At 47.7% G+C, this 115,343-nt stretch carries 114 protein-coding genes and 2 pseudogenes (1 of these 116 running past the window's edge); 57 read left to right on the plus strand and 59 right to left on the minus strand.

The features are described from left to right. The 4 genes from VP504_RS20775 to VP504_RS20790 form a co-directional block, all read right to left on the minus strand. On the minus strand, positions 1 to 405 hold the beginning of the coding sequence (locus VP504_RS20775; RefSeq protein WP_325895259.1) for an MATE family efflux transporter. The gene continues 987 nt to the left of window position 1, outside the view; 405 of the gene's 1,392 nt are visible here — the first part of the coding sequence; it begins with the start codon at positions 403 to 405; its stop codon lies off the left edge, out of view. An 85-nt stretch (positions 406 to 490) separates the two neighbouring features. After that, a complete protein-coding gene (locus VP504_RS20780) occupies positions 491 to 1,159 on the minus strand; it encodes an acyltransferase (RefSeq protein ID WP_325895260.1) in 669 nt (222 codons plus the stop codon). 10 nt (positions 1,160 to 1,169) lie between these two features. Then, the gene (locus VP504_RS20785) at positions 1,170 to 2,108 is read right to left on the minus strand and encodes a glycosyltransferase (protein WP_062714093.1); all 939 of its coding nucleotides are present in this window, start codon (positions 2,106 to 2,108) and stop codon (positions 1,170 to 1,172) included. An 882-nt stretch (positions 2,109 to 2,990) separates the two neighbouring features. After that, complete coding sequence (locus VP504_RS20790) at positions 2,991 to 4,673, minus strand: methyl-accepting chemotaxis protein (protein WP_325895261.1); 1,683 nt, start codon at positions 4,671 to 4,673, stop codon at positions 2,991 to 2,993. Positions 4,674 to 4,957: 284 nt separating this feature from the next. On the opposite strand from VP504_RS20790, the gene VP504_RS20795 reads away from it, so the two are divergent. After that, positions 4,958 to 6,022 (plus strand): DUF3541 domain-containing protein, encoded by a 1,065-nt coding sequence (locus VP504_RS20795; RefSeq protein WP_325895262.1) that lies wholly within the window; start codon positions 4,958 to 4,960, stop codon positions 6,020 to 6,022. A gap of 281 nt (positions 6,023 to 6,303) precedes the next feature. On the opposite strand, the gene VP504_RS20800 is transcribed toward VP504_RS20795, so the two are convergent. Continuing rightward, positions 6,304 to 7,539, minus strand: a complete 1,236-nt coding sequence (locus tag VP504_RS20800) for a hypothetical protein (protein ID WP_325895263.1) — start codon at positions 7,537 to 7,539, stop codon at positions 6,304 to 6,306. An 88-nt stretch (positions 7,540 to 7,627) separates the two neighbouring features. Between VP504_RS20800 and VP504_RS20805 the strand changes: the two genes are divergently transcribed. Beyond that, positions 7,628 to 8,653, plus strand: coding sequence for a permease (locus VP504_RS20805; protein WP_325895264.1), 1,026 nt, complete (start codon positions 7,628 to 7,630; stop codon positions 8,651 to 8,653). Positions 8,654 to 8,803: 150 nt separating this feature from the next. Next, positions 8,804 to 9,391, plus strand: a complete 588-nt coding sequence (locus VP504_RS20810) for a hypothetical protein (RefSeq protein ID WP_325895265.1) — start codon at positions 8,804 to 8,806, stop codon at positions 9,389 to 9,391. Here VP504_RS20810 and VP504_RS20815 read toward each other — a convergent pair. Continuing rightward, positions 9,375 to 9,719: an ArsR/SmtB family transcription factor gene (locus VP504_RS20815; protein ID WP_046308477.1), complete on the minus strand. Its 345-nt coding sequence runs from the start codon at positions 9,717 to 9,719 to the stop codon at positions 9,375 to 9,377. The genes VP504_RS20810 and VP504_RS20815 overlap by 17 nt on opposite strands. A gap of 300 nt (positions 9,720 to 10,019) precedes the next feature. Here VP504_RS20815 and VP504_RS20820 point away from each other — a divergent pair, with 300 nt between their 5' ends. The 8 genes from VP504_RS20820 to VP504_RS20855 are packed head-to-tail and all read left to right on the plus strand — an operon-like array spanning position 10,020 to position 17,995. Next, positions 10,020 to 10,703, plus strand: coding sequence for a hypothetical protein (locus VP504_RS20820; RefSeq protein ID WP_325895266.1), 684 nt, complete (start codon positions 10,020 to 10,022; stop codon positions 10,701 to 10,703). Between the two features lie 9 nt (positions 10,704 to 10,712). After that, positions 10,713 to 11,552, plus strand: coding sequence for a transporter substrate-binding domain-containing protein (locus VP504_RS20825; protein ID WP_325895267.1), 840 nt, complete (start codon positions 10,713 to 10,715; stop codon positions 11,550 to 11,552). Positions 11,553 to 11,566: 14 nt separating this feature from the next. After that, the gene (locus VP504_RS20830) at positions 11,567 to 12,415 is read left to right on the plus strand and encodes an ABC transporter ATP-binding protein (protein ID WP_325895268.1); all 849 of its coding nucleotides are present in this window, start codon (positions 11,567 to 11,569) and stop codon (positions 12,413 to 12,415) included. Then, complete coding sequence (locus VP504_RS20835) at positions 12,406 to 12,870, plus strand: OsmC family protein (protein ID WP_325895269.1); 465 nt, start codon at positions 12,406 to 12,408, stop codon at positions 12,868 to 12,870. Before VP504_RS20830 ends, VP504_RS20835 begins: the two co-directional genes overlap by 10 nt. Before the next feature lie 12 nt (positions 12,871 to 12,882). After that, entirely contained in the window at positions 12,883 to 13,689 is an 807-nt protein-coding gene (locus VP504_RS20840; protein ID WP_325895270.1) for a ferritin-like domain-containing protein, read from the plus strand. A gap of 56 nt (positions 13,690 to 13,745) precedes the next feature. Continuing rightward, the gene (locus VP504_RS20845) at positions 13,746 to 14,846 is read left to right on the plus strand and encodes an NAD-dependent epimerase/dehydratase family protein (RefSeq protein ID WP_325895271.1); all 1,101 of its coding nucleotides are present in this window, start codon (positions 13,746 to 13,748) and stop codon (positions 14,844 to 14,846) included. Continuing rightward, positions 14,839 to 17,193: an efflux RND transporter permease subunit gene (locus VP504_RS20850; RefSeq protein WP_325895272.1), complete on the plus strand. Its 2,355-nt coding sequence runs from the start codon at positions 14,839 to 14,841 to the stop codon at positions 17,191 to 17,193. The genes VP504_RS20845 and VP504_RS20850 overlap by 8 nt, the downstream gene beginning before the upstream one ends. A gap of 1 nt (position 17,194) precedes the next feature. Beyond that, complete coding sequence (locus VP504_RS20855) at positions 17,195 to 17,995, plus strand: outer membrane lipoprotein-sorting protein (RefSeq protein WP_325895273.1); 801 nt, start codon at positions 17,195 to 17,197, stop codon at positions 17,993 to 17,995. 63 nt (positions 17,996 to 18,058) lie between these two features. Here VP504_RS20855 and yegD read toward each other — a convergent pair whose 3' ends face one another. Beyond that, a complete protein-coding gene (yegD, locus tag VP504_RS20860) occupies positions 18,059 to 19,411 on the minus strand; it encodes a molecular chaperone (RefSeq protein WP_325895274.1) in 1,353 nt (450 codons plus the stop codon). A gap of 255 nt (positions 19,412 to 19,666) precedes the next feature. Between yegD and VP504_RS20865 the strand changes: the two genes are divergently transcribed. Both VP504_RS20865 and VP504_RS20870 read left to right on the plus strand, forming a co-directional pair. Further along, positions 19,667 to 19,987, plus strand: coding sequence for a hypothetical protein (locus VP504_RS20865; RefSeq protein WP_325895275.1), 321 nt, complete (start codon positions 19,667 to 19,669; stop codon positions 19,985 to 19,987). A 498-nt stretch (positions 19,988 to 20,485) separates the two neighbouring features. Next, entirely contained in the window at positions 20,486 to 21,235 is a 750-nt protein-coding gene (locus tag VP504_RS20870) for a phosphoglycolate phosphatase (protein ID WP_325895276.1), read from the plus strand. Positions 21,236 to 21,276: 41 nt separating this feature from the next. On the opposite strand, the gene creD is transcribed toward VP504_RS20870, so the two are convergent. After that, on the minus strand, positions 21,277 to 22,728 hold the full coding sequence (gene creD / locus VP504_RS20875) for a cell envelope integrity protein CreD (RefSeq protein WP_325895277.1): 1,452 nt from the start codon (positions 22,726 to 22,728) through the stop codon (positions 21,277 to 21,279). A gap of 301 nt (positions 22,729 to 23,029) precedes the next feature. Then, positions 23,030 to 24,754 (minus strand): choice-of-anchor Q domain-containing protein, encoded by a 1,725-nt coding sequence (locus tag VP504_RS20880; RefSeq protein WP_325895278.1) that lies wholly within the window; start codon positions 24,752 to 24,754, stop codon positions 23,030 to 23,032. Between the two features lie 500 nt (positions 24,755 to 25,254). On the opposite strand from VP504_RS20880, the gene VP504_RS20885 reads away from it, so the two are divergent. From VP504_RS20885 to VP504_RS20935, 11 genes are all read left to right on the plus strand, one after another. Then, positions 25,255 to 25,701, plus strand: coding sequence for a pyridoxamine 5'-phosphate oxidase family protein (locus VP504_RS20885; RefSeq protein ID WP_325895279.1), 447 nt, complete (start codon positions 25,255 to 25,257; stop codon positions 25,699 to 25,701). 175 nt (positions 25,702 to 25,876) lie between these two features. Further along, on the plus strand, positions 25,877 to 26,317 hold the full coding sequence (gene msrB / locus VP504_RS20890) for a peptide-methionine (R)-S-oxide reductase MsrB (RefSeq protein ID WP_325895280.1): 441 nt from the start codon (positions 25,877 to 25,879) through the stop codon (positions 26,315 to 26,317). A gap of 128 nt (positions 26,318 to 26,445) precedes the next feature. Beyond that, positions 26,446 to 26,949, plus strand: a complete 504-nt coding sequence (locus VP504_RS20895) for an anthrone oxygenase family protein (RefSeq protein WP_325895281.1) — start codon at positions 26,446 to 26,448, stop codon at positions 26,947 to 26,949. A gap of 54 nt (positions 26,950 to 27,003) precedes the next feature. Next, positions 27,004 to 27,942, plus strand: coding sequence for an alpha/beta fold hydrolase (locus VP504_RS20900; protein WP_325895282.1), 939 nt, complete (start codon positions 27,004 to 27,006; stop codon positions 27,940 to 27,942). Positions 27,943 to 28,512: 570 nt separating this feature from the next. Next, positions 28,513 to 29,208 (plus strand): hypothetical protein, encoded by a 696-nt coding sequence (locus tag VP504_RS20905; protein ID WP_325895283.1) that lies wholly within the window; start codon positions 28,513 to 28,515, stop codon positions 29,206 to 29,208. Between the two features lie 4 nt (positions 29,209 to 29,212). Then, positions 29,213 to 29,695, plus strand: a complete 483-nt coding sequence (locus tag VP504_RS20910; RefSeq protein WP_325895284.1) for a hypothetical protein — start codon at positions 29,213 to 29,215, stop codon at positions 29,693 to 29,695. Positions 29,696 to 29,733: 38 nt separating this feature from the next. Continuing rightward, positions 29,734 to 31,047, plus strand: coding sequence for a hypothetical protein (locus tag VP504_RS20915; RefSeq protein ID WP_325895285.1), 1,314 nt, complete (start codon positions 29,734 to 29,736; stop codon positions 31,045 to 31,047). Positions 31,048 to 31,060: 13 nt separating this feature from the next. Next, positions 31,061 to 32,518, plus strand: a complete 1,458-nt coding sequence (locus VP504_RS20920; RefSeq protein ID WP_325895286.1) for an OmpA family protein — start codon at positions 31,061 to 31,063, stop codon at positions 32,516 to 32,518. Between the two features lie 217 nt (positions 32,519 to 32,735). Further along, positions 32,736 to 33,593, plus strand: coding sequence for a DMT family transporter (locus tag VP504_RS20925; RefSeq protein ID WP_325895458.1), 858 nt, complete (start codon positions 32,736 to 32,738; stop codon positions 33,591 to 33,593). A gap of 365 nt (positions 33,594 to 33,958) precedes the next feature. Next, positions 33,959 to 34,162, plus strand: coding sequence for a hypothetical protein (locus VP504_RS20930; protein WP_325895287.1), 204 nt, complete (start codon positions 33,959 to 33,961; stop codon positions 34,160 to 34,162). Positions 34,163 to 34,559: 397 nt separating this feature from the next. Further along, entirely contained in the window at positions 34,560 to 35,096 is a 537-nt protein-coding gene (locus VP504_RS20935) for a DUF924 family protein (RefSeq protein ID WP_325895288.1), read from the plus strand. A gap of 86 nt (positions 35,097 to 35,182) precedes the next feature. Here VP504_RS20935 and VP504_RS20940 read toward each other — a convergent pair whose 3' ends face one another. The 3 genes from VP504_RS20940 to VP504_RS20950 all read right to left on the minus strand — a co-directional run bounded on the left by VP504_RS20940 (position 35,183) and on the right by VP504_RS20950 (position 37,884). Then, positions 35,183 to 35,722: a hypothetical protein gene (locus VP504_RS20940; RefSeq protein ID WP_325895289.1), complete on the minus strand. Its 540-nt coding sequence runs from the start codon at positions 35,720 to 35,722 to the stop codon at positions 35,183 to 35,185. 281 nt (positions 35,723 to 36,003) lie between these two features. Continuing rightward, a complete protein-coding gene (locus VP504_RS20945) occupies positions 36,004 to 37,227 on the minus strand; it encodes an allantoate amidohydrolase (RefSeq protein WP_325895290.1) in 1,224 nt (407 codons plus the stop codon). A gap of 3 nt (positions 37,228 to 37,230) precedes the next feature. Further along, complete coding sequence (locus tag VP504_RS20950; protein WP_325895291.1) at positions 37,231 to 37,884, minus strand: DUF1028 domain-containing protein; 654 nt, start codon at positions 37,882 to 37,884, stop codon at positions 37,231 to 37,233. 273 nt (positions 37,885 to 38,157) lie between these two features. Here VP504_RS20950 and VP504_RS20955 point away from each other — a divergent pair, with 273 nt between their 5' ends. The 6 genes from VP504_RS20955 (at position 38,158) to VP504_RS20980 (ending at position 44,699) form a co-directional block, all read left to right on the plus strand. Continuing rightward, positions 38,158 to 39,627 carry an ABC transporter substrate-binding protein gene (locus VP504_RS20955; protein ID WP_325895292.1) on the plus strand — a complete coding sequence of 490 codons (1,470 nt, stop codon included), beginning with the start codon at positions 38,158 to 38,160 and terminating at the stop codon, positions 39,625 to 39,627. 118 nt (positions 39,628 to 39,745) lie between these two features. Continuing rightward, the gene (locus VP504_RS20960) at positions 39,746 to 40,693 is read left to right on the plus strand and encodes an ABC transporter permease (protein WP_325895293.1); all 948 of its coding nucleotides are present in this window, start codon (positions 39,746 to 39,748) and stop codon (positions 40,691 to 40,693) included. Beyond that, positions 40,690 to 42,567 (plus strand): dipeptide/oligopeptide/nickel ABC transporter permease/ATP-binding protein, encoded by a 1,878-nt coding sequence (locus tag VP504_RS20965; RefSeq protein ID WP_325895294.1) that lies wholly within the window; start codon positions 40,690 to 40,692, stop codon positions 42,565 to 42,567. The genes VP504_RS20960 and VP504_RS20965 overlap by 4 nt, the downstream gene beginning before the upstream one ends. Next, positions 42,564 to 43,517, plus strand: a complete 954-nt coding sequence (locus tag VP504_RS20970; RefSeq protein ID WP_325895295.1) for an ABC transporter ATP-binding protein — start codon at positions 42,564 to 42,566, stop codon at positions 43,515 to 43,517. The genes VP504_RS20965 and VP504_RS20970 overlap by 4 nt, the downstream gene beginning before the upstream one ends. Further along, positions 43,489 to 44,268: a FadR/GntR family transcriptional regulator gene (locus VP504_RS20975; protein ID WP_325895296.1), complete on the plus strand. Its 780-nt coding sequence runs from the start codon at positions 43,489 to 43,491 to the stop codon at positions 44,266 to 44,268. The genes VP504_RS20970 and VP504_RS20975 overlap by 29 nt, the downstream gene beginning before the upstream one ends. Positions 44,269 to 44,423: 155 nt before the next feature. Next, entirely contained in the window at positions 44,424 to 44,699 is a 276-nt protein-coding gene (locus VP504_RS20980; protein WP_062712811.1) for a DUF3081 domain-containing protein, read from the plus strand. 25 nt (positions 44,700 to 44,724) lie between these two features. Here the strand turns inward: VP504_RS20980 and VP504_RS20985 are convergent, their stop codons facing one another. Then, positions 44,725 to 45,795 carry an acyltransferase gene (locus VP504_RS20985; RefSeq protein ID WP_325895297.1) on the minus strand — a complete coding sequence of 357 codons (1,071 nt, stop codon included), beginning with the start codon at positions 45,793 to 45,795 and terminating at the stop codon, positions 44,725 to 44,727. Positions 45,796 to 46,262: 467 nt separating this feature from the next. Here VP504_RS20985 and fusA point away from each other — a divergent pair, with 467 nt between their 5' ends. Then, the gene (fusA, locus tag VP504_RS20990; RefSeq protein ID WP_325895298.1) at positions 46,263 to 48,350 is read left to right on the plus strand and encodes an elongation factor G; all 2,088 of its coding nucleotides are present in this window, start codon (positions 46,263 to 46,265) and stop codon (positions 48,348 to 48,350) included. A gap of 457 nt (positions 48,351 to 48,807) precedes the next feature. On the opposite strand, the gene VP504_RS20995 is transcribed toward fusA, so the two are convergent. The 6 genes and pseudogenes from VP504_RS20995 to VP504_RS21020 form a co-directional block, all read right to left on the minus strand. Next, positions 48,808 to 49,467 carry a c-type cytochrome gene (locus VP504_RS20995; protein ID WP_325895299.1) on the minus strand — a complete coding sequence of 220 codons (660 nt, stop codon included), beginning with the start codon at positions 49,465 to 49,467 and terminating at the stop codon, positions 48,808 to 48,810. A gap of 4 nt (positions 49,468 to 49,471) precedes the next feature. Continuing rightward, complete coding sequence (locus VP504_RS21000) at positions 49,472 to 50,785, minus strand: molybdopterin-dependent oxidoreductase (protein WP_325895300.1); 1,314 nt, start codon at positions 50,783 to 50,785, stop codon at positions 49,472 to 49,474. A gap of 207 nt (positions 50,786 to 50,992) precedes the next feature. After that, the gene (locus tag VP504_RS21005) at positions 50,993 to 52,267 is read right to left on the minus strand and encodes an amino acid deaminase (protein ID WP_325895301.1); all 1,275 of its coding nucleotides are present in this window, start codon (positions 52,265 to 52,267) and stop codon (positions 50,993 to 50,995) included. A 147-nt stretch (positions 52,268 to 52,414) separates the two neighbouring features. Further along, entirely contained in the window at positions 52,415 to 53,293 is an 879-nt protein-coding gene (locus VP504_RS21010) for a sterol desaturase family protein (RefSeq protein ID WP_325895302.1), read from the minus strand. Positions 53,294 to 53,542: 249 nt separating this feature from the next. After that, positions 53,543 to 53,752, minus strand: a pseudogene (locus tag VP504_RS21015) (VF530 family DNA-binding protein); the annotation flags it as partial. Between the two features lie 117 nt (positions 53,753 to 53,869). Continuing rightward, positions 53,870 to 54,199 carry a hypothetical protein gene (locus tag VP504_RS21020; protein ID WP_325895303.1) on the minus strand — a complete coding sequence of 110 codons (330 nt, stop codon included), beginning with the start codon at positions 54,197 to 54,199 and terminating at the stop codon, positions 53,870 to 53,872. A gap of 259 nt (positions 54,200 to 54,458) precedes the next feature. Between VP504_RS21020 and VP504_RS21025 the strand changes: the two genes are divergently transcribed. From VP504_RS21025 to VP504_RS21060, 8 genes are all read left to right on the plus strand, one after another. Then, positions 54,459 to 54,842 carry a DNA-binding response regulator gene (locus VP504_RS21025; RefSeq protein ID WP_325895304.1) on the plus strand — a complete coding sequence of 128 codons (384 nt, stop codon included), beginning with the start codon at positions 54,459 to 54,461 and terminating at the stop codon, positions 54,840 to 54,842. A 127-nt stretch (positions 54,843 to 54,969) separates the two neighbouring features. Continuing rightward, positions 54,970 to 55,740 (plus strand): DUF3450 domain-containing protein, encoded by a 771-nt coding sequence (locus VP504_RS21030; protein WP_325895305.1) that lies wholly within the window; start codon positions 54,970 to 54,972, stop codon positions 55,738 to 55,740. Between the two features lie 29 nt (positions 55,741 to 55,769). Beyond that, positions 55,770 to 57,071, plus strand: coding sequence for a MotA/TolQ/ExbB proton channel family protein (locus tag VP504_RS21035; RefSeq protein ID WP_442788943.1), 1,302 nt, complete (start codon positions 55,770 to 55,772; stop codon positions 57,069 to 57,071). Next, the gene (locus VP504_RS21040) at positions 57,068 to 57,619 is read left to right on the plus strand and encodes a MotA/TolQ/ExbB proton channel family protein (protein ID WP_325895307.1); all 552 of its coding nucleotides are present in this window, start codon (positions 57,068 to 57,070) and stop codon (positions 57,617 to 57,619) included. Before VP504_RS21035 ends, VP504_RS21040 begins: the two co-directional genes overlap by 4 nt. Next, a complete protein-coding gene (locus VP504_RS21045; RefSeq protein ID WP_325895308.1) occupies positions 57,616 to 58,020 on the plus strand; it encodes an ExbD/TolR family protein in 405 nt (134 codons plus the stop codon). The genes VP504_RS21040 and VP504_RS21045 overlap by 4 nt, the downstream gene beginning before the upstream one ends. Continuing rightward, positions 58,020 to 58,679: an energy transducer TonB gene (locus tag VP504_RS21050; protein ID WP_325895309.1), complete on the plus strand. Its 660-nt coding sequence runs from the start codon at positions 58,020 to 58,022 to the stop codon at positions 58,677 to 58,679. The genes VP504_RS21045 and VP504_RS21050 overlap by 1 nt, the downstream gene beginning before the upstream one ends. After that, the gene (locus tag VP504_RS21055) at positions 58,676 to 59,860 is read left to right on the plus strand and encodes a tetratricopeptide repeat protein (protein ID WP_325895310.1); all 1,185 of its coding nucleotides are present in this window, start codon (positions 58,676 to 58,678) and stop codon (positions 59,858 to 59,860) included. The genes VP504_RS21050 and VP504_RS21055 overlap by 4 nt, the downstream gene beginning before the upstream one ends. Before the next feature lie 220 nt (positions 59,861 to 60,080). After that, entirely contained in the window at positions 60,081 to 60,629 is a 549-nt protein-coding gene (locus VP504_RS21060) for a hypothetical protein (protein WP_325895311.1), read from the plus strand. Positions 60,630 to 60,693: 64 nt separating this feature from the next. On the opposite strand, the gene VP504_RS21065 is transcribed toward VP504_RS21060, so the two are convergent. The 5 genes from VP504_RS21065 to VP504_RS21085 form a co-directional block, all read right to left on the minus strand. Further along, positions 60,694 to 60,933: a hypothetical protein gene (locus tag VP504_RS21065; RefSeq protein ID WP_325895312.1), complete on the minus strand. Its 240-nt coding sequence runs from the start codon at positions 60,931 to 60,933 to the stop codon at positions 60,694 to 60,696. Positions 60,934 to 61,077: 144 nt separating this feature from the next. Next, positions 61,078 to 61,929: an AAC(3) family N-acetyltransferase gene (locus VP504_RS21070; RefSeq protein ID WP_325895313.1), complete on the minus strand. Its 852-nt coding sequence runs from the start codon at positions 61,927 to 61,929 to the stop codon at positions 61,078 to 61,080. A gap of 10 nt (positions 61,930 to 61,939) precedes the next feature. Continuing rightward, complete coding sequence (locus VP504_RS21075) at positions 61,940 to 63,721, minus strand: family 20 glycosylhydrolase (RefSeq protein ID WP_325895314.1); 1,782 nt, start codon at positions 63,719 to 63,721, stop codon at positions 61,940 to 61,942. Positions 63,722 to 63,742: 21 nt separating this feature from the next. Next, on the minus strand, positions 63,743 to 64,822 hold the full coding sequence (locus VP504_RS21080) for an ROK family transcriptional regulator (protein WP_325895315.1): 1,080 nt from the start codon (positions 64,820 to 64,822) through the stop codon (positions 63,743 to 63,745). A gap of 348 nt (positions 64,823 to 65,170) precedes the next feature. Further along, positions 65,171 to 65,392, minus strand: a complete 222-nt coding sequence (locus tag VP504_RS21085) for a hypothetical protein (protein WP_325895316.1) — start codon at positions 65,390 to 65,392, stop codon at positions 65,171 to 65,173. A gap of 53 nt (positions 65,393 to 65,445) precedes the next feature. On the opposite strand from VP504_RS21085, the gene VP504_RS21090 reads away from it, so the two are divergent. The 5 genes from VP504_RS21090 (at position 65,446) to VP504_RS21110 (ending at position 69,636) form a co-directional block, all read left to right on the plus strand. After that, a complete protein-coding gene (locus VP504_RS21090; protein ID WP_325895317.1) occupies positions 65,446 to 66,615 on the plus strand; it encodes an MFS transporter in 1,170 nt (389 codons plus the stop codon). 96 nt (positions 66,616 to 66,711) lie between these two features. Next, complete coding sequence (locus VP504_RS21095) at positions 66,712 to 66,861, plus strand: hypothetical protein (RefSeq protein ID WP_198159540.1); 150 nt, start codon at positions 66,712 to 66,714, stop codon at positions 66,859 to 66,861. Between the two features lie 171 nt (positions 66,862 to 67,032). Beyond that, the gene (gene grxB / locus VP504_RS21100; protein WP_325895318.1) at positions 67,033 to 67,704 is read left to right on the plus strand and encodes a glutaredoxin 2; all 672 of its coding nucleotides are present in this window, start codon (positions 67,033 to 67,035) and stop codon (positions 67,702 to 67,704) included. Positions 67,705 to 67,935: 231 nt separating this feature from the next. Beyond that, the gene (locus tag VP504_RS21105) at positions 67,936 to 68,937 is read left to right on the plus strand and encodes a cytochrome-c peroxidase (protein ID WP_325895319.1); all 1,002 of its coding nucleotides are present in this window, start codon (positions 67,936 to 67,938) and stop codon (positions 68,935 to 68,937) included. Between the two features lie 12 nt (positions 68,938 to 68,949). Next, the gene (locus VP504_RS21110; protein ID WP_325895320.1) at positions 68,950 to 69,636 is read left to right on the plus strand and encodes an MOSC domain-containing protein; all 687 of its coding nucleotides are present in this window, start codon (positions 68,950 to 68,952) and stop codon (positions 69,634 to 69,636) included. Positions 69,637 to 69,684: 48 nt separating this feature from the next. Here the strand turns inward: VP504_RS21110 and VP504_RS21115 are convergent, their stop codons facing one another. Together VP504_RS21115 and VP504_RS21120 are read right to left on the minus strand one after the other, a co-directional pair. Further along, positions 69,685 to 70,038 carry a DUF2750 domain-containing protein gene (locus VP504_RS21115; RefSeq protein ID WP_325895321.1) on the minus strand — a complete coding sequence of 118 codons (354 nt, stop codon included), beginning with the start codon at positions 70,036 to 70,038 and terminating at the stop codon, positions 69,685 to 69,687. 72 nt (positions 70,039 to 70,110) lie between these two features. After that, a complete protein-coding gene (locus tag VP504_RS21120; protein ID WP_325895322.1) occupies positions 70,111 to 71,454 on the minus strand; it encodes an aminotransferase-like domain-containing protein in 1,344 nt (447 codons plus the stop codon). Positions 71,455 to 71,640: 186 nt separating this feature from the next. Here VP504_RS21120 and VP504_RS21125 point away from each other — a divergent pair, with 186 nt between their 5' ends. Beyond that, on the plus strand, positions 71,641 to 72,507 hold the full coding sequence (locus VP504_RS21125; RefSeq protein WP_325895323.1) for an NAD(P)-dependent oxidoreductase: 867 nt from the start codon (positions 71,641 to 71,643) through the stop codon (positions 72,505 to 72,507). 64 nt (positions 72,508 to 72,571) lie between these two features. On the opposite strand, the gene VP504_RS21130 is transcribed toward VP504_RS21125, so the two are convergent. The 5 genes from VP504_RS21130 to ectA form a co-directional block, all read right to left on the minus strand. Continuing rightward, positions 72,572 to 74,893 carry a PKD domain-containing protein gene (locus tag VP504_RS21130; RefSeq protein WP_325895324.1) on the minus strand — a complete coding sequence of 774 codons (2,322 nt, stop codon included), beginning with the start codon at positions 74,891 to 74,893 and terminating at the stop codon, positions 72,572 to 72,574. A 637-nt stretch (positions 74,894 to 75,530) separates the two neighbouring features. Continuing rightward, positions 75,531 to 76,949 carry an aspartate kinase gene (locus VP504_RS21135; protein WP_325895325.1) on the minus strand — a complete coding sequence of 473 codons (1,419 nt, stop codon included), beginning with the start codon at positions 76,947 to 76,949 and terminating at the stop codon, positions 75,531 to 75,533. A 66-nt stretch (positions 76,950 to 77,015) separates the two neighbouring features. Next, entirely contained in the window at positions 77,016 to 77,402 is a 387-nt protein-coding gene (locus VP504_RS21140; RefSeq protein WP_325895326.1) for an ectoine synthase, read from the minus strand. A gap of 13 nt (positions 77,403 to 77,415) precedes the next feature. Beyond that, the gene (gene ectB / locus VP504_RS21145; RefSeq protein WP_325895327.1) at positions 77,416 to 78,681 is read right to left on the minus strand and encodes a diaminobutyrate--2-oxoglutarate transaminase; all 1,266 of its coding nucleotides are present in this window, start codon (positions 78,679 to 78,681) and stop codon (positions 77,416 to 77,418) included. Positions 78,682 to 78,713: 32 nt separating this feature from the next. Further along, entirely contained in the window at positions 78,714 to 79,250 is a 537-nt protein-coding gene (gene ectA, locus VP504_RS21150; RefSeq protein WP_325895328.1) for a diaminobutyrate acetyltransferase, read from the minus strand. Positions 79,251 to 79,817: 567 nt separating this feature from the next. Between ectA and VP504_RS21155 the strand changes: the two genes are divergently transcribed. Further along, the gene (locus tag VP504_RS21155) at positions 79,818 to 81,263 is read left to right on the plus strand and encodes a glyceraldehyde-3-phosphate dehydrogenase (protein WP_325895329.1); all 1,446 of its coding nucleotides are present in this window, start codon (positions 79,818 to 79,820) and stop codon (positions 81,261 to 81,263) included. A 78-nt stretch (positions 81,264 to 81,341) separates the two neighbouring features. On the opposite strand, the gene VP504_RS21160 is transcribed toward VP504_RS21155, so the two are convergent. The 3 genes from VP504_RS21160 to VP504_RS21170 are packed head-to-tail and all read right to left on the minus strand — an operon-like array spanning position 81,342 to position 83,506. Next, positions 81,342 to 82,505 (minus strand): glutathionylspermidine synthase family protein, encoded by a 1,164-nt coding sequence (locus VP504_RS21160; protein ID WP_325895330.1) that lies wholly within the window; start codon positions 82,503 to 82,505, stop codon positions 81,342 to 81,344. A 3-nt stretch (positions 82,506 to 82,508) separates the two neighbouring features. Further along, positions 82,509 to 83,078 (minus strand): DUF1190 domain-containing protein, encoded by a 570-nt coding sequence (locus VP504_RS21165; RefSeq protein ID WP_325895331.1) that lies wholly within the window; start codon positions 83,076 to 83,078, stop codon positions 82,509 to 82,511. Positions 83,079 to 83,089: 11 nt separating this feature from the next. Next, complete coding sequence (locus tag VP504_RS21170) at positions 83,090 to 83,506, minus strand: DUF350 domain-containing protein (RefSeq protein ID WP_325895332.1); 417 nt, start codon at positions 83,504 to 83,506, stop codon at positions 83,090 to 83,092. A 298-nt stretch (positions 83,507 to 83,804) separates the two neighbouring features. Here VP504_RS21170 and VP504_RS21175 point away from each other — a divergent pair, with 298 nt between their 5' ends. After that, complete coding sequence (locus VP504_RS21175) at positions 83,805 to 85,853, plus strand: prolyl oligopeptidase family serine peptidase (protein WP_325895333.1); 2,049 nt, start codon at positions 83,805 to 83,807, stop codon at positions 85,851 to 85,853. Positions 85,854 to 85,889: 36 nt separating this feature from the next. Here VP504_RS21175 and VP504_RS21180 read toward each other — a convergent pair whose 3' ends face one another. Next, on the minus strand, positions 85,890 to 86,075 hold the full coding sequence (locus VP504_RS21180; RefSeq protein WP_325895334.1) for a Flp family type IVb pilin: 186 nt from the start codon (positions 86,073 to 86,075) through the stop codon (positions 85,890 to 85,892). Between the two features lie 480 nt (positions 86,076 to 86,555). Between VP504_RS21180 and VP504_RS21185 the strand changes: the two genes are divergently transcribed. Together VP504_RS21185 and VP504_RS21190 are read left to right on the plus strand one after the other, a co-directional pair. Then, positions 86,556 to 86,798, plus strand: a complete 243-nt coding sequence (locus VP504_RS21185) for a YdcH family protein (protein ID WP_325895335.1) — start codon at positions 86,556 to 86,558, stop codon at positions 86,796 to 86,798. A gap of 132 nt (positions 86,799 to 86,930) precedes the next feature. Beyond that, a complete protein-coding gene (locus tag VP504_RS21190; protein WP_325895336.1) occupies positions 86,931 to 87,167 on the plus strand; it encodes a serine protease in 237 nt (78 codons plus the stop codon). Between the two features lie 196 nt (positions 87,168 to 87,363). Here the strand turns inward: VP504_RS21190 and VP504_RS21195 are convergent, their stop codons facing one another. Beyond that, positions 87,364 to 87,819, minus strand: a complete 456-nt coding sequence (locus VP504_RS21195) for a cupin domain-containing protein (protein WP_325895337.1) — start codon at positions 87,817 to 87,819, stop codon at positions 87,364 to 87,366. Between the two features lie 135 nt (positions 87,820 to 87,954). Here VP504_RS21195 and VP504_RS21200 point away from each other — a divergent pair, with 135 nt between their 5' ends. Continuing rightward, on the plus strand, positions 87,955 to 88,536 hold the full coding sequence (locus VP504_RS21200) for a TetR/AcrR family transcriptional regulator (protein WP_325895338.1): 582 nt from the start codon (positions 87,955 to 87,957) through the stop codon (positions 88,534 to 88,536). A gap of 4 nt (positions 88,537 to 88,540) precedes the next feature. On the opposite strand, the gene VP504_RS21205 is transcribed toward VP504_RS21200, so the two are convergent. Further along, on the minus strand, positions 88,541 to 89,317 hold the full coding sequence (locus tag VP504_RS21205) for a LysR family transcriptional regulator (protein WP_325895339.1): 777 nt from the start codon (positions 89,315 to 89,317) through the stop codon (positions 88,541 to 88,543). A gap of 156 nt (positions 89,318 to 89,473) precedes the next feature. Between VP504_RS21205 and VP504_RS21210 the strand changes: the two genes are divergently transcribed. Beyond that, entirely contained in the window at positions 89,474 to 90,535 is a 1,062-nt protein-coding gene (locus tag VP504_RS21210; RefSeq protein WP_325895340.1) for an aldo/keto reductase, read from the plus strand. A gap of 109 nt (positions 90,536 to 90,644) precedes the next feature. Here the strand turns inward: VP504_RS21210 and VP504_RS21215 are convergent, their stop codons facing one another. From VP504_RS21215 to VP504_RS21230, 4 genes are read right to left on the minus strand one after another with little or no spacing between them, the layout of a single operon-like run. Beyond that, positions 90,645 to 91,745, minus strand: a complete 1,101-nt coding sequence (locus VP504_RS21215; RefSeq protein ID WP_325895341.1) for an extracellular solute-binding protein — start codon at positions 91,743 to 91,745, stop codon at positions 90,645 to 90,647. 54 nt (positions 91,746 to 91,799) lie between these two features. After that, on the minus strand, positions 91,800 to 92,645 hold the full coding sequence (locus VP504_RS21220) for an ABC transporter permease (protein ID WP_325895342.1): 846 nt from the start codon (positions 92,643 to 92,645) through the stop codon (positions 91,800 to 91,802). Next, entirely contained in the window at positions 92,642 to 93,517 is an 876-nt protein-coding gene (locus VP504_RS21225) for an ABC transporter permease (RefSeq protein ID WP_325895343.1), read from the minus strand. Before VP504_RS21225 ends, VP504_RS21220 begins: the two co-directional genes overlap by 4 nt. Further along, positions 93,514 to 94,620: an ABC transporter ATP-binding protein gene (locus VP504_RS21230; RefSeq protein ID WP_325895344.1), complete on the minus strand. Its 1,107-nt coding sequence runs from the start codon at positions 94,618 to 94,620 to the stop codon at positions 93,514 to 93,516. Before VP504_RS21230 ends, VP504_RS21225 begins: the two co-directional genes overlap by 4 nt. Before the next feature lie 239 nt (positions 94,621 to 94,859). On the opposite strand from VP504_RS21230, the gene VP504_RS21235 reads away from it, so the two are divergent. Beyond that, a complete protein-coding gene (locus VP504_RS21235; RefSeq protein WP_325895345.1) occupies positions 94,860 to 95,690 on the plus strand; it encodes a glycerophosphodiester phosphodiesterase in 831 nt (276 codons plus the stop codon). Positions 95,691 to 95,778: 88 nt separating this feature from the next. Further along, on the plus strand, positions 95,779 to 96,903 hold the full coding sequence (locus VP504_RS21240) for an ROK family transcriptional regulator (RefSeq protein WP_325895346.1): 1,125 nt from the start codon (positions 95,779 to 95,781) through the stop codon (positions 96,901 to 96,903). A gap of 22 nt (positions 96,904 to 96,925) precedes the next feature. Here VP504_RS21240 and VP504_RS21245 read toward each other — a convergent pair whose 3' ends face one another. From VP504_RS21245 to VP504_RS21295, 12 genes are all read right to left on the minus strand, one after another. Further along, positions 96,926 to 97,777 carry an SDR family oxidoreductase gene (locus VP504_RS21245; protein WP_325895347.1) on the minus strand — a complete coding sequence of 284 codons (852 nt, stop codon included), beginning with the start codon at positions 97,775 to 97,777 and terminating at the stop codon, positions 96,926 to 96,928. 473 nt (positions 97,778 to 98,250) lie between these two features. Next, positions 98,251 to 98,751: a GNAT family N-acetyltransferase gene (locus VP504_RS21250; RefSeq protein WP_325895348.1), complete on the minus strand. Its 501-nt coding sequence runs from the start codon at positions 98,749 to 98,751 to the stop codon at positions 98,251 to 98,253. Positions 98,752 to 98,861: 110 nt separating this feature from the next. Then, on the minus strand, positions 98,862 to 99,134 hold the full coding sequence (locus VP504_RS25650) for a transposase (RefSeq protein ID WP_442788932.1): 273 nt from the start codon (positions 99,132 to 99,134) through the stop codon (positions 98,862 to 98,864). Between the two features lie 96 nt (positions 99,135 to 99,230). Then, entirely contained in the window at positions 99,231 to 99,833 is a 603-nt protein-coding gene (locus tag VP504_RS21255; protein WP_325895349.1) for a hypothetical protein, read from the minus strand. Beyond that, on the minus strand, positions 99,830 to 100,750 hold the full coding sequence (locus VP504_RS21260) for a biotin-dependent carboxyltransferase family protein (RefSeq protein WP_325895350.1): 921 nt from the start codon (positions 100,748 to 100,750) through the stop codon (positions 99,830 to 99,832). Before VP504_RS21260 ends, VP504_RS21255 begins: the two co-directional genes overlap by 4 nt. Next, positions 100,747 to 101,433: a 5-oxoprolinase subunit PxpB gene (gene pxpB, locus VP504_RS21265; RefSeq protein ID WP_325895351.1), complete on the minus strand. Its 687-nt coding sequence runs from the start codon at positions 101,431 to 101,433 to the stop codon at positions 100,747 to 100,749. The genes VP504_RS21260 and pxpB overlap by 4 nt, the downstream gene beginning before the upstream one ends. After that, positions 101,420 to 102,160: a 5-oxoprolinase subunit PxpA gene (locus tag VP504_RS21270; protein WP_325895352.1), complete on the minus strand. Its 741-nt coding sequence runs from the start codon at positions 102,158 to 102,160 to the stop codon at positions 101,420 to 101,422. The genes pxpB and VP504_RS21270 overlap by 14 nt, the downstream gene beginning before the upstream one ends. Before the next feature lie 58 nt (positions 102,161 to 102,218). Further along, positions 102,219 to 103,529: a TRAP transporter large permease gene (locus tag VP504_RS21275; RefSeq protein WP_046303681.1), complete on the minus strand. Its 1,311-nt coding sequence runs from the start codon at positions 103,527 to 103,529 to the stop codon at positions 102,219 to 102,221. Beyond that, positions 103,526 to 104,092: a TRAP transporter small permease gene (locus tag VP504_RS21280; RefSeq protein WP_325895353.1), complete on the minus strand. Its 567-nt coding sequence runs from the start codon at positions 104,090 to 104,092 to the stop codon at positions 103,526 to 103,528. The genes VP504_RS21275 and VP504_RS21280 overlap by 4 nt, the downstream gene beginning before the upstream one ends. Positions 104,093 to 104,185: 93 nt before the next feature. After that, a complete protein-coding gene (locus VP504_RS21285) occupies positions 104,186 to 105,163 on the minus strand; it encodes a TRAP transporter substrate-binding protein (RefSeq protein WP_325895354.1) in 978 nt (325 codons plus the stop codon). A gap of 35 nt (positions 105,164 to 105,198) precedes the next feature. Further along, a complete protein-coding gene (locus tag VP504_RS21290; protein WP_325895459.1) occupies positions 105,199 to 105,972 on the minus strand; it encodes a putative hydro-lyase in 774 nt (257 codons plus the stop codon). A 162-nt stretch (positions 105,973 to 106,134) separates the two neighbouring features. Beyond that, positions 106,135 to 107,022, minus strand: a complete 888-nt coding sequence (locus VP504_RS21295; RefSeq protein WP_062714319.1) for a LysR family transcriptional regulator — start codon at positions 107,020 to 107,022, stop codon at positions 106,135 to 106,137. Positions 107,023 to 107,169: 147 nt separating this feature from the next. Between VP504_RS21295 and VP504_RS21300 the strand changes: the two genes are divergently transcribed. Then, on the plus strand, positions 107,170 to 107,463 hold the full coding sequence (locus VP504_RS21300) for a DUF6506 family protein (RefSeq protein WP_325895355.1): 294 nt from the start codon (positions 107,170 to 107,172) through the stop codon (positions 107,461 to 107,463). A gap of 16 nt (positions 107,464 to 107,479) precedes the next feature. Here VP504_RS21300 and VP504_RS21305 read toward each other — a convergent pair. Then, positions 107,480 to 107,937: pseudogene (locus VP504_RS21305) on the minus strand (exoribonuclease R). A gap of 175 nt (positions 107,938 to 108,112) precedes the next feature. Continuing rightward, positions 108,113 to 108,322 (minus strand): hypothetical protein, encoded by a 210-nt coding sequence (locus tag VP504_RS21310; protein WP_325895356.1) that lies wholly within the window; start codon positions 108,320 to 108,322, stop codon positions 108,113 to 108,115. Between the two features lie 1,142 nt (positions 108,323 to 109,464). Between VP504_RS21310 and VP504_RS21315 the strand changes: the two genes are divergently transcribed. Then, positions 109,465 to 110,682, plus strand: coding sequence for an EAL domain-containing response regulator (locus VP504_RS21315; RefSeq protein ID WP_084387828.1), 1,218 nt, complete (start codon positions 109,465 to 109,467; stop codon positions 110,680 to 110,682). Between the two features lie 31 nt (positions 110,683 to 110,713). Here VP504_RS21315 and VP504_RS21320 read toward each other — a convergent pair whose 3' ends face one another. Then, positions 110,714 to 111,007: a hypothetical protein gene (locus VP504_RS21320; protein WP_062715052.1), complete on the minus strand. Its 294-nt coding sequence runs from the start codon at positions 111,005 to 111,007 to the stop codon at positions 110,714 to 110,716. Positions 111,008 to 111,129: 122 nt separating this feature from the next. Between VP504_RS21320 and gcvA the strand changes: the two genes are divergently transcribed. After that, positions 111,130 to 112,047 (plus strand): transcriptional regulator GcvA, encoded by a 918-nt coding sequence (gene gcvA / locus VP504_RS21325; protein WP_325895357.1) that lies wholly within the window; start codon positions 111,130 to 111,132, stop codon positions 112,045 to 112,047. Between the two features lie 38 nt (positions 112,048 to 112,085). Here gcvA and VP504_RS21330 read toward each other — a convergent pair whose 3' ends face one another. Both VP504_RS21330 and VP504_RS21335 read right to left on the minus strand, forming a co-directional pair. Beyond that, positions 112,086 to 112,946: an AraC family transcriptional regulator gene (locus tag VP504_RS21330; protein WP_325895358.1), complete on the minus strand. Its 861-nt coding sequence runs from the start codon at positions 112,944 to 112,946 to the stop codon at positions 112,086 to 112,088. Positions 112,947 to 113,048: 102 nt separating this feature from the next. Beyond that, complete coding sequence (locus tag VP504_RS21335; protein ID WP_325895359.1) at positions 113,049 to 113,930, minus strand: LysR family transcriptional regulator; 882 nt, start codon at positions 113,928 to 113,930, stop codon at positions 113,049 to 113,051. Positions 113,931 to 114,042: 112 nt separating this feature from the next. On the opposite strand from VP504_RS21335, the gene VP504_RS21340 reads away from it, so the two are divergent. Continuing rightward, entirely contained in the window at positions 114,043 to 114,546 is a 504-nt protein-coding gene (locus VP504_RS21340) for a lactoylglutathione lyase family protein (protein WP_325895360.1), read from the plus strand. A 141-nt stretch (positions 114,547 to 114,687) separates the two neighbouring features. Here VP504_RS21340 and VP504_RS21345 read toward each other — a convergent pair whose 3' ends face one another. Continuing rightward, on the minus strand, positions 114,688 to 115,338 hold the full coding sequence (locus VP504_RS21345) for a GntR family transcriptional regulator (protein WP_325895361.1): 651 nt from the start codon (positions 115,336 to 115,338) through the stop codon (positions 114,688 to 114,690). Positions 115,339 to 115,343 lie beyond the last annotated feature (5 nt).

Raw genomic sequence — 115,343 nt, forward strand, 5'->3', positions numbered from 1 at the left:
TTTGACGATAACATCAGAAGACTGCGTGCCTACCGCCATGAGGGCTTCGGGAAAAATAAACAGCAAGATAAAAAAGCATGCCGCTGTGACCAAACTTAAAAACAGAGTGATCAGCACGGTGTTATGCAGCTTCTTCTTCCCTGCTGTTCCCTTTTCCCCAAAGCATTGAGCGGCTATTTGCCCACCACCAATACTCAGACCAATAATGAAAAAACTGATGATCATTTGGGCTTTCGCAGCAAGGCCAACGGCAGCTATTTCGAGCTCTCCAACTCCTCCGAGCATGACTGTGTCTACAACACTTTTGCTGGAAAATACGGCAGTTTGAAGTGCAACGGGCAGTGCGAGAGCGAATAAAGGGCCATTCGCCAAAAGTCTTGATCGCATGGCGTGAAATTTTGACATAGGGGATATCCGGAAAAAGCAGATCCTTCGAGCTTTTCGAGGGCTAAATGACTTCAGTTTGAAGAATGAAGGATCTGCAAAAGGGTTAGGAAACAGCGTCCAGTTGTTTAACGATGGTTGCGGGATTTCCCATTGCTATACAGTTGTCAGGTACATCTTGGTAAACCACACTGTTGGCGCCTACTACAGCATTTTCACCGATGGTGACGCCTTTTAGAATCGTGGCACCCATTCCAATCCAGGCATTGTCTTTAATCGTGACTTTGGCAACGCGAGTACGGGCTGCTTCATCATCCGTCCATCGCCCTGTTACCGGGTGACCACTGCTATCCATGATGGTGACTTTTGGGCCAAACAATACTTTGTTGCCGATCTCTACCTCACTGTAAGAGACGATCGCAGTACCTTGCATGACACAACCTTCGCCAATAGAGATCTTGCCGGATTGACCGCCGTTTACTTTTACAACAGTGAGGCGCACCGGACGATTTTCGAAAGCAAGATTGTCTTCAGAGTAAAGAACCGTTCCTTTGCCAATGGAAATGCTTTGAGTGAAATCCTGCTGTTTGATAAGCGAGTATTGAACGTCCCTATTGTAGTCATCAGAGTCTCGCGCAAGTGTGAACGCGATATGGGGCTCACCGACGAAAGAGGCATCTTCATCCAGCAAAATCTGTTCGCGAAACAGTGCCCGGACATCGTCTGAAGTTCTTCCCTCGGACACAGGGAAGATATTTTCATAAACACACGGCATAAACCTGATCTTATTCCTGTACGACGATTGGCTGGGTTTTAGGTTGTGGTTTGTATAGAGAGGGATCAGCCATTGGATGATTAGGACTGCTCTTGAGCACCTTGATCAGTTTGTTTAGAGGCAAATCGTTGATCTCATGATCCAATCCGTAGTAGCTGGTCTGCCAAATGTTGTATTTGCTGTGAATACGTTCTGCAGCACTGCGCGAACTTTCACTGGTATCTTTCACCTCTTTTGGATGTGGCCAATGGAAAGAAGACATGGATTTATCAACGATAAACATGTTGTTGTTGATAAAAAGACGGACGCCCAAGTCAACATCCTCGCCGCCCCAGCTGTTAAACCCTTCATCGAACAAACCTGCTTTGATCAGTTGCTCTCGTTCTGCCGAAACATGGCAAGTCCAGAAGAGGTCAAATGGGGCTGGCCAATCGCAGATGTTGTGCCCAAGATCGTCGTATTGAGATTGACGGATATCGTAAGCGCCCTGTGAATCGAGCTCTGCCAGAATTTGATCAACGTTCGTAGGCGTGATGACAGCTTCCATTTTCTTAACGCCCTCCTCATCAAGATCAAAACCGTAAACGTAACCGACGATTGCGATTGGGTGCGTTGAAACCTTGTGTCGGAAGAGATGCTCTTCCAGGGTGCCTGTTCCAGGAAGCACACCTGTGTCGAGATAAACGATGTATTTTCCTTCGGCAATAGCGGTGCCTACATTTCTGGCTTTTCCGGCCCTGAAGCCTTTGTCATCTTGCCAAAAGTATTTGATATTTAATCGGTCTGAAAAAGACAGAGCAATATATTCGGAATCATCCATTCCACCATCATCAACTACAATAACTTCGAAAGTTTCCTTTGGGAGAGTTTGCTCTGATAAAGCCGTTAAAGTATGTGAAAGAAGATCTCTTCTATTATATGTGGGAATAACAACACTTAATTCGATCATTTCTACTTCTCAATTTTTTCTAACCAACGGAAGAGATGATAAGAGTTGTGTTTTTTTAATCAACATCACATTTTTGAAAATCCCCACAGTCAGTTTACTAAAATTTACAAATAAAATCTTTAAAAACATACATATAAGGCTTTCAAGCACATTGATTTCAGTTTTTACTTATGCGACATACATCACATTTACAATTTATTTTGTTACAAGATATTACATGTAAGCATTTTGTTAATCACATTGATTGTATTTATTTTGACCAATATAGAAATAAATATTAAATATTTTTGAAATTTAAATTATATTTTTAATTCATATTAGTAGATTTTAGCTGGATAATTTTTATTCCTATTTTTAGAAATTTATCAGAGATGAATTATTTCTTTCATATCTAAATTGATTAAATTCCCCGTTTTCTATTAGTGTATAGAAATAAATATTTTTTCTTTGAAAGGGTTTAATTGGAAAAAATAACTTTTTGTCCGGTGTTTCGATGAGAGAAAAAGAATATTCAGAATATAATATGGTAATGAGAATTATTATTAAATAATAATCTAAAAAGGAATGTGTGAAAGATGTCTCATATGAATGCGTGAAAACAGCCTCAACGTAGATATGTGCCGCACTAAGTCTGTCTCATTCACCAAAGTAACTTAATTTGTGTCATAAATGATGTCCATCTCAATAGCAATAAGCATTGGGGTACTTTTTAACTATCAGCTATCCACTGCCTTTTGTTTGCTGATGACTCTCTTGCCACCAGTTGTTGTCTTTTGGTGAACAGGAGAGGTTTCGTCAAGACTTGGCGAACACCCACCTGAACATTTCTCCCTACGAAAATAGGTTCAGGTGGGTGGTTTCTTCTTTGTTTCGTTCAATACATCAAACAATGTATTTCTGAATCTTTGATTTCATCCCATTTGACAGTTCTTGCAGCGAGCTTGCAGCAATGCGACTTTCCTCTGCACCAGTAGCGGTTTGGTCTGAGATGCTACTAATGACCGTGATATTTTTGTTTATCTCCTCTGTCACGGAGCTTTGCTGCTCTGCAGCAGTGGCGATTTGTGTATTCATCGCGTTGATCTCATCTACGCTCTGAAGAATACGGGAGAGGGCTTCGCCAGCTTTCTGTGCCATTCTGACCGTTTCCAGTGCCTGCTCGTTGCCTTTTTGCATGCGAGTCATCGCATCTCGGCTACCATCTTGTAGTTGCTGAATAGTACGCTGGATTTCTATTGTGGAAGTCTGCGTTCGCTGGGCCAGAGAACGAACCTCATCAGCCACCACGGCAAAGCCGCGTCCTTGTTCGCCTGCTCGGGCAGCCTCAATGGCGGCATTCAGTGCCAACAGGTTCGTTTGTTCAGAGACTTCCTGAATGGTGTCAACGACACTGCCAATTGCCTCGGTGTGCTTTTTCAGAGACAGCATCGAGTTGACAGTGGCTTCGAGATCCTGAGAGAGGTGCTCAATCATCGCGATACTTTTGAGTACCACTTTCTGGCCATCTGCGGCGGCAGTGTCTGCTTGTTGAGAAGCGGTAGCGGCATAGGCAGTGTTGTTGGCGACTTCATGAACGGTCGCGGTAAATTCGTGGATGGCGGTTGCTATCATCTGGGTCTGTGCTTGCTGATCCAGTACGTTTTTCTGCGTTTGATTTGTAACCAATGCACTTTCTGATGCCGACGTCGCAATCAATCCTGTCGAGTCCAATGTCGATTTAACTACACCCTGAAAACTGCCAACCAATACATTCACGTATTCGCCGATTCGGGCAAACTCATCACGCCCGTTAATGTCGACACGACGGGTGAGATCGCCATTGGTAATGGCCTTAGAAGTAGATTCCAGCTCAGAGATCGCTTCTTTCACTCGAGAAATGATTTTGGTAAAAAGGATACTCAAAACAATCAGCGAAAACACAATCGTGCAGCCTACTATCCAAAGGAAATGGCTGACATTTTTAAGTGCTGACTGATAGTTGGTACGTCCTTCCTGATTTTGTAGGTTCAGGAAAGCTTTGGCTATGGCAGAAATATCGTCAAACAGCGGATTGATGGTATTGAGCAGTACCAGATTGGCGGTTTCAAACTGGCCGGTTTTCAGCGCAGTCACTGCGGGCACAAAACCTTGGTCTGTAATGCGGTCGAGAATATCGACCATTCGATTTAGTTCACGGCGCTCTTCGCTATTGAGCTTCGAAGGAACAATTTCGTTGTCAACAATTTGATGGAGGGTATCCAGCGCTTCGTTGATTTGTGAATAATGCAGATCAATGGGGTGATCATGTAGGTTCGCAAACTTCGTCGCTGGATCATGCTGCATGGCAAGTAGCAAGTGACTGCGCGCATCCCCTAACTCACGAAGGATGTTACCTGCTCGAATGGCATGCTGCATGCCCTGCGAGTAGAGTTCATCCAGCGATTCCGCTGCACTATTCATACCTGAAATGCCTTTATATCCAATAAAACAGAGTGCGAGTACGACCAGTGCAACAATGCCTTTAAGCTGGTAGGTGACTGAATGGAACTTTGCGAATAAACCTTCTTCCTTCTTTTTTGTTGTCATGGTGATTTTCTCCAATGCGCTGATATGCAACCAGTATAGAATCTGCCTGAGAAACCACTGACGACAAAATTGATTTAGATCAACGACTTGTTGCGATATAAAAAAGCGCGCTGTGTTTTGTTGTATTGGTCACATCAATATCTTCGCTATCGGAAAAACAGCGTGACAATGCCTTGTCAGAAAACTTTGCATAGGCTTGTTGGTTTACTGACAAGGTCGCGATAGCTTGTGCGTGAAAAAGCGGTCGTGTGACGCGAATCGAGAATACTGAATTGAAAAAACGAATGATAAGAGTGGCTAGCGGTTTATTGACCGTGGCATTGCTATTGAGTGGATGTGCGCAGCCGACAACGGAAAAACAGGATGCTGAAGTCATCAAACAGACTTATGACAGTAATCTGGCTGTGTTGTCTGCCTATCAATTGGGCCATTATGGCCTTCGTATGTATCGTCAGACCCAAGATGATAAATATCAGGCGGCAGTATGGGCTGATATGGCGCGCGTGGCGGATAAGCTGAATGAGTACGCGGCCACGATTAACAATAAAGATGATGTGTTAGCCCTGGGTCAGAAAAGACTGAAAGCCTACGATTCTGGCGACTCGGAGCGCGATGAAATTCGCCATGCTGCAGCGCAGGGGCGCGAAGAATATCTTGTTTTAGGTGCAGGGCTTATCAGTAGCATGGCGCGTGCGAACGAGTATGGTTTGGAGCATATCGAAGATGAAAAGCTGCATGAGATCCTCAGTTGGTATGATTTCAGCGAGTATGCCACGGACCCACAAATGATCCGTGCTTGGGCTGCGCAACTCGCCAATCAGGTTTACTGGCTGAAACAGCTGGGTGAGACAGATCATACCGCTGCCTTCGACAAAGCCTTCCGCGACACGTATCCGGACAGTGAAGACGCAAACCTTTCTACCCAGCAATACAACAACAAGCTGTATGGAATGACTCACATCATTCTGGCGGCTTCCGAGTACTACAGAAAGCCTGTGAATGAAGCGGACTTCCAGTGGATTTATGACTACTTCCGAGACAATTTCGATGAAATTGCAGCGCGTTCAAAAGAGGACGTGATTGCAGAGATCGGCATTACTTTCCTGCTGGCAGGGCTCGACAACGACCCGATCGTCACCCGTAGTCAGGACATCATCCAGGAAGCGATTAACCGCGATAAGGGCATGGTGCCGTCGGTTTCTGGCAGTACGGATTTGGTGAAGGGAGAACACCGCAATGTTCTCGCTATCATGTTACTGGATTGGCAAGGAGCGAACGCGGTGCCAATGGCCGGGCAGGTTAACCGTGTGGTCTCGAATATTCCTTGGGGACTTGAAGCGGTCGAATAAGCTAGGGGCTGTTCACCTTTGGTGATGATTTTTGCAGCAGTTTGTGGGGATTTTGTGCAAGGCAGAGGCTTCGATGTGTCGCTAGCCTACATAAGAAGCCGATAACGCAGCAGAAATTCCCCACAAACGCTGCCCGAAGGGCTCGACTGCGCGTCCCGTACTCTAAGCGTTTTATGCTTTGTTGAGGTGTATTTGCTTAGAATGACTAGGCGGCACACACCTCGCCGCGCCTAAAACGCTTATAGCGAGAACAAAATTTAACCACCAAAGGTCAACAGCCCCTAAAAGTAATACGTCATCATGATTTCGCCGTAACTGTCTGGTTCCAATCCATAGAAAAAGTCGCTGGGAGACAAGGCTGAAAAGTCGAACAGCGACAATGCCAGCTCAATGTTCTGGTTAAAACGTCGGGTCAGAGTGACTTCCAGAATGTTGCTGTGATAATCCAGATCATGAAGCAAAGAAATGCTCAGCTGGGTGTCATCCACGTCGTTAAATGCCGTATGCAGCGCGAGCAAGACATCGTGCTGGTGCAGCGAGAGCAGCATGTCTCCCATTGAATTGTCGCTATACTCTCCAACCCATCGTAAATCGATACCACCGCTAAACAGATCAAACATACTGTATTCACCAGCGATCACATATTGTGTGGTCTCTTTGAAATCGCCGTTGAGAGTCGGCGCGCTCGATACATTCAGCGCTTCCAGTTTAGTGAGCATATTCCCCATCACCCATTGAATGTCGACGCCAACTTGGGTTGCCGCCGCATATTCTGGTATCAATCGATCGGCTTCAAACAAAAATGCCGGTTCGCGGTTAATGCCATGAAAGCCAAGCAGCGCGACATCAATGCTGTCGAATGAATAGATGTATCGTGCGGCAAAGCCAGGATAGTAGGCCTGATGGCTGTTTTTCCAGCGTTCGCTGTCGCCATCAATAACAAAGCCGGCTGACAATCGTTCTGCGTATTCACGGAATCGGCGTTTAGGGGTGTAAGGAAGGTAATAAAAGGTTGCGAGCCCTTCTCCGACATACCCAGAAAGATTGAGCATAGGCTGGCCGAGTTTGATGTCACCGTTGAATGCTGTTCCCAAATCTTTTTGATTCAACACATCCAAGATTTGGGCGCCTTCCGTCGCGCCGAAGAACACAATGTCATAGCCCGCTACCAGCTCCCAATCATTGAAGTCACTCAGCCATCGGCTCTTGTAAGGGTCGAGAAAAGGAGAGTCATCGGTATCGCTTCTCGCCCGTAAGGCTGGCTCGATGATGAGGGTGGAGAAATCGGCAATATCAGACGAGAAGCGGGGGATAACGGCCATGTTGGTCTGGTAGAACGCGACATCTTCGGGGTGTTCCCAAAAGTGTGTGTAGCCCAGCGAGATCTCTCCAGTCGGAGCAGCGGCGAAAGTGAAAGGGACGCAAAGCGATGAAACCGTCAAACAGCCAGCCGATAACCAAGTAACGAAAGCCTGCCGCCGAATCATCTCAAAACTGAGCGCCTTCATTAAAAACATGTCGCCATCCATAACATATCGAGAATTCCTGATATATTGAATGATAGGCATTGGGAAATGAAAAGTGAACCCACAGGAGAGGGAATCCATGACCAGTATCGTTTCTGGGCTGATTAACTTTGGCTACAACCGAACCTTCCTTGAGCCCGTTTGGACGGTATTTTTGCTGGCGCTGCTATCTATCGCAGTGTTCGATCCTCAGCAGTTATCGGTCTCACTTCGGTTCATGGGTGACACCTTTGTCCTGATCATCCCCTTCATTCTGGCTTCGTCGCTGATCTATGCTTATGTCTCCGCCACGCAGGCAGACAGCCTGATTGCCAGTGCGTTGCAGGGCCGACAAGGTGTGGTGATTCTCACTGCGGCGATGTTCGGTGCGCTGTCGCCTTTCTGTTCTTGTGGCGTAATCCCACTGATCGCGGCCATGCTAGCCATGGGTGTGCCGCTGGCTCCTGTGATGGCTTTTTGGATTGCCAGCCCAATCATCGACCCCGTCATGTACCTGTTAACGGCCGGTATCGTCAGCTGGGAGTTTGCTACGGCCAAAGCGCTTGGGGCCATTGTGCTCGGGTTAACCGCGGGGTGGGCAGTGTATCTTGCGCAGCAGGCTGGTTACTTGATAGAGCCGTTGAAACCTTCTGTCACCGGAGATGCCACAACACTGAGTCAGGTGGATAAGCCAGTCTGGCGTTTTTGGGAAGAAGCACCGCGTAAAGCCGTTTTCATGGAAAAAACCACCAACATTATGCTGTTATTGCTGAAGTGGTTAGCGCTTGCTTTCCTGCTGGAAAGCCTACTGGTGGCTTATGTGCCGACTGAGTGGGTGGCGTCCTCGTTTGGCGGTGAAACTCAATCACCTATCCTATGGGCGACGATCATCGGTGTGCCTGCCTATATCAATGGCTATGTGGCTGTGCCTTTAATCGCTGAGTTGATCAATAAAGGCATGCAACCAGGCGCGGGTATGGCGTTTCTCATCGCGGGGGGGATTACCTCTATCCCCGCCATGATTGCCGTCGTGGCGGTCGCCCGTATTCAGGTGGTGATGTTTTACGTCGGCTTTGCGCTGATAGGGTCATTCGCTTGGGGACTGCTCTACCAACTTTGGGCTTAGAGCAAGGAGACGTTGGTGGGAAGTGATCTGAGCGAGTTGTTGGTGTCTTTTCTGCAGCCGACCCTCACTACTGTGATTTTTTTCTTATCTTCAGCCTCGCTGAGTCTCGTCATGGCAGTGATTTACGTGCTGTGCACAAGGAGTCGGCACATGTTGATTCGTGGTCTCGCAGGGTTGCTGATAGAGATTTCCCGCGGTGTTCCTACGGTGGTATTTGTGCTTTTAATGGGGAATCTTGGCTTGGTTCCCTATTTTTCCGGCTTGGATTTGGAAGGGGTGATTCCCGGTGTGTCGTGGGGTTTCAGTGTCGCGGCAACGTTTATTATTGTTGGCCTAGCATTTTCCAGTTCAGGGCATCTGGCGAAAATCATAGAAGCAGCAATCTCGACGATCAAATTCGACACGCTGGACTACATGTCAACCTTACACCCCGGTGTATGGCTCAAAATCAAGCTGACCTTTTTAGAATGCGCGCCTGCGCTGATCCCTACTGTGTCAGCGCGCTTGGTCCATCACCTTCACAACACAGCTTTTATCTCCATGTTCCCCATTACTGGCATTTTTGCTGCCATGCGGACAGGAGTAATCGAAACGGCGTTGGTGATCCCTTATCTGGTGGTTGCCACCTTGTTGTTTGTGATCCTGGGGTCCTGCATTCACATGATGGGGAATGGCTTGGTGAAGCGATTACAGCGCAGACCTACCGATTTTGGTGAAACGGCTACTTTGACTGGTTAAAGCCTGACTGCAGGTTACTGACCAACTCACTGACCATATCACTCTCGCCACCGCAGCAATGCTCAAGTAAGAAAGTGAGAAGGTGTCCGATGGTTTCCATATTGACCGAGTAATGGATCATTCTGCCTTCGCGCTTTCGGCGAACCAGTTTTGCATTGTGCAAAATGGAGAGATTGGTAGACATGGTGTTTTGTCGGATATTCAGTCTTTCAGCGACTTCTCCTGAAGAGAGCCCCTTATCTCCTGCCTTAATGAGGAGACGAAACACGTCCAATCTTGTTTCCTGCGCCAGTGCGGAAAATATCTTTGCGGATTCTTCAGAATTCATAGTTATAGGGTTTTGTTTTTTAAAATAATCAGACCCTATCCAGGCCCCATAAGTTACATACGTTCGATGTGCAGTGTTACTTTCAATTTTATCAACACATCGGACGTGTGGCTAAGTGAATACTAACATGCTGCCACAGAAATCACATAGTTCTATAACCCATTGATGTTAAGCGCCATTATCACTTTTCTCATATTTGATATCAATATATCAGTATATCTAGATATACTGAATATATGGAATTCTTAACATGATGAATCACATCGTGGAATTTGGGTCAGGGGCAGGAGGCTTCGGTGGATGGAAGGCAGCTTAGCATTAGCGCAAAAGATGTTATTTGGCTTGCCCCATGCGCAACCGGGTGGATTGGTACTGACTTGGTGCCTGTTTGTCACCACTATCGCCCTTTCTGTTCCCCTTTCTTATCTCTTGGTCTGCCTATGCAGCAAAAGCCATTGGTTTCAGGTGGCATCTGGCGCCAGTTTTGCGCTGTTGAGGGCGATTCCACCGCTGGTGATCATTTTTACGATCGACTTTTTTCTTCCACTTGAAACCTTTACCAAAGGCATTCTGGCATTGACGGTGTACTCCATGTCTCATCTGGTTCCCATCTTTGCCAAATACATCCACCTGTACCCGGAAAATCTGGATCGGGTGGAAAGCGTGCTGAAGTTAGGGCTTTTGGCACGTTATGCCCGACTTCGGGCGCATTGGGTGTTCAAAAAGAGCTTTCCTGCCATGCACACCCACTTCGTTTCACTGTTTAAGGACACCAGTATCGTCATCCTGATCGGGCTGCTTGAACTGAGTGCACTAACCAACTTGCTTGCTAGCCGGGCTTACCGCCTTTCCGATTGGCTGACCATCTTTGCTATTTGCTCTGCCCTGTATTTCTTCAACGTGCAGCTCTTGAACCTTATCGGTGGCAGGCTGCGCCGCACTGTTTTCCGGTCAACGCACCGGATGACAAGAAGCATCAACTAAGGAGAGTTTATGTTCCGCAAATTGGGTTTGTTTATTTGTGCTTGGATAACCCTTGTATTTTACCCAGCCCAGGCAGATGAAAAAGGCTCTGTGATCGACAGGATGAAAGAACGTGGAGAGCTCGTCGTCGGTATCCGTCAGGATAATCCTCCTCACTCTTTCATCAATGAAGCGGGTGATTGGGTAGGGTTCGATGTGGATATCGCCAGCGCCGTGGCCGATAAGCTTGGCGTGAAAATGAAGCGTGTTCCCGTGGATGAAATTACCCGCATCACCTACCTGCAAAACGGCAAGATAGACATGGCTGCAGCATCCATGAGCCATACCTGGAAACGTGATGATGCTGTGGACTTTTCTCAAACCTACTTTTGGTCGGCACAAACCTTTTTGGTGAGAAAGGACGGCGCAAAATCACTGGAAGATCTGGTGGGCAAAAAGGTGGGCATGAACCGTGGCAGTCACTCGATTGGCAACTGGAAGCATTGGCTGGAGAAAAACGGCCACCCGGTCAATGAAGAAGACATCATCGAGTTCGGTAATAAGCAAATCGCCATGAATGCGGTGCTCTCGGGCAAGATTGCCGGCTGGGCGGAAGATGCGGAAGTCTTGGCCAGTTACGCCAAACCCAACCCTGAACTCACGGTATTGACCGGTGAAGCCATCGGGATGAAACAAGATGGTCTCGGGGTGATTGAAAACGACAGCAAGATGCGCGATGCCGTGAACCGTGCGTTGCAGGAAATCGAATCGAGCGGTGAATACCTCACCATCTATAACCGCTGGTTTGGCCCGGACAGCGAAACCCCAATGCCGCTCGAAAATCGCATTGAGGTTTGGCCGCAAGGCTAATGGGAGAGACAGATATGTTTTCACGCCAACCCTCACCCGCGCCCAACCTTTCGCTACCCGCTTTGGTGCTTCAGGAAGCCAAAGTCGACGTTGGGTCTGGTGAAACATCCGGCTTTTTCGGTGATTGGTTCGGCCAATCATCCAGTCAGGACTCAGTATCGGTCCTCAATGGCGTCAACCTGACTGTGCCTACCGGTGCCTGGTACATGTTGGTTGGGCCAAGTGGTTGCGGTAAATCCACCTTGCTGAGTGTGCTCAATAACCTCACGCCACTCAGCGGCGGACAGGTGCTCAAATTTGGGGTGCCTGTCGATTGCTGGTGTCGTAAATGGGAGTGCTGTCCGGGCACCCGAACAGGCACTGTGTTCCAGACGCCAGCTCTGTTTGACCAGTTAACCGCGCTGGAAAACATCTGTATGGGCTTTGAGTGCCGCGAGAAACGCTGCATTCATGAAAAGCACCAGAAGGCGTTGCTGGTGATGGAAGAACTGGGTATTGCCAAGTTTGCCCATCGCTACCCGCCGGAGCTTTCCGGTGGCCAGCAGCAGCGGGTATCTATTGCCCGCGCGCTGGTGGGCGACCCGGATTTACTGCTGATGGACGAGCCGTTGTCAGCACTCGACGAAGCCAATGCACAAAAGGTGAATCAAATCCTGTTGGAACGTCAGCAGTCTGGCACGACGATCTTGATGGCGTCCCACCGTTTGGATGGATGCCTGGAAGCATGTACCGCAAGAGTGGACATGAAGGAGGGCGTCGTCACCGCGATTCAAGCCTGTAACCACTTACCCTCGGCGACAGAGAACCAGGATGCTGTTGCTCTCAACCCCTCCATGGCAAGGAATGAAAGTGTATGGAACTGAAATCGAAAGACACCCGGCTGTTCGATGTGCAGCTGACCTACCAATCGGACTACCAGTTTAAGAATGTCGCCAGTGAGCATGGCAATCAGGCGGGCGAGCCTTATTTGAGTGACGAACCCGATCCTGTTGGTAACAACAGTGGCCCTTCAACCCCGGCGCTACTAGGAAGCGCGGTTGGGCATTGCCTGTCAGCTTCTTTGCTGGAGCACATGCGCTTTCATGGTGCCAAGACAGAGCAAGAGTGTATCGTGACCGACGCTCAAATCGCGGTTTACAAGGGGCCAGAGGGTTACCCGAGGATCAAAGAAATTAATGTGGCGATTAAGGCGAATGATGGAGGCGGCCTAAGCAGTCAGAACCGCGCGTCCATAGAACGGAATTTCAAGAAGCATTGCACTGTATCTGCTTCTCTGTCGCCGGCTTTCCCTATCAACGTCACTGTTCAGTGGATATGAAGGAGAAAAGACGTGTCAAACCTAATGACTGAAACACAACGTGTTGAAAACCAAGCCTACAAAGACCTGCTTGCCTATGTCGTCACGAACACCATTTCCGGTGAAATCATGGCGGTGAACAACTACACCACCATAGTGCCGCTTATCGAAGATGTGGATGAAAAAATCCATGTGGTGAAGCAGGCGAGAGACGAAGGCGGACACATCAATGCCCTGACCAAACTTGGTCAGCACATCAACTTTCCCACCATGAAAACCATGGTTGAACCGCAATGGAAAGAGATCGGCCGCTTCGTCAAAGACCGAGCGCGTGAGGGGGATCTAACCTCCTGCATTATCGCGCAGGACATCATGGTGGAAACCTTTGCTACCGTGGCGTACACCGCCCTGCAACGTAACACCGATAAGCACACTACCAGTCTCGCTGCCAGCATCTATGCCGAGGAGGTGGCGCACCTTCAGCATGGCGTCGATGAAATTCACCGCATGCTCGACAACGATGCCGAAGAGGTGCATTGCGCCTTTGAGCTGGCACACCGGGCCGTGATGCCGGCCATGATGAGCATGGTGAACTACAACTGCTTCAGCCTCTGTGACCAACTCAGTATCAAATGCTCCACCGTTTCTCTGGTTGTGATTGAGCAAGATTTGGATCAGCTTCGGATTGATGCCATTGACACCTACATGGAGAAAATCGATCGCATTGGTTTGGATCCAAACCGTGTCGCGCCTTTGCTCTCTTCGCTGGTGGATGATGATTCCTCCAAATGGCAACCAAAAGACAAAGCGGATCTTTCAGGCAACCGCTGCTGTCACTGAGGTGAAAAGCCGGACGGAGTGAAGACTTCGTCCGGCCTTAACAAGGAAGGATGCCTATGCGAATTCTCGTGCTCGGGGCAAATGGATATGTCGGCCGTCTTGTCGCGGCATCAGTCCTAATGGAAGCCCATCATGAACTGGTGATTGCTTCACGGGATCCTGAAACCTTTGAGGAACTGAAGCAGGACATTACAAAGCTGGCCTGCGACACCCTCGAGGCTTCAGGTGAGCCTATGCCGCAGATTGACGGTGATGCGACCTTAGGGTTCACCACGGTTCAGTTTAATGATGACCTGTTTGATGCCCCGGAACTTGAAGGGGTAGAGATGGTGATCAATTGCATTGGGTCGGTGGAATACTTCAATGAAGAAAACCTCAATGCCGTCAATATCACCCTAACGGACTGGATATTGGCGCAGTGCAAAGCAAAAGGCATCGAAAAGCACATTTACATTTCCACCGCGTTTGCACCTGCCGTGAGCAACGGGAAAATTGAAGAGCGGATATACGGGGATGAGGGGGATGACCCCACCTTCTATACCCAAACCAAGCGGAAAGCCGAACAACTGGTTGCTACGTCCGGGCTCGACTATTTGATTGTGCGCCCTTCTGTGGTGATTGGCGACAGCCGCACCGGTCACTATGCCGGCAAACGTTATGGCATTTACCAACTTTGGGATGGCGCTAAGCGATTACTGCCCGGCCATATAGATGTGATGCGCCTTGCCTGCCCACAGGCGAGAATGAATTTTGTCCATCAGGACGCAGTGATTGCAGTTATGCGCTTCACCCTCAGAAAACCTTGGCGTAGCCGGATCATTAACCTGACATCCGATTCCTCACACGTCCCAACGATGGAAGAGCTCTGGGCATTGCTTTTTGACGATATCGGCCATCCCGATTCACTGGAATGGGCACCCACCAATGATGCGCTCGACTATCGCGGCCTGTCGCCTCGCGTGCGGGCGTTCAATGCGTTTTGTCGCACCAATTTAGAGATCGCCAGCCGTAACTGGATGTTTGACCGTCCCAGTATCACGGTCATGAAAGCCGAAGGGCTCGACTTTGTCGAAGCGCTGTTGCCAACAATCCGCATTTGTCAGTCGCAGTTTATGGCGTTGTACAACGAGAAAAAAGGACGCGTGTTTAATGAGTAATTACCAGACTAAAACGCAGGGCATGGAGCAGTGGCTCATGCGTTTGGTTTCTTCAGCACTAGCTCGTCCAAAACTGACCTTGCTGCTTGTGCTGGGTGCATTACTGCTACTGGCGGGTGGATTGGCAAAGCTGGAAGTGAACAACTCAGCTCGGGTTTTCCTGGCTGTCGGATCGCCGGAAAAAATCGCGTTGGATGAGTTGGAAGCTAATTATTCCAAAGATGAAAATGTCATGTTCGTGGTGGTGCCACCAGAGGGTGAGTCGGCGTCGAGCCCTGAGACACTGGCTTTGATCAGAAATCTGACCGACGAACTCTGGTTGGCTCCTTATGCGCGAAAAGTTACCTCGTTGGTGAACTTTATTGACCCTGTCGCTGATGCCGATGGCGGCGGAATGATTGTTGATGATCTGGTGCTGGCGGGGGACGAAGCCAAACTCGAAACTCAGGAAACATTGGCAACATTTTTCAGGGAGCGGCCTGATGTAAAAGGTAACCTGACAGACAAAAACGGCGAAGTTACCACGGTGTTTCTGACCGTTGCCATGTCCAGTGAAGACCTATTGGCCGTGAAGAAAGTGGCGCTTCATGCCCGCGAGTTGCAGCAAAAATACCTCGACGCTTATCCCGGCTATCAAATCTACCTTACGGGCCTGGTCATGCTTGACTACGCCCTGAATGAAGCCAGCGATGCGGATTCCGGTTCCCTGGTACCTGCGATGATTGTGCTGGTGTTGGTGCTCATCGGCGTTTTGTTTCGTGCCGTCGTGCCTTCGCTTACCGTGTTGATGGTGATCCTACTCAGCATTATCGGTGCGATTGGCGCTGTCGCCTGGATGGGCTTTCAACTGAATACCGCCTCCGGCGCTGCACCGCTGATCATACTGGTACTGGCGGTAGCGAACGTCGTCCATATTATTTCGAAAACCTATCACCTCAGACAAAACATGACCAACGCCAAACCTCTCAACGTGGTGTTGGGTGCCATGGCCTATAACGTGGTTCCCCTTTCTTTGACCAACCTGACCACATTCGTTGGGTTTATGAGCCTTAACTTCTCTGACGTAGAGCCCTTCGGTGAGTTGGGCACCATTGCAGCCTTAGGGGTGTTAACCAGTCTTGTCGTGAACCTCACTATCACGCCTCTGGTGTTGAAGTCCTGGTTAGGCCGCAGGCAAAAGCCACTGCCAAAGCTGCCGAAAATCCAGTTTGGGCAGCTGGCGGCAAAGGTTATTGGCCACGCGCGTTGGCTTTTGTTTGTCTTTTTGACGCTGGCTGTCACCGCGTTGCTGGGGCTACAGCTTATCCAGTTCAACGACAATTTCGTGGAGTATTTTGATAACCGGAACAGCTTTCGTGTGCAGACAGATCTTGTGCAGAATCACTGGGGCGGCATGGGCTTGATTGAGTATTCGTTTGACGCGCCGGAAGGAAAAACGGTCGCTGATCCGGATTATCTCAAACAGCTCGATGCGTTTGCTGATTGGCTGCGTGAGCAACCCTATGTCAATGCCGTGATTGCCTTGCCTGATCATCTTGCCAGACTGCATCAGGCATTTAACAACACGCCTTCTGCTGTCATCCCGGACGACCCTTATCTGAGCGCTCAGTTGCTGACAACCTACGAGATCTCTGCGCCCTATGGACACAGCCTGAGTGATCGGGTGACGCCGGATTACGCGTCGTCCCGCTTATCGATCATGACAGACAACCTGTCGTCAGCAGAAACCATTGCCATTGAAAAAGCGGCCAATGAATGGATGCTGGAAAACGCCCCTCTACTCTCGGGAACCGCAGGCACAGGACTGTCGCTGGCATTTGCTTACGTGTCAGAGCGCAATAGCCAGTCGATGCTGATGGGGAATCTGGTGACCATCATTACTATTTCATTCCTGCTTTCCCTGGCATGGCGGTCCTGGAGAATGGGGCTGTTCAGCCTGATTCCGAACTTACTGCCTATCTTGATTGTGTTCGGTCTCTGGGGGTATTTCGTCGGCGAAATCAATCTCGCAGTTTCTGTGGTTGGTGCCATGGTGATGGGGATCGTGGTGGATGACACCGTGTATATCCTGACCAAGTATCAAGAATCGAGGCGGAAAGGCAGAACGGTTGAGCAAGCGGTCACTGATGTGTATTCCGGTGTGGGTTTGGCGCTGCTGGTGACCACGGTTGTCATTGCCCTTGGTTTCGCTGTGATGACAACATCCAGCTTTGCCATCAACGCTAACTTGGGTTTGTTGGCTTTTGGTGTGGTGATAACCGCATTACTTTACGATTTTCTCTTTGTTCCCGCGCTGCTGATCACCGCTGATCGAAAGTTGCGACAACACACCGTACAGGAGGTTTGAGATGGTGAAATGTCTACCTTGGATGCTGCTCTCAGTGCTCATGCCATTGTCAGTCAGCGTGATGGCAAATGATGCCGAGAAAGGGCGGGAAATTGCAGAGAAGATGGATCAATCCTATAGCGGATATGGCACGTCCCGCGCCGATGGGGAAATGATCCTCTATTTGGGCAACCGGGAAGTGAAACGATCGTTTCGAAGCTTAACGCTGGAAGATCTCGGTAACATTCCCAGCGAATACAATGTGCTGGTGTTTGAATCGCCCGGAGACATGCGGGGGATTGCGTTGTTAACCCATGCCAAAACGGAACCGGAAGATGATAACCAGTGGCTCTACCTTCCCGCTGCTGCGCGAACTAAGCGCATCTCCAGCTCCAACGTGTCCGGCAAGTTTGTCTCGTCCGAATTTTCGTATGAGGACTTGGCGAAGCAGGAAGTGGATGAATACACCTACAAATGGCTGCGCACCGAATCCTGCCCCGGCAGTGATATGACCTGTGAAGTGATCGAAACCTACCCGAAAAGTGAAAATTCCGGGTATACCAAGCGGGTGATCTGGGTGGATACAGACGAATTCAGAGCGCAAAAGGTGGATTTCTATAACCGGCGCGGTGTTCATGAGAAAACCTTATTGCTGACCGATTACACCTTGCCGAACAACGGGCGATGGCGTCCACTGAATTTGGACATGACTAATGAGTTAAATGGACGAAGAACTGTGATGGTGTGGTCGAATTACCAGTTTGGCGAGCCTTTGGGCAAGAAGGATTTTATGAGTCAGCGTTTGAAGACGCTTTCGCGGTAGTGAGCTGAAATGAAAAAGGCGGTCATCTGGATGCCCGCCTTGGGTTGTATTCATGAGCGTATACTAGCGAAACGATTTCTCAGCGTAACGTGCCAGGCCAGAGGTGACTGAGCCAAAGAAATCGCCCGCAACGATAGGTACGCCAGGCAAAGTGCTTTCTAACAGCGCGCGCAAAATAGGCGAACGTGCACTGCCGCCAGTCATGAAGATAGCGTCGGGTTTGGTCGCCGACTGCGCTAAGGCATCGTTGACCAGTTCGCTGACTTTGGTCACTGGATTAGCGATGGCTTCAGCTAACTGTTGTGACGTCGCATTCGCGCTCAGAACTTCCTGAACAATCGGCAGATCAATGTGTGCGCTATCGTGCTCAGAGAGGCGGATTTTCAGCTCTTCAGCGCAGCGGACAATCTGATAACCCAGTGTCTCGCGGTGAACGCGCAGCAAGCGGGCAATTTTCTCTGGCTCACTGGCATCACGCATCAGTTGCTCCAGCACGGCGCGGTTAGCGGAGGCATAGAAATCGGATTGCGCGACCACATTGTTGATAGCAATTGGGTTCCAGAACTGGGTTACTGGCATCGCAATACCGCGTTGCAGGGTCGAGTCTTTACCAAACATCGGCATTAGCTGTTCGAAGGCCAGATGGATGTCAAGATCGTTACCGCCCACACGGCAGCCAGAGTGGGCTAGTAATGACGCGCGACGATCATCTTGGTTTCGCCAGCTTGGTCCCATTTCAATCAAGCTGCAGTCGGTCGTACCGCCGCCAATATCGACAACCAGCACGGTGCTGTCTTTTTCCAGCGTGCTTTCGTATTCAAGGCCAGCGGCGACCGGTTCGAACTGAAACATGATGTCTTTGAAGCCCGCGCGTTTTGCTGCACGGGTAAGAATAGATTCAGCCTGCTCGTTGGCTTTGTCGCCGCCGATACCCTGGAAATTAACAGGACGGCCGATAACGGTCTGCAAGATGTCCTGCTGAGTTTCAGCTTCGGCTTGCTGCTTGATGTTCGCCATCATGGCGCAGACCAGATCTTCAAAGAAGCTGATTTGCACATCGCGTAGTCCGGTGGCACCGAGGAAAGATTTGGGGGATTTAACGTAGTAAACCTCTTCCGGATCCTCGAGGTAAGTATCGAGTGCTGATCGGCCAAAACGGAGATCACCTGGCTCGACATCAATGCCTTCTTCGCGGTTAAAACTGACCGCACGGCCCAGGAGTTGCTCGCCAACCTGATCGGTGGGTTTGATGTTGAAGTGACGCCAAAGGTATTCACTCACTGCTTCACGGGTAGGCGCGCAGAGGGTGGAAGGAATAAATGGGCTATTGCCTTCAAGGGTCAACAGGCGCGGTGTGCCGTTTTCCATCATGGCAACAGAACAGTTTGCTGTTCCGTAGTCGAAGCCGATAAACATCGGAGATCTCCAGCGTCAAAAAAGCGGGCTAGTTTACGTCAATACATGACGATAGCAAGAGAGACAGATGGATTTCTGTCTGAGCAATCCATAGCAAATGTTAGCGCTTGCTAATCAATTGATTACGTGGATGTCGTGAAGCTTTATAAGTGAAGTTGCATAAACGATACATGATGTGATGAAGATCAAATTAGGCTTTAGACATATCACTTCAAATAAGTGGAAGTGTGATTCCTCGAATCAAAGGAGGACACCATGAAAAGTGCTAAAGAGTTCGCGGCCTGGATGAAGGAGCGCTTTGAGTCTCATTCTGATGTCTGGCTGACACGTAAAGACATCACTGAGTTGACTGGCAGGCAATCCGTGCGCAGCGAATTTATCCATGATGTCCACTGCGAGTTAATGAATTTTGGTCGCGCCCTGATTGCTGACATGAGAAACGACCGTTACTACATGGTGTCGCTCAATGGTATTTACTGGAAGGATGTCGGTGATATCTATGCACGTTCCGAAAACAGCGTGGAAGCGTTTCCGACAGATGCTAACAACACGACCGTGAGGCCACTACGCAAATAACGCTTTCTGAAGCTCCACTGCCATTGCTGGCGTTTTCTTCTATTTTTGGCCTGCCAATGCAGGCTTTTTTTTACGTTGTTGATCCGTAAGTGTGGGATACAAGACCTTGTACTTCACACGCAGGAATTGTCACCTGAAATGAGATAAATTGAAAAGTTTTTATCAATTTAACTTCATTTTAAATCAGTATGATAGGTCATTGATTTGCACTGTGAGATCAAAGATCAACAACATAGACAACGTACGGGAAATTAGTCCTGTTTGCTTTTCCCACGACTCTGCTAAATTTGATATACGACGTCATTTCTTACGCACTGCTGCCTTCAGTTTGCAGGCACACGTCGTCAGGGTTAGCGAACAACAACAGTGCATTCTTGATTCTCCTCGCCTTTATTGAACTGAAAGGGCTGACACCAAAAACGCGCGCCAGTAGTGGCTCTGGCGAACTCTGGGATCTGCAGATGAGATCCTTATCATAAGAAAAACATGGAGTGACCAATGTTGCCAGCAACAGCGGTAAAAGCAGTCGTTTTTGAATTAGACGGTACCTTGGTGAATACTGCAGCAGATGTCCGCTTTGCTGCGGAAGAAATGCTCGCCGACCTTAAACTTCCCAGCCTGAATGTTGATCATGTCAGCGATTGGTTGGGGGATGGTTCAGACAAGCTTATTCACCGCATTCTTTCCCGAAAAATTGATGGCTCGGTGCCCGATCCGGTTTTCCGGCTGGGCAGCGCGCTCTTCTTAAAAGCTTATCAACGTCGTAATCATGCCAGCGCTGAACTCTATCCCGGAGTAGAAGTGTGTTTGCGCCAACTAACAAAAAAGAAAGTGCCGATGGTGGTGGTCACCAATCAGGCAACGTCATTGGCTAATGACTTACTTACCCATATGGGTATTCGCAACCACTTCAGTCTAGTACTGGGCAAAGATGCCTTGCAGGAACCAAAACCTTCACCTGATGGCTTATTGGAGGCGGCGTTGTTGCTGCAAATCAAGCCTGACCAGATCGTGATGGTTGGAGGGAGTGTTAACGATGTAAATGCCGCCAGAGCGGCCGGATGTGGTGCGGTGTGTGTTAGCTATGGCTACAACTATGGCGTAGACATCCGATACGCAGCGCCCGACGTGGTTTTGGATTCACTTGCAGATTTTTCAGCCTACCTGAAGGACGAAAAGCCGAGAGCGGTGAAGCCAAGATCGCGGTGGAACAAAACCGCCACCCACCCTACAAAAGAAAGGCGCTGAAAAAGCGCTTTTCTTTTTCTTCTCGTTTTCTGCTGAGATTGTTACTCGCCCTGCTGTTCTTTAGTCCTGCTCGCCTGCTTTCTGGTCAGGAACATCAGGGTAAGTAGTACTACAACCAGTAATCCGCTTCCCATCAACAAGGCATAGTCCTCAAGACGCAGGATGGAATAAAGCAGGATATAGAGGCCAAGCAGCATCGAGAACATGAGAAATCCAGCACGTCGGCTGCCTGTTGCGCTGCCGACATACGCGGGGATGCTGAGTATGGGCATCATGGCTGCAGCAACATAAGCCATAGTGAACCCCAAGTGCTCAGAGAGAGCCAGCAGCACCAGATAGAACAATGTCATTGCCGCACCCACCATCACGTATTGCAGCATTGAAAGGCTGTGACCCTGACTGAGCTCGAACATCAGCAACACAATAAACGTCAGCGCGACGAACAGCAGGCCATATTTGAGGGAGCGTTCGACTTTCCCATAATGGGTCATCGGCTCAAAAAGCTGGGTGTGGGACTGTGCTTCGACCAGATTTGCGCCGCGTGTTTCCTTAAAAATTTGCGGGTAGTTACGGCTGAGGTGACTGATTTCCCAGGTCGCTGAAAAGCCTGAATCTGAGATGTTTCTTTCTGTGGGCAACATGCCGCTGAAGCTGGGGTGTGGCCAATCTGTTGTGAGATTGAAGGTGGAAGTTTCGCCCAGAGGCAAAAAGCCAATACCCTGCGATCCGCGTAGGCGGATTTTAAAATCCAGTGTGAAAGGAACCGGGGTGCCAGCCAGAGTCACCGGGCGGTGAAAGCCGCGTCGAAGTGCCTCTGTGGTTACGCCAGTGCCAGACATCAGGTTGGCTTGAGGTTCCAACCCTTCACCTGTCACTTCAAACAGATCAACGCCATCAATCGCTTTATTAGCGGAAAGGCCGAACACCAGACGTGCTGAATCAAAATAGACGTGTTCTACGTTGTTGATGTTAGGAAGCTCGAAATCAAACTGGGCTTGACCTTCAATCGTACTTTGGTAAACAAGGGAGTGGTAAATGCCACGGTCACGGAAATCGTGGTTGAGCTGGGCGTTGATATCGAGGGTTTTGGGGAGGATGATCAATTCATCCTGCATCACGGTTCGTCGCTCTTTTCGTTCACCGTCGTCGTTGGTTTCTTCGGTGCTCACCACATAGCTATAGGGTAATGCTAACACTGGGCCTGCCAGCAATTGCTCGCTGCCCCAAGACTCGCCAATTTCATGGACCACATCGCGATACAAGCTCTCACGCTCCCAGGCCATGTCTTGCACCATTGCGAGTGGTGCAATAATCAGAACGCAAAGCATGGCGGCAAGCAAGCCTTTTAGAAATAATGAGTTTTTTGCTTTAAGGATGGGGGTTTCAATATTACCGCCGAAACGGGTAACACCGCCTTTGATGAGCGCAAATACGCCAAAGCCGAACACGGCAACGATGATGAGGATGACTATCCCTGCAAGGAATTCAATCATAACTAGTCCTAAGCTGTAAAAGAGGTGTCAATTGATTTGGTGAATGCCATTAAACCAAAGGAAGGCACTCATAGGAGGGCAGGTTGATGATCAATTGTGGCGAAATAAGGGCAATGCAAAGGGGGGAGGGGGAATCTTCGAAGATAAGGGAAAATAGACGCATTCGGTATTTAGAGAGGGGAAGATACCGCTTCGAGAAAAGCTAGCTTCTTCCCCAACAATCATCACAATTTAAACCTTCCTAATCAATAAGCTAGGGTGCGCATTGTGATAGGCAATATCCATCAGATAAAAAGTTCACTTAGTTAAAATTGTCTGCAGGATCTGGCAACTCTACCGCGCCAATATCTACCTCGATACCCACAATACGAGGATGTCCACGCTGGTCTGTTAACGGATTACTGGCAGCGCCTCCAACACCATGATCAACTAACGGGCTACCTGGTATTGGCATATGAGTGGGAATCGGACCACTACCATTGTAATTCAGAGGGGCTAACTGAGAAGGGCCAACCAAGGTTGCATTACAGGTTCCATCATCAATGTGTACACCGCCATTAAGCGTGACATTACTCGTGCCATCCAAATCGCAATGACCTCCCGCTAAGACCGTGTTTCTCAATACACTACCCGTAGAATTAAACGAAAATAGGGAGCCTCCATCGTTCTCCGCAAAGGTACTGTTGTCTATTTTTACCGCAGAGCTGTTATTTGCATAAAACGCCCCGCCACCAATACCAGAGTGATTTCCTGAGAGCGTGCTATTGCTTAGCTCAACAACACTCATGTCAGATTTGACTGCGCCACCATGAATATTTGCACTGTTGGCAGAGAGTGTTGTGTCAATGGCTACGATGTGCGCATTGTATTTGGCAACGATTGCCCCACCGACATTGGCGCTATTTTCTGAAAAGAAACTTCTGGTTAGATTGACGATATTTGGGAATGCTGGATCGCCCCAGGCACTCATCACGCCCCCACTTGATGCGGAGTTGCCTGAGGCCATGATCGAGTTCAGATTCACCTCACCTGAATAAAAGAAAAAGGCGCCACCTTCAACACCGGCATGGTTGTTTGAAAAGGAGCTATTTAACGCATCGAAAGCAACATTACCCTCAGTGTAAACAGCTGCAGCATAAACCCAGGCATGGTTATTTAAGAATTCACTTCGGGCAACGCTTAGCGACGCAAATTGTGATGACGCCGCTTGAATGCGAATAGCACCTCCGGTGTGAGCAATGTTGCCTTCAAAGATACTGTCTATCACGTTGGCTTCGACCCCAGGACCCGCAAAAATCGCGCCGCCATAACCGACAGTGGAGTTGCTTAAAAAACGGCTTGTGCGGATATCTATATTTGTTGGCGAGAACACGCCAAAGGCGGCGATTGCGCCACCAAAAGAAGAGCTTACCGCGGATGCACTGTTGTCCGAAAAGGTACAGTCAGCAATCTCTATCTGAGCACCTTGATGGGCATAAATAGCCCCGCCATAGTTGGCTGTATTGTTTGAAATGAGGCTGTTTGATAGGTGGACAGTGGAAGATGATTCTGCATAGACCGCCCCACCACCTCCTTGGGCAACATTGTTGAGGAGCTCACTATCAGTGGCGGTCACAACGGCCCCGGATAGGGCGGCAATGGCCCCTCCGCTTGCCCCGAAGATACTGGAAGTTGTGCCATACCCCTGTACCAACTCCAGATTTGACAGATTTAGTCTGACCCCATCTACAACAAAAATCGAATAGGCATCATCACCGCTGACAGTCATCGTGTTATTGCCTGTAGGGCCGGTGATGGTCAGGTCATCTGTAATGGTTGGTAAGTCTGCGCTTAACACTATTGTGCTGTTAGACAAATTACTGGCAAAGAGAATTTCGTCGCCTCCAATGGTCCCGGCAGTACAGCCGCCAGAAGTGCCGCCAGTGTTCGCTGCGATAATAGCATCTGCCAAACTGCATAAAGTACTGCCGCTGCCTCCGTTCGTTGAATTAACAACAATGATGGCAGCCTGAACGTTTAAAGACATTATTGCCGTGAAAATTAAGATTACCTTCAAAAGTGTGTGCATAACTTCATCTCCAGTGGTTATGAAATAAGGAAGATAACTTTCGGTTACCCAGTGATTAGAAACCGTAATCAACCATGATGTTTGCGTTGTGGTTGTCAGGCTATTAATCAGTCTGGCGAATATTATTAAACCAAAGGAAGTCACTCACAGGAGGGCAGACTGCTGATCAATTGTGGCGAAAAAAGGGCAATGATGTATAAAAAGATCAACAATTTGGATGGAGCAATGTTGCTACTTTGAAGCTCGCTCAGCATTACACAAGCATTTCTCAATAATAAAATTCTTGATGAATATAACTTGCTATCTTGCCGAATGGAGGGTCTGATTATGATTAACATTGGAACCGTCAACTTATAAAAATTGGATCTGTCTATAAAGCCGTCTGTCACTACACTTCAGGATACTGTTATTTTCCATTATCGATTAGAGGAATGAAGTCAGTGGAGTTGGAGGCTTAAATGAATATCAAGGAGTATGCTGACAAAAGTGTGCTTTGTTGGCTGGCCACAGTAGATGCGGATTTGATGCCTAATGTTTCTCCTAAAGAGATTTTCATTGCACTAGGTGATAACAAATTACTCATTGCTAATGTCGCCTCACCCATCAGTGAAAAGAACATTCGGGCGAATAACAAAGTATGTGTTTCCTTTATTGAAGTCTTCGAGCAGCGTGGGTTCAAGGTAAAGGGAATGGTCAGAGTGATTGATGCTAAAAGCCCAGAATGGACGGGGTATCTGGCTGAACTTCGGAAGCTGGCAGACGAGCGTTACCCAATAAAAAACATCTTTGAAGTGAACATCGAATCCAGCGTCTCAATCATCGCTCCCAGCTACTTTCTGTTCTCGGAAACAACCCCTGAGAGCCAAGTCGAAGGTGCACTTTCAGCATACAAGGTATCGAGATAAACACGACCTTCCCTTAGGTTCTAAAGAAGAGACGATATTGGGAAAAGTGAACCCAAGCAATCATGGGGATCACTCAGCGAATCAACCTATTTCATTTTTTGTTGGAAGGTTGCCAAAAATATACACATTCTGGTAACTAGGTTTTTGAGGCATTACTAAACCATTGGATACTGAAATGACGACATACTCTAAAGATCAGGACGTGATAGACAAGCTCACAGAGGAGCAGTATCGCGTGACGCAGGAGAACGGCACGGAGCGCCCGTTTTCAGGAGAGTACAACCGCCATTTTGAATCGGGCATTTATGTCGATATTGTTTCTGGTGAGCCGTTGTTTTCCTCCACTGCCAAGTTCAGTTCTGGTTGCGGGTGGCCTTCCTTTTCCAAACCTATCCTTAAAGAGCATGTGACAGAACACTTCGATACCAGCCATGGCATGCGCCGTGTTGAAGTTCGCTCTAAGCACGGTGACAGCCACTTGGGACATGTATTCACGGATGGCCCCAAGGATCAGGGTGGGTTGCGCTACTGCATCAACTCAGCATCCCTACGCTTTATTCCCAAAGAGGAAATGGAAGCTGAAGGCTACGAAGACTATTTAGACCAAGTCGAGTAACACCCCTCCTAAATCGGTGTGGATTATCCTGACTATCGTTGGTTTTTGCGGGTATCTCGATATAAACGTTGTACATTGCCACTTACTATGACTGAGGAACACAACTATAAATTGACCTTGAGGCAGGGATGACCACACCGTTTTTATTTCAACTTTCTCTCTTTTTCGCAACCTTGCTTTGCGCCCTCGTTGCCGGTTTGGTACTCGGATTTGCGGTGGTGGTTATGCCTGGAATCCGTCGGCTGGAAGACAGAGCGTTCTTGCATGCTTTCAAGGTGATGGACGGCGTGATTCAAAACAACCAACCCTTGTTTATGTTCGTATGGGGCGGCTCTATTTTGGCGGTTGTGGCGACACTGGCTTTAGGAATAGTAAGTACGTCGGGATTAAGCCAGATGTTGCTTTTGGCGGCCACACTCTTATACCTGCTTGGTGTTCAACTGCCTACCATCCGTTTCAACATACCTCTCAACAACCAGATTCAACGCCTAAATCTGGACACAATGGGCGCAAACGAACTACGCGACGCAAGGGAGGCTTTTGAACCCAACTGGAATCGTTGGAATCAGTTCAGGACACTTGTTTCTTGCATATCGGTTGGCTTGATGCTGGCCCTCATTTTCAGGCTTTAAATAAGATCGGGATGGAAATACCGGTCTGCCACTCTCTACAGGGAAGGGTTCACCATGCTTTATTCCATCGGAATACTGATACTGATACTGATTGGGATTGTCGCTTACCGAATGACCCCACCGGAAAAGCTGTTCGAACTTGGTATTTCTGCTGAGCGAAGAATATCGGGTTTGACCTTAAAGACATCGGATATCGTAGAAGGCGAAATTGCCTATCTGGAAGGTGGATCGGGTAAGCCACTTCTGTTGCTTCACGGCTTCGGTGCCGACAAAGACAACTGGGTGAGAATGGCGAAGCATCTCACTGGCAAGTACAGGGTAATTGCGCCGGACCTGCCGGGGTTTGGAGAAAGCTTCAAACAGCCTGACTTAAATTACGATGTGCCTGCTCAGGTGGTGCGCCTTAAAGCATTTGCAGAGTCTATTGGCTTGTCGAAGTTTCACATTGGCGGTAATTCTATGGGAGGCTACATTGCGGGGAATTACGCGGTGGAGCACCCTGATCAAGTGTTAAGTTTGTGGCTTCTTAACCCACTAGGCGTGGCCACCTCGCCAGACAGCGAGATGTTTGCCATGTTACGCCAGCAAGAACGTCCCACTGTATTGGTAGGCGATGCCGAGCAATACAGAGAACTTTTGGCGTTTGCATTTCATAAGCCACCATTCATCCCTGGGGTGATGGTCAAAGAACTCGCTAAACGGTCAGAAGCCAGCTTTCCGCTGAATAGCCAAATCTTCCAACAGATCCACCACCTCTGTGACGGGCAAGTCCATTTCACTGTGCCACTGGATACCGTGCTCAAAGACTTCGACAAACCCACGCTTATTACCTGGGGAGACAAGGACCGTGTCCTGCACGTTGCCGGTGCTGATATCCTTGGCAAATTAGTCCCTCAGTCGGAAGTGCAAGTAATGAAGGATATGGGGCATCTTCCGATGATTGAAGCACCTTCCCAAACGGCGAAGCAATTCCTTCAATTTGACCAAGCGTAAAGCAAGGTAAAGCTAAGTAAAGCGCCTTCTTTTTTCTGAAAAAATCACCATACTTGCGCGTATTGTTGAGCATGAATAAGAAGGAATAACTCAATGAAAAAATTAGCGATTGCTGCCCTGGTTTAATGGTTGAGATATGCCAGCCCCTTCGTTGTTTGGCTGAAAGAACAGGCATCGTGATCACTTTTGACTGCAAGTCTACGGAGGGGAGGGCACGCTTTCTAAGTAGGTGTGGTGATGTCGGCAATAAGTGATGCTTGTTAGACGATGCTCAATATGCAAATTCTCTTCTTCACTTAAATATCCATGATCTCAATGGTCAGAGGATAGTATTCATCCTATGCGAATCTCAGCGCTTCTTTCGGCAGCTTGCTGATTACACTGGCATGTAATACAACAAGAAAAACAGACGCCATCGTTGCAAGAGGTATTAAGGAGTTGCCTGACGAGAGGGTTGATTTGGTTTTTATTGTTTTGTGACGAGTCCAATAATTAAAACAATGGATATATCGACGTTGAGTGGGGAGGAGATTATCGTTTCATCTTGGCTTGCCAGCTGCAGGGACGTGGATGGAAACGCAATACAGCGACCTTTACTGGGGCGCACGTTATCACCTCAAACAAGATCCCGATGGAAATTTTTACCTGATTGGGATGCAACAGAAAATTTGGCAGGTATTTGGCTTTATTGCGCTGGTACCAATGAGCGCATCAATCGTCATGGCGTTTGTCTCCTGGATGGAAGGCGATAATCAGATGTACTTCTTTCTGATTGCGGCAGCCTTTCTTTTGCTTATTTCTCTTATTCTGATGCGTCGTACTGAGCGTTTTGTTTTCAGCAGTGATCGCGTTTCTCATCTTCTGGGATGGGGAAAAGCACCCCCTGAAAAAGCCTCTTGGTCTATCCATGATTGCAATGTCAAGGTGACGCCGATCGTTCAACATAAGTCTGGTTGTTGGTTGCAGTTGAATGCGAACGGGCACTCCATGACCAGAAACAGCATAGGTAAGTTTGATCAAACGGCGGAAATGGCGCTTTTCCTTTCACACCAAACAGGTATAGAGGCTATCGATAATGTGACTGCTTGGCCTGAAAGTCGGTCATTAGAAATAACATTATCGGGCAAACTTCGACACGTCAAACCATTGAGGGTAGAAGGGGCTGAGTATCAGGTTGAGGGCTCGATATGGCGACTGCTTTGGGTGTTCCCATTCACATTAACCCTTGGCGCGTTGCTGTTTGTGTTCAATTGGATTCAGGGGTGAAGCCATGGTGAATGCAACTCATGAGACAACAAACAGCGTTCGAAAACTTCATCTGGGCGGTGGTGGTTTGCTGAGGTTTTTCGGTGTTCTGTTCTTTGTGATGGCAGGGCTTTTGATTTGGTATCGCACCGTGGATTCGCTGCAATCAATACTCACATGGGCAATGTGGTCTGGTTTTGCCTGGCACATGATGTTTCTCGACCACCATATACAAATAGATCTTCGTAGAGGGACCTTGACCCGGCAAATTACCAGCCTTTATCCCATCTATCGACTAAAGGCAAACCTCCACACTATCAGCGGATTTTCTGTGGCAAGAAGTCTTCGCTCCCGTGACAGTCACGGTGGGAAACTGCATGAGCTGGTCATGCTTTTTGATACCGGAGAAAGAGTAAAACTGATGTCTGGCGGCCAAACCAAATTGATTGATCAAGGTAAGAAGATTGCCGAAATGTGCAACAAGCCTTTTATGGTAGATGCCCAGTGAACGCTCGCGTCGTTTAGGCAGTTAGAAAGGAAATGAGTATGTTGAATTCCAGGTGCCAAGCAGTCAGTGAGGCAAGTCAATTGGCAACCCTGTTCTTTGTCTCCATGCTGTCTTTGCCCTCCGTGGCATACGGGCAGATTGAGCACAACATTCAATTGGTGGAAGATCTGCAAAGAAAGACAGCATCCTTGATGGAAGAAAGTCAGCAAAACGGCGAGGCTTACCAAGAAGTTGTCGCAGCCATGACAGATGTGCTTGAAAAGACGGAAAGCCCTTTAACAGCAGTTCGTAGTGGTGACCTTGGTCGTTTAGCTTCACTGGCTCGGAGTAACGCTTCTCTGGGGAATGCTTATGTTACTGAGTACAAAGCTTTCCTTGATAAAGTAGATAAGAGCTCAACCTGCTACAGACCGGATTTGGTGTCGGAATACCGACAAAGCATCACCGAGCTTAATGACTTTGCCGATGCGATTCCCTCCTTAAAAGCTGCCGCGAATACTGACATGGCAGCATCAGATGTGATGATGGCGTTGAACATGAATGCCATGTTAATGGCCACAGTTCCCTCAACCTTCATGGCCCATAACCTTTGTGTGGTAGGGGATGCTGAACCTATCCTGCAGCAGTTTAATGAAGTGGAAGAAGACATTGTTAAGGCGCTGGTCGGGCAGGCCATTCTTGCTGAAGACCCAGATTTCGATTTACCGCCTGAAATGCTTGATGATGAGTTTGCTGGTGAATTTTTTACGAATGCTGACAGCTATCCTGAAGACGACTTCTTAGAAGACGGCTATTCCCAAGATGGGTATGAGGAAACGTTGTCAACGCTGATCAGTGAGTTGGTTTTCGCCGATCCTCAAATCGAAAAATGTCTAAAACAGTCTGCGGATATGGATCAAGCAGAACGCGTCAATGATCTGTCTACTGTCATTTGTGAACTGCCAAAAGCCGCTAAGATCCGTCTTAATGATTTGGCGCAGTTCCCATACCTCAACGATGTCATGCTCAGTGGTGGGGAGATTGAGTCCCTCTCGCCACTTAACAGTGCTGAGTCTCTTTCTCAAATTCTGATCGATCGCAGCACCATCCATAGCTTCGGCGATCTTTCCAATGTTTCGGCGACTTCCGTATTTTCAAACGTGAACTCTGGAGACTGGGGTTCGCTAACTCAATCAGGTATGGACTACATAGTGATTGAACAGCCTGGTGATTGCGGCCAATTGGCACCCCTTATGGGGTCGGGTGCAGTTATCGCCAAGTTTGCTGGGGATGATGCACCTAACTTGACCTATGAAGACGTGAAATCGTCCAAAGTCGTGGTTACCGACTGTCGTAAAGACAGTGTGTTTTGAAGAGGGATAAGCAATGAAGTTGTGGCTAGGGAAAGTAAAAATAAAATTCGCATTAGGTTTTGCGTTTGCGACATTGCTGGTAACCACTGCATCGGCTGGAGAGCTGTTTAGTGCGCCGCCGGAAAGTGAACTTAAAGAAAGAACAGTTCAACATTACACCAAGTTTCCTCTGGTTATCGCGCTTGAAAAGGGAAAGCTCATTGTGCAGAAGCAAGGTGGACGGTTAACCCGGTTGGGCTACACGCTTCAGCCCAAGCATGAGCCTTTCCACCTGAAAAATAACTATAAAGCACAAATTGAAGCGTTGGGCGGAGAAATCCTGTTTGAGTGTGAAGAAAAGGCCTGTGGCAGGGTAAAGAATTTGTATCAGTTGTTAGAGCCAAACGACACCATTTCCAAGACAGCCCCCGCTTTTCTGGTGGCAAAGCTGAGCGATGACACCAAACCGATATACCTCTCCGTGATCAGTGCAACGCAAAAGCAGCATACCAGTTTGCAAGTCGATGTGCTTGAAGTGATTGAAGAGCCACTCGATTTGATATCGGTGGATAGGGCCTATCTGAGTGCGCCCGCAGAAGTGCTGACCTTTGAGGATAAATCCGGTAAAGACAGACAAGGTAGCAAAGATCATCCAATGGTGCAGAGACTTCCGGGTGCCTGGATCGTCGAGTATACCCAGCTTGGATTTGGGAGAAGTAAAGTGCTAACGGCAGTCACAGAAAAGCGAGAGCACCAGATTGTAGCCTTAGATGGAAAAATCACAGATATTGGGTACAAACTGCCAAGGCAGTATTCAGAATACGAAGTGTTTGCCAACTACCAATCAGCGTTAAGCAAACTGGGTTTTGTTTCTCAATTTCGTTGTGAGGGAAAGGAGTGTGGTGATGAAGACAAGCTTCATGAGGAATTGAACACGCTTGTTCATCTTGGTTTTGAAGAAAACCAATTTTACGGCTTGTATAAGCTTGAACGTCCGGAAGGCAATGTTTATGCAATGGTCTACGTGATCGGTTTTTCCGGTGGCCTTTGGGGAGAATTGAGAGTTATCGAGGAAACTGAACTTAAAGATGACCGTTTAGTTATCGACCTCGAAGGATTAACAGACAAGATTGCACAGACGGGGCATGTGGCGTTGGATGGCTTGCTGTTTGAGTTCGACAGCGATCAGATGTTACCAGAGTCGAAAGCGGTGATTAATACACTGGCGACCTATCTGAAAGCACATTCAGACTGGAAATTTTATGTGGTGGGCCATACCGATGACAAAGGCAGCGAATCCTACAACCAAAAGCTTGCTGATAAGCGGGCAAAGTCTGTGGTGAAAGCGCTGACCAGCGAATATCAAATCCCCAAAAGACAGTTGGTAGCAAAAGGGGTAGGTGAGTATGCGCCCGTTGCTAATAACTTCAATGAAGATGGGCAGAAGCAAAACCGCCGGGTTGAACTGGTATTAAGGTCCGACACGAAATAGCTCGTCCTCAATGTTCGAGTTGGCGGGATGCAAACACCCGCTAATTCGAACGGTTTCTTTGCGAATGGAATGGTCGCTCACAAAACTCAGGCATTCGCTAAGTCTCAATAAAACATATTGTTATAGTTGAGCGCTACTGAGACAGCCGTTCTCTGTATCACAAGCCGCAACAAGGCCTCCTATCTAACCTATCAGTCAGCACGTGGAGTTTACCGCTATCGTTAAAGCAATTTTATGGATGTCTGGGACGCTCTTATCTTTTTGTTTAATGGCGGTTGGAGCAAGAGAACTCAGCGGAGAAATTCATACTTCACAAGTGATGCTGTTCAGGAGTGTGCTTGGCCTCTTGGTTATTTGCTCCATTCTATTGATCACCCAAAACAACCGTGGTTTTCTCACCAAGCGGATCGGCTTGCATGGCCTACGAAATACGTTTCACTTTGCCGGGCAATACGGATGGTTACTGGGAATTACTGTCCTGCCCCTCGCGGAAGTTTTTGCTCTGGAGTTTACCGTTCCACTTTGGACAGCCATGATTGCGTGGTTATTTTTAGGTGAATCCATTACTGCTCGAAAACTCGCCGCCATTGGATTGGGGCTGGCTGGTGTGTTAGTCATATTGAAACCCAGTGTTGAAGTCTTTAATTGGTATTCACTGATCGTGCTGGCAGCCGCTTTTTGTTATGCCATCTCACATGCTTCTACCAAGTCACTTTCAAACACTGAAAGCCCGCTGACCATCCTATTTTTTATGTGCCTCATTCAGCTGCCTATAGGTTTTGTGTTTGCTTTGAGCGATTGGTCCACGCCAGCTGGGATGCAATGGATTTGGTTAATGATTGTTGGATTAACCGCGCTGAGCGCGCATTTCTGCATGACAAAAGCGATGCAATACGCGGAGGTTAGCACGGTGGTGATTCTGGATTTCCTGAGATTACCAGCGATTGGCATGGTGGGTGCGTTAGCTTATGGAGAGAGTGTCGAAGTTTCTTTGTTTGTGGGTGCGTTAATCATGTTGTTTGGTAACTTACTTATGATGCTCAAAGAGGTAAGCAGAAAATATGAGGCGGTTTAAGCGTTATCGTCCCAGTAGCTGACTAAAACTTGTACAAGGTAACATTGAACGCCTGTCTAATCTTAGTTGGGTGGAAAGTATTAACCTTATGATATTCATAACTTTTATAAATAAAACAAAGAAATACCTATCTATTCGCTCAGCAACCTGTATAGTCTGGCGAGCTCTGGAGTCAGAGCTATAAATGAAAAATTTAGTTCAAGTATTTTCTCAGTCTCCATTCGATTCATTTCGTCTTCAGTGAATTCTTCTTCTTAATCGCCCATTTAGTAGCTTTACTCTGCGAGTCTATCTTCCGACGTTCAAAGTGAATATCCCACGTTGAGACATAGATGTTTCAGGGATTTCAAAAAAGGAACCTAGCAATGAGAAAGAAAAGAGCAAACCTTCAGAAACAGGCTTGGAAAAACGGCCATGAAGCCAGATTTGAACAGATGGTAAGTGAATACCACAAAGAAAAAGCCGTGCTGGAAGCAATGGCTGCGGGCTCTGAAGAATATGACAAGCAAAAAAAATTGTGCGAAAAACTGTTTGCTAACGCTGAGCGCTTCTTCAAACAGCACCAGTAATCTGATATTCCGCAACGGATGCAGACATCCGCAACTGTGTGTTTGCGTCGGTGGTAAGCCCGGCAGGATTCGGGCTTAAACTTTTCTTCTGCGTCATTTCTTCGATACTACGGCTTTCCACTTCCTATAACGTCAAACATTTCACTGGGTGATATCTCGAATATTGGCATAGGTAAGTGCTAATAAACCGCATAGGTACGTTTACGCTTTCCCCTTTAACATCAGGCTCGTTATCTGGTTTGGAAGAATCGTTTTCATTCCGCATACTTGCATTTAAAGTTGGTGTTGGAACTAAACGTCAAATTATCTGAGTGGCGAGACAGTTATGCTCAATATTGTGCGGTATAACCTATCAAGCTATAAATCATAGAAGTTTTTAAAGCGGGGAGTGAGACCGATGTATAGTGACGTGCTGACATTTTGGTTTGAGGAACTTACGCCAAAGCAATATTTTGCTAAAGATGAGCAGTTGGATCGTACTATTGAATCACGCTTTGGGGAGTTACTTAATCAAGCTTCTGTGTCCGAGTGTTTTAATTGGCGAAGAGAGCCAGAAGGAAGATTGGCGGAAATCATCGTACTCGATCAGTTTTCCCGTAATGTCTACCGAGATACATGGCGTGCTTTTGCCCAAGACCCCCTTGCTTTAGCGCTTGCTCAGGAAGCGGTTTTTTTGGGAGCTGACAGGGAATTGCCGCCAATCCAGCGCGGCTTCCTGTATATGCCTTACATGCACAGTGAATCAAAGATTGTGCACGAAGAAGCGCTGCGTTTGTTTGACCAGCAGGGACTGGAAAACAACTATGAGTTTGAATTACGGCACAAAGAAATCATTGATCGTTTTGGGCGTTATCCGCACCGGAATGAGATTTTGGGTAGGGACAGCACTCCGGAGGAAATTGAGTTTCTGAAACAGCCGGGTTCGAGTTTCTGATCTATCCCTAAACAACCTGAATCATGGATCTTCAGGTCGTTTGGGATGAAAGGACGACTGTGTTGCAGAACCCTCCAAGACTTATTTCAGCAGTTTATCGAAAAATACAAGACGTCAAAGGTTGTCGTTAGTGAAAACTTGAACACCATACGTTCTGAAGGGCTGCCTTTTATCGTTATCGCGCCAGGGGCCAACTCAAGTTCTATGACTTGCTCGAAGGGAGCATTAGGCAGCAAAAAGGTTCGTGATAGCCAGATGCCGCCGTCTGATTGATGTCGGAAGGCGTCTTTAGTCTTCAGCTTTTCACGATTTTCAGGCTGGATAAGGTGTACTTTAGTGGTGTCAAAGAAGATGTCATTGATGTCGATAAACGGTTTATCAACAAAGGCAGAAACGCTTATGGTCACGCCATTTCTGCCATCCTGACTGGCTTTGACTTTTACACTGTAGTCATCGAAAGACTGCTTTAGCGCATCCTGGTTTGTGCGCAGGTATCCACAACTTTGCGAAGCAACAGCCTCGCCAAAACTGTCCTCTGGTTTGTAATAAGTTCTGTCCGTTGGAATTACGCAGCCAGAAAGACCAATCGCTACGGCGCCGGTCAGCAGAATGGTTTTAAGTTTCATCACTATTCACCCTTTGTTACAAGAGTGCGTCATTCTAATCACGATAAAGCGAGGTTCAATTTCGTATTGATAAGTCGCATATTTTGATACTAAAAGGATCAATTTATGGACTTTGTCTTTTCAAAATTTCTTTGTAGATAGGCAATGATGATGGATAAGGCGGGCGCCTTAATGGCTACATAAAACGAAGCGGGTGTCCGAAAGCGTGGTAGCGTCGCTTTCAGAACATCCGTTGAAATGCATTTCAATTGTGTGATGAGAGTATTCTCTGGATTAATGAGTTAACACTGTAAATCGCCCAGCAACTCAATTAAGGCTTCGATGGCCAAACCCATATCTTCGTCGCTGGCGTACTCTGCCGGATTGTGGCTAATTCCTTTTTTACAGCGGACAAATAGCATAGCCACGCGGGTGAGGTCAGCCATCGCGGAAGCATCATGTGTTGCACCGGAGGGGAGTTGATAAACCGGGTTATTGCTGGCAGCGATCGCTCTGGCTATTGCCAATTGCAGTGAGTGGTCACAGTGGGTGGCGGTTTGGCTGTAGGTTTTACTGATTTCGCAGCCAAGCCCACGAAGTTGAGCGGTTTCCTTGGCAAAAGTCTGAAGCTTGTCACCTGCCTTTTCCCGCACTTCATCATTTGGAGAGCGAAGTTCAATCATCATTGAAACTCTCCCCGGCACGGCATTGGGAACATTGGGGGTAACATCCAGTTGTCCTACAGTGGCGAGCAGATCCGGAAGTTTAATCGCAAGCTTTTCCGCCTCTATAGTTATTATAGCCGCGGCTGCAAGCGCATCTTTGCGAAGGTGCATAGGCACAGTGCCTGCGTGGGCTGCTTGGCCTGTGAAAGTCAGTTGATGCCTTTCAATGCCGCTTATCGCAGAAACGACACCAAGAGGCAGGCCTTCATGCTCGAGTACAGGGCCTTGCTCAATATGGGTTTCGATAAAACCGAGAATATCGCCAGGATTGCGTTTTAACTGACTAATCTTTTCCGGCTGAAGCCCAAAGTTTAAAAGTGCTGAGCGCAGAGTGATGCCATCTTTATCTTTTCTGTCGATAACGCTTTCATCAAGGGTACCGGCCAGAGCGCGTGGACCAACCAACGCAGTAGGAAAACGTACGCCTTCTTCATCAGCAAACGCCAGTACCTCAACGGAGAACGGTAGCTTTACTCCCTGTCGGTTCAAATAATCTAAGGCAATTACAGGTAGTACAATTCCCATGATCCCGTCATAGGCACCGCCTTGTTTGACGCTGTCCTGATGGCTTCCCATTAACAGGGTCTTTGTGTTGTTACCTGCATCATATCGGCCGATCAATGTGCCGGCGTCGTCTATGCGAACACTGAGACCAGCTTCTTCCATCCAGGTAGTCAGTAGAGCATTGGCACGTTTGTGTTCCAGTGTAAATGGAAACCGGGTAACGCCTGTCTCTGATATCGAGCATTCGGCGAGCTGTTTTAAGTATTCTTGGGCTCTTTGGCCTAAATGGTGAGTCATTGGTTAACGCTCCGGATGTTCTGATGTCGGCAAGGTTTCCCTCCATGCCTGGTAGTCGGGATCGCAATGCTTTTCGTACAAGGTACGCAGAGCAAGTAGCGGTGAGTCGTGGTAATCGATACGAAGGGTGACAGGTGGGGAGTCGGGTCTGTATACCAGTAGAGCAGCGGATAACAAGCCACGATGATCGCCACCCGCTCGCTCTGCAGCAAAGAGTGCTGCGATTAACTTTTCTTCAAAACCCATCTTGTTGTTTCTGAAGGTCGATACCATGGCTTCTAGCACCTTGGTATCGGAAAGCAGGTTTCCGCACACCACAATATCGTCTTCTATCAAGCTGCCATGAGCCAGTCCGTTCTGACTGCCGGTATGAACCGCGCCGTTCCCATGAAGATCCAACGCTGCGAGTTGCCGGTAAGCAGCGCCGACATCAGCGCTGGTGATTGCATTGACTGCAGAAGACGCACTGGATCCTGCTGCCATCCGTGACAATACATCCTGTCCCCATAGAGTGCTGGGCTTGGCGCCCTGAGAAGCGGACATGCCCGCGCGTAAATCCCCCCTGATCACCCAGCCACCTACGCAGAGTGCCCCAGTGGCTGCCGCAGCGCCAATCGCGCCGGATTCCGGATCTCGTGCCAATATTGAATAAGTCATAGGTCTCGCTCCTGAGCCAGTGATCGAAGTGTGACTCCGACACTCATTGGTGTTAATTTATCATGATAAATACTTGCGGCAAGTAATTTATAGTGATAAATGTGGATAAAAGTTAACCGACGATTAACTTCACATCCACAAACTGGGAAGGAGTTTCCCCATGAAACAAATGAAAAGTGATTTCATGAAAACGCTGCGGAGTGCAGCCAAACCGCGCTTCTTGCGGTATGTGCGATAGTTCCTTTATCCGCATTAGCACAAACACCACCTAACGTGCTGATCGTCGGGCAGGTTGCTGAACCTAAGTCGCTCGACCCACATGCAGTTACCGCTGTGAATGATTTTCGCATCCTGATGAATCTCTATGAGGGGTTGGTGCGATATAAAGATGGGACGCTGGAAGTTGAGCCTGCACTGGCCGAGAGTTGGACGGTGAGTGATGATGGTAAAACCTATGTCTTCAAACTTCGTGATGGCGTGAAATTCCATGATGGCACGCCGCTGACCTCAGAAGCGGTGAAGTTCAATTTTGACCGTATGCTTGATGAGAAACATCCGTATCACAATACAGGACCCTTCCCGCTCTCTTTCTTCTTCTCGTCGATTGAAAATGTAGAGGCCGTTGACCCGAAAACGGTGAAATTCACCCTCAATGCCCCTTACGCCCCTTTCCTTTCTAACCTTGCTTACCCGACAGGGCTGATAGTTTCTCCTGAAGCGGTAAAAAAGCATGGCAAAGATTTTGGTCGCCAGCCTTCAGGTACTGGACCATTCCGTTTTGCTGAGTGGGCGTCAAACACTAAGGTCGTTGTGGTTCGTAATGACGATTACTGGGGTGAGAAAGCCAAGCTGGAAGCGGTGGTATTCCGCCCCATCACAGATGCCAACACCCGTGTGGCTGAAATGCTGGCCGGTAGCATTGATATGATGGTTGAAGTACCACCAAATGCGCTTTCTGAGTTCCAGAACGACCGTTATCAAGTGGTGGAGCAAGCTGGCCCACACGTTTGGTTCCTTATCCTGAATGCCAAGGAAGGCCCCTTCGCGGATAAGCGAATGCGTCAGGCTGTGAACTATGCGATCAATAAAAAAGCCTTGGTAGAAGGCGTATTGGAAGGAACGGCTGAGGTCGCTGCTGGCCCAACACCACCCGCTTTTGCCTGGGCGTATAACGACAGCTTGCAGCCATATCCTTATGATCCTGCAAAAGCCAAAGCGCTGATTAAAGAAGCAGGTCAGGAAGGTGCGAAGCTGACGTTCTATGTGACTGAAGGCGGCTCAGGTATGTTGGACCCTGTCCCTATGGGGACCGCTATTCAGGCAGACTTGAGAGCTGTGGGCTTAGATACCTCTATTGAAACCTATGAGTGGAATACCTTCCTTGGCAAAGTGAACCCAGGTCTTGAAGGTAAAGCTGACATGGCTGAAATGGCATGGATGACCAACGACCCGGATACTCTGCCGTACCTGGCGCTGCGCACTGATGCTTGGCCGGAAAAAGGCGGTTTCAACTCGGGTTATTACTCAAACCCTGAAGTCGACAAGCTGTTGGAAGCTGCACGTGAAGCGACGGATCAGAACGAGCGTGCCAAGCTATACCGCGAAATGCAGGAGATAGTTCAGGAAGATGCACCTTGGGTATTTGTGGCGAACTGGAAGCAGAATGCTGTGACCAATAATCAGGTGCAGGATTTCAAATTACAGCCTTCATTCTTCCTTATTCTCAAGGATGTACAAAAATAGTCTATATACCCAAACGATCTGGAGATGCTTTTATTCAGGTCGTTTGGATGAACAATATCAGTTAGCAACATAGGGCGGGGAAACCCGCCTATCTTTTTCGCAGAAGGGAGCACTGCGCGTGGGTAACTATTTTCTTCGACGATTGCTGTCCGCGATCCCGGTGCTTCTCGGGATAACGGTTATCGTCTTTCTCATCATGTCGATGATTCCGGGTGATCCGGCGACGGCCATTCTGGGCGCGTACGCGACCCCGGATAATGTCGCTAAAATCAATAAAGATCTCGGTCTCGACCAGCCTTTGGTGAGCCAGTATTTCATCTGGCTGTCGAACATGCTGCAGGGTGATTTCGGTCGCTCTTATTCTTTAAATCGCCCTGTTATTGATGAAATTCTGGAGCGCTTCAATGCCACGCTGATCCTAGCGGGCGTATCTTTTGTGCTCTGCGCATTATTAGGCATTATCGCGGGTGTAGTTTCTGCTGCACGCCAGTTTTCGATGGCAGACAAAGGCATCACACTGGTGGTGCTGCTGGGTATTTCCATTCCTTCTTTTTTCCTCGGCATGATGATGATTTTGCTGTTCGCGATTAATCTCCGCTGGCTGCCGGTTTCGGGTATGTATGCGATTTATGGCGGCGGAGACTTACCAGATTTATTGAAGCATTTGGTGATGCCAGCTATCGCTTTAGCGTCGGTGGCGACCGGAGTTATAGCACGCCTTTCTCGTTCAGCCATGCTGGAAGTATTGAGACAGGACTATATTCGCACCGCTCGCGCTAAAGGTGTGCATGAGCGTCAGGTTGTTTGGAAGCACGCACTGAAAGCGGCCATGGTCAGCATTATTCCAGTTCTGGGTATTCAGGCCGGGTTTGTGCTTTCTGGTGCAGTGTATATCGAGATGGTTTTCCAGTGGCCGGGTGTCGGAAAAATGCTGGTTGAAGCGATCCTGAAACGTGACATTCTACTTGTGCAGGGCGGGGTAGTGTTTGTTGCGTCTTGCTATGTGCTGTTCAACATTGCTGTCGATATGCTGCAAAGTTGGCTTGACCCGAGGATCAAAGCATGACGGCATTTTTGAAACTCCTGGTTCGAAACCGACTGGCTGCCTTTGGCGGCATTGTGATGTCGATTATCGTCTTTCTGGTTCTAGTGACACCGCTATTAGGGCTTCAGGATCCTGCTGTCACAGATACCGCAAACCGTTTTTTACGTCCTCTTAGTGATGGACACCTGTTAGGTACTGATCACCTTGGTCGTGATTTACTCTCCCGATTACTTTGGGGGACACAACTGAGCCTTGCAGTTGGCTTTGCTGCAGCTTTGATTGCTGCTTTGATTGGCTCAGCGATTGGCATTGTCGCAGGATATTACGGTGGCCGTGTCGATAACGTCTTTATGCGTTGCATCGATGTGTTGATGGCGTTTCCTTATATCTTGTTGGCATTAGCGATTGTTGCGGCGTTGGGCCCGGGGTTGTTGAATGCACTGATTGCTGTCGCGGCGGTCAATATTCCTTTTTTTGCAAGGAACATTCGTGGCGTGACCGTATCTCTGGCACAGCGTGAGTTCGTTGAAGCTGCCAAGCTTTGTGGCATGTCTGACTTGCGTATTATCTGGTCTGAGATTGTACCGAATGTGCTCCCTGTGATTGTGATTGCTATGTCCACCACCATCGGCTGGATGATTTTGGAAACGGCAGGACTTTCTTTCCTTGGCTTGGGCTCCCAACCACCGCAGGCAGATTTGGGCTCAATGCTGGGTGAGGCGAGAAATTCGCTGATCACTGATCCCCATGCCAGTGTGGTACCGGGCGTGATGATTTTCCTTATCGTGATGAGTATTAATCTTTTGGGTGACGGTGTTCGTGATGCTTTAGATCCAAGATTGAAATCAGGCGCGCTGACCCGCCCTCAACCTGCCACCAAAGTCAGCGATGCGTTCAATACTGTTGATTCCGATGAAACCAATGAAGCCGTCCTGAAAGTCGATAAATTAGAGACGCAATTTCATATCAACCACCGTGTTTACAAAGCGGTGAATCAGGTGTCATTTGAGATTGCGCCTGGCGAATGTCTGGGTTTAATTGGAGAAAGTGGTTCCGGTAAATCGGTGACAGCGTTATCAGTCATGGGGCTCGTCGCGTCTCCCCCGGGGGTCATTTGTGGTGGTGATATCCGCTTCAAGGATGAATCCCTGATAGGTGCAAGCTATGAAAAGCTGCGTGAATTGCGCGGCAAGGATGTGGCTTACATTTTCCAGGACCCGCTCGCTACCTTGCATCCGCTCTATCGTGTGGGAGAGCAGATGATGGAAGCGATACTGGTGCATGAGAAAGTGCCAGCAAATGAAGCAAGAGAGCGGGCTATTTCGTTGCTGGATGCGGTACACATTCCCAACGCAGAAGAGCGCATGAAGGCATTCCCCCATGAGCTCTCCGGCGGTATGCGTCAGCGTGTGGCGATTGCAATGGCGCTGGTGAACAGTCCCTCGCTTATTATTGCGGATGAACCCACCACAGCACTGGATGTGACGGTTCAAGGACAGATACTTGCCCTGTTGGATGAGCTTCGCCGCACCAGAAATGTATCGGTGCTGTTTATTACTCATGACTTTGGTGTTGTGGCTCAGCTTTGTGACCGTGTTGCCGTCATGTATGCCGGAAAGATTGTTGAAACAGGACCAACCGACGTTGTGCTGGATTCTCCTGCGCACCCATACACCAAAAAGCTTATCGCTTGTGTGCCTGAACTTGGGCGCGGCAAAGGGGCACTGGAAGCCATTCCAGGGTTATCGCCTGTAGTAAATAAATTACCTCCAGGGTGTGCGTTTGCAGCAAGGTGCAGCAAAGCCGCTGATACTTGTCAGCAGGGCGAAGTATCAAGAAATGAGGCATCTGGGCGGATGGTGCTGTGTCATTATCCAGAGGAGAAGTTGGTATGACGGCTGCATTGCAAATTCAGGGATTGAAGAAAACCTACTTTTTTAAAAAGCCAATGTTTGCCTCAGCGCTTCCCAGTGTGAAAGCAGTGCAAACCATCAGTCTGGATGTGGAGCAGGGGGAAACACTGGGCATCGTCGGCGAGTCAGGTTGTGGTAAGTCTACGCTGGCGAGAATGCTGGTGGGTTTAACGGTACCCACCGAAGGGCAAGTACTGGTTGAGGGAGAAGTATTATCGCCTGACAGTCCCGAAGAGAATGGAAAACGCATTCAGTATGTTTTCCAGGATCCGATCAGTAGCCTCAACCCGAGAAAAACTATTCGCCAGTTGATGGAAGTGCCGTTGATTTACCTTCACGGCATGGATAAAACTGCCCGTGATACACGCATTCGTGAGATTTTCACGCAGGTTGGGCTTCGAGAAGAGTTTCTTGAACGCTACCCCCATGAATTTTCTGGTGGTCAGGCTCAGCGTATAGGTATTGCCCGGGCACTGGCTGCCAACGCCAGAATACTGGTATTGGATGAGCCGGTTTCCGCGTTGGATGTTTCTGTTCAAGCTCAGGTTCTTAATCTGTTGGCTGAGCTAAAACAATCACTGTCGTTAACCTATCTGTTTATCAGCCACGACCTTGCTGTTGTGGAAGCTGTGAGTGATAGGGTCGCTGTGATGTACTTTGGTTCGTTGGTCGAACTTGCGCCTGCTGAAATGATTTTCAATTCCCCAAAACATCCGTACACTCGGTTACTAGCGAACAGCGCTCCGGTTGTGGGAAGGCACTTACAGGTACCTACACAGCACGCGGAGTTGCCAGATCCGCTTAACCCACCACAAGGTTGTGCATTTGCGGGTCGTTGCCCCAGAGCGCAATCTGAATGCCTCGGCGCTCCACCACCGCTAACGAAAATAAAGGAGAACGAATTTGTCGCCTGCTACTTCCCGCTCGAATGACACTGCTTCGTCCGCAAAAATGCGCCGTCCTTATAAAGTGGCGGAAGCGATAAAAAGCTGGATTGTGGAACAGGGATTACAGCCGGGAGATAAACTGCCTCACGAACAGACCTTGATGGAGCTATTTGGCATGTCAAAGGGCACCATTCGTGAAACTATGCGGGTGTTAGAAGCCCAGGGCCTTATCTTAACGCGCACTGGTCCAAAGGGCGGGGCGTTCATTAATGCCGTTTCAGAGCCAATGGCCAGCAGCTTACTCAGTAATTATTTCTTCTTTAACAAGCTTTCTGTCAAAGATATCTATCAGCTCCGCTGTTTGTTGGAGCCGGAGCTGGTAGCCACGTTGGCTGGCAATATGACTGAAGACGATCTGGCAAGGCTTGAAGACAATATTCAAAAATATGCTCAACCGTCTCTGGATAAGGAAGATGAACGCCGGCAACACATCGATTCCCTGCAATTTCACATCATTTTGGCAGAGCTGGCCGGAAATGAACTGCTGGGGTTCATTATCCGTTTTATGGTGCGAATGCTGACTGACCTTACGGTTTACCGCCGCTTGTATGAGCCGCCCAATCATGAACTTTGGGAGCAGGGGTTCAAGCACCAGAAAGATTTGATTGCCGCCTTACGCGAAGGCCGCTCTGAAGACGCCCGCGCCATTATGCGTGAGCATATGGAAGTGGCGAAAAAACTGATGGAAGGACAGGAAGCGGAAATGGACCGGCGTTTTATGTTGCACGCACCTTAGTCCTCTGAACCTTGCCGTTGCCGCATGTCATTTCGTTATGGATCAACCTTCGGTGATCCACAATTGGCATGATTCTGTATTAAAAATCATACTTTTAATGCAGAGAGACCTCTCTGCTCTTATTGTCAGGACAAGGCAGTAGCGAGGGAATGGCGATGAAAAATGAACTTAACCCTGCGAAATTGTTGGCTGCTTTTGAAGTAGTCATGGAGAAAGGTGAAGACACCGAGTTCGGTAAAATTTACGAGGGTGTCGAAGCGTCAACCGATTACGATGGTTACAACGTTTACCTGAGAGGAAATGGTGTCGAGTTGCACATCGGCTTTCACAACACTTACGATCTGAAATACGACCAAGCCCATCTCAGAGACAGCTTTCTGAAAAAGGTGGATGCCTTGGTCACCGATAAGGTTGTCGACGATCATCACTAAAAAGCCCGGAAAACCGGGCTTTGTTTTATTTTGCTGTTTCGGCTGAAGTCAGTCTCTTTGTAGTGTCGCCTGTCATCTGCACCATAAAGCGGGTAATTGGCATTTTTTCTAACAACCACACCAGACCCAGCGACAGTACAATAGTTAAAGGCGTTACAAGTGCGTCTTTTAATGGTCCTTCGATGTCGTACATACCTAAAAGATTGAACAATAGGATCAGCGGAACGAAATGCGCAACATAGATACCCAAAACCCGTTTACTCAATGCAAACGTCGCCGGGGTATTGCCAAGGTTCGGATGGTTTAAAAGCAGGGCAAACAGCCCCAATGCCACGAAAGGCGTGCCAACCAGAAAGTCATGGTTCGCCATCCATACATCGTAACGGGTCAGATTAAAGCCTTCTGCCAGACAAAGCGCCAAGCCTACGATCAGCATCGAGCAAGCCGCTTTGTTTGAGAAGCTTATGTTGCGGCGTCGCATCTCAAATCCCGCAGTGACCATCAATAAACTGAAGAATGGGCCGTTGCGGGTGAAGATCGGTGCTTCACCTTCCATAACAGGTTGGTAACTTCCTGCCCCCAGTCCCCAAACATACAGACCCAGTGCCAGAGGCATGATAAGACCTTGCTGGTTCTTATTAATCAGCAAAGCAAGTATACCCAGCGCAGAAAGTAGCCCTGGGATATACCAAAGATGAACCAAGCCACCTTCAAACAGCGTGTTGAGCGGAGATTGAAGTAGATAGTTCCAGTATCCAGTGCGCTCTGTGAGATAGCCTTCTGTCAGGGCGACATCCAGCCGGAAAGGCATCGCAAGATAAACAGCGCTCCACGCCAACCAAATCATCATTAGTGGCTTGGCATAGTGCATGAAGGTCTTGGTTGGGTTTTTAACCAGTTTGGGTTGGACGAAATAGCCCGTCAAAACGAAAAAGAAAGGTACAGCAAACCGGCAGATTTGGTTAATCACATCTGAAAGCGTGTTGACGCCCTCACTATATGCTACGCCGCGAAAAGGACCTGCGTGGATAATGATAACGGCCAGAATTGCCAATAAACGACCCATCTCTAATGAAGGGATACGGGCGTTGGACATGTGGTCTCCTCAAATTGCACTGTGTGCACAAACAAGTAGAAAAGCTGAGTGAACGCGAACTATATGTAATTTTTGTCCTCAGTCTGAGGCGCAAATCTCGAATATGCGAAGGCGGAAATTAAAAGCGTTGCAAATTGTAAGGGTTGGTTGAAAAAGCATCAGTAAATCGCCACATAGAAAAGCCAAACCTAATCAAGCAATCGGGTCTAACCTGTATAGTCGAATGACCCTATTTCCGTGGGAAGCGATTTCTCATGAAGGGTGTTTGGAGATTCTGAGCTTGCCGAAACGTTGAAGGTGAGCGCTAGAATCGAGGAAAGTGGCACCAAGATGCGCAGAAATGTATCGAATCGGCTATCAGTGAAAACTTATCTGATATCACCGTGTTCTACATGTTTCTTTACGCGACGACGCCTGCTATACTCCCCGCCCTGATATAAGCCAGTAATTGTTTATAGAGACGAACAATGACAGATCTAAGTAAATACAGAAACATTGGTATTTTCGCGCACGTTGATGCGGGTAAAACCACTACTACCGAGCGTATCCTGAAGCTAACCGGTCAAATCCACAAGACTGGTGAGGTTCATGATGGTGAATCGACTACTGACTTCATGGAACAGGAAGCTGAGCGTGGTATTACTATCCAGTCTGCAGCTGTAAGCTGTTTCTGGAAAGACCACCGCTTCAACGTTATCGATACTCCGGGACACGTTGACTTCACCGTTGAAGTTTACCGTTCTCTGAAAGTACTTGATGGCGGTATCGGTGTTTTCTGTGGTTCTGGCGGTGTTGAGCCTCAGTCAGAAACCAACTGGCGTTATGCTAACGAATCAGAAGTTGCACGTATCATCTTTGTAAACAAGCTGGACCGTATGGGTGCAGACTTCTTCAACGTAGTTGAGCAAGTTAAAAACGTTCTGGGCGCAAACCCAGTAGTTATGACTCTGCCAATCGGCCGTGAAGATGAGTTCGTAGGTGTTGTAGACGTTCTGAATCGTCAAGCGTACGTTTGGGATGACACTGGTCTGCCAGAAAACTACGAAATCAAAGAAGTTCCAGAAGACATGCTTGATCAGCTGGAAGAATACCGTGAGATGATGATCGAAACTGCTGTTGAGCAAGACGATGATCTGATGATGGCTTACATGGACGGCGAAGAGCCTTCTATCGAAGACATCAAGCGCTGCCTGCGTAAAGGTACTCGCGACTGTTCATTCTTCCCAACTTTCTGTGGTTCTGCATTCAAGAACAAAGGTATGCAGTTGGTACTGGACGCAGTTGTAGATTACCTGCCGTCTCCAACAGAAGTTGACCCACAGCCTCTGACTGACAAAGAAACTGGTGAGCCAACTGGTGAAGTTGCAACTGTTTCTGCTGACGAGCCACTGCGCGCGCTGGCGTTCAAAATCATGGACGACCGCTTCGGTGCTCTGACCTTCATCCGTATTTACTCTGGCGTAATGAAGAAGGGTGACACCATCCTGAACGCAGCGACAGGTAAAACTGAACGTATCGGCCGTATGGTTGAGATGCAAGCTGACCAGCGTAACGAGCTGACTTCAGCGCAAGCAGGTGACATCATCGCTGTTGTTGGTATGAAGAACGTTCAAACTGGCCACACTCTGTGTGATGTTAAGCACGAATGTACTCTGGAACCAATGATCTTCCCAACTCCAGTAATCTCTATCGCTGTGTCTCCTAAGGACAAAGGCGGTTCTGAGAAAATGGGTATTGCGATTGGTAAGATGGTTGCAGAAGATCCATCATTCCAAGTTGAGACTGACGAAGATTCTGGCGAAACCATCCTGAAAGGCATGGGTGAACTTCACCTGGATATCAAAGTTGACATCCTGAAGCGTACCTACGGTGTAGACCTGATCGTTGGTCAACCACAGGTTGCTTACCGTGAAACTATCACTCAGCCAGTTGAAGACAGCTTCACTCACAAGAAGCAGTCTGGTGGTTCTGGTCAGTTCGGTAAGATCGACTACCGTATCAAGCCAGGTGAGCCAAACTCAGGCTTCACTTTCACTTCTACTGTTGTTGGTGGTAACGTTCCTAAGGAATTCTGGCCAGCAATCGAGAAAGGCTTCGCAGGCATGATGGAAACGGGTGTTCTGGCTGGCTTCCCAACGCTGGACGTTGAAGTTGAGCTGTTCGACGGTGGCTTCCACGCAGTTGACTCATCAGCAATCGCGTTCGAAATCGCAGCGAAAGGTGCATTCCGTCAATCTATGCCAAAAGCTGGTCCACAGCTTCTTGAGCCAATCATGAAGGTTGACGTGTTCACTCCAGAAGATCACGTTGGTGACGTAATCGGTGACCTGAACCGTCGTCGTGGTATGATCAAAGACCAACAAGCTGGCGCAACTGGCGTTCGCATCAAGGGTGATGTACCACTGTCAGAAATGTTCGGTTACATCGGTACCCTGCGTACTATGACTTCTGGTCGTGGTCAGTTCTCTATGGAGTTCGCACACTACGCACCATGTCCAGCAAACGTTGCTGAGAAAGTTATCGCTGAAGTGAAAGAGCGTAACGCTAAGAAGTAATTCTTAACGACTTTCTAAAAGAAAACCCCGCAGCTTGCTGCGGGGTTTTTGTCTTTCTGACAATGGGTATATTGCTGAAGTGTGGGCTGCGTGGCCAATTTTGCTTAAGTCACCAACGCTTTCTCTACTTTCCTCACCGCCAAATCGCATTTATCCAACCTTTGGCGTTTGACCGCATAGGCGGGGGGTTGTTATAACCAAGCCAGACCTTGCCGTCATCATCTTCCCAGATCAGGTTTTTCGGCTGGTCTATCCTTGAAGTCGAGCTTTCTGGTGCTGCCTGCAGCTATCAACGTGGATATTAGGCGATCTGGATCTCTGGCTTGAAGTCCATTTAAGTCGTTCACTTTCTCGGACAGATAAAGTGAGCTTATCGAAGTTGGAGAAAACCATTAAAGTGTCCGAGAGTTACGCTCAAGTTTCTCTCGATAGCTTGAGCGTATTTGCCTTTTTGATTTTAAAGGCCATAGTGGGTGGAAAGGTAGACCAGTACCGCTTCGTGTTCATCAGGATCTAACTCGTCCATACCTTGTTCATCCACCATCCATTCCAGTGTTTCTTCCCAGCTATCTTTGCTTAAACCTTGCTGGACGACGAGATGCAGTGAATGACAGGCTGAACACACTGCAGCAACCAATTCCATGTTTTCCCCCGGTTCCAGAATCCCTTCCCCAACAGACTTAATAGGAGCGCCTGCAGAGGATGTTGTCCAGGTTGGGGGGACTGGATTTTTGCTGGCAAGCCAGGCAATGATGGCAGCCCTTGCGCCGGGGTCTTCAACACCAGGAAACACCATATTAGTGTCCGGAGCGAATGTTGCTGGAGACTTCAAAAAGGCATCAAGCTTTTCTGCGTCCCATCGTCCTTGATGTTGTTTGAGGCCTTTGCTGTAGTTAAACCCTCCAAAGGAGGCGATGTTACGGTCCGCCAGCCCCCATAGGGGCGGGCCAACAACCGCAATACTATCAGGCTCTACCTGATGACAGGCTTTGCAAACCAGGGCTTGCTGTTCTCCTAACGCTATCAGTTCTTCATTGGCGGAAAGTGCGTTACTGAAGAATAAAAGCAAAGATAAAGAGAGCGGAGTAAACCGCTCAATGAAGTTGAATCCATGCATCCACTTACCCCTTCACGACAACCGCAACACGGTGAAAGCTGTTGTTGAGATAGCCTTTGGGGTTCCATGCAATGGCGAAGGGCTGGCTGACGCCTTGGTCGTCAGTGGCTTTCGCCCACACCTCGTAATAGCCGGGTTGGGGGAATTGTACCTTAGCATTGAAAGTTTGCCATGCGCCTTCATTTGCTGGATCTGATAAATCCGCATCCATCCATGTCGCTCCGAAGTCTGTGGAGAGTTGTACGCTGTCAACTTTGCGGTCTCCTGACCAGGCGTGACCTTTAACTATTAATTCGTTACCACTGACTTCGGTGTTGGTTTGTGGAGAAGTGATGAGGGATTTCACAGGCATACGCTCGATAATGACAAAATCTTCTTTCGCGACTTTCTCTCCCGGCGCAACAGGGCGGTTGGGGACGCGGTACGCTTTACCCGTCATTTTCGGGCCGTCATGAACCTGATCCCGCACCTGAATGCGTGTCAGCCACTTTTGTGAACACGAACCGGGCCAGCCGGGCACGACAAGACGCAGTGGTGCACCATTCATTGGGTGAAGTGGCTCGCCATTTTGCTCAAAGGCGATCAGGTTTTCGCCGCCCATGGCTTTTGCAATGGGTAAGCCCCGTGAGATAGGAAGTTTGCCCTCTTTGCCAGAGAGATGTTTGTCAGCACTATAGTGAGCGGTATAGACAGCACCATCCTGAACACCTGCGGCTTTCAATACATCCGCCAGCCTCACACCTGTCCAGTTTGAGCACGCAACGGCGCCATATGTCCACTGATTGCCTTTAGCTTTAGGCTCAAAGAAAGCGCGGCCATTGCCGCCACATTCCACCACGAGTTGCTGTTCAACCACATCGAAGTTGTTCTTCAAATCCTCGATGGTCAGGGTCATTGGCTTGTCTACCAGACCATCAATAGTCAACGTCCAGCTATCGGCATCGACGCCTGTCGGAGGAATACCGTTATTACGGATAAAGTGTCGGGTGGTGGGGGTGATATCATCATTCAAAAGATGAGGCGGCGTTTCCGCATTCATTGGTCTGTCATTTAAAACCGTCAGCCCATCTTTTCCTTCGATCACGACATCTTCAAGGCCTTCTGCAAAAGCAGCCGGTATCATGCCTGCAGGCATATTACGATGAAAGGGAATAGCCCCACCCAGAACTGCCGCCATGGTGGCTAAACCTGCCCCTTTCAAAAAGCCCCGTCTGTCGGGGTAGCTAACCCTTCCAAACACTTTTTCATCTGCAGTTTTGGGGTTTTGTTCATAGTACTCGTAGATACCTTTTGGAGCTTTTTTGTCTTCTTCACTCATATTGCGTTCCTTCTTTTAGCCAACATCCTAGTTACACATCTACAAACCCGTCATACATGTGCTTTAAAAAGAATAGTCAGGACCATGAGATACGGATCTCTCGGAACCGATAAAATAGGGAGGTGTGAATAAAAAGGGACGGTGAAATAAAGCAGTTGGATGCGACAGAAAGACAAAAAAGCTCACCAGAGTGAGCACTTCAAAAGATTAGAACTGGGTGGGCAACCAATGCTCGACGATGTAATTGTCATCAGCTAACGCGATATAGCGCCACTTGTCGAAAGTCAGGCAAGGGTGAGACGTGGAAAAGGCGATGACATCACCTACCAGTAAATCGCAGTCTGCTGGAACATCAACAAAGGTGTGCTGATCCATCACGGCGGTAGCGCTGAGTCCAGTCACGTCGATTGGTATCCCGTTTCTGAAGCCACGCTCCGCGATGGGAAGCCCTGCATCATAAGAGGCATCGCGTTTACCCATGCCAATCACGGCTTTACCTGGTTCTGGTGTAGAAACCACACATGCCCAAACCTCCAGAGCATTCTTTAAATCATCATCGAGATGGCAAGCGATACCATGATTTTTCTTGGCGCGAGCCATGACTTTTTTCTGTGCCACTTCGTAAATACCGGTATCGTGGGTGAGGTAACAGCCAGGGCGGATGACAGGGAGTAAATCGGTATAATGCGAGAAGGTTTCTGCGACCACATCATACCAAGCCGAGCCAGCTCCTGTGACGATGGCCTCCTTGGTATCAATGAGTCCCTGATCCTTCAGGGATCTAGCAAATTCAACAGTTTCTGCAATAAATTGACGGACACGTGTCTCTGCGTCATCACCAGAAATTACGCCTTCATAAACTTCTACGCCCGCGAGTGCTGTGCCTGGTAATTGATGGATCAGACGAGCGAGATCAGTCGCGGCTTCAATGCCCCGAACGCCACATCTTCCGCCATCTACACCAAGCTCGATAAAAACGTTCACCTGCTGACCTCGTTCGGCAAAGAAAGCGGATAGCTGCTGCACATTCAAAGCAGAATCAACGCTGCAATAAAACTTCACGTCAAAACACGATTGCAGCCTGATGACTTCTGCCATATTCGCCTTCCCCACCAACTGGTTTGCCATGATGATGCGCTTTGCGCCTGTTAAAGCTGCAATTTCTGCCTGAGCAGGAGTGGCTATAGTCATACCCCATGCGCCTTGCTCAAGCTGTTTTTTGAAAAGGTAAGGTGTCATGGATGTTTTGCCGTGAGGGCAAAGCTTAACCTGATGTTTGTCAGCGAACGCTTGCATCCAATGGATATTATGGTCTACGGCGCTTTGCAAAATGACCGCCGTGGGTAAGCTAATTTCTTCCTTAATCAGGCTGTAACGTCCGTTGTCTTTATGTTCAGCCCAGATACCCTTGGTTCCTATTGGAAAGCTATCTTGGAGTGACGCCTGAAAGTTATCAATAGGCTGTTCAGCTGAGTGACCCATTCCTTATTCTCCTATCATCCATTGTGTGCTATCGCGCCGGGTGGTGATCCAGAATACTAAGGTTTCTATCTGTCACTGACCACAGCAAATTTCCTTTTTGAAGAGCTGTGATTGTTAACCCAAAAGTCATCATCGGTACTTTAGGGTCTATTGATAGTTACTTGGTGGTGTTTTTTTGATTTCGGCGTTATCTGCTATTTCCGGTGCACCGAATAGATAGCTTATTCGTGTCTTAAAAGAAACGTTGCTCCGTGACAATGCGAGACTGAGCATTGTCTTCCACTGGTGGAAAGTCGCGACAAAGGGGTTCCAGCTGTTGATGGGCTTTGGGATCCCGTAATCAATGTCGATGTCTTTTCTTTCTTCCACAAAAGTGCCGAAAATTTTGTCCCAGATGATCAAAACGCCTGCAAAGTTACGGTCGATGTATTCCGGATTTCTTGCATGATGCACGCGATGGTGGGATGGCGTGTTGAACACTTTCTCAATCCACCCGAGCTTGCTGACCACCCGGGTGTGGACGAAAAATTGAAAACCAAGATTTAACGCAACGACCAAAATGACTAAATTAGGTGGGAAACCGATCAAGATCAAAGGCGTCCAGAACAGCCACATGCCGGAAATCGGGTATGTCAGGCTTTGACGGAAAGCGGTGGTAAAGTTCATGCGTTCAGAACTGTGGTGTGCGATATGTGATACCCAAAGCCAGTGAATATGATGGGATGCACGATGAAACCAGTAGTAAAAGAAATCTTGTAAGATGACGACGGTAAACAGGGTTAGAGGAGTAAGGCCAATATCGAATAGGCGGAACTGGAATAGCCATAGGAAGAAAGGCATTAACAGTAGCGTAGCGATAACATCTGCGCCTTGATGAAGACCTGCAAGGCTAAAGTTACAAATCAGCTCTTTAGGTGAATAGTCCTTGTCCCCTTGCCGTTTCAGGATCCTGAATTCAAGAATCATACAGAGCAGAAAAATGGGGGCAAAGAACAGCAGTGTAAGCGACTCCCAGCCAATATCCATGTCATTTCCTTAACCAGTGGATGAAATATCTCTAAACGACCTGTAGACACTTGAATTCTGCATATTCAGGTTGTTTGGGTATTTAAGCCGAACCAATGGTCTGGCCAGTTACTCCAACCATACATCAGCTGAATGTAGGTGACAAAATGACCAAGGTGTTTTTTGGGAGTTAAGGGGCTACGACTCTTTATCGATTTTCTTGAGCGCAGAGGCCCAAGGATCAGCTTTATCAGCTTGGTTCTCACCGAAGAAAGTGTCGACATATAGTTGCTCGACTTTTTCACGCGCCCATGGTGTTTTGCGGAGGAACTTCAGGCTGGATTTAACCGAAGGATCGCTTCGGAAGCAGTTGATGGCGATTTCGTTGCCAAGAGCCTGCCAACCATAATGCTCCACCAGCTTATTGATGATTTGTTCTAGTTTAACGCCATGAAGTGGATTGTTAGGTTGATGGTTCATAATATTGCTTGATTAGGGGATGTCTGCGGGGAATGTGCCACAATGAATGGGGCTATTCAATGAAAAACAGGAGTTCAAGAACTCCTGTCTAAGTTTTCATGTTTGAGCGGGGCGAAATTAGCGACGCATTGAAAGGCTTTGGTCGCTGAGTTGGTTCATGCGAAGACGGGTTTTTATATCCTCACATGCACGTTGAATACTGAAGGTGTTTTCGTCATTCATGTACAGGGAAAGGGTACTGCTGAAACGAACATCTTGACAGATATCAGCGAGACCGATCAGATCGGTTATCTTCGCATCTTCAGGATCTTTTATCAGTTTCTCGTGCTGCTTTTGGATTTGGATTGCATAGATTTTGCTGGAATAAGTGATAGAGAAAAGTGTCAGGCCAATCATTGCAATCAACAAAACGGCGGTGGCAATAAACAAGGGTTTGTTGTTAGACATAGCGCGATTTATACCAACTGAAGTGAATTTGAGTACTTTATTTTTAATTGGGAAGTCTACGCTTCTGGGCATCGAATGTGCAATAGTTTCAAATTTATAAATAAGAGAAATATGAGATCGCGATCTAAAAACTGTAAGTTATTTCTATTACGAAATAATGGGGGGGGGGGGGGGATTCCCCTACGGAAAGTGAGTTGTATTTAGTGGTAGGGATGTGAGATAGTAATGAGAATGAATATCATTAGCGGTTTTGAATGCGATGCGTGAACTACTGCTTATCGAGAATGTATTGTCGCCTTGTGGCTGGATAAAAAGTGTGCTCTCCGAGCATGGTTGCAAGGTCACTAGGGTGCTGCACGTTAAACAAGCGGAGCGCGCTTTAAGCCAAAGTAGGTTTGATATGATCCTGCTGGCAGGAGAAGGCGCGTTGCCTTGTGTGACCGATGTTAAAAGGCTGCGCCAGTCAACGACTTTACCTGTAGTTGTTATGCTCCCGCAAGCCAGCTCTGATGATGAATCTCATCATCTGCACTATGTGGGTGTAAATGGGGTAGTGAGTGCTTCAATGCCTCGCAACAAATTGTGGGAAATCGCCAAAACTACCTATGACAATGCAATGCCTCAGCGTGTTGACGCCAGATAAGGTTTGGTTCGACATACATAGTTCTGACACTGCGCGTTGGGTGGATTAAAATCACATCCTGCCGCGCTAACCTTGAAAAGTGTGTGCTGTTTTACACTATGCTTTACGCCCAGAGAGACACAACTTCATGAATGCTGTAAAGCGCTTCGGCGCTGCAACCCTGTTAAGCCTGCCTTTATTCGCGCAAGCGACCGAACTTGATAAAGCTGCTGCTATTGAAACCCAAACGGTAAAAGCGGCAGCGGTATCGCAACAACGTATCGATGTTAGCGATGAGCAAGCCCAATTCACCAAAGCGGAAATCGAAAGGCTGCAACGCGAAATCGAAAACCTCACGCTTTATCGCAATCATCTCAAATCATTGGTAGAGAATCAGGAGCAGGAACAGGCTAGTCTGAACCAGCAATTGACGGATATTGCCCAAACCCGTCAGGGCATTGTACCGCTGATGTACCGCATGATTGATGATCTTGACGTCTGGGTTAGTCAGGACTTGCCGATTAAGCCTGAGCAGCGTCAAAGCCGTGTCGATGGACTGAAGACTTTGATGACACGCGCTGATGTGGCAGATGCGGAAAAATTCCGCCGCATCCTTGAAGCTTACCAAATCGAACTTGATTATGGCGCTAAGCTCGGCACTTATCAGGAAACTCTGTCTCTGGATGGTGTCGACAGAGAAGTTGACGTCCTACACCTCGGGCGTCTGTCTTTGGTGGCGAGAAGCCTCAATGGTGACGCGTTCTGGTTTTATGAACAGTCGACAGCGAAATGGCTGCCGGTCGATAAACGTGCCTATGAAGCTATTCAGCAAGCTTTCGATGTTGCTAAAAAGAAGCAACCTCCAACACTGATGGCGTTACCGCTTTCTATTTCTATGTCGAAAGGAGCGGAGCAGTGAAAACATTCTCTGTATTTGCCCTGAGCGCCATGCTGCTTAGTGCGCCCGTCACTGCGGATTTGGTGAGTGAAACCAAAACGGCTCAAGCCGAATCAGAACAGCATAATGTCGTCCGCGAATCTGGATTCAGTGCGACTGAGCAAACGTTGAAAGCCAAACTTGCTGAGCTTAAGGCTCAACAAGTGGCATTGGAAACAGAAACGGAGCAGCTAAGTGCAGCATTCAGTTTCAATGAAGAAACGTTGGCTGCGCTGGAAGAAACACTGAGATTGGAAACCGGTAGTCTAGGTGAAGTGTTTGGTGTGGTGCGTCAGGCGGGCCGGGAAGTGAATGCCGAACGTTATAACGCACCTGCAACCATCAACCAAGCTGGTATGGACAATGCTCTGGATGCTATCTCCGATGCGAAATCCTTACCTTCTTTGCCAACGTTAACGGCATTCTGGAAAGGCATGCTGCAAGAGCTTAAAAATAGTGGCGAGATTGGGTCTGAAAATGTCAGTGTACGTGACAGTAGCGGCGTGGTGACACCTCAGGAGGTTCTGCGTCTCGGCAACATTAGCCTCGTTAACAATGACGGTTACTTAGAATGGGACAGTACCCGCCAGCAAGCTAATGAGCTTCCAGTTGTAGATGGGGGACTGAACAGCGCGTCGATTTCTTCACTGCCAATTGGAGACCTTGCGCTGATGGATCCAACCCGTGGCACTGTGATCAAACAACTGGCAAATACACCGTCATTGCGAGACAGATTTGAGCAAGGTGGTGTCGTCGGGAAAATCATTGCAGCACTGTTGGCGGTCGGACTTATCATTGCTCTGGTGCGTGGCTTCAGTATGTTCCGTGCGCGTCTTGCCATCGCCAAACAAATCAAAATGCCAATGCAGCCGGGCAACAACCCGCTTGGTCGAATCCTGAATGTGCACCGCAATGAGCCTGACCGCTCTCTTGATACGCTGGAGCTTCGCTTGATGGAAGCCATCATGGATGAGCAACAGCATTTTGAGAAAGGCCTGTCGATGCTCAAACTGCTGGCCGCGCTCGCCCCAATGTTGGGTCTGTTGGGCACCGTGACAGGGATGATTGAAACCTTCCAGGTGATCACCCAATATGGTAACGGAGACCCCACGATTATGGCGGGCGGTATCTCGATGGCATTGGTGACCACTGTACTGGGTTTGGTTACTGCTATCCCGCTACTGCTTGCTCACAATATCCTCAGCACGCAGGCAGATACACTGCGCGGCACGCTGGAGAAAGTCGGGGTCAGCTTAGTGGCAGAGCAGTCTGAAGCCTCAAATACCGTTCAACCAATAGTGAAGCTGGCATGACAGAAGTGACCGTTCTGGAGTTGCCCGGCATGAATGATTGGTGGCTCTCTCTTAGCGATTTTATGACGCAAGGCGGCCCTGTACTTTGGGGGTTAGCCTTAGTCGCTGCCCTGAGTTGGTTGTTGGTGTTTGAACGTTTACTGTTTCTCATTACCGCCTTTCCGGGCCTGAAAAAGCAAACTATTGCGAAATGGCAATCAAGGGAAGACAAAACCTCATGGGTGTCGCGGTCTATGCGTGAAAGTTGGTTGTTTGAAGCGCGTACTCAGCTCTATCGTAATCTCAATTTCCTGAAAGCTTTGGTAGCGATTTGCCCAATGCTCGGTCTGCTTGGAACAGTGACAGGGATGATTTCGGTGTTTGACTTGATGGCGCTGGAAGGGACGGGCGAGCCCCGCTCAATGGCGGCGGGTATTTCACTGGCGACTCTGCCAACCATGGCAGGTATGGTGATTGCGTTGGCAGGGCTGTTTGCCCATGCCAGACTCCAGAAAACCTGTGAGCGCCGTGAGGCATCATTGGCTCAGGCACTAAGGAGTCAGGCATGAGATTTCAACGTCACCAAAAACAGCGTGAAGATGCTCAAATCGATCTGACTTCGATGCTCGATATCGTCTTCATCATGCTGATCTTTTTTATCGTTACCAGCACCTTTGTCCGTGAATCAGGGGTGGATGTGAACCGTCCTACTGCAAGCAATGCCACCGCACAAAAGAGCGTTGGTATCTATGTGGCAGTAACGGCAAACAATGACATCTACATCGACAAAACAAGGGTTGATGAAGAGCGTGTCGAATCCACGCTGACCCGTTTAGTCAGCGAGCAGCCCGAAGCATCGCTGGTCATACAGGCCGATGAGCACGCCTACAGTGGAACGGTCGTAAAAGTGATCGATGCAGCGAAGGGCGCTGGTATCGTGAAGATTGCGTTGGCAGCGGAGAAACCCTAATGCTGCGAATGCTATTGGCACTACCGATGGGGCTGCTGAGTGCTTTTGGTCTTTTTGCTCTCATGGCTACCATGGTTGCGGCTCCTGCCGGCTCACTAAAAGACGAAGGCCTGCCATTGGCCTTTGATGTATTCATGACTGAGCCTGAAAGCGAGATAGAACGCCGTGACCGCGTCGCACCGACGAAGCCTGACGTTCCACCTCCGCCGCCAAGCATGCAAATGAGCGCGCCGACTGCATTAGCAACTGCACCGTCTATCCAGCCTGTGATGCCGGATATTGCTATGGATATGCAGGTGGATGGTATGAGCATCAATATGCCGGCCATTAAAGCTGCACCCGCTCCCGCAGTGGGAGAACTGACCCCTTCATTTGGACAGGGTAATCAGGCTGCTATGCCTCTGGTGCGTATTCAGCCCAGCTACCCGACTAAAGCCCTGCGGCGCGGTATCGAAGGGTATGTGGTGGTGAGCTTTACAATTAATGAAGAGGGCCGACCTTCAGGCATAAAGATCATAGAAGCTTCGCCAAAGCGGATCTTTGACCGAGAGGCGATACGAGCTATTAAAAAATGGAAATACACTCCGTTGCTTATCGATGGTAAAGCGGTATCGCAGCCTGGCCAATCACAAAAGCTGGAGTTTGTTCTGACAAAATGAAGCGTCTCATTCAACAGATAATCAGCCGTTGTTCAGTGCTTGTTTTGCTAATGAGTGTTTTGTCTTTGCCTTATGTGCAAGCAGCTCAGCTATCGGCCATGACCGCAAGACAAGTGCAGAAAGCACTTGAATTCCAAGCTGAAGAGCAGTGGAAAGAAGCTGCGTTAGTGCTGGAAAGTGTTGGCACACCTACGGAGTACGACAAAGCTTTCGTGAACCGTATGCTAGGCGTAGTTTACTGGCAAAAAGAGCAACCGCTTAAAGCTATCAACGCTTTGTACGCATCGGTAAACAGCAAAGTATTGGACGAAGAGGCACAGCGTGCTTCAGAGCGAATGCTTGCAGATTTGCTAATGACCCAATCGCGTTATCAGGATGCGTTACGGCTTTATTATCCGCTTTCAACATCGAAAGAACTGCGCCAGAAAGATCGAGGTGAAATTTGGCTGCGAATTGCTCAGGCCCATTATCAGGATGAACAGTACAGTAAAGCGCTTAAAGGTATCAATGCCCACTTGAAGCTAGCATCTGCTAAGCCCTCTTCTTTGTCGTTGAAATTGGGTTCGCAACTGAAGCTTAAACACTGGAAAGGGTCGACCCGTACGCTGAAGCAATTGATCGCGATTGAACCGGGTAAGAAAACCTGGTGGATACAGCTGGTGGGCAGCTACCAACGCTTGAACGACAAAAAGCAGATGCTCAATACCCTGGTGCTGGCTACACGCAAAGGTATAACGCTGTCTGATTCTGAGAAGGTGATGATGGCTCAGTTATACCAACAACAGGGCGTACCGGAAAAAGCTGCAGCGGTAATGGCGGAAGTGAATCAAGTTGAGGCAGACACGACACGCTTGGTGATGGAGGCGTCCTATTGGCAGCATGCCAAAGAATGGGACAAGGCCATTGTTGCTTGGGAACGCGCTGCTTATCACGCGCCGAAATACTATTGGGTTGCTGCACAACTGTCACTTCAACATGGTCAATACCAAAAAGCGCTATCGCTACTTGAGAGGGTTAACAATCCGGAAAAAGCGCCTGACGTTGAACTTGCCCGTGCGTTAGCTTATGACAAACTTAACGAGTTCGATAAAGCGCTTCTCCATGCTAAAAGGGCTAATGAGCTGAAACCGTCGGATAAAAGTCAGTCGTGGATTCAGTATCTTACCCAGAAGACCCTTTAGGCTTGATGCGCAAAAGCATCAAGCCTGTACATTTTCGCCTCATAAATACCTAAAATACTCATTGATTAGTACATCAATATCACTTTATTATCAGGATCTGCCCTGATAACCGTCTGCAATCGCGTTATTAGGTGGTTAAAGATTCGGCAGTGTATGGCTGTCGGTTATGGAAAACACACCTTTGAGCGAATCACGCTCACCTGTAAGAGAAGTACCCTGAATGACGTTAGATCTCATCACAGAAATCCTAGGATGGACCTCTGTTGCTTTTTATATTGCTATCACGATTTTCAACAGCATGAAATTTACTCGTTTTGCTGCATTTGGCTCCGCAGCAAATGACACGCTGTGGGCATTCCTTATGGGTTGGTGGCCGAAAGTTATCCTGAACCTGTCGGTAGCGTCTTTGAATACATACCGTTATGTGAAAGACTTCACCAACGCGTCAAAATCAGTGATTCTTGCGTTGAGTGGCGTGATGGCAGCGGGCATTATCTATATCGCTTATGTGGCGGTAACAGCTTTCATTGCTGATCCAACATTACCAGTAGCGCTGCAGTTTGCTGACTTAGGTATCATCCTTTTGGCGCTCTACATGACTACGCTAACCAACTACCGCAAGTTGATGTTGCTGTCAGGTTTCATCGGAATGGCTGCATACTATGGCAATCCTCAGATGATGATTATCAAAGCACTGGTTATCGGCATCATGAGTTACAAGCTGATGTTTGATAAATCGCAGAAGCTTGAAACCGCGGAAGCGGCATAAACTGATAGAAATGTAAAAAAGGCATCTCATAGAGATGCCTTTTTGTATTATTGATACATCTGGTTTATCCGATAAATCCATCATCAATGCATACCATCGCACATCGTTCTGCGGCATGAGTTGCATCTTCCTGACTTTTGAAAATCGACAGCGATTTGTCTGAGTTCATCAGCTCATAGGCTTTAGACTCTTCTGCGCCCTGGTTTGCAGAGGAGGTAAAAGAAAACGAGGCAGCATACCCACCTAGGTCTTCGCGTTTGTTCACCTTCACTATGTAACTGATATTGTTATGCGTTCCTTTCATTATCATTGTCCTATTTTAGTTACATGTGTTTAATAAAGTAGACATAAAATTTAAATCCGTCAAAATTCTTTCAGTATCCGGGCTGGTATACGAATTTATTCGGGGTTTAGAGAAAAAATACCCCAGAGTGACGTTGTCACAAATTTAGTTTAAGGGTAGAAATGGAGATATCGAAAATATCAATTTCATAGGCCAGTTGGCGGTATTTGCGCCTCCAATTGCCATGTCTTCACAACGTGGACAATCCTCCGAGCAACGTGTGATAGCAGGGTCTGCAATTAACGCCAGTGTGCATGTTTCAAGCAGTGCAAGAAGTGGGTAGGCTAACCATAAACTTTCACCGACTCGCCTTTCTGTCTGGATAGGGCTCAAATAGGGCGTAAGATGGGTAAAGCCATTGGAGCATGAGCCAACACAGGTTTCTACCACGCCACGACGTGAGGTTAGCGCCCAGCGACGGAACAGGCTTTTTCCTGCCAGTTGCTCGGCATAATGGATTGCTGTGATGCTGTTTGGCGTGACACCCATTGATAGCACGACGGCGTTTTGGGTCTCAGTGGACTGATAAACACCATAGACGTTAAAGTCATCTTGTGGTGCGAGTACCGCTTCAGCGAGCGGACCTACTGCTGAGTAGCTATTCATCGGGTGCTCCGTCCTAATGCGATTGGGATGGTTTAGCACTGCTTTGGCGAAAGCACCCATTGAGGGCTCAATGTCATTTGCGTCCGCATCATACGGCGACGGGTCAATTTCAAGCTCACCACGATAACCATTTTGGGCGTATTCGATACCTTCAGGCGAGTGGCACATAGGAAAATAGGTAAATGTTGGTACGACCACTGTGCATCCTGCAGAAAGAAATAACTCGAGCAGCCTGTTTGCGCCCCCTTCCAATCTGCCGAAAGAGCGCATTGCACAGTGGGCAAAGATTACCTTGTCAGTGAGCTTCAGTGTTTCAATCGCACTCTTGATGTCGTTGTCTGCGGTGTTCACAGAGCTTCTCCTAGTGAATTTCATTTGTTTCGTGGAGGCTCAACAGCGAAGACAAGTACTCAAGACGACTGCTACTTTGCGCCATGCCTCCTGGACGGTAATGCTCTAGCCAAAGCTCACGATAACCTTGAATCAGCGGGCGTAATCTTGCTTGCAGCATTTGTTTCCTTTCGACGCCAAATTTCTGAACGTCACGATGTTCCCCCTCGCCATAGCCTTGCGCGATGAAACAGCCGATTTCTAGTGCATCTACAGTCCAGAGAAGGTCATTTCTGAGTTCATTATCAGGTAGCGGAGCAAGTTTCTCTTTCCAGCTTTTCAGCTCGGCCAGTGTATGGTCGAGGTTATTGATCGCTAGTCCCTTCATGCGCTTAATATGACGGCCTGATTGTTGATCAAACAAGATCGGACCAAAAAAAGCACAGTTGGGTGTTTCAATACCCGTCGAGCGGTAAATATCCTGCAGAGCGATCAATGTGCTCAATTCAACATCAGAGATATCAGGGTAATACCAACTAACAGGAATGGTCATATCATCGTCAGTTTGCTGCTCTTCCCCCCAAGCCATGGCAGCGGCGAAGGCATAACCTGGAATTGGCATGGCATGTTGTTGACCGTGACCCATATCGCCCCACTCGGTCACCATATATCCGTCAGCCCTAAATCGCTTCGCGGATTTGGCTGCGCGACGCATATGCGTTGTCGCAGTACTCCATCTTCCGGCAACTGATGCAAAGCAATCAGTGGAAACGACCACATGAAATGGGTAGCCAAAAAGGGCTAGCTGCTTGTGTTCAGCGTCAAAAGGGTGGTCTGCTTCATAGCCCCAGTTCAACAAGGTGAGGTTGTCGGGGAGTTGGTCGATAAGATTTGGGTAACGGAAAAGCATATCACTGAAAATCTGACATTGTTTTCCCTTGGACTCAGCAATTTCCAACACTTTGTTGAGGTAGTTGAGAAAGACCTTGCCTTTACCGAAAATTTCGCAGGCAGACTTGCTGGCACCCACACCCAAATCCATGGTTTCATCGAAGTTAAGATTGATAATATCGCTGGAAAAATTAGGGGTGACTTCCGAAAGTAATTCATTCACAAAAATAGCGGTTTGCTCGCTGATGGGGTTCAGGCCAAATGCGCCGGGTCTGAAATCACCACGCTGATCCTGAAAGCCTGTGGTTTGTTCGGCCAGATGCTGATATTCAGGGTGACAGAGCCATTTTTCCATGTGCCCGAATGCCGCTTGATTAGCGACAAGTTCAATGCCGACTTGCTGGCAGTAAGCATCAACTTCACGAATTTCTTCCGCTGTCATTGGCGAGTAATCTTGCCATACCGTTGCATGCTTCTGATAGGCAAACGTGTGCTCGGTATAAAGCTGGAACTGGTTGAAACGCAATGCGCTAAAGTAATCAATCAGTCTTTTAAGTGTGCTCATGGTTGGTACTCGGTCCCTACTGATATCGAGCAACACGGAGCGAGTGGGAAAGTCTGGCCAATCTTCTATGACAGCGTCTTCCTTGACCGCTGCATTAGTATCAATGAGCTGGTTCAAAGCAAGGTGTGCATAACGAATACCTGGAAGATCGCTGTATTCAATCACGACGCCATCATCTGGGAAGCTTATCCGAAAGCCTTGTTCCGGCAAGGCAGGATCGTGCCGGTAAGTGAGTGCGGTATGATGCAGTCTTGCGCCAAAATTGACCGGACATGTCGTTATGATGCTTGAAACGCTGACGTGTTTTCTGGCGTATCCGGGAAAGTAGCGTTTTGGTGCGGGAAAAATGGTTACCATCAGACTTCCTTGTCATTCACCCTAAATCGAAAGATTACCGTTCTGGGGCAGGTTCAGGCTCTCAGCCAGTTTCAGTTCCGGCGTGAGCAATTTCTGCCATGCCATTGATGCTGCACCCATTGCCGCGGCTTGAGGCCCCAGCAATGAGAATTCAATATTTGGTTTGATAATCAAGGAACCGGACAGGGAGTCGCTATGTTTGCGGAGTGAGGCGGCAAGTTCTGAACCAAATGATAGACCGTTCCCTCCGATGACAATGCGACGAACGCTCATCAGGCTGCATATGTTCACGGCAAGAGCCGAGAATTCTTCGATGATGACACTAGGCGTCGGTTCGGCGCCCCTCATAAACTCCTGACTGTTAAACTGGCCCGCCATGTAGTTTTCTCCATAGAAAAGCTGACGGTTGAGGACAACGCCGACACCGATGCCAAGACGGTGATACAGCTCACGGGCATGGTGTGTAGAGAGCAATACATAGAGGAAGTGATCATACGGCAGGCTTCGTTGCTGCATTAACTCACCCCATGCACCGCAATTGGCATCGTTATCCAGAAAAACAGGGAAGGGGAATAGACGTTTAAACTGCGGCGCAAAGTTAATTGGCGAGCGAACTGAAAGGGCATGGGAGACATGCAACTGACTTGTATCGGGGTCAATAATACCAGGCATACCAATGCCAATTGCAAGCACCCTCGGGAAGAGCTTCTGAATGGCATCGACGCAGGGGACAAGGGCATCCAACATAGCTTTGTCTATGGGTGCCTGAGTATCGATAGGAAGCATGTCGTGGTAAACCACTTGGCCAAGCAAGTTGACGACGGAAACTTTCAATGTGTCAGAGTTGACGTCTACCCCGATAAGTACGCCAAATTCGGGGTTGAAGACGAGGGAAACCTTGGGACGGCCACCTTTGCCTGTGATCATCTGCGGTTGCTCGAGGATCATCCCGATATCCAGCAGGTGGTTGACGGTTTTGGTCACGGTAGATTTATCCAATCCAAGCTTTGCTGCGACATCAATACGAGAGACGCTGGGGGTTTGCCAAAGGGAGTTGATAATGCCAGCCGTATTTGTCGTACGGCTTAATTTGATTGACAAGGCTTTAGTTTCCAAAAACAACTTAACTCAGGAATATGTTATTAGCGATGATTTAAAAAACAACGAATTGCCCAGAATTCATGGCGCGTTTCACCAATTAAATTCAATAGATTGAAGTGGGTCGAATTGATTTTGAAATAAGCGAGCTGAATATCAAATAGATTCGAGTGGTGATGTCTCGGAATGAAACCAGATGTTAATGGTGAAGGCGGCAACCGATTGAGCCGGAGTATCATCAAATAGTGACCTGAATTGATACCCGAACAACCTGAAGGTTGTTGAATTCAGAGCCCCTAGGGCGAGTTGACTAACGTCGTGCTCATTGTTGTTCCTTTTTGAAGGAGATGGCTACACCTTCAGCGGAACGTCGCGATCACAATGCCAGTCAATCTCGCTGGATCCTGCCTCTTCGCGCTGTTTGGGTATATCAATTGCTCTAGGAAAAATGTCGTCACCTACGCCACCATCTGTGGTGCGGTTTTGACGGAAGAACTGACTTTCCGAATGACAGTATCGCTGGGAGTCTTCACTTTGATTGTCGATAAAGTTGGGGCAAAAGGTTGCTGTCATTCACATGCTGCGGGATACTCGAAACTTCGTCTGTCTTTCAGGAATTTCATGAAATGAATAGAAACGTCTGGTTGTTAGCACTTTGTCAGGCCCTACTAATGAGCGGCAATATTGTGCTGATTTCTGTGAATGGGTTGATAGGCCAGCAACTCTCACCCAGCGATACTTGGGTGACGCTGCCTGTTTCTACTCAATTTGTTGGATTGATGATGGCGACGATTCCTGCGTCTCTCATCATGGCGAAAATCGGGCGAAAGAACGGTTTCCGGCTCGGTAATATTATAGGCATTTTTGGGGCACTACTCTGTGTGTATGCTTTGCAGCAAGGGGCCTTTTGGCTATTTTGCTTTAGCACCTTGTTGTTGGGTATCGGCATAGGGTTTGGCACGCTATACCGTTTTGCGGCGATAGAAGTCAGTGAACCGGAAAGCCGTGACAAGGCAATTTCGCTTTCCATGGCCGGTGGCGTATTGGCTGCTGTTCTGGGGCCTAACCTTGCTATTGCCAGCCAACATTGGCTGCCCGGCACCCACTTCAGTGGTGCCTTTATCGGTATTACCGTCCTTTATATCCTCTCGCTTCTGGTTCTGAATTTCATCGCCTTACCTGCAGCTATACCTCCGCAGGACCAAGCTGCACAAAGTCCGGTAGGGCAAATTCTGAAGGCTCCGGGTTATCTTGTGGCCGTTATTGCCGCCGTTGTCGCGTATGCGGTAATGAACCTTCTGATGACAGTCACACCGATTGCCATGCACAAACACGGCTTCCACTTCGAACAGGCCGCATTGGTGATTGAGTGGCATGTACTGGGCATGTTTGTGCCTTCGTTTTTTACTGGCAACATCATTGGAAAGATTGGCGCGCGCATGACGATTCTCCTGGGGAGCCTGTTTTTTGTCGGCTGTATTCTCGTGAATCTCAACGGTGTTTCTGAGTGGCACTTCCGTATTGCGTTGGTGCTGCTGGGTGTAGGCTGGAACTTTATGTTCATCGGTGCAACCAGTCAGCTCACCCAGACCTACCTACCACAGGATAAGCCGCGTGCCCAAGCAATCAACGAATTTGCCGTGTTTGGCAGCGTTACCCTGACGGCGCTGATGGCGGGTAACCTTGAAGTGACTTTGGGTTGGCAGACCCTGAATTTAGTGATGCTACCATTTGTTTGTGCGGTTCCGCTTATTTATCTGTTGTTTACACGAACACCCAAAAAAGTGGAGGTTTAGACACTGCCTTTTACTCAGTTTTTCGGGTTCAGAAAACCCGCTTTAAGCTCCTTTCGACTGCTATCTTTAGTGAATCACCGTTGAGGAGTGAGTGATATGGAACTGGAAAATGAGCGTGGTGAAACCATGCATCTTGCCGACGACCTAACGCTTAAAGAAATGGTTGATATGGGGCTTCTGGTGGTGTTATCAGATGCCAGTGATGAAGCTGACGATTGCTGGATTCCAACCGATCCACTCGAATAGCCTGAAAGACGTTGAAAAGCCCTTCAAGGGCTTTTTTATTGCTTGGAATTTCAACTGCGAATTAATCGCGGTGTGATCCTGCATGAAACATCTTCGTTTTCCTTTGGGAGAAAACGCATTACAATCTGCGCGTCATATTTGTGCCACAAAAGTGTTCAAAAAGGATGTCTCATGAAACTGTTTGTGTTTGACCACTGCCCGTTTTGCGTAAAAGCGATGATGGTTGCAGGCTTAAAGAAGGTGGATCTGGAGCTTGTCTACCTACAAAACCACGACGTGGATGCACGTATTGAAAAAGTCGGAGCGAATCTGGTTCCGATCCTTCAAAAAGATGATGGCAGCTACATGGCGGAGAGTTTGGATATCGCCGCTTACCTTGACAATCTGGATGGTACACCTGCGTTTTCGGAAGGTACCTTGGATGAACGCATTACGGCTTGGATGAACATTGCAGGACAGTTTGGCTCCCGTCTAATTTATCCGCGTTGGATGATGATCGAATTGCCTGAATTCCAGAGTGAAGAGGCCAAATCTTGGTTCACGAAAAACAAATCAGCCATGATCAAGATGTCTTTCGATGAAGCGTTTGCTAGCAGTGAAGAGTACATCGCCAAGCTGAATGTTGAACTGTTGAAACTGGATTGGTTAGTACCGCCTTCACAGCGTAACAATATGCTGACCTATGACGACATTAATATCTTCCCATTCCTGCGTAACTACACGCTAACGAAAGATCTGCGCTACCCAGGGAATGTCCGCCAGTACCTTGACGAAGTTTCTAAGCTAACTGGGGTTGCGCTTTTTGACAGGGTGGCGATCGGGAGTCCAGTTGTAACAGCTTAGATAGCAGAATTGAGAATAAAGGGCGAAATATCGCCCCTTATTTTTCACCTTTCCCCACCCATTCAGAAGTCTCTGTAAAGATTCCCTTGCGTATCAATCAACTAGTTCAGTATCAAGTCGGTTTGAGTTGTAGCGATTGATAATTTCGTGACACACCATCGGTTAAATAGGCTGTATCGAGTCAAAACCATATGTTAAGTATTTCCTATCCTCAGCGAAAGGAAAATACAGATGAAAAGAATCAGTTTGGCAAGGTTGAGCAAAGCAGCACTAGCATTTTTGTGGTTGCTCTCGTTGAATGTCATGGCATCGGATGATCTCCGGCAATTAGGTTTAAGTGTATTTGGTGTTATGCCGCATTCAATGCCTGGCAGTGAGAAAGACTCGCCAGAGCAGATTGAACTGGGTAAAAACCTTTACTTTGAAACCGCACTCTCTGGCAATGGAAGTCAGTCGTGTAATAGTTGCCATGATTTAGACAAATCGGGTTCTGGTACAGAGCCGTTATCGGTCTCCGTGGGGGCATTGGGAAAACTGGGTACCCGAAACAGCCTTACTACGTGGAATGCAGGTTTCCAATTTGTACAATTTTGGGATGGCAGAGCGAAAACACTCAGTGAGCAAGCGAAAAGCCCCATCCTGAATCCACTTGAAATGGCGATGTCTTCTGAGGAAGAGGCTGTGGTTCGACTGAAAGAGAAAGGCTACAAGCCCCAGTTTGATAAAGCTTTCCCCCATGATGAGAATGCTCTGTCGTTCAACAATATCACTCAAGCCTTGGCGGCGTTCCAACGAACACTGGTAACACAAGACAGATTTGATGATTGGCTGATGGGTGACGATAACGCACTCTCAGAGCAGGAGGTAAGGGGGATGAAGCGGTTTGTTACAGCCGGGTGTCATGCTTGTCACAATGGCCCTTTGATGGGAGGCCAACTCTTCATGAAAATGGGCTTGGTGAACCCTTATCCCAATAAAGTCGATAAGGGCAGAGCGTCGGTTACGGGAAGCCGCGCAGATAATTTCATCTTTAAAGTTCCCACGCTGCGAAATGTCGGCAAGACTTCTCCTTACTTTCATGATGGCGCAGTATTTTCGTTGGAACAGGCTGTGCGCGATACAGCGTGGCATCAACTTGGTGTCAAACTCAATGAGCGGGATGTTGAAGACATGACGGCATTTCTGCAATCGCTCGACAATAAAAAGAAAATCGAATTCTCGAACCACGAATGACAGGGAAGGACGATGCAAAAAATGTATCCCATTAACAAGGTCTTTACCGGAAAAGTGAAAAGTCAGTTTGGCATGATGACCGCCATGGGAAAGCAGCCGGTTGAAGGGGAGATATTCCTATCCGCACTGGGGCTTCAAGGAGATGAGTGCGAGTCTGATAAACACCATGGAGGTGTTGAGAGGGCGCTACATCAGTATCCCTCTGAGCACTATGACTTTTGGCACGTGAAGTTCGGTAATACGGCTGACTGGCAGCCAGCAGGAATGGGTGAAAACATCAGCACCGAAGGTATGACAGAAAACGATGTCTGCATTGGCGATAAATACCAGTGGGGTAACGCGGTGATTCAAGTGAGTCAACCCCGTTCGCCATGTTACAAGCTCAACAAGCGTTGGGGTGTAGAGACGTTTTCAGAGGTGATGCAGGAAACGGCCAAATGTGGCTGGTTGTATCGTGTGATCAAGCCGGGGTTTGTCAGTGCTGCGGAGCCACTGATTTTGATTGAGCGCGCTGAAAACGCTTTGACCATCAAACAAACCTGCGATTACTACTTTGGTGACCCATTGAACCCTGAAGGGCTTAGATTAATTGCTGCGCAGGAAGGGCTATCAGCAAGTTGGACTCGTACCGTCAACAAGCGTATCGAAACGCAGCAGGTAGAAAACTGGACGCCAAGGCTGAAAGGGATCTTCGCCTGAAGAAAAAGCCGCGAGCAATCTCGCGGCTTTTTGGGAAGGATATACCTCTTACAGGTACATCTTCGCCAGCTCGGAAGGCTCGATTTCTTTGCCTTCCAGCTCTGCATTCCAGTTGGTACCAACTAGCACGCCGTCTTCATCCAGCGTGATGAGCCAGTCTTCAACAAACACATCCAGTGGGATTTCAGTGATTTCGAAATCAGCCCACTCATCTACATTTTGCTGTGCAGCGTCTTCTTTCGAAGACCAGAACGGCATCACTTCGCTTTCTTCAAACTCGCTCGAGTCACAAGCTAGCCAGCCTTCCTCTTCGTTTTTCAGACCCCAAACCACGTTAGTGCGCTTGGTTTCTTCAACGAACAACATTAGATTTGCCTGAACGTCTGCAGTTAGTTTGCTCATTTTTCAATTCTCATGGGAAATTTCGCCGTTAGAGTAACACTTTCATTCCAAAGGTGCTTTATTCCGGTGTCGTTAATTCAGGAAATCACTGAATGGGATAGGCTTGCTGGCCAATAATTCTGCGAATTGGCCTAGCCCTTCTTCAAATCGTTCTCTTGAGCTGATAGACATTAGCGACAGTCGGACACAATTAGGGGTGTCACCGACTGAAAAATACCCGCCGTGACTGACAAGAATCGCACGCTTTTTCGCTTCTTCTACCAATCGGTCTACCTGCCAATGTTCTGGCAACTTCAACCAGATATGAAAACCAGACGCTGTTTCGTAAAAGTCTTTGAGGATATCTGCTGCCACGGTTTGGCGATGCTCTGCCTCACGAAGTTGTGCACTGGTCAGCTCAAAGGCGGTACCTTGTTCAATCAGGCCTGTCGCAGCCGCGAAATTAATGGGAGAAGCCAACCAGATGTTGGCGCGGATATGAGCTGCCAGAGCAGGCAGCAAGGCATCTGGTGCTTTGATATAACCACAGCGCATCGCCGGACTGACAGCTTTCGACAAACTGGTGATATAGATGCTTTGCTGCGGCAGCAGATCAGAAATAGCTGGGATAGGAGTATTGTTCAAGAAGGCATAGATGTCATCTTCGACCAGATAGGCTGAAGAGGCTTTGATGACGTCGGCGATTGCCTGACGTCTTGAAACAGACATGGTGATGCCTGTCGGGTTGTGGTGTGACGGAATACAGATAACCAGCTTCGGGGAGTGCTGCTTGATCATCTTCCTCAAATGTTTGGGACAGAGACCATCATCATCAAGGTTGACACCGACAACCTCACGTCCAGCGAGATTGGCAATCGCCAGCATGCCAGGGTACGTCAGAGCTTCGACCGCGACGGTGTCACCGGGCTCTGTGAGGGTTTCAACTAAGAGCGACAATGCGTGCTGTGCACCGTTTGTTAGTAGTACATTCTCGGAGCTTGCAGATTGAAGGCCATGTTTCTGCATCCAGATTGCTCCAGCCGCCCGGTGGGCAGAATGGCCTGAGTCATCAGCATACGCCAGTAACGTCGGTGAAAGGGTTTCAGCTGCCTGAGAATATGCTTGGGTAAGTGCATTGAGGTTCAAACTCAAACAGGGCTGGAGAATAGAAAAGTTAAAATCTAATTCTTGATGTTGAGGTTGGATAACCTGACTAAGAGCAGACTTGTCCCGAACAAAGGTGCCACGCCCAACAAATGATTCAACGCGCCCCGACTGCGCCAACAGCTTATAGGCTTTTGAAACGGTGGCTGGCGTGGTGCCAAGTTCATTGGCCAATTCCCTGTGAGGCGGCAGTTTGGCGCCGGCAGGGTAGAACCCTTGTTCGATTCTTGACGTTATCTGATTGGCAATGTCTTTGAATTTGGTTTCACTCAAAAGGTGCTCTCTGTGCCTGCTCGCGGTATGGATTAAATTATGACCAAAGGTGCGAATAATTGAAATAGTTTAATTATGTCATTATTTATAATTGACATATGTCAATTGATGCAATTATAGTCGCTTCGGAATGGTTAAACAATCGCCTTTACAGACATCAACAAATACCCAAAAGGAGAATTTATCATGGCTCAGGAAAAAGTCGCATTTATCGGTCTCGGCGTTATGGGCTATCCGATGGCTGGTCACCTAAAGAATGCAGGCTTCGAGACTACCGTTTACAACCGCACGGCAGCCAAAGCTGAAGCATGGGCTGATGAATATAAAGGTAGATTCGCTCTAACGCCCCGCGAAGCGGCACAAGATTGTGATGTGGTATTTGTCTGTGTAGGTAATGATGATGATGTGCGCAGCGTGATTTATGGTGACGACGGCGTATTGGCCAGCATGAGAGCAGGAAGTGTGCTGATAGATCACACCACTACATCCGCAACGTTGGCTGAAGAACTCGCTGCCGCTTGTCAGAATAAAGGTATCCACTTTATTGATGCGCCTGTTTCTGGTGGTCAGGCAGGTGCAGAAAATGGCGTATTAACCGTAATGTGTGGCGGCGAGCAAGCGGTATTTGATGCTGTGAAGTCTGTTATTGATGCTTACGCTAAGCAAGCGGTTCTGATGGGTGAAAATGGTCAGGGCCAACGTTGCAAAATGGTGAACCAAATCTGTATCACAGGTATCTTGCAGGGCTTGAGTGAAGCATTGATATTTGCGCAGGCGTCAGGTCTGGATATTGAACAGATGGTGAATGTCCTCAAGCACGGTGCCGCAGGTTCGTGGCAGATGGAAAACCGTGCCGTCACTATGACGCAGGACAAATTCGACTTTGGTTTTGCCATTGACTGGATGCGAAAAGACTTAGGGATCTGTCTGGATGAAGCGGCAGGCCAAGGTCTCGAACTGCCATTGGCCAAAGAAGTAGACGAAAAATACGCCCGCCTCCAAGTTCAAGGTTTTGGGCGCATGGATACTTCCATTCTTATCAAGGCTCAGTGATAGCTTGATCTTATTGAGCGCTCAGTCAAAAAGAGCAGCTAAGCTGCTCTTTTTGATGATAGAGTTAAGAACATTGCCCCAAGTTCTCCCAAACTCCCCACTCGCCCGTCGTACCGGGTTCTTCATTTTGCGTCCACCATTTGGCTTGGTACACGTTGCCTTTGTGGAGAACGCGATCACCAGTGTTGTAAGCCGTACCTGGTTGCCAGGCGGCGTAACACTCTGGTACTGGATTGTCTTTCGAAACCACTATCGTGGTGACTTTCTTATCTGTCAGCCCCTTGACGTCGGCCACAATTAGCGTCACCTCATAGCTACCCTGCTGTTGGTAAGTATGCGTCGGGCTTTTTTCTGATGACTCAGTGCCGTCCCCAAACTGCCATGTGTGGCTAGCAATGCCAGCATCATCGGTCGATATATTTTGGAAGCTGACGGTCAGCGCTGAAGCGGAGAAACTGAAATCTGCAACAGGAGGGAGGTTATCTCCCGGTGATGTATGGCAGTCTCCGTTTACCAACCAGACTTGGGGGTAAAGATCTGGTTGTGCGCCAGTAGACCACCAAGTCGCTTTGTACGTTTTACCTTTAAAACTCACAATATCACCTGAGGAATAGCTCTTATTGGGATCCCAAGCAGCAACTGAACATGAACTGTCTGAATCAGACACTGTTACCGTATTAACTGCAACGTCACTGTTCCCCTTGCTATCAGCGACTGTCAGCGAGACGGAATAAGTCCCACTTGTCGCATAAGTGTGTGACGGACTCTGCTGAGAAGAAGAGCGGCCATCACCGAAATCCCATTGATATGAAGCAATCGGGCCTGTCGACAGGTTGCTGAATAATGCGGTTAGTGCATTGGTTTTATGTGAGAAAGAAGCATCAACAACAGGAGAAACGTCTTTGCAGTGCTCACCAGTTTTGCTGCCAGCAGCGACCCCCACTTGTTGGAAGGCGTCAACGACATCATCGACACAGTACCCCAAGTCGCTGGCGGCATTGAAAACGCCTGACGCAGCATGGTCAAACGTTGATCTTGCTTGCCAGTAAAGTTGGTTTGCTCGGAGGAAAATATCAAACCCTTTGCGGATATCCCAATTCGGCTTTGTGGCCAATAGATAGAAGGCTTTGTTAAACACTCCAGAGCTGTGGTGTACATCTATCCCTGAATAGTAGTCTTTAGCGTGGCCAATGGATTTTCCGTCCAGTGGAGGGTTATCCATATGACGCATGGCACCACTGCCTTTCTTGATCCGGTCGCCAATTTTCCAGTTGTAGCTTCCTTCCAGATAATAAATCGCTGCTGCGCCTGCAATATCAGAAAACGCTTCGTTAATGCCTCCCGACTGATTTTTGTATTCCAAATCGGAGTTCTGCTGAGTGACACCATGGCTAACTTCATGAGAAACAACATCCAGAGAAACGAGAGGATAAAAGTAGGATTGACCGTCTCCAAATGTCATTTGTTGGCCGTCCCAAAAAGCGTTTTCGTAGTTTCGATCGAAGTGAACGCGCATACGCAATTTCTGGCGGATGGGTGCGATACCGTACCATTCCTTGTACATATTGAAGACAATTTGTCCGAAGGCATGAGCGTCATTTAGCGGGGAGTATGCGCCGTTGACTTCTCGTTCACTGTTTTCGAAGCAGTTAAAGCTATGGATACTACCGCCACTTTTTTGATGTCTCATATCCAGAGTTTCGACGTTTTCGCTGTCTAAATAACATGTACTTCCTGACTGCGTAACGTCAAACGCAGGATAGTCAGTACCAAAGTGATAGCGGCCGGTTTTTTGATTTCCACCCGGTCCTGTGCTTTGCGCATGATTTAGGCCTTCCCAGCTGTCCAGAACTTTACCGGACATTGCGTCAATAAAGCTAATGGGGCGTGTCGGCTTATCGCTGTAAACAACATAGGAGACCTTCCATGCTAGGTGGGCGATATCATTTTCGTCCAACCAAATCATGAGCTGCTTTTCGGGATATTGGATCTGGTATAGCTCGTGCCCTTTAAGTGTAAGTAAGGTTGACAGGGCTTCATCATCGCTAATTGAGGGTGTTGTTGTTGGGAGGTCTTGTTCGATACCAGTGATAGCGCTCCCAACAAAGCCGCTGAGGCGTCCTAGTTGCCCCTTATTTGCTACGAAGCTCTCTCCATAAATGGGAAGGCCTTGATAGGTTTGACTGATTCTTACCACCTCGTTACCACTAAGGTCTCTTCCTGAAAAGCCCTCTATGTAGGACTGACCTTCCAGCAATGCTTCAACCTGATTGTCCGCTTTGGCAAAGCTTGGAAGTTCAAGATTAATCCGTTCTGCAGCAACAGAGGGTAGCGAAGTTACTGCGATCGTGACACAAAGAGATAGCATATGAAATTTCGGTTTCATTTATTTGTTCACCAATTTGTATTTATGGGTTAGAGGTAACAGCGATAAATACCTACGTGTTTTCAGCTACGTTAAAACAGCTGGCTTTTATCAATGAGTGTGTAGAGGAAATTTGGCAACTATTCCGCATACGGATTTTTATTAAAGTGAAATGGTAAAGATGAAATGACGAGTAAGTTGATATTTAAACAGTAACTTATTATTCCATTGCATGGTTAATTCGACATCAATCGTAAAAGTTAGTGGGTTAGGTTAGGAGTTGGTGCTCTTTTTGCTCCGTCATGTAACGAAATTGTTGCAATCATTGCCTGCTAAGAGATCATGATATTGAGTCTCGAATAAAAGTAGTTATTAACCAATTGAAAATATTAATGAAAATTTTACTTTCATCTTTAAGGGTGGAATGTCTGATTAATATGACGTTAGGAAAGAAGGTCTTACATATTTAATCGTAATGTATATAAATTCTGGCATTAAGAAAATTGGCTGATACTTGCGATTATTAAGATCTTATACTCAAACGACCTGAAGATGCGCGAATCTTCAGGTCGTTTGGGTATATGTATATAGAATATCTCGAAATAAAAAGCCGGAGATAACTCCGGCTTAGGTTTGGATATAAGGTGAAGACGTTAATTTAAGCGACTTGTTTATCTTTCTTCTCTGTTTGTACAAAGAATTCATCGTGCAATGCGCGGATCGCACCTTCATACATTTCGTCTTTTACCACAAATTGCACGTTCACATTACGCATGGACGAATGAACCGCAATCGGCGAAATATCGCTGTTCATCAACGCCAGCACACCTTTGCTTAAGGTAGTATTGGTATTGATCTGTGAACCAATCGCAGAAATTAGAGCGACCATGTGGTTCGTGATCGTTGAATCAGGGAAGCGTTTTTCCGCACGGTAAAGTAGTTTGTTGAGGTTCTTGGCTACGCCGCTCAGGTAATAGGTAAGGGAGTTGGCGCTCATTTCTTTACCGACAAGATTCACACTCTCGTCAGCGATCATTTCCATCAATTCATAGCCAACGTTATCAACGTTCCCCACCATGGCCTGATCGAAAATGTGCAAGGCGAATACCTTGTCGCGACCCGCAATGATCTCGATCTTCTCCGAATCCGGCTGGTAAGCCTGAGAAATCAACGTACCTTGGTGCTCGGGTTCAAAGGTATTTTTGATCTGTAGCGGAATATCTTTCTTACGCAGTCCAGACGCTGCATTCGGGTGAATAGCCTCCATACCCAGATTAGCAAGCTGATCAGCGACATCAAAGTTACTTTGGCCAATTGGTAACACGTTTTCTGGGCCAGCAATGCGAGGGTCCGCGCTGCTGAGGTGATATTCTTTGTGGATGATCGCTAGATCTGCTGAGGTTTGACAGGCAATGCGGCTGAAGGTCATTTCGCTGTAACCGCGATCATAAGTCTTCATTAGACCTTCATCACAGTAAGCGTAACCGGTCACAATTGGCAGCTCAGTGGTGACATCTATCTCTCTGAACGCTTCGGCAATCACTTCGTCTAGCGTGCCGGAAAGCTTGTTGTCCCATCCTGAGAGATCGACAAACCTAGCATTCACACCAAGAGTTCTTAGCTTCAGAGCAGTGTTGTAAGCGCTATGGGCTTCGCCGATTGAAGATAAAAACTCTCGAATTTGCGGCAGGTATTGGCGAAGCGTGAACTGACCATAACTGCATGTCGCCAGGATGTTTGAAATACAGTCTTTGGCATCTTTCAGACGCTCAGCAATGAAGTTGTCGGCGCGGGTGCGGTTAAGCGGATCAGCGAACAGGTTTTCATTGATCATTTTCAGACGAACCTCGAGCGCATCAATGGCGTCAGCCCATTGTTCATCGCGCTTTGCAACGAGCTGGTAGATCCCCGGCTCTCCAGAACGCTTGCTCTCAAGAAGCGCATCAGTAATACCACCGTAGGCAGAAACTACAAATACACGGTTATACGGGTTCTTGGGGCGAAGGAAAATGTTGTCCAATACGGCATCAAATGCCGACATAGACGTACCACCGATTTTCTCAACGGTGTAAGTCATAATTGCAATCCTTGTCAGTCGTAAATAAAAAGGGGGCAAAAAGGCCCCCAAAAAAACGTATTCTTATTAATCTACTAACGGGTAAACGCCGTTTTCATCGTGAACTTCTTGTCCGGTAATTGGTGGGTTAAATACACATGCCATTACCATGTCCGCACCTTCGTAAGCGCGCAGGAGGTGTTCATCGTGTTTGTCTAGAATGTAGAGTGTGCCCGGTTTGATTGGGTAAGTTTCGCCACCCACTACTTCAATTTCACCTTCACCAGACATGCAGTACACAGACTCCAGATGGTTTTTGTAGTGAATGTGGGTTTCTGTATCTTTGAAGATGGTGGTGATATGAAATGAAAAACCCATCTGGTCATCTTTCAGCAACATGCGGACACTTTCCCATGTTTCAGATACAACGCGGCGTTCGCTGTTTTTACACTCTTCCAGAGTTCTTACGATCATGTTTCTTATTCCCTTAAGACGCTTTGCGGGTGAGTTCGTTCGCAACTTCCTGAGCTGCTTTTTCAAAGATGTGCAGACCTTGTTCAAGCTCTGACTCGCTGATAGTGAGCGGACAGAAGAACTTCACGACTTCGTCATCAGGCCCTGCAGTCTCAATGATCATGCCTTGCTCGAAGCAACGACGGGAAATCGCGCTGGCGATATCGCCGCTATTACACTCGATGCCCTGCATCATGCCACGCCCTTTTGCACGAACGAACAGTGAAGACAAGTGCTTCAGTGAACGGTCGATAGTCTTGGAAACCTGTTGGCTTCGCGCTGCGATGTGATCTTCAAAATCACTATTTTGCCAGTAATGTTCAATGGCTTTTGTCGCGGTAACGAAAGCGTGGTTGTTGCCGCGGAAGGTACCGTTATGTTCACCCGGAGACCATTTATCCAGCTCAGGTTTGAGCAGCACCAGTGCCATTGGCAGGCCGTAACCTCCGATAGATTTTGACAGGGTCACGATGTCTGGTTTGATACCAGAAGGTTCGAAGCTGAAGAAGGTGCCGGTGCGGCCACAGCCAGCCTGAATATCATCAACAATCAGCAGAATGCCGTGGGCTTTACAGATCTTGCTCAGCTTTTGTAACCATTCGTTTGAAGCGACGTTCAGGCCACCTTCACCTTGCAGGGTTTCTAGCAACACTGCTGCCGGCTTATCTAGACCACTTGAATTGTCATTCAGCATGGCTTCGAACAGCGCAAGGCCGTCAATGCCCGCATAGTCTTCATAAGGAATGCGGGATGTGCCAAACAGCGGTGTGCCGGCGCCACCACGGTGGTGTTGATTGCCGGTTGCCGTGAGTGCACCCATGGTACATCCGTGAAAACCATTGGTGAAGGTAACGATGTTGGTGCGGCCAGTGACTTTGCGGGCCAGTTTCATCGCCGCTTCTACTGCATTGGTGCCAGTTGGGCCGGTGAACTGCACTCTGTAATCAAGATTTCTGGGGGCGAAGATGTGATTACGGAGTGCGGTTAGGAAAGCAGCTTTGGCTTCGGTAAACATATCCAAGCCATGGGTAATACCGTCGTTCGAGATGTAGTCAACCAATGCTTCTTTGAGGATTGGGTTGTTATGGCCGTAGTTCAGTGAACCAGCACCAGCCAGAAAATCAATGTAGCGTTCTCCTGAGTCGGTAGTCAGCCAACAGCCTTTTGCTGAGGTAAAGACAACAGGAAAGCTGTTGCAATATGACTTAACGTTTGACTCTTGCTTGTTAAAAATTTCCATTTGGAATCCGTTTTATATCTTTAAGAATGTTTTTATTTCAAAGGAATGCGGAACAAAAATTCCGTGTCGTGACGTCCTTTGAAGTGCTGTTCTTCGTCAAGAAACACAGTGACTTCACCCTGTTCACCACAGGCGGCATCCAGCTTACGGAATAAGCTCCAAGAACCTTTGTTGGATCCGGTGATAGTGGTTTCTACAACGCTGACGTCTACTAGGTGTTCGCGCATCAGCAACTCTTGCAGCATGTGATAAGCGAGACCTTTGCCGCGCGCCTCGGGTGAAACGGCGACTTGCCACACAAACAGCTCATTAGGGGCTTCAGGCTTTAGGTACCCGGAAATAAATCCGGCTACGGAACCCTTGTGCTCTGCGAGAATGCAGGTCTTATTGAAGTGAGATGATTGAAGGAAATTGCAGTACGAGGAGTTTTCATCGAGTGGGGGGCAACTGGCGATAAGCTCGTGGATCCTGATGCCATCTTCGATTCGCGGAGTGCGAAATACCCAGGCGTCGTTTTCCGTCCTCAAACGCGTCAATGTCGCGCTCTGGTGTATCGTCTCGGTACTCATTGTTTTGATTAATCCTTTAGAGGTCTAAGCATTTAAGCCCTTTAAATGATACATCCGATAGAATTTTTATCAAGCTTGAGTCACAAATAAGCATATTTATGTCTATAAGTTACTGTTTTATATGTGGTCAATAAATTCGACGCAAAAATGAAACATTTAGATGTGTAATCAATATGGTGAGAGGGCGCCATTTTTTCTATGGGGAACTGAGCCTGGATCCACTAAGGCCTATTTGTCTACTGCTGTTGCAGTGTTGTCACATAGGATAAATCAGTGTTGTAGAATGGTTATTTTATTGGGCGTATTAAGTGGTGATGATGGAAGTCTATGAAAATTATACGTAGTAAACTTTCAATCAGATTTTGAGGAAGAGAAAATGAAAGCGTTTTACACTTGTAATATTTTAACGGATTCTTTAATAACTTACTGAATTTAAATGGTATAGAAAGGAACTTATTTTTGCTAGGTTAATAATAATCGTGCCGTTAGACTCTCCGCCAAAATAATAAAAACAGTTACTGATTTAATTTTTATACCCTAAATTCCAAAAAGGCAAAGAAAGTCGCGATGAGTCCAGAACAACATCTTACCCAATGGCAACAAAGTCAGGCCGACGCAGAAATTATGTCACCTCTCATTAGCAAGCTTTATCGTGAGAAGGGCGTCGAAATTCAAATCTACGGTCGTGCTGTTATTAATGCCAGCACGATTGATTTGTTGAAATCACACCGTGTAGCGCGTTGGTATACCGGACAGGAAGTGACTACTGCACACACGCTCCCTATTTTGGAATCTCTGGCGCAAATGCCGCTCTCTCATTGTCGAATTGATATCGGCCGTCTCGCCAATCTTTATTGGCGTGACCATGAAGATCCTGCCCAACTTGATGATTTCCTAAAAACAGCAATCGCAGACCTGCCGCCGTCCACGAGTCTTAAGGAGCCCAGAGATATCGTGTTGTATGGCTTTGGCCGAATTGGGCGCTTGGTAACGCGCCTGATGGTAGAAAAAAGCGGACCAGGCTACCCACTGCGTCTACGAGCGATTGTTGTACGTGGCGGTAAAGATGGCGACCTTGAAAAACGCGCCAGCTTACTGCGTCGTGATTCTGTTCACGGGCCATTTAACGGTTCCATTCTGGTGGACCATGCCCGCAATGCCCTAATCGTGAATGGCAACTACATTCAGATCATTTACGCGAACCACCCTTCAGAAGTTGACTATGAAGCACACGGCATTAAAAACGCTGTGGTGGTTGATAACACAGGCATGTGGCGTGATGTTGATGGCCTTAGCAACCACCTGACTGCCAAAGGTGTGGGTAAAGTGCTGTTAACAGCACCAGGTAAAGGAGAAATCAAAAACATTGTATTTGGTGTTAACCATGGTGATATTGCAGACAGCGATACCATTGTGTCTGCAGCAAGCTGCACCACGAACGCGATTACGCCTGTGCTGAAAGCGATGAACGATCGTTATGGCGTGGAATCGGGTCACATCGAGACGGTACACTCATTCACCAACGATCAAAATCTGATTGATAATTTTCACAACGGTGATCGCCGTGGACGTGCAGCTTCATTAAACATGGTACTGACATCAACAGGTGCTGCAAAAGCCGTTGCGAAAGCTTTACCTGAATTAAAAGGAAAGCTGACGGGTAATGCTATCCGCGTTCCAACCCCCAACGTCTCGATGGCGATTGCCAACCTGAACTTGGGCAAAGACGTGGACCGCGATTCACTGAATACCTACCTGCGTGAGACGGCGCTCATGTCTCCGTTGGCGGGTCAGATTGATTACACCCAATCGACTGAAATAGTATCCTCGGACATCGTTGGTTCTCGTTATGCAGGTGTTGTAGACAGCGAAGCGACTATCGCCGATGGTAATCGCTGTGTGCTCTACATTTGGTATGACAATGAATTCGGTTACAGCTGTCAGGTGATTCACTGCATCGAGCAGATGGCGGGCTTCCAATACCCAGTGATTCCGGCGGCAAACCAGCAGTAAAACTAATCCCAAAAAACATCCCCCTAAGCCAAAGCGACTCTTCTGAGTCGCTTTTTTATGTATCTTTTCTCTATGAGATTAAAGAATGACATGAGGTAGATATCTTGCGAGATCTTGAGTCACCAGTGACGCGTCTTCACGAATAGAAATGCCAGCAGCGCGATCGTTGACCAGCCAGCTGCCAATCAAGGTGAAGTTGTCGCCGAACTTTGGCAGTGGTTGGTACTGCTGGACGATAGCTTGAGAGAGATCATACGGCCCATCAGTTTTTAAGGTCGAGGCGCCATTTCTGACGATCTCGATGTTGGCGCCCTCGCGCGAAAATAGCGGCTTAAGCACGAAGTCAGACAGGGAAGATGCTTTCGGATCATCCGCGAAGTAGGCAGGCAACAAATTAGGATGATTAGTATGGAGTTTCCAAAGCATCGGAAGCAGAGCTTTGTTGGAAAGCACAGACTTCCACATCGGCTCCAGCCAGTTAATGGTGGCGCTACCCAAGAATTGTGCATACTCCTCGTCAAACATGAACTCCCACGGATAGAGCTTGAACATCCAGCGAATGACTCGTCCCGTCAGGTCGACAAACTCACCGGCATCATTCACACCAATGTCTTCGACGTAGACAAAGCTCGTGTGTAACCCGGCTTCTTTGGCGCAGTCTTCAAGGTACTGAACTGTTGCACGGTCTTCTTCTGTGTCTTTACAGCAACTGAAGTGAAGCGTTTGGCCCGGTTGGCGTTTGGCGAGTTCGGCGAAGCGCTCCATGATGTAATCCTGAAGGATATTGAACTGGTCGGCACTTTGGTGGATGCGCCCGCTGTTCACCACATCTTCCAGCCATACCCATTGCCAGAAGCCGGTTTCAAACAAAGAAGTGGGGGTATCAGCGTTGTTTTCATAAAGCTTGGCAGGACCCACGCCGTCGTAGGTGAAATCCAGACGGGCATACAGCGATGGATCCCGGCGTCGCCAAGAACCTGCGACCAAATCCCACATGGCTTCGGGAATACCGAATTTGGCTAGAAGTTCGTCGCTGCGAATGACACGCTCTACCACATCAAGACACATCTGGTGGATCTCTTCGGTAGGTTTTTCCAGATCTTCCTCAATTTGCTTGAGGTTGAACTGGTAGTAGGCGGTTTCATCCCAATAAGGTTCGCCATACATGGTGTGAAACCCAAAGCCGTATTGCTTTGCCAGTTCCCGCCAGTGTGGACGCTCTGGGATTTGCCGCCGGAACATGTTCTAACCGCCGCTACGTGAAGAAGATGCGCGCGAGACGGATTTACCAAAGCCGCCGCGAGACATGACCTGTCCGATGGTGCCGCTGGATTTTGGTTTGGTAATTGAGCTGGTAGAGACCTTCACCGATTTGTTGCTCGATGAGCTATAGAAGTTACCATCGCCAGAATAATACTTGCCGCGATAGCCATACAGTGGCTTGGAATAGTAACGTTTCTTCTTTTTCTTGAAGTAGTCGTCGTCCAACATGTTGGCGAAGAAAAAGCCTGCCATCGCCGGAATGTACCAGTTGTTGTAACGATCACAGCCATCTGAAAAGTCGACTTCGCACTCGTATTCATTGTTGTAACGTGGGGCAGATTGCGCGGTATCTTCAAGCGCATCCTGATACGCGATTCGGCACTCCTCAATCTGGTCTGGAAATGAACGGGCACAATCCTGTGCGGACTGGAACACGAAACCCTCGGTTTCAGGCTCGAAGAAGCAGCCTGATATACCTCCAACAAATGCAAAAGGGATCACTTTGGCGGCTTTGTCCATGGTTGGACGAATAACGTTTTGACTCCGTTTCATGACTGCCTCCGTTAGTAGGTCAGGCAAGCAGCGTTGAGTACGCCGATGGAAAAAGAGACCACAGCCAGAATGATACCGGCAGGTAATTCGTCATTTTCAATTCGCTGTGTCAGCTCTTTCAACATCACAAAGCGAACGATCGCAAAGGCAATAAACTGCGCCAGCATGGCAATCACGCCCCACACCATAAAGTCGACAATGTTGACTGAGTTTTGCGCCGCACCGGCAATGGCAATACAGTAACCAAGAAACGCGCCACCCAAAGCGACTGCAGCCGTTACGCTTTGCTTATCTTTTATTAGAGACCACTCGTCGTAGGGCGTAATACGGACATAGATGAACTTGAAAATCAGTACAAACGCCAGTGAAGTAGCAAAGTAGATGATGAAGTTTGGTAGACCTGCAAGCAGTCCGGCGAGCATATCCATAATGGTATCCTGTCAGTCCTTGAATCATTTTCCCGACCCGAGCTGAAGGCTCACTGGGGTTGATAAGTATAAGCTTATGTTTGTTAGCGAAAAACGGCCTTAAACTATCACGACTTTGTGAGTTAAACCGTCTCAAAATTAAAGACTCTCAGTTATTGCTGGAATGATTCGTTTACACGTTTCTGAGAGTGAGTTTGCGAGTTGTCTACGAAAACCATTTTTTAAGCAAGGTTGCATTCAAGCCTGCTTTCTATAATTGTCGCACTATATCTTTACCCAAACCATGGATGGAGAAGTCATGTTTGATTACCCAAAAACACGCAAAGATACAATTGTCGATACATATTTCTCCCAAGAAGTCGCCGATCCTTACCGTTGGCTGGAAGATGATTTGAGTGAAGAAACCGCCCAATGGGTAGAAGCCCAGAATGCGGTGACCTTTGACTATTTGCACAATATCCCTTTCCGCAATGCGATTCGTGAGCGGCTTGAAGCTGCCAATAACTATGTGAAAGAGTCGGCACCGTTTGATCGCGGGGACTACACCTATTTTTACCGTAACGATGGACTGCAGAACCAGTCCGTGGTGTATCGTACCCAGAGTGAATTGTCGGATGCCAAAGTCTTTCTTGACCCGAATAGTTGGAGCGACGAAGGCACCACATCGCTTGATCAATTACGTTTTTCGCGTGACGACAAGTTCATTGCCTATTCGACCTCTGAAGGTGGCAGTGATTGGCGAACCATCTATGTGCTGGATGCTGAAACGGGAGAGCTGCAAGCCGATAAAATCGAGAACGTGAAATTCTCTGGCATTCAGTGGCGCGGCAGTGAAGGTTTTTACTACTCGACATATGACAAACCTGAGGGCAACGAATTATCAGCGAGGACCGAACATCACAAACTTTACTTCCATACATTAGGGACGTCGCAGGCGGAAGATGAGTTGGTATTTGGTGGAGAGAATGACCCGCAGTTTCGCTATGTCGGCGGCTACACCACTGAAGACGACAGTTTCCTTGTGATCACTGGCGCCAATGCAACATCGGGGAACATGCTTTACGTACAGGATCTGAGAGGTAATGGCGAGCGCTTGTGTCTGACTGACGATGACAGTGCAGATAGTGATGTGATTGAGCATCAAGATGGCAAACTCATCATTTACACCAACCTGGATGCACCGATGGGACGCATTGTGGTGACGGATGCGCAAAAACCTGATCAGGCTAATTGGGAAGACTTGATTGCCGAAACAGAGCACGAACTTAGCATCTCAACCGGCGCGGGTTACCTGTTTGCGAGCTACCTGGTTGATGTGCAGACTCAGGTGAAACAGTATCGCCTGAGTGGTGAAAAGGTACGTGATGTGACTCTGCCTGACGTAGGTACAGCGTCTGGCTTCTCAGGTCGCGAACGAGACGAAACACTGTATTTTACCTTCACCAATTACACGACAGCAGTAGACACCTATCGCTTCGACCCAGAATCAGGAGTCACCGAACGCTATCGTCAAAGCGCCTGCACTATCGACAGTGAGAAGCTTGAATCACGCCAGGTGTTTTACACCTCAAAAGACGGCACCAAAGTTCCGATGACCATTTGCTATCGCAAAGGCATTGAGCTGGATGGTTCACATCCAACCATTCTTTATGGTTATGGCGGTTTCAATATCAGCTTAGAGCCAGCTTTCAACCCAAGTATTGCAGCATGGATTGAAATGGGCGGCATTTATGCCGTTGCAAACCTGCGTGGTGGTGGTGAATACGGTAAAGCATGGCATCAGGCAGGCACTCAGCTTCAGAAACAAAATGTGTTCGATGATTTTATTTCTGCCGCAGAGTTTTTGATTACTGAAAGCTATACATCACCTGAGAAACTGGCGATTCGAGGTGGTTCTAACGGTGGCTTGCTGGTGGGCGCGTGTATGACGCAGCGACCAGACCTGTATAAAGTGGCGTTGCCTGCCGTCGGTGTGTTGGACATGCTGCGCTACCACACTTTCACGTCGGGTGAAGGCTGGAAGTATGACTACGGCACGTCTTCGCAAAGTGAAGCAATGTTCAAGTATTTGTTGGGTTACTCTCCGGTGCACAACGTTAGGGAAGACGTTGTCTATCCTTCAACCTTGGTCACAACGGCAGATCATGATGATCGCGTTGTGCCTGCCCACTCATACAAATTTATCGCTGAGTTACAGGCAAAACATGCGGGCGAAAACCCTGTGTTAATTCGAATCGATGTGAATGCAGGGCATGGTGCCGGCATGCCGATGCATAAAGTGTTGGATTTAGGCGCTGATGTGTATGCCTTTTGCTTAGACCAGATGGGTGTAGAGCCACTGTTGTAAACAGAGATGAGGAAACGCGCCTGTCAGGGTGCGTTTTTAATTGTTTGCTGCATTAATATTGCTTTCTATAAGAATCATTGCATCACCAAGCGCTTTGGGCAAAGCCGAGGTTTCAAAAAATGTTGCTAGAATAATGGTTGATATAATTATTCCCAGCATTGCGTATTCTATCGCTGTCACACCAGATTCATCTTGGATGTAATTTAGGGCTAACTTAAACATTTTCATCCCTTTTTGGTTCTTTTCTCCGCCTAACTTATCTACGTGCTGTCAGAGATTCCAGTCATGATTATGCTTCACCTAAGTGCCTAAATTTTAATTGGTGTATAGGTGAAGCCTTAAGGTGACTCATTAGTGAGTTGTATTTGAAAAAACGTCTTTAGGATTTAATTTTTTTGTGTGGGTTATTGCAAAATTATTTGTTCATTCATGCACTATCAGTTCAGTTTTATATTTGTGACTAATATAAAAATTAATTCGCTATTCCTTGAGCGCTATCACATTGATTCTTATAAACCTTCCTATCCACTTTATTTCTAGCCATTGCTTGCCGTTGTTGTCACCGATAAAGTTAACCCCTGGGCATGAAGTCGACTATTCTCAACCATGGGTATATCTACATGGTTGAGAATTTTCTATTGTAAAGGCTCGACAGAAGGGATCTTGAATCCAACTACCAAGGAAAACAGATAAGGAGTTGATATGTTAGGTGAAGTCCACTCTCTCGTTCACGAGTTCCCAGATTTCAAAGACTTGATCACTGAACTCTCCACTCAAGACACCGCATTCGCGGAAGACAATAAAAAATACAATGCACTTGATAAAGAGATCCGCAGTCTGGAGCTCAGAGACTCCCCCATTGATGATGAAGAGATGCACAAACTGAAACATGACCGTGCAGTATTGAAGGACTCGCTCTATCACCGTTTACAGCAAGCGAGCTAATATCCCATCATTTTTAACGACAAGACGCGCCAACGGCGCGTTTTTTAACTGGGTTATCCGAAATTCGTGTTCTCCTAACGATTGAAAATGTGCTTTCATAACTATCTCTATTTCCCCAAGAGACATTGCTCAGTGAAAAAGCTCACTCTTGTTTCACTCTTGGCCCTTTTTATGGCTGGATGTGCAAAAAATACGACGGATTCCCCCACCATGGTTGGCGCAGATCGCGATGAACATGGCTGCATTCCTTCTGCGGGGTATCAATGGTGTGCAAACACCAACCGATGTGAACGTCCATGGGAACTTGCTGAAGTTGAAGGATTTGATAATACACCTCAACTCTTTGAAGCATTCTGTACGGGTCAATAAGGCGGCCAGAAAAGCAAAAATAAAAAGCGCGCTACCTGCCTTTGGAGGTGGCGCGTTTTCGTTGAAGGCGCGGAATTAACGGAGTCCTGAAAAAAGCCCCGGAATCACACCAACCGTTGTGTAATCTTTATTCGTTTCTTTATGACAGTTTTGATGCAGCTCCATGGCTTTTAGAATCTTTGGTGCGGATACCATATCACCAGGCTACTGGACGATTTACACCACGGCCATCTTCAATGGTATTTTTCACGGTTTCACTACCTGCTTTTACCTGAAGAACGGCATAGTAAAGCGGTGAATTAGAGGTATTTCTCCAACAGCGTACACCTTCGGGAGCCACACGTACGACAGAGCCAGTGGTGACCTCGAATCGATTATCATCCACCATAAATTCGCCTTGTCCTCCCATGAAAATGTAGATTTCTTCATGCTCGATATGGACGTGGTGAAATGGCATAGAGGTATGTGGAGCCAGTGAATTAAGAGAAAGGATACCGCCGGACATCCCCAGAGCCTCACTAACGAAGACCTTTCCTTCAACATCCACTGGCAAAGCTTCATGTCGAAATGTGAAGGTATCGATAGCATCTATCCCGCCAGTAGAAATCGCGTCGTAATTGGTGCCCTTAGATAATGTGTTAAGCATTCCCATGATCTTCTCTCCTTAAGTAACACATTGAATAAAAATGTTTTCTTGGTAGAAATTTGCCGACTTAAATCTTCCGTGGTTGTAGAGAGGAGATTAAGATGATTGACTATATGTTCAACATAATATTTTGGATGATTTATGCCTTGGCCAACGACAAAAAAGCAGGAAACGCGTAAGAAGATTTTGAAAAGTGCGGTGAGACTGTTTGCTAACAAAGGATTTCACAATGTATCGCTTGGCGAGGTAATGAGAGATGCAAAACTAACGCATGGCGCTTTCTACGCTCATTTCAGCTCCAAACAAGAGCTATACAAAGAAGCTGTTTATGCTGCGACAGAGGACAGCCCTCTGGCAGGAATTCTGCGCGAGTCTGATGGGAATTTAAGCTTTGAAAAGATCGTAAAAACGTATCTTTGTGAAGAGCACGTCGAACAAAAAGTGTCACCTTGCCCGCTGGCTGCATTTGCAACCGACGTATCGAGTTTGGACGGTGATGCAAAGAATGCATACTCCCATGTCTTTGAAGGTTTATTGGAAATACTCCAAACACGCAGTGGAGGGGAAATCCCTGATAGAAAAAGTGCTATGTCACTTGCTGCCCTAATGATTGGTGGCGTGGTTGTGTCCCGAGCTTTGAAAGATGAAGACGTTATCCATGAACTGCTTGAGGCCTGTATTACCAAAGCCGCGCTGTTTAAGGCGACCAATTTGTCGGAGTAAGGTGCTATCCCATTACCTCATTTAGCCTTTTAATCAATCGCCTGACTTCGGGTAGGTAACGGTCTTCATGGTGAGTAACCAGCCATTGATCGTGACTGAGTTCCTCTATGATGGAACCCTGACGCGTGAGCGTATCTTCGGTGTCGCCAATGAAGGTAGGCAGCAGGGCAACGCCTCTTCCTGCGAGAGCCAAATCCAGACTGTTTCTTGGTGAACTGACTTCAACAAATACTTCTGCTCCTGAATGCTTTGCAATCCACTTTGCTGAAGGTGTTTCGGCAACAACTTGTATCCATCTTCGCGGCGTGTCCTTAGTGCCATATGCCGCAAACTCGACCCTGCCGAGTTTGCGGCATACGAGGTTATCTTCCATTGGGCGCTGATTTCGAAAACCAATAACGACCTCTCTGTGGGAGATATCGAGCACTTTTTCTGATGTGACAAAGCGGATAAGGCAATCTTGCGGCGAGCCAGACAAAGTGTCGATATGCGCCAGCAAATGCATGGTTGTCCAGGTACCTGCAGATATTTTGATTACAGGGTGGTGACTCTGACTGGCTGGAGTCACAAGTTTATCCAGTGATGCTTCAACACTCTGCAACTCTTCGAGGAGTTTTCTCCCTGCCGAAAGCAATTCATACCCTTTGTCGTGACGGGCAAAGAGCTCTGCGCCTAAATCGTGTTCAAGTGACAGCATTCTACGTCCCAGTGTTGCCGGAATTTTCCCGGTAACTCTGGATGCTGCTGACAACCCGCCTGTACGGGCAACAGCGATAAACAACTGAAGATCGTTTCAGTTTACGTCCTTTTTATTCATGAAAAGACCTTACCAATCTGTTTCGTTGATGAAATGGTGCTCGCCATTAGTCTAGAGAAGGTCAGCAGTCACCCTGTGTCGTAAAGTGTGGACGCCGGAAAAATAAGAGGAAATAACGCGATGGCAGATGAACACACACTCTCAACAGGTTTAGGAAAAGTGCGCCTGGGGCATGCTGGCCCAATGGTGTCTAAGTTGGCACTGGGAGCCATGACATTTGGCGCGGAAACTTCTGAGCAAGAAGCCTTCAATCAGCTTGACCTATTCGTTGAAAGCGGTGGGAATTTTATCGATACAGCAGACAATTACAGCGCAGGTTTGTCGGAAGCGATCATTGGAAAGTGGGGCAAGTTACGCGGTGGATTGAATAATGTGTTGGTGGCGACAAAAGGGCGATTTTCACCACCTCCGGGAAGTTATGGCGCTTCGCGACGGAGCCTTATTCGCTCGGTGGATGCCAGTCTTCGACGGCTGCAGCTGGACGCTATCGATGTCTACTACATCCATGGCTGGGATAAGGATACTGATGTCATGGAAACGCTGGTGGCTTTGGGTGACCTCGTCACTGCGGGTAAGATTCACTGCACCGCTTGGTCAAACCTCACGGGGTGGCAATTGCAGAGAGTGATTACCACGGCGAAAGAGAACGGGTTGCCAGTACCTGTCGCTATGCAGTCGCAATATAGTCTGTTGGAGCGGGATATTGAGCTGGAGCTTTTGCCGTGTTGTCTTGAAGAAGGGATAGGAATGACGCCTTGGTCGCCACTTGGTGGAGGCTGGCTGACCGGCAAGTATCAGAAAGACCTGCTGCCAACTGGCGCAACAAGGTTGGGAGAAGATCCAAATCGCGGTGTAGAAGCTTATCACCTTCGCAACCGAGAGCGAACCTACCGGGTATTGGAGGCATTGAATGAGATCGCTATCCAACATCAAAGATCGGTAGCCGATATCGCGTTGGCATGGTTAGCCCAAAGGCCGGGAGTGTGTTCCATATTGCTTGGTGCCAGAACTGCTGAGCAGCTCAAAGCGAACCTTGCCGCTGCTCAGATTCATTTGCCAGACAAGCATATCCAAGCCTTGAGCGAGGCTTCAGATCCGGGGTTACCCGCTTATCCCTATGGTTTTCAGGAAAGTTGGTCGGAAATGGATGTTTGGCGTCGTTTAGCAATGAAGGTTAAGTAACGGAGAGGTAAGGTCTATTCAATGGGGCAAGCTTCATAGAGATCCATCAAAACGACGGTGCCTTCAAACGCACTTAAATCGTTGCGTTTGAAGGCACTGTAGTTTGATCTTATTTCATCAACACTTCACGAGTGAAACGTTTCCTTGATTCCACATCGTATTCTTCGCCAAATGAGTCGGTGGAGTTCTGTCGCATACTAGCATTGACCAAGGCGGCCTCTGCATTGGCATCTGGATGCTGTGGCGCACTGCCGAATTTAGCATTCAAACCCGATTGGGTTTTGGGAGAGGTCAGCCAATCAACGAAATAGACGGAAGCAGCAAGGTTTTTGGCATTCTTTGGCACCACGACAAAATTGCCACCGCCCGACATACCAAACTCTGGAATATAAAACTTAATCCTCTCTGCGATGGCGCCACGTTTCTGCAGACCTGCAAGGTGATCCTCCCATGCAGGCGCAATCACGATTTCACCGTCGTTGATTCGGGTGAGGCTATCGGCATTGGATGCTGTGATTATCATGTTGTTACGATTGTCGTGGAACCATTTCCACGCGCGACTCCAATCTTTCATAACAGCCTCAGAAGCCTCTTGGGTATAGTCTGAAGGCGCAAAGTGTTGGAGGGTGGACTGTATAAAGCGTCCGCCGCCACCGCCACCATTAGGATCATTCACCCCAAAGCTTTTTGGGTTCGCCTGAATGTAGGCAGTAAGCTCCTCAAAACTTTGCGGAAGTGCTGTTTCGTCTATGCGTGTCGGGTCGTAGGCCAAACCGGTTTGGTTACCCCAAAAGCCTACCGCATAGCCATTGGACTCAATCCCCTGGAGCCGGGTGTTGAGCTTGGCATAATCAGGTAATACATTAAAATTGACAAACTGGCTTGGGGCATCAAAAAGCTTCAGTTTTGACGCTCCAATCGCGACCACATCCATACTCCCTTTTTTGCGCTTAGTTTCTGCTAACAGCTTGGTGGTATTGCCATCAAATGTGCCTTCGGGAATGTACACTTTTATGCCGGTCTCATCTTCAAACGTTTTGACATATTCTCGGAATGCCGGTTGCAAATACCACACGGCAAACGTCACTTTGCCTTCTTTCTTTGCCTGCTGCTCAATGTCATCCCAACTCATGGTTGTGATGTCATAAGCGGATGCCACCAATGGCAGAAATGCTGCAGCAGCGATTGTCGATAATCCTTTGTACTTCATTGGAGTAAGTCCTCTACTTCTTCATTTGCTCTGGGTGATATGAAAAGCCGTTCATTAGCCCTTGCCTGTCGATTGAGAAAGATAATTCCCTTTCAACAGGCGTTCGATAATCAGCATTAGAATGACGTTTGGAATGACCAGGATCAGCGATACGACTGCCGCATCCGGTCTGATAAATGAGTAACCTAAGAACGAATACAAAATGGTGGGAACCGTAATAAAATCCGGTGCACCAAGGACGTAGGCCATATTGAAATCTTCAATGCTGATCACCAGACAGAAAATCAGGGAGGCTAACAGGCTTGGTTTCAACATCGGGAAATAGGCGTGTCGGAATGTTCCCCAGCGTCCGGTTCCCATATCAGCACATGCTTCAATCAGATCCTGAGGCACGCTGGAAAAACCGGCGGAAAGAATGCGTATGGCATAGGGAAGTGCGAGCACGGTATGAGCGATTACAATACTGATAAATGGTTCAGATATACCGTAATCAAACAATACTGCGCTGAACACAATCGCCAGAATCATCGGCGGGATAACCATGGGAATCAGTGTCAGCATTTCCGCAATTCGCTTTCCGCGAAAAGAGAGTCGGCCAAAAGCGTATGCGGTCGGCATCGCCAGCGCCAGTGTCAGCAGCGCAACGGTCGGCGCGACGGTGTAACTGTTAAACAGCGCTTCCTTCAGGGAGGTGGTTTCCCATACCAGCTCCCATCGCCCGAAGGAAAACACGGGTGGAAGAATATCCGGGAAGCTCCACGGGTGCTCTGGGTCAACCAAAGACCAGAGTAACGCCATGACAAAAGGCATACCCAGCCAGATCAAATTGATGATGAAGAAAAAGCCGACGGACAGCTTAATAACAAGCTGCGAGTTTTGGGTGGGTGCTAACGTTGTCATTTTGCCACCTCATCAAGCTCAGTATTATTGAGGGAAATGAGTGAATAGCGTTTGCGGGCAAAGGGTTGCAAAACGGCGGTAATTACAATCGCGCCGAGTGCCGCGATTATCATTAATACAACGGCAATGACATACACTTTTTCCCATTCTAGGTATTGATACGCGGTGAAATACATCAGCATGGTCATGGAGTAACTGGTACGTGAACCTGCAATAGAAGCAAACGCATAGTCACCCATTGCGCCGATAAAGATCAGGATCATTGAAGCTTGCAAGGCTGGTATGGTGAGCGGGAAAATTACCTGCCGGAATCTCGCCAAGCGCGATGCGCCCATATCACTCGCGGCGTGAAGCAAATCCGTTCGAATACTATTTACCGAGCCACCAATCAGGATCAGCGCGAAGGGTAAGTTTTTCCAAATTTGGAGCAAAACCACGCTCCAGCCAAAACTGTCATTGGTCATCCGGATTGGCTTATCAATGACCCCAATCGCCAGTAGGCCTTCGTTGATAATGCCGTGGTAGGAAATCACGTTCATTAGCAGGAATGCCGCAACTAAACCTGGCACAAACATAGGCGCTCGCAACATGCCAATAATCAGGGTTTTTCCTTGCAGAGGTTTGGTTAGCCACAAAGCGATAGGATAAGCGAGGAGCACTGCCCCCAATGTGCCGAGCAATGAGGTACGGAAGGAGTAACCCACGGAGCGCCAGAGAATGCTGTCCGATAACATTTCATTCCAGTATTGCAGGGTAAATCGGTTTTCTTCGCTGCCCAAGCCTAAGCTATGGGAAATGGTGGTATAGAAGGCATCACCCATTAAAAATAAGATGGTGCCGAGTCCAGGCAGCAACAGCAAAACAACTTTCATGATGTCGCCTCCTCAAGGAAGCGAATGCAATGTGCGGGGACTTTAAAAAGTGCCTTCTCACCTTGCTGGATACTGCTATGGCGATGAAGTTGTATACGGACGGTTTCACCGTTTATGCAACCAAAAAGATCGGTCATATTTCCGAGGAATGCTTTCTCTGTGACTTCTACAGAAATGACGTTCTCGCCGGATTCTGGTACTGGTTCAGCCTCTTCTGGACGCCAGCAGATATAGCACCGCTCGGCAGCAGGGGCATTTTCTGAATTCACTATGAATTCGCCCAACACACATTGAATCCGGTAGACGCCCGGTTCTGGTGTTGAAAGTACGGTGGCGGTGTGTATGTTAGCGGCACCAATAAAATCGGCGACAAAACGATTGGCAGGATGGTGGTAAATTTGTTCTGGCGAGCCAATTTGCTCAATCCGACCCTTGTTCAACACGACAATTTTATCGCTCATTGCCAGCGCTTCAGCCTGATCATGAGTCACGTAAATGGCAGTTAACTGAAACTGCTGCTGAAGCTCTTTAATTTCATAGCGGACGCTTTCACGCAATTTGGCATCGAGGTTGGAAAGTGGCTCATCGAACAGAATCACGTCAGGTCTTACTACCATTGCCCGCGCCAACGCAACGCGTTGTTGCTGACCACCTGAGAGCTCAGCTGGCATTTTATCTTTGTGTTCAGTCAACCCAACCTGCTCCAGCGCCAGTTTTAGACGTTGTTGCTGCTCCTCTTCACTGACATTTTTTTGCACCAAGCCAAAGACGATGTTGTGCGACACACTCAGGTGTGGGAACAGCGCATAAGACTGAAAACACATAGCCGTGCTGCGTTGTTCTGGTGACTGTGCGGTGATGTCTGTTCCACCCAGCAGAATGTTGCCACTGTCTATATCGTGAAACCCACCAATCATTTTCAGCAGCGTTGTTTTCCCGCATCCGCTAGGTCCGAGCAGGGTGACAAACTCACCAATATCTGCGGTGAAACTCACTTTGTCCGTCGCTGTGAATTCACCGAATTTCTTACAGATGTTGCGCAATTCCAGTGTTGGCGTACTAACTGTTTCCATGAGTGATTTCAGCTCCATTGCTTTTTGCATTGTAAGTGATCTCCTTATCTGTCACTCATAAATAAACTTTTCTAAAAAGATTAATTGGTGAGTATGACAAACATAAGTTACTTTGGTTAAATCCGCGAGAGATCAATATCACACATTATTAACAAATGACATATATAGTTGTTATATATATAGATTAATTTTATCGGCGAATATGGATTGACTAAGGTCATCTTTGGCATATAGAGTTTTATTAAACTTTATTAAAAAGGATATTTGATATGTCATTTAACTTCTGTATTGCGGGAACAGGAAAAATTTACCTTAACAGCCATCGTGGTTACTCAACGCTATTCCCCGAAAATACCCTCCCAGCTTTTCAAGGCGCTCTCAAAGCGGGCACCTCCACCATCGAGATTGATATTGCGATGACGGCAGACAATCAAATCGTCGTTATCCATGACCCAAGTGTAGAGCGCACATCGAATGGTCAGGGATATGTGGAATTAATGACTTATGCCGAGCTGGCTGCGCTAGATTTTGGCGGCTGGTTTTCTCCCGAGTTCGAAGGGACGAAGATACTGCTCCTGACGGAAGCCTTGCTGTGGGCTGTGGAAAACAATGTTGGTTTGGTGGTGGAAGCAAAACAGAGGAGGCGTCGCGACGCCTTTGTTTTAGAGTTAAGCACACTCCTAAAACGTATACCGAAGGCCTTGGATCATATTCAATTACTGGCTTTCGATCATGTGCTTATCAATCAGGTAAAAAAACGGGTGCCGGAAGTGAACTTGCAGGTAGTGACGTTGGCAAGGTACAACAACCAGCTGTCTGCCGTTTTGAATTCGCGGGCAGATTGTGTTTGTTTTGAATACCCGAATGCCCATGTGGAAGATCTTGTCGCTTACAAAGAAGCAGGTTTATGTACGCGACTGTATTTGCCAACGAAAGAAAACAATGAAGACACAACGCTGTTTTTCAATCGTCAATTCGGCTACGACGTAAGGGGAGAAATCATTGGTTGGATGCGTGATGGCCTGATAGACATGATTAGCCATGACGATATTGCCATGCTTCGTTCGCTTGCCGATGAGGCAGGGTTAGAGGGTATCTAGAATCACATTCCTTCAGGCCTTGGATAGGCGGTCGAGATATCGAGTGCTATGATTCCCAGCCGTTATTTTTAAAGAGCTCAATGTATATATGCTTGCACCTGTTATTCCGCTAACTGTTGAACTGAGCCCTGGTCAGCGAAAGGTCCTGGACCTTATTCGTCAAAATGGCCCGGTCTCGCGCGCCAAAATCACAGAGTGGTCAGGGCTTGGTAGCGGTTCGGTGACCACGATTTGCAAAGAACTTCTGTCTATGCAGTGGATCATGGAAGGTGAGCGTATGGTGGTTGGTCGTGGTCAACCAATCGTGCCTGTTGAAATCAGTCCTTACGCTGCATTCTCGTTTGGTATAGCGTTTCATATCGAACGGCTTGAAATCTCTTTGGCTAACTTTCGTGGCGAAACTGTCGACCTTGCTTCCATCGAATATGACGAATCCCAGCCTGTCGTAGAAACACTTTCTCTGCTCGCCAATCATGTACAACGTCTGGTGACGAAACATCGTCTCCAGCATGCCCGTATTTTGGGGGTTGGGGTTTCAATGCCCGGCCCGCAAACGGCAAATGGCAAGCATGTTTGGGCGATTGCTCCTATGGCGCATTGGCGCGATATGGATTTAGCGGAAGCATTTGGCCGCCATTTTCCGTGGCCTGTCTGGATTGATAATGATTGTAACGTCGGTGCGGTGGGAGAGTTCTATTCCGGTAAGTGGAACCACGTGAACAATATGCTCCTATTGGAAATTGGCCATGGTATTGGTGGTGGGGCGATCATTAATGGACAACTATATCGTGGTAAACACCAGAATGCCGGGGAGATTGGTGCTTATTTCACCATGATGCCAGAGCGTCGACCTTGTCTTCGTGAACTGATGATTGATTTGCGTGAGGCGGGTTTAGATGTACATCTGCTGATAGATATTCCTTCGCTTGAACATCCGGTCGTGGATGCTTGGATTAAGAAATCTGCTACCCAGCTAGCTCCCGCAATCATGCTGACGCTGTCTTGGTTTGACCCTGATTGTGTGGTGTTTGGCGGCTCTGCCCCAAAAGAAATTGCGGAAGCACTTATTAAAGAAATGAACCTAGAAAAAGTATGGTCTGAGCGGTCGTTTGATTATCCGATGGCAACACTTGCTGCTTCAAGAGTCGGTGAGAATCTGTCCTCTTTCGGTGCCAGTATGTATCCCGTATTTCAGACGATCAGGCCGGAATGAGCGGCCTGATCGCCAATCCAGATCAATCTTCCGTCTCTATATCCGCAAAGTAGTCGCCCCAGCTTTGGTGTTCGCGTCCTGCAGCTTCCTGATAATGGCTGGGGTTATCGACTTTACCTTCGCTGATACCCTGATAAATGCCAGCGATAACCGTGCCGAGAAACTCACCCAACTCTGCGATACGTTCAGCTTGATAATCCTCAAAAGACAGAGGCACGTAAGTCAGGTGAGTGTGATATGTCGCGTTAAGGTATTCCGCTAACTGGGTTTGGGTGAGCGCTTCACCATTCAGGTTATAGGTTTGTCCGTTGTGTTTGTCTTCGGTCAGCATTCGGGCATACGCGAAGCCAAGTTCGCCACGGGTGGTATACCCGCATTTTCCTTCTCCCGCACAGTTGGTGATAACTCCGGCTTTTTTGTAGTTCTCAATGTACTCGATATCAGGCTCGATATAGATACCATTGCGGCCTATTACCCAATCAAGGCCGGATTCCCGCACGTCCTGCTCCGTTTGTCGGTTGCTTTGAATAATGGGTGAAAAAGCGGTGCCTTCCTCCGCTCCCTGAACACTGGTGTAGACAATCTTCTTCACATCGGCTCTTTTCGCGGCATCAATAACATTTCGGTGCTGGCCAATTCGCTTGTCTGGCGCGTCCATACCCGACACCAATAGCAGCGTATCAATACCTTGCAATGATTGTTCAAGGTCGTCTGGTTTCTCATAATCGCCGGGGCGAATTTCAACGCCAAGATTTTTGGCACGCTCAGGCGTTCGCGCTAAACCAATAATGTTTTCTTTGGGCATGGCCTCAATCAGTGCTTTGATGATTGATGCCCCCAATTGCCCACTGGCGGCGGTAACGGCAACTTTCACAATAATTCCCTCATCAACAAACCTGCGAAGTCATCTCAGCGCTTTCGCAGGGGCTCTCCATAAAATGTAGCTAAGGTATATTGTGCAGGAAGCGCTTTCTTAGATTTGGCTTATGGAAGAAACAAAGCGAGAAAAGTTTATATATACCCAAACAACCTGAAGATGCAGGATTCAGCGAGTTTGACTGGTGTTGTGATCGCGGCGTTCCTTTGTAGGTGTAGTCACCTCCATCAAAAAAGGAACAACAGAGAGCACGACGTCAGTCAACTCGCCCGAAGGGAGGCCCTCAATACGCCCACTTCATCGTTAAATTCCACGGAAATAGAATGACTATTCCTCGCGGAATTTGCCTCGAATTGAACGCATTGAGGGCCTCTGAATGCGAGCATCTTCAGGTTGTTTGGGTATAGCTGTGTAATGGATGGGTAACAAAAAGGTGCCGTGTTTGGCACCTTCTTAAAAGGAAGCCTCTACTAGAGGAACAGTTCCAGCGTGATTTCATCAATGTACTTGCCGTTGATTTTGGCATGACTTTTTGCGCGGCCCGACACTTCAAAACCATGTTTTAGATAAGTGTGAAGAGCCACTTCATTGTCTGCTCTAACCTGAGCAACCAGCTTTTCAAAACCGCGTGAGCGCGCGATATCGAGCGTGGAAGCAAACAGCGAGGTTGCGACGCTTTGTCGATGATGTTTCTCGTCAACATAAGTGGTGATGATGCCGACATGGTCCAGTGCGCGTGAATAGCTGGCATATGGCTCAACGGTTTGGTAGCCCAGAACAGTTTTCGAGTCATGATCTTCAGCAACCAAAAACACGCCGTTTACCGGGAAGTATTGGATGAAGAAACTTTGGTCTGGCACCGAAAACGTGGAGTCGAGAATCACGTATCGACCACTTTCGATAATGGGGTTGACGATATCAGTGATGCTTTTGGCATCTGAAGCTAGCGCAGTTCTTGTTATTAGATTCATATTTCTTTGTTTTTCTGACAGTAATCAAGCAAAGGGTGTAGGCGAAGCGAGCGTAAAATTGTTACGTCGCGCCAGTGGATTAAACGGCGTTATCGGTCATATTGTGGTGTCTATTCATTGTCCATTTTTTTGTTGGCAAGCAATTTTCTTAATTTATGATTTTCCGAGCTAACATCAGTGAACTTTTTTCGAAGCTGAGTATTTTCTGCTTCGAGCTTTATAATCTTCTCTAGCTTGCAGTCCTCACCATATTTGTACTGCCAGTTACAAAATGTTGTTCTGCGTAATCCATGATTTCGACAAATCTCGTCGACTGTCTTACCAGAATCGACTTCTCTGAGTATCGAAGAGATTTGAGATTCAGTAAACCATGGCCTTTTCATAGTGTTCTTCTCCAAAGCACTAGCAAGTATTTCTTATCAATCAATATTTACTACGTCAGCGATTTTATGAAGCTAATCACTGTTGTGCTGTTATTCCTACTCCAGAAAGTTCTTCACTGTTTTTAAGTCCTCTATCATTGGCATTTCAATACTCAGGGAACTGCTGAAACACCAAGGGTAAGGCAGTTCGCCTATCCCATCGAGCAAGTGATCTTTATTGGAATAGTTGATGGCAGCCATGTACTCAATGGTGATGGTGAGCTTGTCCACTTTCGGATCCTTTACCGCGATAGAAGAATCATCGCTGAACAGCCAGTCGTAATAGCCACAACCGATGCGCAGGATGTCATTGTCCTTTTCTGTCATCACGACGAGCCACTTACAGGTGAGATGAGTGTCATCCCTGACAATGGAGTCTGACAAGCAGAAGGTATAAACATTCTCAAAACGCTGGTTGAACTGGGAGGACAGAACATGGCTGATTGCTTCAACGCCAACCACATCTGAGGGAAACGAAATACTGTCGGTGTTGACTTTCATTTCCAGCCGGGAGTCATCCGTAAACAGCTTGGTTAGCAGGTGGGGCTTATTGTTATCTTTGGCAGAGATATACCGATTGATGGCTTTTAGAAAAGGACGCACATCGTCCGGCTGAGTGTTTTTATCTATATGCGCCATGTTTCCACGAGATGATTTCATCCAAAAATTACCCGGTTAAAGAGTCTTCTTTCCACCTCTGCGTCCGCGACATCCATTGGGGAGAAGGTAACAATCTGCCCGGGTTGACGCTGCGAAAGCTGGCCTGCTCCCAAGCTGCTCAAACAGCCGATTTTCGGATAGCCGCCGATGGTTTGCCGGTCTTTCATCAGTACGATCGGTTGGCCGTCATTCGGAATTTGAATCGCACCAAAGGCAATACCTTCTGAGATGATGCCATCGAGACTGCTTTTCACTGGCGCGCCAGATAAGCGATAACCCATACGGTCGATGTTCTGGCTGACTTCATACTCGCTGGTGAAAAACGTCATCTGTTCATCATGGCTAAATGACGCATGCTGATAGGACGGCATCACCCCGAGTTCGAGCGGCGCATCGTAATCGGGAATCGCCCATTTCGGCGTGCGCTGTTCGGTGAACTCAGTCGTTGCAGTAAAGGGCAGAATGTCCCCCGTTTTCAAGGCCTCACCAAGACCGGTCAAACCGCCCAGTTGCTCTCTTTTCACTGTAGAACAACTGCCAAGCTTTTGTTTGCATTCAAATCCGCCAACTACGGCGAGATAGGCACGCAGTCCGCTTTTGGGCGCGCCAAACGCCAGCACATCGCCGGGCTTCACCGCATAGGTGAGCCAGGGCTGAATAGCTTTGTCGTTCAAGGTGGTGGAAAGGTCTGCGCCCGTAACAGCAAGGGTTGTGGCGGCATTCACCTTTAGCTGCAGTTGGCCGAAGGTAATTTCGAGCTGCGTTGCATCTGGTTTATTTCCCAGTAGACGGTTTGCCCAGTAAAAAGCATGCTCATCCATTGGGCCTCCTGTAGTGATGCCCAAATGCTGGAAGCCGATGCGGCCACTGTCTTGCAGTAGGGTAAGCATGCCAGGGTTCATTACTTCAAAACTCATAACACGCCGCCTTGCTTCAAAAACTCGTCCTTGTCGATAGGGCAGAACCTTACTCGGTTGCCGACGTTTACTTTTGCCAGTGATTCACTGTCCCAGTCCACCATATTCAGTGGTGTACGGCCAATAATTTGCCAGCCTCCCGGCGTGCTGCTGGGGTAAATGGCTGTTTGGTTATCGGCTAACCCTACACTGCCTGTTGGTACTTTGAGGCGTGGTGTGGATTTGCGCGGCATGACTATCGCGTCATCCAAGCTGCCAAGATAAGCAAAGCCGGGGCTAAAGCCGATGGCGTACACGCGGTATTCCTTCTCACTATGCCGTTTGATGACAGACTCACTGTCGAGGCCAGTTTTGTCACACACATCCGACATATCCAGCGCGACTTCCTCACCGTAGTAGACGGGAATTTCAACTACCTGATTATCGTTGTTATTGGTGACGGCGTCAGTGTTGGATTCTAGCGCCAGCCGGATGCGTTTTATGATGTCAAAACGGTCCGTTCTGTTTAAGTCAAAGCCAATCAACATTGAGTTGTAGGAGGGGATGATGTCTGTGACCAAATCCCCCAGACTTTCCCGAACCTGAAAAATTGCGTGGTTGACGTCCGCAGCGATGGCATCATCAATTCTGTCCCCAAAATATACAATCAATGTCTGCTCATTGACTGCCTCAATTCGCGCCATTTGCCCTCCACTGTTTCAATGCATGGGCTACCGCCGAAGCGTGGGGACCATCTCCGTGAATGCAGAGCGTATCTGCATCCACCTTGAGTGTTTTTCCACTCAGAGTTGTGACAAAACCTTGTTCAACAATCTGCTGTACCTGCTTGATAATGGCATCAGCACTGCCGTGAACAGCGCCTTCAATACGGCGATCGACGAGGAACCCTTCATCGTCATAAGCGCGGTCAGAAAAAGCTTCAAACATCACGTCAATGCCGACGTCTGCTGCTAAATCGAGAATAGGTTGGCGCTCAGGAATCGCCATCACCACCAAGGGACAACCCGGCGCAGCAGCTTTCACCGCGCGCATCACAGTCTTTAGCACTGCCATGTCTTTCATCATGGTGTTGTAAAGCGCGCCATGGGGTTTGACGTAATCCACAATGGCTTTTTGCTGGCGGCAAATGCCTTTCAGCGCACCGACTTGATAGCCAATCCAAGCGAAAAGCTCTTCTTCCGTACAATCAAATTTCCGGCGACCGAATCCCATCAAATCCGGGTAGCCAGGGTGGGCGCCAATGGTGACGCCATGTTCAAAGGCTAAAGCGACGGTCTTTTGCATCGTGACTGGATCCGAGGCGTGAAAGCCACAGGCGATGCTAGCCATATCAATGCAGGGCATCACCTCGGCGTCTTTCCCCATGGTCCAGGCGCCGAAGCTCTCTCCCATGTCGCAGTTTAATTTCATCTAAACTCACTCCTTGTTGCTCTGTCTTCTAAAGAGACAGCTTCTTATCGTGATGCCGCTAGCGCTGACTCATAGTGGTCGGCAGATAGGTCACGATTTCCGGGAAGGCGGTAATCAACACTAACCCCAAAAGGATCAGCATAAAAAACGGAAACGCGGCGCGTGCGACATACAGAATGTTTTTGCCCGTGAGTGCCTGAATAACAAACAGGTTGAAACCTACGGGCGGGGTGATCTGCGACAGCTCTACCACCAGAACGATGAAGATACCGAACCATAGCAAATCAATGCCTGCCTGCTGCACCATAGGCAATACAACTGCAACGGTCAGAACCACCACAGAAATACCATCCAGAAAGCAGCCCAGCACCACAAACAAGATGGTGAGGTAAAGCAGGAGTTCAAACGGCGACAGCGACATCGCAGCAATCCACTCCGCTAATGCGCGGGGAATGCCGAGGAATCCCATTGCCAGTGTAAGAAAGTGCGCGCCCACGAGAATAAAGCCAATCATACAGGCGCTTTTCACGGCACCCAGTAGACTGTCGATAAAACTCTGGCGACTCAACGAGCCGGTAAGGGCGGCCAAAACCATGGCGCCAAACACGCCAAGCGCTGCTGCTTCTGTCGGTGTAGTGAAACCGCCGTAGATCGACCCCAAAACAAAGGAAATAAGGGCGACTATCGGGAGCAGCTTTTTCAGCGCTTTGAATCTAACTTGCCAATTAACATCGTTACTCGAGTGCTGAGGCACTTCATTTTTATTCATCAATGCCCAGATGGTGGTGTAACCCACAAACAGGAGCATCAACATAATGCCGGGTAGTGCTCCGGCGATAAATAAGCGTCCAATGGACACTTCTGCGGCCACCCCATAAACAATAAGAATGATGGAAGGCGGAATAAGAAGACCCAGAGTACCGGAACCAGCCAACGTACCGACGGCCATTTTCTCGCTGTAGCCCTGTGCTTTCAGCTCGGGCAGAGTCATGCGTCCAATAGTGGCTGCAGTGGCGGCGGATGAACCTGATACCGCAGCGAAAATGCCACAGCTCAGTACATTCACGTGCAGCAGTTTGCCGGGGAAGCTGCTAAGCCAAGGAGAAAGGCCTTTAAACAGATCTTCCGAGAGTCGGGTTCGGAACAGAAGCTCACCCATCCAGATAAACATTGGTAGGGCCGTCAGCGACCAACTGGTGCTCGCCCCCCAGCTTGAAGAACCAAACAGCAGGCCGATTTGTTCGTTGCCCGTCATGTACAGACCCATGACACCGACACCAATTAAGGCAAGGGATACCCATAAACCAGCGGCTAAAAACAGCAGCATGGAGATGGCAAGAATAAATGAGATTAAGGTCATGTCCGTCATTTTGCGCGCTCCTTGCTGCTTGCCTGCGTAGCTGTTGCTTCGTCAGGATTTTCAATCAGTTCGAGCGAAACGTCTTCACCTTCCAACTGCTTGTAATGGGGGGTAATACCGCGAATGTTGCCAATCAGGCTATCCAGCACAGCGAGATTGAATGCAATCATGCCAACCGCGAGTGGCACTTGTGGAATCCACAGAGGAATCGGGATGTAACCGTGGGTGACTTCTTCAAAGTCATAGGATTCCCAAACCATATAAGTGCAGTAATAGCTACAGAAACAAAGCAGCAAAAACGCAAGGGTTAGGACCAGAGTTTCCAGAGGGCGTTGCAGCGATTCTGGCAACCTTTGAATAGCAAGGTTAACGCGAATATGACCACCTTCACGAAAGGTATAGGCAAGGCCAAAGAAGGTTGAGGCAGCCAAAGCGTAACCGGAGAAATCTTCTGCCGACGGGACAATAAAGCCCATCATGCGGCCAATAATTTGGGCGAGGATGATCAGCATGATCAACACAATAAAGAAGCCGGATAAGCCACCCGACAGCAGGTACAGAGCTCGTTTCATAATAATGCTTCCAGACAGGCGTAGCTCAGGGTATTGAAGCCCTCCCCAAGTCCGTTTCCAGGGGAGGGTACGTCGTAGTAAGTAACTACTTACTTAGTTTTTATAGGCTTTCAAAACAGGCGCTAGCGCTCGTGAGTTTTCTGCTTCCCACTCTTCAGTCATGGTCACGCCAATCGCCTGAAGCTCATTTAGCAATTGCTCGGAAGGTTTCGATACCACAATGCCGTTGTCTGCGAGTGTTTTGGTGTCTTTGGCTTCTTGATCTAAAACCTCTGCCCAGCCACGTGCTTCGGCTGCTGCTGCTGCATCCAAAATGGCTTTCTGAGCGTCTTTGTCCAAACGCTTAAATGCGCGCTTGTTCACGACGACAAAGTTCTTTGGAATCCAGGCTTTGATCTCGGTGAAGTGGCTCAGGTAATCCCATGCTTGGCCGTTTGCACCAGTCGATGGTGATGTCACCATCGCATCGATAATGCCAGTGCTAAATGCCTGTGGAATATCCGGCACCTGAACCGTGGTGGGTGTGGTGTCCATCAGGTCAGCAAGACGCGATGTTGATGGGCTATAAGCGCGCATCTTGGTGCCTTTAATGTCAGCCAGCGAGTTCACCGGCTTTTTAGTGTAAAGGCTTTGTGCAGGCCATGGCACGGTATAGAGCAGGATCATGCCTTCTTTACTGAGTTGCTTTTCTATCTCTGGTTTAGCGGCTTCCCATAGTTTCTGGGCTTGCTCGTAGTCAGTGGCGAGGAAAGGAATGTTGTCGTGCTTAAAGATTGGGTGGGTGTTGCCCATGATACCAATGAAGACTTCGCCAAGCTGCACCTGACCAGTGCGCACCGCGCGAGGGATCTCAGGGTGCTTCATCAAAGATGCGCCTGAGTGAACTTTGATATCGACCTCTCCATCTGTGGATGCTTTGATTTGCTCAGCAAAGTCATAGGCGATTTTGGTCGGCAGGTTAGCATCGCCATAAGGCGTTGGCATGTGCCATTGCGCAGCGAGTGCAGAAGGCACTGAAAGTGCGGCGAGAGACACTGCCATGGCTGGCAGCAGGTTTTTCAACAACTTCATCGGAAGTCTCCTTTTCACTAGTGTCCTATTAATACTTATAAAACTGAGAGCTGTTCGTTACTGACATCTGTGACCAGCATTTTGCCAGGCGCATGAGTAATAGCGACAGGGGGTTTGGCGTTAGCGATCGCTAACTGTGGTGTTACGCCACACGCCCAGAAAACAGGAATTTCGCCGTCCTTGATAGGCACAGCATCACCAAAATCGGGGTTGGAGATATCTTCAATGCCAATATCAGCCGGATTCCCAATATGCACTGGGGCACCATGAGATTTAGGAAAGCGGGAAGTAATTTGAATGGCGCGAATCGCATCAGCAGGTTTAAACGGACGCATAGAGACCACCATGCTGCCGTTAAAGTATTGGCTTGGTGCTGTCGACAAATTGGTGCGGTACATCGACACATTCGACTGGCAATCAATATTACGAAGGGACAGGCCAGCGCGAATCAGGGCATCTTCAAACGAGAAGGAGCAGCCCAGTACAAAGGTCACCATGTCTCCCCACCAGAGATCTTTAATATCGTGTGTTTTCTCTGCTAACTCGCCGTTTCTGAAGATGTGGTATTCCGGCACATCTGAGCGGATGTCGATGTTCTCGCCAAGTAAATCAATCAGTGGTTCACCAGGAGCCGATACTGAAAGTAGCGGGCAAGCGACGGGGTTTTTTTGGCAGTACACCAAAAAGTCATCCGCCCAAGCCTTGGGCAGGATCACTACATTTCCTTGAGCCAAACCCGGGGCAAATCCGCTGGTGGGGCCAATAAACTTGCCGTCTCGTGCCAGCATTCTTAGTTCGCGGGCCTGCATTAATGCAGCTTCATAGTGATTAGACGACAGAGGGGCTTCCTGTCCTGCAAATTGACTCATGGCTTTCCTTCGCCTCGTTGATTGAATGTTGTGTTAACTAAATGTTGCAGGTTGGTGTCATTTCGTCCAATTATAGTTTTTTACCTTTTACGATAAAAAAAATTAATGCCCTGCTTTCCCTGCTACTTCCACTGCCAGTTTTGCGGCTTCTTCTGCTGCGCCACTCAAGGGAGCATGCAGGTAGGACGCGGTAAAGCCAAGTGGGGAAGGCACCCAGCCACAATCCACTAACTGCAAATTCTCCGCTTCAATCTCGCGCTCTGCAATCACAGTAGGTAAGGTAGCCAAGCCCAATCCGTCTTTAGTCATGCGTAAACAGGCGGAAAGTGAGCTTGAAGTAAAAAATCGGGCATTGGCCGCATCCGCTTGGGCAAATTGCTCCCTGATTTCCCCGAAAGGTTGCGTATTGCGGGCATAAGTAATGATGGGAAAGTCAGCTAATTCAGTCAGTGACATTAAAGTGTTTGAGAGCGGTAACGATTTGCTTCCGACCCAAACCATGGGATAGCGACAAAGCGGCATATTCTGCACGGAAGGCTCTGAAATTGGCCCCATCAGAAATGCTAAATCCAGGGTTCTGTCCAACAAATCGTGACGAAGATTTGAGGTCACATCGACTGTGATGTCGATATCCAGCCTTGGAAATTTCTCATTAAAGCTTCGAAGAAACTCAGTCAGCCAGGTGTGTACGACGGTTTCAGAAATCCCTAGTCTCAAGGTGCCAGTAAAGAGCGCATTGTTTTCTGCGCGTTTTTGGAATTGCTCGGCGGTTAAAAGCATTTTCTCTGCATATGGCAGCAACTCACGGCCTTTTGCCGTTAAGGTGATGGGAGAAGCTTCCCTATCAAACAGGATAATGCCCAACTCTTTTTCCAGACCGGCGATTCGTGAAGAAATGGCAGGCTGGGTGGTGAATTGTTGCTCAGCGGCTTTGCGAAAACTGCGAAGAGTCGCGACGAGTACAAAGGTTTCAATGCGTTTCAGGTTCATGAGTGGCTCTACAAACTGCGTGTACCTGAAAAGATAGAGCAAAACCCAAGGGATTCAATTGCGTGGATAATTTCTGGAAAGTTGGGAATATGATGTTAGGGTCAACAGACCCTAGTGTGCAAATCACTTTAGCTAAAAGGATTCAATATGATCTCCCATTATGGCTTTATCATCAAAGCGCCGGATTATCAGCAAGATCAACACCGTTCTGTGATTGAGTCACCTTTGTTCAGAACGGAAATTTTGGGCGTCAGCTCAGACGAAGAAGCAGTGGCCGCGGCCAGAGCGCTGATTGATAAAGGCGCTCAGGTCGTTGAACTTTGCGGTGGCTTTGGAGTAGAAAGTGCCGAGAAGATCATCGCTGCGTTGGGTAGCGATGTTCCAATCGGGTTTATAAGCTTCAGCGAACAGGAATTGAAAAAGCTGGGGGAGAATAACTAGGTTCAACAGACCCTGGTTAGTTTTCTGGATTCTGCTCTGCACTGATATCAGCATAAGTGTGTAGTAACTCTGTCAGGGTATTCACCCAGCCAAACACATCTGTAGGAGGGGTCTTCAACAATCTTTCTACCTCTTCACAATGCGTTTCAAGAGTAATTGCTTGTTCTAGGCGGAATGAATGGCGTAAAAATGCCAAAGCAGTAGTCTCGTCATTCTCTGACTGTTTTGAATTGCATGCTCAGAGTCATCAAACGCTTGCTGTGTTTCGTTCAGAGCGATTGCGGTCATACGCAACATGGCGTCGAGACGAGCTGACAACAAACGCTCTTCGCTGTCTATTTCTTCCTGCTCAAACGTGAATATTTCAGTCATCACATCCTCTGGCACCATTCTGCCGATCATTCGTGCACTGAATTCTTCCAGTTCATGGCGCGGCATGGTGACAAGGCATTCGAAGGTATAGTCGCGAGACATAAGGGCACTCTCATTCATGGCAAAGTTTAATGCCCGCATTCTAGATATTGAGTGTTTATTTGCCACTCTTTTCTTTTATGTACCACTCTCCGCTTTCAAACTGACAAATGCTGTTGGCATAGAAACTGTCTTTGCAATCAGGATGAGAAACGTGAGTGACACTAATGACTTTGCCTTAGGTGGTTTCTTCCAGTGAGAAAATATTGAAGATCCAGCCATCTCCAAACACCTCGTTGACCTTGAAATATTCATCGGTGTTGTCGTAACGTTCGCGGCTGGTTGGCCAGACAATTCTGATATTCAACTTTATTAGGTGGCGGGATCCTTGGTAGTCAGCACGGCTAAAACGTTCCCAAAATCCGCGTACAATCTCTCTGTTTTTCATAATTATTATCAATTAATAGAATGGGTTATGAGCTGTGCCACGGGCTCTGATAGTACGCTTTAAGTTGATTCGCGTAGGTTAAATAAAGTCGCGCTGACAGAAGAAGCTATTCAAACAAAGTTGGATTATTTGGACATATGCTCAATGACAAAAACTTAGCCTCCAAACTTCAACGAAACTTATCCATTCGTAGATATTCTGACTATACAACTACTCTAGTCTGGTTTGTAGAAAATCAATTTTGATGAATAAAGTTGCGTAGTGTTTTTGATTGACGACATCACTGTACTACTTTGAAATGGGGGGATGATGTGTTCTATACCCGAAATCATTTTGGAATAGCCCTCTCCTTTTTTGAAAGAATCATCATGCTCTCCTTCCATTAATACTTCGATTTATCTCTGTAGTTTGATGATCTTGCTTCCAACCTAGGAATTGGTTTGTGGTATTTGGTGTTATTGCTTTCCGTTATATCAAAGGTTGCTAATCATAGAAGATAAATATTACTTGTTTCGGAAAAAACTATCGCCAATGATGAGTTATTGTATATTTATGACTGCAAGCGCTTTCTTATGTTTTAAATGTCCGTTTAAATGTATCTTCTTAATATATAGAGTTAAGAGAAGCATACAGAATGTCAGAGTATAAGTTCATTTAATGAATTTAATATCGCCTTATGATTTAAAATCTATATGCGCTTTGATTCATATTTTTGCTACTTGTGATTCATACATGAGATCATGAAGCGCTTATAAAACTTTGTGACAATGTTTGAAAATAATGTCTCGTTGCATATGTAAATAATTAATCTTTTAAAACAACGCCATAGGGAAAATAAAGCGAAAATTTCCAGAATATGAGACAAAATTTTTCAATTCATTTGGCGCAAAGCTGATATGTTTTCTATTAATAATAAATAGCTTAAAGAATATTCTATTGGTGGCTGTTGATAGCGACCAATAATCTTTCATAAAGAAGATTGGTGTTCTTTGCTCTTCTCGATTAAAACAAGAATTCTAGAGAGAAGGGTGGTCAACTTTAGCGTTTGAATTCTAATTATGACAAAACGCGAAGGGATAAACTTGGCAAACACGTTTGGAATATATTCTTAGCACATATAGGACATTGGGTTGGTGGGGAGAGTGAAAAGTACTAAACATGTTGCAGTCATAGATGACTCTGAATCCGTCTTGATGTTGATTAAAAAAATGCTGAGCTGCCTCGGATACGATGAGGTCACTTGTTTTTCGTGTCCGCAAACAGCGTTGGATGAAATCAACCTTGGCAAGACACATTATGATGTTGTGTTTACTAATTTAGGCATGCCAGATATAGACGGAATGTGTGTGATTCGCGAATTAGGGAAAATGAATTTCCGTGGAGCGGTATGCATTATTTCTGATTTGGAGAATCGCGTAACTGAGTTGGCTGCTGAAATAGCCAAGCTCCAATGGGTTTACCTTTTAGGAAGTATACCCAAGCCTATTACGTTAGATGCATTGGAGAAAACGCTAAATAAACTCCCAAGTTCCCATGAAATGCAGTTTGAACAGAACTTTGCAATGACAAGGGAAGAATTGATTCGATACCTTATCAGTGGGAATGTTGTTCCTTATTACCAGCCTAAGGTGAACCCACTGACAAAGCGGGTGGAAAGCGTTGAAGTATTGGCGCGAGTCTACGAGCCAGACCGTGGTGTGGCGATTTTACCCGCTAGTTTTCTATCAACGGCTGTACAGCATGGCTTGGTAGATCTACTCACTACTACGATTGCGGAAAAGATGGCGACAGATATGGAAACCCTCTCTGCCATTTTTGGGCACCATGTAACTGTCAGCATCAACTTGTCCGCGCAACAGCTCGATGATTTGAGCATCCCTAATCGATTAGATGCGCTGTTTAAAGCAAAGAATGTTCACAGAAAACGCATCACACTAGAAATTACAGAAGAGTCAGCACTGAGTTCTCCTGAACAACTTGAATCCCTTAATCGATTAAGGATGCAAGGGTTTGGCGTATCGTTAGACGACTTTGGAACCGGTTTTGCCAACTTCCGCCACTTGCGGCACTTGCCCTTTACTGAAGTGAAAGTGGATCGATCGCTTATCAGCAAAATCCACACCGATCACTTTGGTCAGGCAATTGTTCGCTCGTTGGCGGACTTTTCTTTAGAGCGGGAATGTAAAGTGGTCGCTGAGGGTGTGGAACTTTCCGAGGAGTTGGAATACCTGACTTCCAATTATCCTAGCATGTTGGTGCAGGGTTTTTTAATTTGTCATCCCAAACCCATAGAAGAGTTGGAAGCTTGGTATGTAAAGTGGGTGGCACAGTGTGAACGCAGTGAGAAAGTGAAAACCTGAATGGAAAGTTCGCCCCGAGTCAGTTGAACGTTTAGTTTCTTCTTACGCTGTGCGCAATGTGTGCCAGCTTCAACTGAATGCTACGTGCTTTAATCAAACTGATTTCTTCTGGGGTTAATCCGACATCCCTGAGGAGATAGTCAGGATAAGTTGAGAGCAAGTCTCGAAGTTTTTCCTTTTGGTGCTTTAGCTTGAGTGTCTGGTAATTAGCAATCACTTTTTCTATCAACTTCCACATCATTCGGCTCACTTCCAGGTGCGCCTCTTTGTTCTGCTCGTAAGATGCGACCAGTAGAGTATGGTTTTTCTTTTCTGACGTTCTCATGATCTTTCCTCCGGTTTTTCTCTTTGTTAATCAAGAAATGCTTAAGTCAGCTTCAATGTTGGGCTACTCTTTCTCTTGTCACAAACGAGGTTTACTACTTTATGAATAAGAAAAACTAAATCATGGCAGTGCATTTTTTCCCTTTGAATGCGCTGAGGGCATTTGAAAGTACGGCGAGGCATCTGAGCATTAAAAAGGCTTCGGAGGAGCTAAACGTCACCCCTGCCGCGGTTAGTCAGCAAATCAAAACGCTAGAAAGTTATCTGGATATTGAGTTGTTTGAACGCAAGGTTAGAGCGCTCTCACTTACCGAGGCAGGTGAGCAGCTTTATCCATTCATGGAAGAAGGGTTCGCCAAGCTTGAAGAGGGGATCCGGCAGTTGCATCGTCATCGCCACAGTAATGAACTGGTGGTGAGTGTATCTCCTACTTTTGCGGCGAAATGGCTGCTGCCAAGACTTGGCAGTTTCTACCTACAGTATCCTGAATACCGCTTAAGGGTCGATGCCAGTGAGTCTCTCGTCAACTTTAGGCGGGATGGTGTCGACATTGCACTGCGCTATGGAGGGGGAAACTACTCCGGCGTACATTGCGAAGTATTGATCCCTGAAGAAGTGGTTCCGGTTTGTAGCCCGGTATTGATGGAAGGCGAACATGCGCTTAAATCACCAGAAGTTCTGAAGCACCACATGTTGTTGCGCTCTGACTGGCAAACCACACAGGCTCAGGCGCCCTGTTGGGGGATGTGGCTGCGTGCTGCTGGTGTTGACCACCCTGATACCAATTCCGGGCACCAGTTTTCTAGCGAAGCACTCGCTATGCAGGCGGCTATTGAAGGGCAGGGGGTGGCGTTAACCTCCACGGCGTTGGCGGACTTAGATGTAAAAGCAGGGCGTTTGGTCTATCCCTTTGGCCGGGAGCATAACCAGAAAGTGGCTTTCGGTTATTACTTTGTCTGTCCGGATTCGCACCTCCGTGTTAAAAAGGTACAGGCATTTCGGAAATGGATGAGCGCCGAATTGAAAGCGGGTGGTTCTTAAACGAAAAAAGGCGACATTTTAAATGCCGCCGGTTATGCCTATTCTAAAGGGATATAGATATCGGTAAGTAGCTCTGTTTGTGGCACTGAACGGACGTCATTAAGATATTCTTCATAGGCTGGCTGGTTACCTATTCGCTCAGTGGAGTTTGGTAACCATTCGGAGAATAACCAGCGGTAGGCAGCGTCCATATTGGCATAGGGGCCTTTGTAATGCATTACGGCACATTTTCCAGCCTGAATATCAAAACGCTTTAAACCGTTTTCCAACGGGAGGTCATCTGCATTACTGGCTTTGATGCAAGCCAGGGAACGTAATTCTTCGGTCGGTACCGTATCTGGGTCATCAAAATAGACACCAAAGAAGCGGGTGTTTTCGTCAATCAGGTTGCGCGTCGTCAGCCAGCCCTGAAGCTTCTCAAACTGCTGTCCTATCTTCATGTAATCACCGCTGTGCTCTAAACCAATTAGGGTCATTGCTTCGCTTTCTCTTATTGTGATCTCTTGCATTGGGTAATCCTCGTTTTTCCGTATTGGTTGCGAAAATTGAACATGATCACCTTCACGCCTGAAACGGGCAGGTGGCATGCCAAAAGTCTCACTGAAAACACGGGTGAAACTCTGTACGGAGTTGTATCTCGCCATACGGCCAATCACCTCAATACTCAAGTCTGTCTTTATCAATCTGTCTGCCGCATAGTGAAGGCGGATCCAACGGATAGAATCAGTCAGGCTGTTGCCGTAAATCCCGCGGTATATGCGGTGCAGGTGATAAGGAGAGATCAACGCGACCTGAGCCAGCTTATCCATATCCAGATCAACCTCTAGATTTTCGTAGATGTAATCTGACAGCACGGAAAGCCGCTTCCGGTAGTGATCTGCCGTTGATTGTCGCTTCATTACAGATTCTCCCTTGTTTTCATCCCTATAAGGTATCAACGGGTGTTTTAACAAATCCTGCGCATTTTTTATGCTGAAGCTCACTTTGATTAAGCCGAATGATCAATTTGTCGCCTGAAGGATAAGCTCCATCACCTTGTCGAATCGCTTCGGCAAATCACGGTATTTTTTCTGGGAAAGGAAAAGGGATTGAGAGACAGGTGACTCCAACGTCAGCACAGTAAGTTTTTCTTTTTGCTCAAATCCGGTCATCACGCTTTCCGGCAGAACGGTAAAGCCAATACCCTTGGAAACAGGTAAGAGTATTTGCGCCAGTTGGTTCACGTAGCCACGATGTTCCAAAGCCTCAATATTGCGGTATTCCTCAGGGAAATTTGTCCCTAGCACTAAGTCGGCATAGTGTTTGCCATCGGGATGGTGGATGTAACCTAGCGAAGAGAGGGCATGAAAGTCGCCTAAAGGGATTTGAACTTTAGCCGGTAAAATCACGCAAAGAGCTTCTTCACCTAAAAGAGTTTCTTCAAAAACCGGCTGGTCGAATTTCTGTGTGGTGATGCCAATGTCGGTTTGGTTATCGATCAGCATCTGACGAATTCTGTCTGCGGGCGCTGCTTCAAGCTGCACCGATAAGCCAGAGTGTAAAGTTTGTAGGTTCAACAAAGACGGATATAGCTTCATCGCCATTGCGCCGGAACAGGCAATGCGAATTGCCCCTTGATGCGGGTCATCGTCTTTCATTCTTGCCAGAAAGTCTGCCTGCTGCTGATTCTGCTCGGCGATAAAGGCATTCAGCATGATGCCTTCACGTGTCAGTTCGAACTGCTTTCCTTCACGGTATATGAGGGTTTCCCCCAACTCGTCTTCCAGCTTTTTCACATGCTGACTGACGCCGGGTTGTGTCATGTAGAGCCGTTCAGCGGTTTTGGTAAAGCTGCCGGTTTCAACCAGCGTGGCGAAGGTGTTGAGCCATTTAGGGTTCATCATATGGAAATGAATAACAGAATATTATGGATTCAATAATAATCGATAATTTTTCAATGAAAAAGGTGGTAGGTAAACTTCTCTTCATCCGATAACGCATTGAGAGATTTTAATCATGACAACGCCATATCCACGTAACTTTTCACACATTGGTATTTCCGTTCCTGACTTGGAAGCTGCGGTGAAGTTTTACACCGAAGTACTGGGTTGGTACCTCATCATGGAGCCGACTGAGATTGTTGAAGACGATTCTGCCATCGGTGAAATGTGTACGGATGTACTCGGTGCCGGCTGGGAACGTTTCCGCATTGCGCACCTTTCTACCGGTGACCGCATTGGCGTTGAACTGTTTGAATTCAAGGATCAGGAAAACCCAGAGAACAACTTCGAATACTGGAAAACCGGCATCTTCCATTTCTGTGTGCAGGACCCGGATGTGGAAGGTTTGGCAGAAAAAATTGTCACGGCGGGTGGCAAGAAGCGCATGAAAGCGCCACGTTTCTACTACCCAGGTGAGAAGCCTTACCGCATGATCTACATGGAAGATCCGTTCGGTAACATCCTTGAGATCTACAGTCACTCATACGAACTGCATTACGCGGCGGGTGCTTACAAGTAAGCGTCTACACTCCCTCCTCTTTTAAGGGGAGGGCTTGCTCCTGAACGTCAGAATTTCCCATCAAAATACTCGACCAGAAAATCAATCTTTTGATTACTTGAAAAATTTTGGAAGGGCAGGTTGTTTGCGACTCAGTTGAACTTAACGCCTTTTCGCCTTCGTAGACCTACTATAAGTTGATTTTATTAATGATAGTGTTGATAACTTCGATTTTATCAGTTGAATCTCGTTTTCGGCTTTGCGGTTCATCTCGAGTTCCTGATAAATTATTTCCGCAATTACTGAAAGGTCTTCGCTAAAAAAATTGAAAACTCGCCTTTGGATCCTCGTGATTAGTAAGTCATAAGTTTTTCTAAGCAGATCGTGGTCTATTTTTTTTTCAATAAGAGCAGAGCTTTTATCCATGATGCTCCAAAGAAGTTGTACTGAGCTGTGATTGAGACAATCTTCCTGAAGTGCAATGAGTCCGAACAATTCAAATTTATCTTCCGGCATAAGTAACGAGCTAGAGTTTCGTTTAACTGCTATTTGAAGGATATCCCTACACACGCGAATATCTTCAATAAGGTCAAACCTATCATCAGGAACAACGAGCGTGCCAACGCCTGTTTTTGTTTCAACTAAGTTTTGATAAGCAAGCTTTTGTAAAGCCTGTCTAATTGGCGTTCTGCTCAACTGAAATTCTTTACCTAGCTTGTCTTCATGTAGTAGTGTTCCTCCTCGCAACTCACCAGTAACAATCCTACTCCTAAGCTCATCATAAATATCTGTCACGTTGTTACGTCTAGCCATAAATC

Origin of the sequence: Grimontia sp. NTOU-MAR1 (genome assembly GCF_035758505.1) — a bacterium.
Lineage (GTDB): Bacteria > Pseudomonadota > Gammaproteobacteria > Enterobacterales > Vibrionaceae > Enterovibrio > Enterovibrio marinus.

Coding starts and splice junctions, on each gene's coding strand:
- VP504_RS21055 (WP_325895310.1), top strand. CDS start 58,676: ATGAAGCGTCTCATTCAACAGATAATCAGCCGTTGTTCAGTGCTTGTT.
- pxpB (WP_325895351.1), bottom strand. CDS start 101,433: ATGGCGCGAATTGAGGCAGTCAATGAGCAGACATTGATTGTATATTTT.
- VP504_RS20910 (WP_325895284.1), top strand. CDS start 29,213: ATGGTGAATGCAACTCATGAGACAACAAACAGCGTTCGAAAACTTCAT.
- VP504_RS20845 (WP_325895271.1), top strand. CDS start 13,746: ATGCGAATTCTCGTGCTCGGGGCAAATGGATATGTCGGCCGTCTTGTC.
- VP504_RS20800 (WP_325895263.1), bottom strand. CDS start 7,539: ATGTTTTTAATGAAGGCGCTCAGTTTTGAGATGATTCGGCGGCAGGCT.
- VP504_RS21220 (WP_325895342.1), bottom strand. CDS start 92,645: ATGACAACGTTAGCACCCACCCAAAACTCGCAGCTTGTTATTAAGCTG.
- VP504_RS25650 (WP_442788932.1), bottom strand. CDS start 99,134: ATGAAAAGGCCATGGTTTACTGAATCTCAAATCTCTTCGATACTCAGA.
- VP504_RS21320 (WP_062715052.1), bottom strand. CDS start 111,007: ATGAGAACGTCAGAAAAGAAAAACCATACTCTACTGGTCGCATCTTAC.
- VP504_RS20895 (WP_325895281.1), top strand. CDS start 26,446: ATGACCACACCGTTTTTATTTCAACTTTCTCTCTTTTTCGCAACCTTG.
- VP504_RS21165 (WP_325895331.1), bottom strand. CDS start 83,078: ATGAAACGGAGTCAAAACGTTATTCGTCCAACCATGGACAAAGCCGCC.
- ectB (WP_325895327.1), bottom strand. CDS start 78,681: ATGGAAATTTTTAACAAGCAAGAGTCAAACGTTAAGTCATATTGCAAC.
- VP504_RS21290 (WP_325895459.1), bottom strand. CDS start 105,972: ATGCAGGCCCGCGAACTAAGAATGCTGGCACGAGACGGCAAGTTTATT.
- VP504_RS20865 (WP_325895275.1), top strand. CDS start 19,667: ATGAAAAGTGCTAAAGAGTTCGCGGCCTGGATGAAGGAGCGCTTTGAG.
- VP504_RS21230 (WP_325895344.1), bottom strand. CDS start 94,620: ATGCAAAAAGCAATGGAGCTGAAATCACTCATGGAAACAGTTAGTACG.
- VP504_RS21075 (WP_325895314.1), bottom strand. CDS start 63,721: ATGGTAACCATTTTTCCCGCACCAAAACGCTACTTTCCCGGATACGCC.
- VP504_RS21330 (WP_325895358.1), bottom strand. CDS start 112,946: ATGAAGCGACAATCAACGGCAGATCACTACCGGAAGCGGCTTTCCGTG.
- VP504_RS20805 (WP_325895264.1), top strand. CDS start 7,628: ATGACCAGTATCGTTTCTGGGCTGATTAACTTTGGCTACAACCGAACC.
- VP504_RS20870 (WP_325895276.1), top strand. CDS start 20,486: ATGTTGCCAGCAACAGCGGTAAAAGCAGTCGTTTTTGAATTAGACGGT.
- VP504_RS20995 (WP_325895299.1), bottom strand. CDS start 49,467: ATGCATGGATTCAACTTCATTGAGCGGTTTACTCCGCTCTCTTTATCT.
- grxB (WP_325895318.1), top strand. CDS start 67,033: ATGAAACTGTTTGTGTTTGACCACTGCCCGTTTTGCGTAAAAGCGATG.
- ectA (WP_325895328.1), bottom strand. CDS start 79,250: ATGAGTACCGAGACGATACACCAGAGCGCGACATTGACGCGTTTGAGG.
- VP504_RS20985 (WP_325895297.1), bottom strand. CDS start 45,795: ATGTCCAACGCCCGTATCCCTTCATTAGAGATGGGTCGTTTATTGGCA.
- VP504_RS21090 (WP_325895317.1), top strand. CDS start 65,446: ATGAATAGAAACGTCTGGTTGTTAGCACTTTGTCAGGCCCTACTAATG.
- VP504_RS21200 (WP_325895338.1), top strand. CDS start 87,955: ATGCCTTGGCCAACGACAAAAAAGCAGGAAACGCGTAAGAAGATTTTG.
- VP504_RS21110 (WP_325895320.1), top strand. CDS start 68,950: ATGCAAAAAATGTATCCCATTAACAAGGTCTTTACCGGAAAAGTGAAA.
- VP504_RS21130 (WP_325895324.1), bottom strand. CDS start 74,893: ATGAAACCGAAATTTCATATGCTATCTCTTTGTGTCACGATCGCAGTA.
- creD (WP_325895277.1), bottom strand. CDS start 22,728: ATGATTGAATTCCTTGCAGGGATAGTCATCCTCATCATCGTTGCCGTG.
- VP504_RS20790 (WP_325895261.1), bottom strand. CDS start 4,673: ATGACAACAAAAAAGAAGGAAGAAGGTTTATTCGCAAAGTTCCATTCA.
- VP504_RS20915 (WP_325895285.1), top strand. CDS start 29,734: ATGTTGAATTCCAGGTGCCAAGCAGTCAGTGAGGCAAGTCAATTGGCA.
- VP504_RS21125 (WP_325895323.1), top strand. CDS start 71,641: ATGGCTCAGGAAAAAGTCGCATTTATCGGTCTCGGCGTTATGGGCTAT.
- VP504_RS21270 (WP_325895352.1), bottom strand. CDS start 102,160: ATGAAATTAAACTGCGACATGGGAGAGAGCTTCGGCGCCTGGACCATG.
- VP504_RS21020 (WP_325895303.1), bottom strand. CDS start 54,199: ATGTCTAACAACAAACCCTTGTTTATTGCCACCGCCGTTTTGTTGATT.
- VP504_RS21285 (WP_325895354.1), bottom strand. CDS start 105,163: ATGAAGTTGTTGAAAAACCTGCTGCCAGCCATGGCAGTGTCTCTCGCC.
- VP504_RS21210 (WP_325895340.1), top strand. CDS start 89,474: ATGGCAGATGAACACACACTCTCAACAGGTTTAGGAAAAGTGCGCCTG.
- VP504_RS21280 (WP_325895353.1), bottom strand. CDS start 104,092: ATGAAACGAGCTCTGTACCTGCTGTCGGGTGGCTTATCCGGCTTCTTT.
- VP504_RS20970 (WP_325895295.1), top strand. CDS start 42,564: ATGACGGCTGCATTGCAAATTCAGGGATTGAAGAAAACCTACTTTTTT.
- VP504_RS21255 (WP_325895349.1), bottom strand. CDS start 99,833: ATGAAATCATCTCGTGGAAACATGGCGCATATAGATAAAAACACTCAG.
- VP504_RS20855 (WP_325895273.1), top strand. CDS start 17,195: ATGGTGAAATGTCTACCTTGGATGCTGCTCTCAGTGCTCATGCCATTG.
- VP504_RS20930 (WP_325895287.1), top strand. CDS start 33,959: ATGAGAAAGAAAAGAGCAAACCTTCAGAAACAGGCTTGGAAAAACGGC.
- VP504_RS21135 (WP_325895325.1), bottom strand. CDS start 76,949: ATGACTTACACCGTTGAGAAAATCGGTGGTACGTCTATGTCGGCATTT.
- VP504_RS21155 (WP_325895329.1), top strand. CDS start 79,818: ATGAGTCCAGAACAACATCTTACCCAATGGCAACAAAGTCAGGCCGAC.
- msrB (WP_325895280.1), top strand. CDS start 25,877: ATGACGACATACTCTAAAGATCAGGACGTGATAGACAAGCTCACAGAG.
- VP504_RS20900 (WP_325895282.1), top strand. CDS start 27,004: ATGCTTTATTCCATCGGAATACTGATACTGATACTGATTGGGATTGTC.
- VP504_RS21175 (WP_325895333.1), top strand. CDS start 83,805: ATGTTTGATTACCCAAAAACACGCAAAGATACAATTGTCGATACATAT.
- VP504_RS20980 (WP_062712811.1), top strand. CDS start 44,424: ATGAAAAATGAACTTAACCCTGCGAAATTGTTGGCTGCTTTTGAAGTA.
- VP504_RS20825 (WP_325895267.1), top strand. CDS start 10,713: ATGTTCCGCAAATTGGGTTTGTTTATTTGTGCTTGGATAACCCTTGTA.
- VP504_RS21275 (WP_046303681.1), bottom strand. CDS start 103,529: ATGACGGACATGACCTTAATCTCATTTATTCTTGCCATCTCCATGCTG.
- VP504_RS21260 (WP_325895350.1), bottom strand. CDS start 100,750: ATGAGTTTTGAAGTAATGAACCCTGGCATGCTTACCCTACTGCAAGAC.
- VP504_RS21225 (WP_325895343.1), bottom strand. CDS start 93,517: ATGAAAGTTGTTTTGCTGTTGCTGCCTGGACTCGGCACCATCTTATTT.
- VP504_RS21310 (WP_325895356.1), bottom strand. CDS start 108,322: ATGAAAAACAGAGAGATTGTACGCGGATTTTGGGAACGTTTTAGCCGT.
- VP504_RS21010 (WP_325895302.1), bottom strand. CDS start 53,293: ATGGATATTGGCTGGGAGTCGCTTACACTGCTGTTCTTTGCCCCCATT.
- VP504_RS21000 (WP_325895300.1), bottom strand. CDS start 50,785: ATGAGTGAAGAAGACAAAAAAGCTCCAAAAGGTATCTACGAGTACTAT.
- VP504_RS21140 (WP_325895326.1), bottom strand. CDS start 77,402: ATGATCGTAAGAACTCTGGAAGAGTGTAAAAACAGCGAACGCCGCGTT.
- VP504_RS20830 (WP_325895268.1), top strand. CDS start 11,567: ATGTTTTCACGCCAACCCTCACCCGCGCCCAACCTTTCGCTACCCGCT.
- VP504_RS21215 (WP_325895341.1), bottom strand. CDS start 91,745: ATGAAGTACAAAGGATTATCGACAATCGCTGCTGCAGCATTTCTGCCA.
- VP504_RS21235 (WP_325895345.1), top strand. CDS start 94,860: ATGTCATTTAACTTCTGTATTGCGGGAACAGGAAAAATTTACCTTAAC.
- VP504_RS20950 (WP_325895291.1), bottom strand. CDS start 37,884: ATGACTTATTCAATATTGGCACGAGATCCGGAATCCGGCGCGATTGGC.
- yegD (WP_325895274.1), bottom strand. CDS start 19,411: ATGTTTATCGGCTTCGACTACGGAACAGCAAACTGTTCTGTTGCCATG.
- VP504_RS21085 (WP_325895316.1), bottom strand. CDS start 65,392: ATGACAGCAACCTTTTGCCCCAACTTTATCGACAATCAAAGTGAAGAC.
- VP504_RS21195 (WP_325895337.1), bottom strand. CDS start 87,819: ATGGGAATGCTTAACACATTATCTAAGGGCACCAATTACGACGCGATT.
- VP504_RS21045 (WP_325895308.1), top strand. CDS start 57,616: ATGAGATTTCAACGTCACCAAAAACAGCGTGAAGATGCTCAAATCGAT.
- VP504_RS20905 (WP_325895283.1), top strand. CDS start 28,513: ATGGAAACGCAATACAGCGACCTTTACTGGGGCGCACGTTATCACCTC.
- fusA (WP_325895298.1), top strand. CDS start 46,263: ATGACAGATCTAAGTAAATACAGAAACATTGGTATTTTCGCGCACGTT.
- gcvA (WP_325895357.1), top strand. CDS start 111,130: ATGGCAGTGCATTTTTTCCCTTTGAATGCGCTGAGGGCATTTGAAAGT.
- VP504_RS20785 (WP_062714093.1), bottom strand. CDS start 2,108: ATGATCGAATTAAGTGTTGTTATTCCCACATATAATAGAAGAGATCTT.
- VP504_RS21095 (WP_198159540.1), top strand. CDS start 66,712: ATGGAACTGGAAAATGAGCGTGGTGAAACCATGCATCTTGCCGACGAC.
- VP504_RS20965 (WP_325895294.1), top strand. CDS start 40,690: ATGACGGCATTTTTGAAACTCCTGGTTCGAAACCGACTGGCTGCCTTT.
- VP504_RS21105 (WP_325895319.1), top strand. CDS start 67,936: ATGAAAAGAATCAGTTTGGCAAGGTTGAGCAAAGCAGCACTAGCATTT.
- VP504_RS20920 (WP_325895286.1), top strand. CDS start 31,061: ATGAAGTTGTGGCTAGGGAAAGTAAAAATAAAATTCGCATTAGGTTTT.
- VP504_RS20850 (WP_325895272.1), top strand. CDS start 14,839: ATGAGTAATTACCAGACTAAAACGCAGGGCATGGAGCAGTGGCTCATG.
- VP504_RS21180 (WP_325895334.1), bottom strand. CDS start 86,075: ATGTTTAAGTTAGCCCTAAATTACATCCAAGATGAATCTGGTGTGACA.
- VP504_RS21065 (WP_325895312.1), bottom strand. CDS start 60,933: ATGAAAGGAACGCATAACAATATCAGTTACATAGTGAAGGTGAACAAA.
- VP504_RS21340 (WP_325895360.1), top strand. CDS start 114,043: ATGACAACGCCATATCCACGTAACTTTTCACACATTGGTATTTCCGTT.
- VP504_RS20940 (WP_325895289.1), bottom strand. CDS start 35,722: ATGAAACTTAAAACCATTCTGCTGACCGGCGCCGTAGCGATTGGTCTT.
- VP504_RS20880 (WP_325895278.1), bottom strand. CDS start 24,754: ATGTCTTTAAACGTTCAGGCTGCCATCATTGTTGTTAATTCAACGAAC.
- VP504_RS21185 (WP_325895335.1), top strand. CDS start 86,556: ATGTTAGGTGAAGTCCACTCTCTCGTTCACGAGTTCCCAGATTTCAAA.
- VP504_RS21345 (WP_325895361.1), bottom strand. CDS start 115,338: ATGGCTAGACGTAACAACGTGACAGATATTTATGATGAGCTTAGGAGT.
- VP504_RS21060 (WP_325895311.1), top strand. CDS start 60,081: ATGACGTTAGATCTCATCACAGAAATCCTAGGATGGACCTCTGTTGCT.
- VP504_RS21035 (WP_442788943.1), top strand. CDS start 55,770: ATGCTGCTTAGTGCGCCCGTCACTGCGGATTTGGTGAGTGAAACCAAA.
- VP504_RS20885 (WP_325895279.1), top strand. CDS start 25,255: ATGAATATCAAGGAGTATGCTGACAAAAGTGTGCTTTGTTGGCTGGCC.
- VP504_RS20945 (WP_325895290.1), bottom strand. CDS start 37,227: ATGACTCACCATTTAGGCCAAAGAGCCCAAGAATACTTAAAACAGCTC.
- VP504_RS20780 (WP_325895260.1), bottom strand. CDS start 1,159: ATGCCGTGTGTTTATGAAAATATCTTCCCTGTGTCCGAGGGAAGAACT.
- VP504_RS20820 (WP_325895266.1), top strand. CDS start 10,020: ATGGAAGGCAGCTTAGCATTAGCGCAAAAGATGTTATTTGGCTTGCCC.
- VP504_RS21295 (WP_062714319.1), bottom strand. CDS start 107,022: ATGAACCTGAAACGCATTGAAACCTTTGTACTCGTCGCGACTCTTCGC.
- VP504_RS20935 (WP_325895288.1), top strand. CDS start 34,560: ATGTATAGTGACGTGCTGACATTTTGGTTTGAGGAACTTACGCCAAAG.
- VP504_RS21005 (WP_325895301.1), bottom strand. CDS start 52,267: ATGGGTCACTCAGCTGAACAGCCTATTGATAACTTTCAGGCGTCACTC.
- VP504_RS21300 (WP_325895355.1), top strand. CDS start 107,170: ATGATCTCCCATTATGGCTTTATCATCAAAGCGCCGGATTATCAGCAA.
- VP504_RS21030 (WP_325895305.1), top strand. CDS start 54,970: ATGAATGCTGTAAAGCGCTTCGGCGCTGCAACCCTGTTAAGCCTGCCT.
- VP504_RS21160 (WP_325895330.1), bottom strand. CDS start 82,505: ATGTTCCGGCGGCAAATCCCAGAGCGTCCACACTGGCGGGAACTGGCA.
- VP504_RS20815 (WP_046308477.1), bottom strand. CDS start 9,719: ATGAATTCTGAAGAATCCGCAAAGATATTTTCCGCACTGGCGCAGGAA.
- VP504_RS21040 (WP_325895307.1), top strand. CDS start 57,068: ATGACAGAAGTGACCGTTCTGGAGTTGCCCGGCATGAATGATTGGTGG.
- VP504_RS20810 (WP_325895265.1), top strand. CDS start 8,804: ATGTTGATTCGTGGTCTCGCAGGGTTGCTGATAGAGATTTCCCGCGGT.
- VP504_RS21025 (WP_325895304.1), top strand. CDS start 54,459: ATGCGTGAACTACTGCTTATCGAGAATGTATTGTCGCCTTGTGGCTGG.
- VP504_RS21250 (WP_325895348.1), bottom strand. CDS start 98,751: ATGAATCTAATAACAAGAACTGCGCTAGCTTCAGATGCCAAAAGCATC.
- VP504_RS21170 (WP_325895332.1), bottom strand. CDS start 83,506: ATGGATATGCTCGCCGGACTGCTTGCAGGTCTACCAAACTTCATCATC.
- VP504_RS21240 (WP_325895346.1), top strand. CDS start 95,779: ATGCTTGCACCTGTTATTCCGCTAACTGTTGAACTGAGCCCTGGTCAG.
- VP504_RS20795 (WP_325895262.1), top strand. CDS start 4,958: ATGATAAGAGTGGCTAGCGGTTTATTGACCGTGGCATTGCTATTGAGT.
- VP504_RS21050 (WP_325895309.1), top strand. CDS start 58,020: ATGCTGCGAATGCTATTGGCACTACCGATGGGGCTGCTGAGTGCTTTT.
- VP504_RS21335 (WP_325895359.1), bottom strand. CDS start 113,930: ATGATGAACCCTAAATGGCTCAACACCTTCGCCACGCTGGTTGAAACC.
- VP504_RS21115 (WP_325895321.1), bottom strand. CDS start 70,038: ATGAGCAAACTAACTGCAGACGTTCAGGCAAATCTAATGTTGTTCGTT.
- VP504_RS20835 (WP_325895269.1), top strand. CDS start 12,406: ATGGAACTGAAATCGAAAGACACCCGGCTGTTCGATGTGCAGCTGACC.